Genomic DNA, 113765 nt, shown 5'->3' with positions numbered 1-113765 from the left:
CAGGGCGACGCGGCCAGCTCGGTCATCCACGCCTCGCTCACGCGCTCAGCGTCGCCTGACCGGGTGAACGGCGGATGACGCGCGGGCGCCGCCGCGCGCCCCCGACTCGCCCGTCGTTCCGGGGCGGAGCGCCCGGTTGGCCCGCATCCGGCGACCGCGCGGGGTCGCGCCGGGGTCACGACGGCATCCATCAGGCGAAGCCTGGGTGATCGCGCCCCGATCGGTCATGGGCATCGCGTGTCGTCCGCGACTCTGGGAGCCGTGAGGGTCGCGCTGGTCGCCGAATCGTTCCTGCCCCAGATGAACGGGGTCACCAATTCGATGCTGCGGGTGCTGAAGCACCTCGAGGCACGAGGCCATGAGGCGCTCGTGCTCGCCCCGGGTCCGGGGCGCACGCCGCTCGAGACCGGTCGCCTGCACGGCGCCGGCTTCACCGGCTACCGCTCGCTGCCGTGGCCGGGCTACCCGGAGGTGCGGGTCGCCCTGGCCGCGACGCGCACGCTGACGGCGGCGCTCGCCGACTTCAAGCCCGACGTGCTGCATCTCGCGGCGCCCTTCGTGCTCGGCTGGCAGGGGCTGCGCGCCGCCGAGGCCCTCGGCGTGCCGAGCGTCGCGATCTACCAGACCGACATCCCCGGCTACGCCGCCAAGTACGGCTTGCCGGCGACCGAGGGTCTGCTCGAACGGCACCTCGCGAAACTGCACAACGCCGCCGACCTGACGCTCGCCCCCTCATCGGCGGCGATCGCCGGACTCGAGGCGCTCGGCGTCGAGCGCGTGAAGCTGTGGGCGCGCGGCGTCGACGGCGAGCTCTTCGCCCCGCATCGGCGTGACGAGCGACTGCGGCGCGAGCTCGCACCGGACGGCGAGCTGCTCGTCGGCTACGTCGGCCGACTCGCGCCCGAGAAACAGGTCGAGGATCTGGCGGCTCTGCAGGGGATGCCGGGCATCCGCCTCGTGATCGTCGGCGACGGCCCGAGCCGCGCGCTGCTGGAGAGGGCCCTGCCCGAGGCGGTGTTCCTGGGATTCCGCTCGGGTGACGACCTCGCGCGCACGGTCGCCTCCTTCGACGTCTTCGTGCACCCGGGCGAGCACGAGACCTTCTGCCAGACGGTGCAGGAGGCGCTCGCCAGCGGGGTGCCGGTCGTCGCGACCGGACGCGGCGGGCCGCTCGACCTGGTGCAGTCCAGTCGCACCGGCTGGCTCTACAAGCCGGGCGACCTCGGCGACCTGCGCGTGCGCGTCGCCGACCTGACCGGCGACGCCGCCAAGCGGCGGGCCTTCGCGGATGCGGCGCGCGCCTCGGTCGCGGCCCGCACCTGGGAGCGCCTCGGCGACGAGCTGCTCGAGCACTACGACGACGTGCGCGAGCAGCGCGGCGCGGTCGTGCCGAGCCGGGTGCCGAACCGGCGGTGGGCTCGCTACGTCGCCCTCGGCGACTCGCTCACCGAGGGACTCTGCGACGCGTCGCGCCAGGCTGCCGGGCAGTGGCGCGGCTGGGCCGACCGCCTCGCCTCGCTGCTCGCGAGCGGCGATCACGCGACGTCGTCGACCGCACCCGGCGTGCGCACGCTCGACTACGCCAACCTCGCCGTGCGCAGCAAGCGCATCCAGGAGGTCATCGACGAGCAGATCCCGCGCGCGATCGCCCTCGAGCCCGACCTGGTGAGCGTGCTCGTCGGGGCGAACGACCTGGTGCGGCTCGGCGCCGACCCGATCGCCTTGGCCCGGCGACTCGGGGCCGGCATCCGCGACCTGCGCGACACCGGCGCCGACGTGCTCGTCGTCGGTGTCTTCGCCCCGCCGTACCGCGGGCTCGGGCCGCTGCGCACCCGGTTCCGCCGCTTCAACCGTGAGCTCGCGCTGCAGTGCGAGGCGGCCGGCGCGCGGTTCCTCGACGTGGCGAGCACGGGCGCCTTCGCCGATGCGGGTGATTGGGCCGCCGACCGCGTGCACCTCAGCTCCATCGGGCACCGCACCCTCTGCTACCGCGCTGCGGCCGCCCTCGGCATCCCCGGAGCCGAGCAGTTCGAGGCCCTGGACGCGGCGGTGCACGTCGGCGCCGACGCCGACGCGCCGGGGGAGCGCCTGCCGACCGCGCGCTGGCTGCTGCAGCACGCGGCGCCGTGGGCGGGGCGTCGTGTGCGCGGCCGCCGCGCCGGCGACGGCCTCGTCGCCAAGCACGCCGAGGCGGTGCAGCTCACCGCGAGCGGTGCCTCAGAGATCCCCGACTGACGCTCGACCGACCAGCGATCCGCCGACCAGCGACTCGACACCCCACCGACACGCTCTCGAAAGGCACCCCATGCGCATCTCCGTCATCGGCTGCGGCTACCTCGGCGCGGTGCACGCCGCCGCCATGGCCTCGCAGGGCCACGACGTGATCGGCATCGACGTCGACCCGGTGCGCCTCGGCGCGCTGCGCGAGGGGCGCGTGCCCTTCCACGAGCCCGGCCTCGAGCAGCTGCTGAGCGAGGGGATGAGCGCGGGCCGCCTGCGCTTCAGCACCGAGATCGCCGACGCCGCCACGGCGCAGGTGCACTTCGTCGCCGTCAACACCCCGCAGCGGCTCGGCGGCGACGAGGCGGACCTCGGCTACGTCGAGGCGGCGCTGCGCTCGCTCGCCCCGCACCTCGCTCCCGGTGCGCTCGTCGTCGGCAAGTCGACGGTGCCCGTCGGCACCGCACGCCGTCTCGCTCCGCTGCTCGCGGGCCGCGCCGAGCTCGTCTGGAACCCCGAGTTCCTGCGCGAGGGGCACGCGATCGACGACACCCTGCGCCCCGATCGCCTCGTCTACGGCGTCGGCGACGAGCCGGAGTCGGCCGAGCGCGCCCGTGTGCTGCTCGATGAGGTCTACGCCCCGCAGCTCGCCACCGGAGTACCGCGCATCGTCGCCGACCGCGAGACCGCCGAGCTGGTCAAGGTCAGCGCGAACGCCTTCCTCGCCCTCAAGATCTCGTTCATCAACGCCGTCGCAGACGTGTGCGCGGCGACGGGCGCCGACGTGAACCTGCTCGCGGATGCGATCGGTCACGACGCCCGCATCGGCCGCCGCTTCCTCGGCGCCGGTCTGGGCTTCGGCGGAGGCTGCCTGCCGAAGGACATCCGCGCCTTCGGGGCCCGCGCGGCGGAGCTCGGCGAGGATGCGATCGGCTCGCTGCTGCGCGAAGCCGACCGCATCAACCTCGGGCGGCGGCACCGCGCGGTCGAACTGCTGCGTACCGCGTTGAGCTCACAGCCCGGCGCGGCGACGTCGGTCGATGGGGGCGGCGATCTGCGCGGCCGCCGCATCGCGGTGCTCGGGCTCGCCTTCAAGCCCGACTCCGACGACATCCGCGACTCTCCCGCGCTCTCGGTCGCGACCGAGCTCGCGCTGCTCGGCGCCGAGGTCGTCGCCCACGATCCGCACGCGGTGCCGAAGGTGCGCATCGCCCGCCCCGAGCTCACGTGCGTCGACACGGCGGACGAGGCCGTCGTCGGCGCGGATGCGGTGCTGGTGCTCACCGAGTGGCGCGAGTACCGCGAGCTCGACCCGGCGGCGCTCGCCGCGACCACCCCGGCACGGCTGGTGCTGGATGCGCGCAACTGCCTCGACCCGGCCGCCTGGCGGGCCGCCGGTTGGGACTACCGCGGCCTCGGCCGCCACGAGCAGCCGGTGGGCGCGCTCGTCGCCTGACGGCGCACGACACCGCCGAACCCGATCGAGCGGGACGAGATCGCTCGATCGGGCGCGGCCGTGTCGGGCGAGCCGCCGACGACCCGCCTGTTCTCGACGACCTACTTGTTCTCGACGACCTACTTGTTCTCGACGACCTTGACGTCGAGCTTGTAGTTCGAGCCCGTGATCTCGGTGATGGTGACCGTGCCGATGCCGGTCTTGCCCGACAAGGTGAGCTGCACCAGGTACTTGATGGTCGTGCCGACCGAGATCGAGATCGGGGCCTGGTCGTCGCCGTTGCCGCCGGTGTAGACCATCTTCGGGGTCTCGCCGTACTGCTTCGCCAGCGAACCCGCTGCCGCCACGCCGACCTCGGCGGGGGTCACCTGCAGGGTCGAGCCGTCGCCCGGCGCACCCGAGTCGTCGTCGGAGGCTGAGGCGTCGTCGCCGCTGCTGTCATCGTCGCCGCTGCCGCCCTGGGCGCCCGCCGACTTCACGTTCACGCTGTACTTGGTGCCGTTCACGTCGCTGATCGTGACGACCGCATCCACCGTCTTCTTCGTCGCCGGGTCGACGTAGGTGCAGTCGACCTCCGTGCCGTCGACGAGCTTGACCTGGTCGTCGCCGCAGTCGACCTCCGGGCGGGAGGGCAGCTTCGTCTCCAGGGCGTCGGCGGCGGCTTTCGCCACCTGCTCGCCGCTCACGGTGAGGCTCGCGCTCGCGCTGAACGAGCATCCCGCCAGCGTCGTGACGACGAGAGCGGCGGAGGCGAGAGCCGAGACGGCCATGGGCAGCGGGCGCAGGCGCATGGGCGGATCCATTCGTGAGGGGCTGTCAGCAATAACCCTAGGGCCTGTCGCCGAGCCCCGGAAACCCGCGCCTGCTAGTCTTCCCTCGGTCACCGTCCGGTGATCACACAATCGGAGCAGACCGGCGCGAAGCTGGTCACCGGTGGTGGTCTTCCGAGCATCTGAGGCTCGGAGCGCTTCTACTGTTGGCCAGAGCCACGCCCGGCCCTGACGCGCTGTCGCGCGTGCCGGCGTTCTTCCCGCCTCACGCTCCTGGAGGTATTCCGCGCGCATCGCGGAAAGCAAAGGAGAGACCCATGGAGGGTCCCGAGATCAAGTTCGCCGAGGCGGTGCTCGACAACGGCCGCTTCGGAAAGCGCACCGTCCGCTTCGAGACCGGCCGTCTGGCCCAGCAGTCGCAGGGCGCGGTCGCCGCGTACCTCGACGAGGACACCATGCTGCTCAGCGCCACCAGCGCCGGCAAGCACCCCCGCGAGGGCTTCGACTTCTTCCCGCTGACGGTGGATGTCGAAGAGCGCTCGTACGCCGCCGGCAAGATCCCCGGCTCGTTCTTCCGCCGCGAGGGCCGCCCCTCGACCGAGGCGATCCTCGTCTGCCGTCTGATCGACCGGCCGCTGCGCCCGTCGTTCGTCGACGGCCTGCGCAACGAGGTGCAGATCGTCATCACCGTGCTCAGCATCGCGCCGGACGAGTTCTACGACGCCCTCGCCATCAACGCCGCCTCGGCCTCGACCCAGATCTCGGGTCTGCCGTTCAGCGGGCCGATCGCCGGCATCCGCCTGGCCCTCATCCCCGGCTCGAACGGCGGAGCGGACCAGTGGGTCGCCTTCCCGAAGCACTCGCAGCTGGCCGAGGCCGTCTTCGACCTGACCGTCGCAGGCCGCCTGGTCACCAACGCCGACGGCACCGAGGACATCGCCATCATGATGGTCGAGGCCGAGGCGACCGAGGGCAGCTGGGAGCTCATCCGCGCCGGCGCCACGAAGCCCGACGAGGCCATCGTGGCCCAGGGCCTCGAGGCCTCGAAGCCCTTCCTCAAGCAGCTCGTCAAGGCTCAGGCCGAGCTCGCCGCCCAGTCGGCGAAGGAGATCCAGGACTACCCGGTCTTCCTCGCCTACGACCAGGCCACCTACGACGTCGTCGCGGGCGAGGCCTACGACGAGCTCGTCGGCATCTACCAGATCGCCGACAAGCTCGAGCGTCAGAACGCCGACGACGCCCTCAAGGACCGCGTCAAGGCGACCGTCGCCGCCAAGGTCGAGGCGGGCGAGCTGCCGGCCGACGCCAATGGCCAGGTCAGCGCCGCCTACAAGTCGGTCACCAAGAAGATCGTGCGCGGCCGCATCCTCAAGGACGGCGTGCGCATCGACGGCCGCGGCCTGAGCGACATCCGCGCGCTCGACGCCGAGGTGCAGGTCATCCCGCGCGTGCACGGCTCGGCGATCTTCCAGCGCGGCGAGACCCAGATCCTGGGCGTCACCACGCTGAACATGCTCAAGATGGAGCAGCAGATCGACTCGCTGTCGCCCGTCACCAAGAAGCGCTACCTGCACCACTACAACTTCCCGCCCTACTCGACCGGTGAGACCGGCCGCGTGGGTTCGCCGAAGCGTCGCGAGATCGGGCACGGCTTCCTCGCCGAGCGCGCCCTCGTGCCGGTGCTGCCGAGCCGCGAGGAGTTCCCCTACGCGATCCGCCAGGTGTCCGAGGCTCTCGGCTCCAACGGCTCGACGTCGATGGGCTCCGTCTGCGCCTCGACCCTGTCGCTGCTCAACGCGGGTGTGCCGCTGCGCGCCCCCGTCGCCGGCATCGCGATGGGCCTCGTCTCCGACGAGGTCGACGGCGAGACCCGCTACGCGGCGCTGACCGACATCCTGGGCGCCGAGGATGCCCTCGGCGACATGGACTTCAAGGTCGCCGGAACGAGCGAGTTCGTCACCGCGATCCAGCTCGACACCAAGCTCGACGGCATCCCGTCGTCGGTGCTGGATGGCGCGCTGAAGCAGGCCAAGGAGGCCCGCACGGCGATCCTCGCGGTCATCAACCAGGCGATCGACGCCCCCGACGAGATGGCTCCGACCGCGCCCCGCGTGATCAGCGTCAACATCCCGGTGGACAAGATCGGCGAGCTGATCGGCCCCAAGGGCAAGACGATCAACGCGATCCAGGACGAGACCGGCGCCGACATCTCCATCGAGGAGGACGGCACCGTCTACATCGGCGCGGTCGACGGCCCCTCGGCCGAGGCGGCCCGCGCGCAGGTCCTCGCGATCGGCAACCCGCTGCAGCCCGAGATCGGCGAGCGCTACCTGGGCACGGTCGTCAAGATCGCCGCCTTCGGCGCCTTCGTCTCGCTGCTCCCGGGCAAGGACGGCCTGCTGCACATCAGCGAGGTGCGCAAGCTCGCCGGCGGCAAGCGCGTCGAGAACGTCGAGGACGTCCTCGGCGTCGGCCAGAAGATCCAGGTCGAGATCACCAAGATCGACGACCGCGGCAAGCTCTCGCTCGCCCCGGTGGTCGAGGAGACTGAGGGCGGCGACACCGAGGGCGGCGCCGCCGCCTCGGACGGCCCCGAGGCTCCGGCCGAGGGCTGATCCTCCGGATCGCCCCGGATCTGCTGATCCACTGACGAAGGGCCCGGCTCCGCTTCAGCGGGGTCGGGCCCTTCGGCGTCCGCGGCCGGCGTTCGCGGCCGGCCGTGACCGGCGGCTACTCGGTGATCGTGGTGCCGATCAGCTGCGCCCGGCCGAGCACGTGCCCGAGCATCGTGAAGCCGATGATCGCCGGCGTCGCCGCGGCATCCACCTCGAGGGTCGGCACGTCGAGCGCCGTGAGCGTGAAGAAATAGCGGTGCTCGCCATGCCCCGAGGGCGGCGCGGCGCCGAGGAAGCGCTGCAGGCCGGCCTCGTTCGGCCCGGTGACGACGCCGGCGGGCAGCAGCGCCGCATCCGGGTTGCCGGCGTCGCCCGGAAGGGACGCCGCGTCGCCGGGGATGTCGCGCACCGACCAGTGCCAGAAGCCGCTGCCCGTCGGGGCGTCGGGGTCGTAGACGGTGAGCACGAAGCTCCGGGTGCCCTCGGGCGCGCCGCTCCAGGCGAGAGCGGGGGAGCGGTCGTCGCCGCCCGCGCCGAAGATCGCCGATCGAGCGCTGGTCGGCAGCGCCCCGCCGGGCTCGAAGTCGGTGCTGGTGAGCTCGAAGCTCGGAACCTCGGGCAGTCGCCAGTTCGGGTCGTTCGCCATGGGCGGTCCTCTCTCGTCTCGATCGCGGCGGCCGTCGAGCCGCGCGTCGTCAGGCTAGGGCGGAGGGCGAGCGGCGTGCCGGATGATGACGACGGATGTCGGCGAACAGTCGGATTCGCGGCGTCGAGCGGCGTCGAACCGGCTCGAAGGTCGAGGATCGGTAACGATTCAGCGCGCCGGTCGGCGGCGTGTCGGAGGCCGGCGATAGCCTGCATCGCAATCGGGTCGTGCGCACCGGCACGTTCCCGGCTCGCGAGCCAGGGGAGAGGCGCATGAGCGACGAGTCGGACCGCGGAGTCCCCGCGCCGGCTCGACCTGCGCCGACAGCGCTGTCGGGTGCCGCGGCATCCGCGAGCGGTGCGACTGCGCCGCCCGCCGCATCCCGCGCCTCCGGCACCACCCTCGACGAGCTCACCGGCGAACTGGCGATCGCTCCGCGTCTCGCGCCTACCACCGCCCAGACCGCGACCGTCTACGGCGATCTCGCCCCGCGCCGTCGCCGGGTCGGCATCTCCGACCTCCGCGTCTTCCCGGTCGCGCTCAGCGGCAACGTCTTCGGCTGGACCGCCGACGGCCCTATCGTCGACGGCATCCTCGACGTCTACCGCGCTCAGGGCGGCAACTTCCTCGACACGGCCGACTCCTACGCCGCGGGGCGCAGCGAGACGATGATCGGCCGGTGGATGCGCGACCGCGGCGCGCGCGACGACATGGTGCTCGCGACGAAGGTCGGCAAGAGCGACGAGCACCCCGGGCTCTCCGGTCGTTCCGTCACGGCCGCCGTCGAGGCCTCGCTGCGGCGCCTGCAGACCGACCGCATCGACCTGCTCTACCTGCACATCGACGACCCCGAGGTGGAGTTCGACGAGACCCTGCTCGCGGTCGACGACCTGATCCGCGCCGGCAAGGTGCGCTGGTTCGGCGGCTCCGACCACACGGGCGAGCGGCTGTTCCTGGCGCGCGTCGCCTGCGCTCACCTCGGCGTCGCGCCGATGATCGCGGTGCAGAACCAGTACAGCCTGCTGTTCCGGCGTGAGTTCGAGCGCGACATCGCCCCCGTGGCGGCCCAGCAGGGGCTCGCGATGATGCCGCGCTTCCCGCTCGCCGGCGGCGCGCTCAGCGGCAAGTACCGCGGTCGTCGCGACCTGCCTGCCGGATCCCGCGGCCGCAGTCTCGCTCAGTTCTTCTCGCGCAGCGCCGCCCGCGTGGTCAACACGCTGCGCGACATCGGGCGCGAACGGGATGCGGCCCCCGCGACGGTCGCGCTCGCCTGGCTGCTCTCGAAGCCGCTCGTGACGGCCCCGGTGGTCTCGGCGAGCTCACCCGAGCAGGTGTTCGACCTGACCCAGGCGGCGACCCTGGCGCTGACCCGTCAGCAGGTCGAGCGTCTCGACCGCGCCAGCGAGGGCTTCTGAGCCGTCGGCGTCATCCGCCCGCACGTGCGAGACCCCGAGCGGCTCCAGCTCCGCTCGGGGTCTCGTGTGCGATCGCGCGGGTGAGCGCGCTGCATCGAAGAAGGTCACCGCACCGGCGGGCTGTGCGTTCGCCTCTCCGCCGGCGCGGGAGTCGTCAGCTCGCGGCGGCGAGGGTGCGGTCGAGGCTGCGCTGCAGTGCGCTCTTCGCCGCGATCGCGTCACCCGAGAACGCGCCGCTGAGGGCGCCGTCGCGAGCGAGCACGAGGTCGTCGGCCGCTTCGCCGGCCATCGGGTGGCCGAGCTCGCGCAGCGCGTCGTCGAGACGCTCGGCGAGCAGCTCGCGGTGCTCGCGCACGATCGCGCGGGCCGGGTGGCCGGGCTCGGGGAACTCGGCGGCGGCGTTCGTGAAGGGGTCGCCGCGGAAGCCGTCGCCCTCGATGTCGCTGATCGCCAGCTCGACGACGGCGCGCACGACGCCCTCGGCGCTGCCGGCGGCGCGCTCGTCGATGCGGCCGTTCTCGAGCTCGTGGCGGTAGCCGAGGTAGTCGAGGATCAGGCGGTCCTTCGAGCCGTAGTGCTTGTAGAAGGTCGCCTTGGTCACCTTCGACTCGCCGATGAGGCGGTCGATGCCGACGTTGCGGATGCCCTCCGACGTGAACAGGGTGTCGGCGGTCTGCAGGATGCGCAGCTTGGCCGGGGCGATGGGCCGGGTGCTCGCGGTGAGCGGGGAGGTGATCGGCACGGGCGTTCCTTCTGACGGGCCGCGGTTGCCGGCCACTCCTGATCCTGACGGGTGTGTCGCGCTCGACCTCGGGTGAGCCGGTCGCGACCAGTTCGCGGACGTCGGCGGAGCGCTCCCGTCCGGCCGATCGGGACTGGCGTACTGCTCCGGGTCGAGGGGACGACCCCGGCTCGCCTCGGCCGGTGTGACGGGACCCGCTCCGCCGGTCCGTGCGCTCGAGTGTACGTGATGCGGACAGACAGACGTGTCTGTCTGTCCGCTATGATCCGACCCCAGTTCGGGGGTCGCGCTCGACCGCGATCGGAGCACGCCTCCGCTCCCGGGCGCCCGGAATCCACGGCGTCGGGTCGCCGATCCGGGCCCCTCCGGCTTCCCGGGCTCGCCCCGAGGCTCGTGACGGAGGCGTGACGTAGGCTCGTCGGGCCATGAACAGAGCTGTCCGCCTCCCGCTCGATCTGCCCGAACTCGACGTGACCGCCGCCGGCGGCTCGCGGGTGCGGCGCTCCGTGCTCCCGAGCGGAGTGCGCATCCTCAGCGAGAGCGTGCCCGGTGCGCAGAGCGCCACCGTCGGCTACTGGGTCGCCGTCGGATCGCGCGACGAGACCACGGGTGGATTCGGCTCCACGCACTTCCTCGAGCACCTGCTCTTCAAGGGCACGGCCGAGCGCAGCGCGCTCGACATCGCGGTCGCCTTCGACGCGGTCGGCGGCGAGAACAACGCCCTCACCGCGAAGGAGCACACCTGCTACTACGCGAAGGTGCGCGACCTCGACCTCGAGATGGCCGTGACCGTGCTCGCCGACATGGTGACCTCGAGCGTGCTGGATGCCGAGGAGTTCGAGAGCGAGCGCGGCGTCATCCTCGAAGAGCTGGCGATGGCCGACGACGACCCGGGCGATGTCGCGGGCGAGCGCTTCGTCGAGGCGGTGCTCGGCGCGCACCCGCTGGGGCGCCCGATCGGCGGCAGCCCCGAGTCGATCCGCGCGGTCGGTCGCGACGCCGTCTGGCAGCACTACCGCCGCCACTACTCGCCGAGCGAGCTCGTCATCACGGTGGCCGGCGCCGTCGATCACGACGCCCTCGTGGGCTGGGTCGAGCGCGGGCTCCGCGCGGCCGGCTGGGATCTCGACGCCGCCGCGGCGCCCGCTGCGCGCCGCCCCTTCGCATCCGCCCTCATCGAGCGCGGCAGCTCGCTCGTGGTCGTCGACCGTCCGCTCGAGCAGGTCAATCTCTACGTCGGCACGACCGGCATCAACGGCTCCGACGATCGCCGCAGCGAGCTCGGCGTGCTCAATGCGGTGCTGGGCGGCGGGATGTCGTCGCGTCTCTTCCAGGAGATCCGCGAGAAGCGCGGACTCGCCTATTCGGTCTACTCCTACGCCTCGGCCTACTCGGACGCCGGCGTCTTCGGCCTCTACGCCGGCTGCGCCCCGCGCAATGCCCCGGAGGTCGTCGACCTCATGCTCGGTCAGCTGCGCGCGATCGCGAGCGACGGCATCACCGCCGAGGAGCTGACGCGCGCCCGCGGCCAGATGGCCGGCGGCGCGGCGCTCGCCCTCGAAGACAGCGACACCCGCATGAGCCGGCTCGGCCGCAGCGAGCTCGGCACCGGTGAGTTCCTCGACCTCGACGAGAGCCTGCGCCGCCTCGACGCGGTCGAGCTCGCCGACGTGGAGCGCCTCGCCGCCGACCTGGCCGAGCGTCCGCTCAGCCTCGCGGCCGTCGGCGCCGTCACCGAGAACGACTTCACCGGCATCGCCGGGCTCAGCGACGAGCCCTCCGCCGCGTGACCCCCACGAACCCAGGAGCTCCCGTGTCCCGTTTCCTCTACCTCGTGCGCCATGGCGAGCAGCGTGACGCCGAGTTCGGCCTGCCCGACGGCCCGCTGAGCCCGCGCGGCGTGCGCCAGGCGCGCGCGATCGCCGAGCGCCTCGGCGGCGTCCCCTTCGACGCGGCCTTCACCTCCCCGCTGCAGCGCGCGCAGGAGACCGCGAAGATCATGACCGAGCGGCTGCCCTCGCTCGAGGCGGAGCCCTCGGCGCTGCTCATGGACTGCATCCCCGCCGGCCCGTCGCCCGACATGCCGCACAGCTTCGAGTCGTTCTTCGGCGGCGTCACCCCCGAGGAGATCGACGCGGGCGAGGCGCAGATGTCGGATGCCTTCTCGGAGTGGATGACCCCCTCGCGCGACGACCGCCACGAGCTGCTCATCACCCACAACTTCGTCATCGCGGCCTTCGTGGCGCACGCCTTCGGCGCGGCGCCGTGGCGCTGGATGGGTGTGAACCAGGCGAACTGCGGCCTCACGATCATCCGCGTCCGCTCGGCGAAGCCCCCGGTGCTGCTCACGCACAACGACCTCGGGCACCTGCCGGCCGAGCTGCGCACGGGCCTCCCCGTCGACCAGCCCTACTGATCCGGAGCAACTGAGCTGGAGCTGCCGGACCGGGGCTCAGGCGACCGGCGCGACCGGCTTCGCGTACCAGGTCGTCGCGTTGGGGTTGTCGTTGTAGGGCTCGACGGTGACGTAGCCCGAGCTGCGGTACAGGCCGCCGGCCGCTTCGAGGCTGTCGTTCGTGTCGAGCACGAGCTCGGCGGCGCCGTGCTCCGCCGCCCTGCGCTCGAGCTCCTCGAGGATGCCGCGACCGAGCCGGCGACCGCGCGCGGCCTCGCGCACATAGAGGTGCTTGATCTCCCAGCGCGCCCCGAGCGGGCCGTCGTCGATGCGACGGATGCCGCCGCATCCCAGCAGCTCGTCGCCGTCGGCCACGACGAGGAACAGGCCGCGATCGCCGCGGAACACCGCCGGGTCGGGCAGGTTGACCTGGTACGTGCCCTGGGCTGAGGGGAAGCTCTTCTCGCGTCCGGTGAAGTACTCGGTGAGCAGCGTCTGGGCGTCGGGGGAGTCGACGGCGGTCTCGCGGAAGTCGGTCACGATCCCAGGCTAGAACGCGCGGGGCACCCCGCGCGCCGCGTCAGATCGCGACGGGATGCGCGGCGACTCGGGCCCCGGCGGTGCGGTGCTCGCCGGCCGTGACCTCGGCCCACACCGCGTCGAGCGAGAGGCCGAGCACCTCCGCGAGGGCGGCGATCGTGGGGAAGGCGGGGGTCGCGATGCGGCCGGTCTCGATCTTGCGCAGCGTCTCGGGCGAGATGCCGGCGTCGAGAGCCACGGCGAGGGGCGAGCGATCGCCGCGGGCCGAGCGCAGCAGCGACCCGAGTCGCTCCCCGCGCTCGAGTTCGGCGGGGGTGAGCGGCAGTCGGACCATGGCCCGATGATAGTCCCGGTATTGTCTGGCCGGTACTTTATGACCGGTATAGTTATCCCGTGATCGAGATCCTGACCCCGGCCGAGGTCGACAAGGCGCGCGCGACGGGCGCCCTCGTCGGCGATATCCTGCAGACCCTCAAAACGAAGAGCCTCGTCGGCACGAACCTGCTCGAGCTCGACGAGATCACGCGGCAACTCATCATCGACGCGGGTGCCGAGTCCTGCTACGTCGACTACGCGCCCTCCTTCGGCAACGGCCCCTTCGGTCACTACGTCTGCACCGCCGTCAACGATGCCGTGCTGCACGGCATGCCGCACGACTACGCCCTCGTCGACGGCGACCTGCTCACCCTCGACCTCGCGGTGCTGCTCGACGGCATCGCCGCCGACGCCGCGATCAGCTTCGTCGTGGGGGAGTCGGCCCGCGCCGAGGACCTCGCGCTCATCGACGTCACCCAGCGCGCGCTCGCCGCCGCGATCGCGATCGCCGGCCCCGACGTGCGCACGGGCGACCTCTCGCACGCGATCGGCCAGGTGCTCGGCGCCGAGGGCTACCCGATCAACCTCGAGTTCGGCGGGCACGGCATCGGCTCGACCATGCACGGCGACCCGCACGTCGCCAACGACGGCCGACCCGGCCGCGGCTACCGCCTGCGCCCCGGACTCCTGCTCGCGCTCGAGCCCTGGGTCATGGCCGACACGGACGTGCTGGTGACAGATGCCGACGGCTGGACCCTGCGCAGCTCGACCGGGTGCCGCACGGCCCACACCGAGCACACGATCGCGATCACCGAATCGGGCGCCGAGATCCTCACGCTGCCGTCGCGCTGAGCGCGGTCGTCCCGCTCCGATCCGGCTCGAACACGGATGCCGTCGCCGCATCGGGCTCGCCGGTCGCGCACTGCGTGCTCGCCTAGGCTGGATGCCATGACCTCACGAGTCGCCGTCGTCGGCGCCACCGGAAAGCTGGGTGGCCTCGCCGCCGATCTGATCGACCGCACCGAGGGCTTCGAGGTCGCGGCCCGACTGTCGTCGAAAGACGGGCTGGAGGCGCTCGCCGACGTCGACCTCGTCGTCGACATGACCATCCCGGTCGTATCGCCCACGGTCGTCGAGGCGGCGCTCGCCGCCGGCAAGCCGGTGCTCGTCGGCACCTCCGGCTGGAACGCCGAGCGTCTCGCGAAGCTCGGCCACCGACTCGCCGAGCTGCCCGACCTGGGCGTCATCGTCGTGCCGAACTTCTCGATCGGATCGGTGCTGGCCACCCGCTTCGCGACGATCGCGGGCCGCTACTTCGACTCGGTCGAGATCATCGAGGCGCACGCCGCGACGAAGATCGACTCGCCGTCGGGAACCGCGACGCGAACCGCCGAGCTCATCACCGCCGCCCGCGCCGAGCTCGGCCCCGTCGAGGCGCCGCACGTCGACCAGCGCGCCCGCGGGCAGCAGGTGGCGAGCATCCCCGTGCACTCGATGCGCCTGGCCGGCATCGTGGCCCAGCAGGACGTCGTCTTCGGCGGCGAGGGCGAGGTGCTGCGCCTCACCCACCAGACGATCTCGGGGCGCTCCTACGAGGCCGGCATCCTCGCGGCGCTGCGGGCACTGCCCGAGGCGCGCGGGCTCACCGTCGGACTCGACGCGATCCTGGGCCTGGATGCCTGAGTCGGCCGAGCAGGACCAGCCGGCTGCGCAGGATCGATCGGCTCAGCCCGCATCCACCGCCGGCGCCGGGGCGCTGCCGCGCCGCCGCGGCGCGCTGCTGCGCGCCCGCGCCGCGGTCATCGTCATGGCGGCGCTGCTGCTGCTCTACCTGGTCTTCGCGCTGGGCTACGCGATCCTGCTGCTGTCGACCGGCGTGCCCATCGCGATCGCCCTGGGCGTCGCGCTGATCGTGCTGCCGCTGCTCGGCATCTGGGCGCTCGGAGCCGAGCTGCTCTTCGCCGTGCGCGCCGACCGGCTCGCGGCCCGGCTCGAGGCCGAGAACGGCATGCCCGCCGAGCCGCTGCCGGTGCACGCCAGCGGCCGCGTCGACCGCGACGCCGCCGAGGCCGTGTTCCCGCGCTACCGCGAGGCGGTCGAGGCCGCGCCCGAGGACTGGCGCGCCTGGTTCCGTCTCGGACTCGTCTACGACGCGAGCGGCGACCGCCGCCGCGCGCGCTGGGCGACGCGTCAGGCGATCCGCTTCTCCCGCGCCTGACGACCGGTCGGGCCGGTCGGGCGCTGCATCCGCGGTGTCCTACGCCTCCCCGTGCACGACCGCGACCACCGCGTCGTCGATCTCGCTGTGCTTCCAGTGGAAGCCGTCCGAGCGCAGTCGCGTCGGCAGCACCTCGGCGCTGTCGAGCAGCAGCCGCTGCCCGGCTTCGCCGAGCATCCTCACCGCGAACTCCGGCGCCGGCAGCAGCCGGGGCCGGTGCAGCTCGCGCGCGTAGACCCTCGTCACCCGATCGCTCGTCGCCGGAGTCGGACCGACCAGGTTGACCGGACCCGCCAGCTCCGAGTCGAGCAGGTGCCGGATCGCCGCGACCTCGTCGAACAGCGAGATCCACGGCCAGAACTGCCCGCCCGAGCCGAAGCGCGTGCCGAGGCCGAACTGCGTCAGCTGCCGCACCGGACCGAATCCTCCGCCGTGCGCGACGACGACACCCGAGCGGATGCTCACGACGCGGGTGCGGTCTGACGCCGTCTGGGCCGCAGCCTCCCAGTCGACGACGAGCTCGGGCAGGAAGCCGCTGCCCGGCGCCGAGTCCTCGGTGAGCCGCTCGCCGGGCCGGTCGCCGTAGATCCCGACCGCCGAGGCGTTGATCAGCGTCTTCGGCGCCGCCTTCGCTCGACCGATCGCGGTGGCGATCGTGCGGGTCGTGTCGAGGCGCGAATCGCGCAGCTCGGCGCGGTAGCCGGCGGTCCAGGGGATGCGGCCGACGCTGGCGCCGGAGAGGTTGACCACCGCATCCACCCCCTCCAGCTCGGCGGGGTCGAGCCGCCCGGCGCCCGGATCCCAGCGCACCTCCTCGGAGCTGCGCGGATCGCGGCGCACGAGGTGGCGCACCTCGTCGCCGGCGGAGCGGAGGGATTTCGTGAGGGCGGTGCCGACGAGTCCGGAGGCTCCGGAGATCAGCACCCGACGTGTGCGGGCCATGCGGGGTCTTTCGCTTCGGGGGAGGGACGGGATGCGATGTCGCCGACGATCGGGACGTCGACGGCGATGAGGGCGCGATGCGCTCCGGAGGTCGCGCAACTAGGCGAGGCTCGCCTCGAGCGTGATCGGGATGCCGGCGAGCGCCTGCGAGACCGGACAGCCCCGCTTCGCCTCCTCAGCGACGGCGGCGAAGCCGGCCTCGCTGAGCCCCGGCACCTTCGCGCTGACGAGCAGATGGCTGCCCGTGATGCCCTGGCCGGGCACGAAGGTGACCGCGGCAGTGACCTGCAGGCTCTCCGGCGGCGTGCCCGCCTGGCCGAGGGCGTTCGACAGCGCCATCGAGAAGCAGGCGGAGTGCGCGGCGCCGAGCAGCTCCTCGGGGTTGGTGCGACCGGCCACGCCCTCGGCGCGCGCCGCCCACGTCACCGGGAACTCGCCGGCGTCGGAGGAGTCGAGACTCGTCGTGCCCGAGCCGCTCGCCAGATCGCCGAACCAGAGCGTCGTCGCCTCGCTGGTCACTGCCATGGGGTGCTCCTCGCTGAAGCCGTCGGGGGAGTGCGGGGTGCCGATCACACTACGCGCGGGCGCCGACCCGAGGACGGTCATCCACGCGACTCCCTGATTCGGGCGGCGCGAGGCGACTCGATGGGCTGACGCCGCCCGGGTGCGAGGACGACGTCGGTCGTCCTCGCTAGGGTGAAGGCCGTGTCCGACGCTCCTGCCCCCGCCGCCTCGTCCGCCCCCGATCCGGCTGCCGCAGCCGCCCCGGAGCCGGTGTTCCGCTCCGATGTGAAGGTCGAGCTGGTGCGCTCGAGCGCGAGCGACTCCGACGTGCTGTTCGCCGCGCGGGTGTCGACGCAGGGCGAGAAGACGCTGGATGCGGCCGCCGCCGGAACCGAGGCCACCGACCGCGATCGCGGCCTCATCAACTACCTCATGCGCGACCGCCACGGCTCGCCCTTCGAGCACAACTCGCTCACCTTCTACGTGCAGGCGCCGATCTTCGTGTTCCGCGAGTTCATGCGCCACCGCATCGCCTCGTACAACGAGGAGTCGGGCCGCTACCGCCAGCTGCGCCCCGTCTTCTACGTGCCCGGCCCCGAGCGTCGGCTCGTGCAGGTCGGCAAGCCCGGCGCCTACGTCTTCGAGGAGGGCACGGCCGAGCAGCACGAGCTGGTCGTCGCCGAGAGCCGTCGCGTCGCCACGGAGGCCTACGAGAGCTACCTGCGCATGCTCGACGCCGGGGTCGCCCGCGAGGTCGCCCGCGCCGTGCTGCCGGTCTCGATCTACTCGTCGATGTACGTGACCGTCAACGCGCGCTCGCTCATGAACTTCCTCTCGCTGCGCACCAAGCACGAGGACTCGCACTTCCCCTCGTTCCCGCAGCGCGAGATCGAGATGGCGGCCGAGCAGATGGAGGAGCTGTGGAAGCCGCTCATGCCGCTCACCCACGCCGCCTTCCAGGCGAACGGCCGCGTCGCCCCCTGACCGACCCGCCCGCGGTCCGCCGCAGATCCCGATCCATCGGCTGACCGAGCCGCCCGGCCCGAACCATCTCAAGGAGTTGCTGCAACTCGAGAGACTGCTGAGCACCACGCGCCTCACCAGTCACAGCAACTCCTTGAGATGGTCTGTCCGCGCCCCGCCGAGCCGCTCTCCTCCACACCTGCCGTGCGAGTCGGGTTTTCTCCGTCGGCTCGATCGACGCCCCGTGACGAGGGAAAGCGCGCCAGCCTCGATGGGTGGACCGGATCCGGCGTGAGATCGCACAGCGAGGCGGCCTGATCTCCACGGCGGAGCTGCTGGGACTCGGAGTGACTCGCGTGCGCATCCGTCAGCTCGTGCTCGATCGCGGCCTGACCCATGTGCGAAAAGGCTGGTACGCCGATCCGGCCATGCCGGGACCGCTGATGGCGGCCGCGCGCGTCGGTGGCCGCCTGACCTGCCTTTCGGCGGCCGCGCACCGGCGGCTCTGGATTCCCGAGGCGCCGTCCGTCGTGCACGTCGGAGTCTCGAACAGCGCGGCGCAGCTTCGATCTCCGCACGACGCCATGCGACGCCTCGCATCGGGTGAGGCGGTCGTCCACTGGTCCGCTGACGCCACATTGCGGCAGGGAACCGGAAGCCGCCTCCTGGCGGGGCGAGTCCAGATGCTCGTCGACATCGCGCGGTGTCAGACGCCGGAGGTCGCGCTGGTCGTCGTCGAGTCGGCCCTCGCGAACAGGGTGCTGCGTCAGCACGAGCTGAGTGCGGTCACCCGACAGCTGCCTGACCATCTTCGAGCTCTGCTCTCGACAGCGACGCCGCTGGCCGGCAGCGGCACCGAGACGCTCTTCGTCCGCAGGGCGTCGCGGCTCGGGATCCGCATCCGTCAGCAGGTCTGGATCGGTCCCGATCGAGTGGATGCCGTGCTCGGCGATCGGCTCGTCGTCGAGATCGACAGCCGCGAGTTCCACGATCGGGAGCGCGACGCCGATCGAGACGCTCGACTCATCGCGGCGGGCTATCGCATCCTGCGCTTCACCTACCGGCAGGTCATGCATGACTGGCCTTCGGTCGAGGCCGCACTCCGAGCTGCACTCGCCCGCGGAGATCACCGCATCTGACGCCGGGATGCCGAAGCTCGCTTCCGCTTCACGACGTCGGAACCATCTCAAGGAGTCGCTGTGACTCATGATGCTGGTGAGCAACAGCAGCCACACTAGTGACAGCAACTCCTTGAGATCGTCACCGCGAGAACGCGACCCCCGCGCTCCGCTAGCCTGTGAGGCGTGTCGACTTCTGAGAACCCGTTCGGTCAGGTCCTCGTCGCGCTGGTGACCCCGTTCACCGCCGACGGCGAAGTGGACTGGAACGACGTCGAGAAGCACATCGACCGCTGCATCCAGGACGGCGCCGACGGCATCGTCGTCACCGGCACGACCGGCGAGACCAGCACGCTCACCGACCCCGAGAAGCTGAAGCTCGTCGAGGTCGCGAAGAGCGTCAGCGCCGGCCGCGCCAAGATCATCACCGGCGGCGGCTCGAACGAGACGGCCCACGCGATCGAGCTCTACAAGGCCAGCGAGAAGGCCGGCGCCGACGGCATCATGATCGTCACGCCGTACTACAACAAGCCGACCCAGGCCGGCATCCTCACGCATTTCCGCATGGTCGCCGACTCGACCGACCTGCCGGTCATCCTCTACGACATCCCCGGCCGCACCGGCGTGCCGATCGCCTACGAGACAATCCTGCGCATCGCCAAGCACCCCAACGTGCGGGCGATCAAGGATGCGAAGGGCGACTTCAGCCAGGTCAGCCGCGTGCTGAACCAGACCGACCTGCTCTACTTCTCGGGCGACGACGCCAACGTGCTGCCGCACCTGTCGATCGGCGCGACCGGCCTCATCGGCGTCACCGCGAACGTGGCCTCGGCGCCGTACCGCACGATCATCGACGCGGTGAACGCGAGCGACCTCGCCACCGCGACCGCCGCGCACCAGGCTCTCGAGCCGCTCGTGCGCGCGATCATGACCCACGTGCCCGGCACCGTCGCGGCGAAGTACGTGCTGCACGGCCTCGGCCGCATCTCCAGCCCCCGCGTGCGCCTGCCGCTGGTCGGGCCGGAGGAGTGGGAGGCCGCTCAGATCGAGGACGAGCTCGCCCTCGTCGGCGCCATCGACGGCGTCGACTTCAAGAACTTCCGGCCCGACCGCAACGCCGCCGCCGGCGGCGCGCTGCCCAAGGTCGCCGGCACGACGCGCTAGAACACCGGCCGGGCGCCCCGGCCACGACCACAAGGACAGAATGCCCGCCATCGACATCTATCAGCCCGCTCCGCTCGAACCGGGCACCCTGCGCGTCATCCCGATCGGCGGTCTCGGCGAGATCGGCCGCAACATGACGGCCTACGAGTTCGACGGCAAGATCCTCATCGTCGACTGCGGCGTGCTCTTCCCCGAAGAGCACCAGCCCGGGGTCGACCTGATCCTGCCCGACTTCGCGCCGATCCGTGACCGCCTCGACGACATCGTCGCGGTCGTGCTGACGCACGGCCACGAAGACCACATCGGCGCGGTGCCGTACCTGCTGCGTCTGCGCGCCGACATCCCCCTGATCGGCTCGAACCTGACTCTCGCGCTCGTCGAGGCGAAGCTCAAAGAGCACCGCATCAAGCCCTACACGCACATCGTGCACGAGGGCCAGATCGAGAAGCTCGGGCCCTTCGAGACCGAGTTCGTCGCCGTCAACCACTCGATCCCCGACGCGCTCGCGGTCGCGATCCGCACCCCCGCCGGCCTCGTGCTGCACACGGGCGACTTCAAGATGGATCAGCTGCCGCTCGACGAGCGCATCACCGATCTGCGCGCCTTCGCGCGGCTCGGCGAGGAGGGCGTCGACCTCTTCCTGCCCGACTCGACGAACGCCGACGTGCCCGGCTTCACGCCGCTCGAGCGCGACATCGGCCCGGTGCTCGAGAACGTCATCGCGAAGGCCAGGCGCCGCGTGATCGTCGCGAGCTTCTCGAGCCACGTGCACCGCGTGCAGCAGGTTCTGGATGCGGCGGTGAACAACGGCCGCAAGGTCGCGCTGATCGGCCGCTCGATGATCCGCAACATGGGGATCGCCTCGGACCTCGGCTACCTGCGCGTGCCGGATGGCGTGCTCATCGACGCCAAGAAGGCGATGAAGCTGCCCGACGACCAGGTCGTCTACATGAGCACGGGTTCGCAGGGCGAGCCGATGGCCGTGCTCGCGCGCATGGCGAACCTCGACCACCAGATCGAGGTCGGCGAGGGCGACACGGTGATCCTGGCCTCGAGTCTGATCCCCGGCAACGAGAACGCCGTCTACCGCGTGATCAACGGGCTCACGAAGCTCGGCGCGAAGGTCGTGCACAAGGGCAACGCCAAGGTGCACGTCTCGGGTCACGCCGCCGCGGGTGAGCTGCTCTACTGCTACAACATCCTGCAGCCGCGCAACGTGCTGCCGGTGCACGGCGAGGCCCGCCACCTGACGGCGTCGGCCGCGCTCGCGGTCGAGACCGGCGTGCCCGAGCTGAACACCTTCGTCGGCGAGAACGGCATCGTGCTCGACCTCAAGGACGGCCTGGCGAACATCGTCGGCCAGCTCGATCTCGGCTACGTCTACGTCGACGGCTCGACCGTCGGCGAGATCACCGACGCTGACCTCAAGGACCGCCGCATCCTCGCCGAGGAGGGCTTCATCTCGATCTTCGTCGCGGTCGACAAGCAGACCGGTCGCGTCATCGTCGGGCCGGAGATCCAGTCGCGCGGCTTCGCCGAGGACGAGGCCGTGTTCGACGACGTCAAGCCGAAGATCGTGGCCGCGCTGAGCGAGGCCGCCCAGAACGGCACCCGCGACCAGCACGGCTTCGCGCAGGTCGTGCGCCGCACGGTCGGCCGCTGGGTCAACACCCAGCACCGTCGCCGGCCGATGATCGTGCCGGTCGTCATCGAGGCCTGAGCGCCGACCGCCCGGCCTGCCGCGCATCGAACGCGGGTCCGTCCTCCGGGGCGGGCCCGCGTTCGCATCTCCGCGCGGCAGCGCCAGTCGGTGCTCGATCCCGCCGCTGCGCATTTCTCGCTCTCAGGGCGGAGCGACACGCGCGTCATCTCGTCCTCCTGGATGATCTTCTGCGCACAGCGCGCACCTAGGGTGAACAGAGCATTCGTCACACCCGGAGGTCCCCATGGGCATCGCACGGAAATGGGTCTTCCCGATCCTCCGTCTCGTCGTCATCGCCGCGATCGCGGTCGCACTCGTCAAGCTCGCCTTCATCGACGGACTCTCCGACGACGGCAAGGACTCCGCGCGTCCGACGGGCCAGATCGTCGACCCCACCGTGTCGGTCACGAAGGGCACGATCACGAACGAGGTGAAGCTGGATGCGACGGTCTCCGCCGATCCGGCCGCCCCGGTCAAGGCGACGCTGGCCGGCGAGGTGACGAAGATCACGGCGGCGCTGGGCGCCCCGGTGGCGGCCGACACCCCGGTGGCCGTCATCCGCTCGGAGACCATCTCGCCCGAGGGTCAGCCGATCGTGAAGACGGTCACGGTCAAGGCCGGCTCCGGCGGCGTGCTGTCCGCGCTGCCGATCATCGTCGGCCAGCAGGTCGCCGTCGGCGACGCCATCGGGCAGGTCGCGCCGCCCACCTTCTCGGTCACCGGCAGCCTCGCCGCCGCCGACCAGTACCGCCTGCTGAACCGGCCCACCGAGGCGACCGTGACGATCACGGGCGGTCCCGCTCCCTTCACCTGCACCGGGCTGTCGATCACGACGCCGCTCAACGGGGCCGGCGCCGCGGCGAGCGCGCCGGGTGATGGAGACGGGGCGGCGTCCGCGACGCCCACCACCACGGTGCGCTGCGCCGTCCCGGCCGAGGTGACCGTCTTCACCGGGCTCGCCGCGAAGATGTCGATCGCTGGCGGGGTCGCGACCGACGTGCTGACCGTGCCGGCGACGGCCGTGCAGGGCTCGGCGGGCACCGGCGTCGTCTACGTGCCCGACGCCAAGGGCGGCAAGCCCGTGAAGAAGGACGTGAAGCTCGGCCTCAGCGACGGCAAGGACGTCGAGATCACCGAGGGCCTCGCCGAGGGCGACGAGATCCTGCAGTTCGTGCCGGGCGCCCCGGCCAAGGTCGCCGTCGACGGCGCCGTGCAGGGCTGAGCCGTGGCTCTTCTGCGACTGGAGCAGGTGACCCGCATGGTCGAGCTGCCGGATGCCGAGCCGCTGCACATCCTGCGCGGCATCGACCTCGAGGTCGAGGTGGGCGACCACGTCAGCATCGTCGGCCGCTCAGGAAGCGGCAAGTCGACGCTGCTCAACCTGCTCGGCCTGCTCGACGAGCCGAGCTCGGGCCGCCTCGTGTTCGACGAGATCCCGCTCGAGCGGATGCGCTCCGGCCAGCGCGACCGCCGCCGCGGCCGGGATGTCGGATTCATCTTCCAGCAGTTCAACCTGCTGGCCGGCCGCACGGCGATCGAGAACGTGATGACCCCGCTGCTCTACGCGCCGCCGCAGCAGTTCTGGCGCCGACGTCGGCTCGCAGCCGACATGCTCGACCGCGTCGGACTCGGCTCGCGGCTGGACGCGCTGCCGACGCAGCTGTCGGGCGGCGAGCAGCAGCGCGTCGCGATCGCCCGCGCCCTGGTGCGCGGACCGCGGCTGATCCTCGCCGACGAGCCGACCGGCGCCCTCGACGTCGAGACCGGCGAGCGCGTCATGGCGCTGCTCGACCAGGTCGCCGAGGACTCGGGGGCCGCGCTGATCACGATCACCCACGATCGCAACGTCGCCTCACTCGCCCGTCGTCACTACCGCCTCGACCAGGGCGTGCTGACGCCCTCGACCGCGGAGCCGCGGGAGCCGGTGCTCGCGGGCGCCGCGGCTCCGGTCGCCGCGCGCCCCGCAGCCGCGCCACTGGGCGCCGCGCCCACAGCTGCGACGCCGGCGGCGCCGATCCCGAACCCGACCACGGCGGAGACCCTCTGATGCGCTTCCTCACCGCCATCGCCGCCGCACTCGTCGAGGCCTGGGGCGAGCTGCGCGTCAGCCGTCTGCGCGTGATGCTCAGCCTGATCGGCGTCGCCGTCGCGGTCGCCGCGCTCACCGCCGTCACCGCCCTCGGCGCCGTCGCCGAGCAGTCACAGCGCGAGCAGCAGGAGCGCTACAGCGGCCGCCCTGCGCTGCTGTCGTTCCAGCCGACCGACACGACGGGGATGAAGAAGCCCGATCCCGCGCTCGTGACCTCGGCCTTCGATGCCGCCGCGCAGCGCTACGACATCGAGTGGACGAGCCGGGTGATCTCCGACTACGTGCCCGTCTCGCTGCCGACCGGCGCCGTCGACATCAACCTGATGGGCATCGACCCCGACTACGTCACCATGCACCGGCTGTCGGTGCGCGAAGGACGGTGGTTCACCGAGGCCGACTCCGAGCGCTTCGCCCCGGCTGTCGTCATCAGCCGCGACCTCTGGACCGTGCTCGGGCAGCCCGACCTGCGCACGCATCCGAACTTCCCGCTCGACGGGCTCTCGCCGACGACGGCGGTCGTGGTCGGCGTCACGGGCGAGACCTGTCAGGGCAACTGCCTGTCGATGACCATGCTCTACGACGACTACGCGCGCGTCGGCCTCACTCACCCCGAGCAGGGCAACGAGGGATGGATCGTGACGCCGAGCTACGAGGCCTGGGTGCCGCCGTCGGTCGCCGACGAACTGCAGACGCGCATCGCCGCGACCATGTCGTCCGCGCTCGGCGAGGGCTGGCAGGTCAACCCGTCGCGCAACGACTACGCCGCGCAGCTCGGCGGCGAGGACCCCTTCCTCGTCGTGAAGCTCGTCGTCGGCGGCATCGCCGGACTCGTCCTGCTGCTCGGCGCGCTCGGGCTCGTCAACATCTCCCTCGTCACGGTGAAGTACCGCGTGCGAGAGATCGGCATCCGCCGCAGCTTCGGCGCGACCGCCGGACGGGTGTTCTTCGGGGTGATGATGGAGAGTGTCGTGGCGACCATGGTCGCCGGCCTCATCGGGGTCGCGCTCGCCGTCGCGCTGCTGAAGAACCCGTGGGTCGCGGGCTTCATCAGCTCCGACGTGCAGGACGTGCCGCCGTTCCCGATCTCGGCCGCGATCATCGGACTGGTGTCGGCCACGGTGGTCGGCGCGCTCGCCGGACTCGTGCCCGCGCTCGTCGCGGTGCGGGTCAAGCCGATCGACGCGATCCGCCTGTGAGCGGGAGTGCGCCGGCCGGCGCGGCCGAACGGCGAATCCTCGCCGCGACGGTGATGGTCGAACGGCGCGTCCCCGCCGCGCCTCCGTTGCCGCGTCGGTGCTCGCGGCTACCGTGACCCCATGGCCACCAGCACCCGGTCGGGTTCCCGCGCGCGCTCCGGCGCGAAGAGCGGTTCCGGCGCGCGCGGAGGCTCGCGCACCCAGGCGGTGACGAAGAAGCTCCCGGTCCCGAAGCCCGAGAAGCAGTCGGCAGAGCAGGGTCTGCTCGCCCGCGCCTGGCTGGGGCTCGCGCACGTCGCCGGCGGCGCCGCGCGCCTGTTCGGCAAAGAGAGCCTCGCCAAGGAGGAGCGTCGCGACGGCGTGCCGTTCCTGCTCTTGCTGCTCGCGATCGCGGGCGCCGCGGTGGAGTGGTTCCTGCAGCGCAACGAGATCGCCCAGGCGATCGAGATGTACACCTTCGGCGGGCTCTTCGGCCGTGTCGCCTTCGCGCTCCCGGTGATCATGCTGCTGTTCGCCGTCTGGCTGTTCCGGCATCCCTCGAGCGTGCACGACAACACCCGCATCGGCATCGGGCTCGTGCTCTTCCTGGTCAGCATCAGCGGCATCTGCCACCTCGTCGGCGGGCTGCCGCAGCCGGCCGAGGGGATGCCGGGCCTCGCGATCGGCGGCGGCGTCATCGGCTGGGTCGTCGCCCAGCCGCTCGCCTCGCTCGGCTCGCCCTGGTATTCGGCGCCGCTCGTCGGCTTCCTGCTCGTGATCTCGCTGTTCATCATGACCAAGACGCCGCCGAACCGCATCGGCCGACGCTTCCGCGAGCTCTACGCCTGGCTCTTCGGCGAGCAGCTGGCCGAGAAGCCCGCGAAGGAGGCCGCGAAGGACGACGACGCGAGCGGCACCGGCGAGATGGACGCCTTCAGCGACCTCGGCCTCGACATGGACGACGAGACGTCGATGCCCTGGTGGCGTCGCGGCAAGAAGAAGGACCCCGACGCCTTCGACACCCCGGTCGTCGACGAGCTCGAGCAGACCGCGGCGACCGACGTCATCGAGCCCACTCCGACCGCCGATGACGGCGGCATCGATCTCGACCTGCTCGACGAGCTGGCGAAGGCCGAGGATGCGGTGCACCGCTTCACCGGCGATGTCACCCCTGCCGCGGTCGGCATCCGCGACGACGGCGACACGGGCGAGCAGCCCGAGGTCGCCCCGGCTGTCGCCGCGCCCGCGCGCCCCGGAGCGCCCGCGCCGAAGCGCCCCTACCGGCTGCCCCCGGCGTCCTCGCTCTCCGCGGGCACGCCGCCGAAGGCGCGCACCGCCGCGAACGACGAGATCATCGCGGCGATCACGAGCGTGCTGACGCAGTTCCAGGTCGACGCGAAGGTCACCGGCTTCACGCGCGGCCCGAGCGTCACCCGCTACGAGGTCGAGGTCGGCCACGGTGTCAAGGTGGAGCGGGTCACCGCCCTGTCGAAGAACATCGCCTACGCGGTCGCCTCGAACGAGGTCAACATCCTCTCGCCGATCCCCGGCAAGAGCGCGATCGGCGTCGAGATCCCCAACCGCGACCGCGAGATCGTGTCGCTCGGCGACGTGCTGCGCTCGGGCGCGGCGAGCAAGAGCTCGCACCCGATGTCGATCGGCCTCGGAAAAGACGTCGAGGGCGGCTTCGTCGTCGCGAACCTCGCGAAGATGCCGCACCTGCTCGTCGCCGGCTCCACCGGCTCGGGAAAGTCGAGTTTCATCAACTCGATGATCACCTCGCTGCTCATGCGGGCGAAGCCGGCCGAGGTGCGCCTCGTGCTCGTCGACCCGAAGCGCGTCGAGCTCTCGATCTACCAGGGTGTGCCGCACCTCATCACGCCCATCATCACGAACCCCAAGAAGGCCGCCGAGGCGCTGCAGTGGGTCGTGAAGGAGATGGACATGCGCTACGACGACCTCGCGTCGTTCGGCTTCCGTCACATCGACGACTTCAACCGCGCCGTGCTCGCCAACGAGATCCAGCTGCCGCCGGGCAGCGAGCGCGTGCTGCAGCCCTACCCCTACCTCCTCGTCGTGGTCGACGAGCTCGCCGACCTGATGATGGTCGCGCCGCGCGACGTCGAGGAGTCGATCGTGCGCATCACCCAGCTGGCGCGCGCCTCGGGCATCCACCTCGTGCTCGCGACGCAGCGGCCGTCGGTGGATGTCGTCACCGGTCTGATCAAGGCCAACGTGCCGTCGCGCCTCGCCTTCGCGGTGTCGAGCATGACCGACTCGCGGGTCATCCTCGACCAGCCCGGCGCCGACAAGCTCATCGGCCAGGGCGACGGGCTCTTCCTGCCGATGGGCGCGGGCAAGCCCGTGCGCGTTCAGGGCGCCTGGGTGCAGGAGTCGGAGATCGCCGAGGTCGTCGAGTTCGTCAAGAAGCAGGCCCAGCCCGACTACCGCGAGGATGTCGCGGCCGTGGTCGAGAAGCGCGAGATCGACGCCGACATCGGCGACGACCTCGAGCTGCTGCTCGCGGCGGCGGAGCAGATCATCAGCACCCAGTTCGGCTCGACGTCGATGCTGCAGCGCAAGCTGCGCGTCGGCTTCGCCAAGGCGGGGCGCCTGATGGACCTGCTCGAATCGCGTGAGATCGTCGGACCTTCGGAGGGCTCGAAGGCCCGCGACGTGCTCGTCACGCCCGACCAGCTGCCCGAAGTGCTCGCGCGCCTGCGCGGCGAGCCTGGCCCCGGCGGCTCGGGAGCCGGCGGCGGAGGCGGTTCGGATGCGCCGATGACCCCGCGTCCGGGCGGCGGCGCGACCGGTGGCAGCGCCGCCGGGGATCCTCTGGACGATCCCGTCGCCGCGATGACCAGCGGCTATCCTGAGGTCGACGGCGACTCGGATGACGAGGACGCCTGGAATCTGACTGGCAGGGGGTAATCGATGGCCCTCTCCTCGACTCCGTCGGGCAAGCCCGGATCGGGCGACTCACGCCGGTCCGAATCGCCCGCGACCGGCCCCCGCACGAATCCGATGCGCGGCCGCGTCGCCTCGCACGGCGACACCCAGGCCAGCCTCGGCAACGTGGCGAACATCATCACGGTCGTGCGCATCCTGCTCGCGCCGGTGTTCATCTGGCTCCTGCTGAGCGACGGCGGTCACGACGGCGTGCTGCGCTGGGTCGCCGCGGCGCTCTTCCTGGTCGCGATCCTCACTGACTCGGTCGACGGCTTCCTCGCGCGCCGCCAGAACCTCGTGACCGACTTCGGCAAGCTGGTCGATCCGATCGCCGACAAGATCCTCGTCGGCGGCGCGCTCGTCGCCCTCTCGATCCTCGGCGAGCTGCCGGTCTGGGTGACCGTCGTCATCCTCGTGCGCGAGTTCGGCATCACCGTCTTCCGCTTCATCGCGCTGCGCGACCGGGTGATCGCCGCCTCCATCTGGGGCAAGATCAAGACCGTCGTGCAGGCCGTGGCGGTCACCGTCGCGCTGGTGCCGTTCTGGACGCTGCTGGGCGACTGGGTGCACTGGGTCAACACGGGCCTCATGACGCTGGCTGTGCTGCTCACGGTCGGCAGCGGCATCGAGTACCTCGTCGCGGCGGCGCGTTCCGGTCGGTCGAAGCCGGCGGATGGCGCGGTTTCCGCCGACCCCGCCTCGCGCGCCTGACCGACCTCCGCGCCGTGTCCGCATCCCCTCGCAGCGTCGCCGAGCTGGGCGCCGAGCTCCTCGAGCGCTCGCTCACGACGGCTGTCGCCGAATCGCTGACCGGCGGTCTCGTCGTCGCCGAACTGGTCTCGGTGCCCGGCATCTCGGCCGTGCTGCACGGGGGAGTGGTCGCGTACGCGACTCCGCTCAAGCGCGACGTGGTGGGGGTGGATGGCGACCTCCTCGACCGGGAGAGCGCCGTGCATCCCGAGGTCGCCGCGCAGCTCGCGCAGCGCGTGCGCGCCGCGTTGGCCGTCGACGGGCGCGCCGCTCGCGTCGGCCTCGGCACGACCGGGGTGGCCGGGCCCGACCCGCAGGACGGGCACGGCGTCGGCACGGTCTTCGTGGCGGTCGCGCTCGACGAGCGCATCGAGGTGCGCCGGCTGGCGCTCTCCGGCGACCGTGCCGCGATCCGTCGGGGTGCGGTGGATGCGGTGCTCGCGCTGCTCGACGAGGTGCTCGTCACCTCGCGCTGAGGGCTCGCCGCGCGGCCCTCGAGCCCCCGATCGGCGCCCCTGACCCGCGCACTGGGGTCTGGGGAATGGCGGCGGTTTCGATCACGTTACAAGCGAAGACCTCACACGGCTTTGACAGGCCGGGCTGGTTAGAGTTCTCGCATCGGGAGCGCTATCTTGGCCTCTCCGGTGAGGCGAGACAGTGAAGGAGGATCACCATGGTTCTGGTTCGACAGGAAATCGGCGATGTCCTCCGTGACGTGCGACTGCAGAAGGCCATGACCCTTCGCCAGGTCGCCAGCAAGGCCAGCGTCGCACTCGGCTACCTCAGCGAGGTGGAGCGCGGGCAGAAGGAAGCCAGCTCCGAGATCCTCGCCTCCGTGGCCGAGGCTCTCGACACCCCGATCTCGAGCATCATGCGCGAGGTCGGCGATCGACTGGCGGTTCTCGAGGGCGTGGCGCCGATCGTGCCCGACACCCTCCCCGACGAGCTGGTCGCGGAGTTCGACGCCGGATTCGCGGTGCGCTGAGCAGCCGTCCACGACAGACATCACGAAGCCCCGGTCCTCTCGAAGACCGGGGCTTCGTCGTGTCCTGGGGCGCATGGTCGGCGGCGGTCGGTCGTGGCGTCTAGCGTGGTGCGGGTGAAGGTCAGCGAGTTCCAGCGTGCCGTCGCCGACGAGTTCGGTGAGGCCTTCGGCCGGGTGCTGATCGAGGACTCGCAGCTGGGCGAGCTCGGCGACCGCACCCCGAAGGCGGCGCTCGCCGCCGGCATTCCCGCCCGTGACGTCTGGCTCGCGCTGTGCCGCTCGCGGGACGTACCGCGCGAGCGCTGGCACGGCGTCGGGCTGCCGGACCCGCGCGACTGACCGCGGCGGCTTCTCCGGGCCCCTCTCGGCACTCCGCGGTGCTGTCCGCGGCGTCCGTTCTGCTTCGAACGCGTTCGATCCGCGACACGCCGACGTTCGAATCACTCGAACATCTGTTCGCTTCTCGCTACGATTCCTCCACAGCCTCTTTCGAAGACGAGTTGTGCTGGTTCCGCCCGTCGATCCCTCGGGATGTCGGTGGGCGGGCCTAGCGTCGACCACGTCGAAGACAGATGGCTCGACAGCCCTGTCGGAAGCAGACGGCCTTGCTACATCGGCCCGACGGAGACGACAGAAGACGGGCGCACCGACCGCGAGCACCGCTCGCCCAGCAGAAGGAGAACCGGCACATGCCCACAGCAGCAGACCGCGAGAAGGCCCTCGAGACCGCCCTCGCACAGATCGACCGTCAGTTCGGCAAGGGCACGGTCATGCGTCTCGGCAGCGACGAGCGCGCCCCCGTGGCGATCATCCCCACCGGCTCCATCGCGCTGGACGTCGCGCTCGGCATCGGCGGGCTTCCCCGCGGCCGCATCATCGAGATCTACGGCCCGGAGTCGTCGGGTAAGACGACCCTGACCCTGCACGCGATCGCCAACGCACAGCGCAACGGTGGCATCGCCGCGTTCATCGACGCGGAGCACGCCCTCGACCCGGAGTACGCCAAGAAGCTCGGCGTCGACATCGACGCCCTGCTCGTCTCGCAGCCCGACACGGGTGAGCAGGCGCTCGAGATCGCCGACATGCTCGTGCGCTCCGGCTCGATCGACCTCATCGTCGTCGACTCCGTCGCGGCGCTCGTGCCCCGCGCCGAGATCGAGGGCGAGATGGGCGACTCGCACGTCGGCCTCCAGGCGCGACTCATGTCGCAGGCGCTGCGCAAGCTCACGGGTGGTCTCAACCAGACGCAGACCACGATGATCTTCATCAACCAGCTGCGCGAGAAGATCGGCGTGTTCTTCGGCAGCCCCGAGACGACCGCGGGTGGAAAGGCGCTGAAGTTCTACGCCTCGGTTCGCCTCGACATCCGCCGCATCGAGACCCTGAAAGACGGCACCGACGCGGTCGGAAACCGCACTCGCGTCAAGGTCGTCAAGAACAAGATGGCGCCGCCCTTCAAGCAGGCGGAGTTCGACATCCTCTACGGCGTCGGCATCTCCCGCGAGGGCAGCCTGATCGACTACGGCGTCGAGCACGCCATCGTCAAGAAGTCGGGCGCCTGGTACACCTACGACGGCGATCAGCTCGGCCAGGGCAAGGAGAACGCCCGCAACTTCCTGCTGCAGCACCCCGACATCGCGCAGGAGATCGAGACGAAGATCCTCGGCAAGCTCGGTGTCGGCGAGGCCGGCAAGGCGGCGCAGGCCGCGGAGCTGGCTGCCGCCGCGGCCGTCGCCGAGACGGAGAACGTCGCGTCGCTGCAGGAGGGCCTCAAGGCCCGCAAGGCCGCGAGCGCCTGATCGTGATCGAGGCGGTGGTCGAGACGGAGTTCGAGACCATCCGCGAGTGAACAGCCTGCCCGGGCGCGCGAGCGCGCTCCCGGGCCGGAGCCACATCTGAGCCGCGTCACGGCGGCACGACGGAAGGACGCAGGGCATGAGCGACTCCGGCAACGGCAACGGCAACGGCAACGGCAACGGCAACAGCAAAAGCAACGGTCTCGACGACGAGGGCTGGTTCCGGGAGAGCGAGACCGTCCAGCCCGGTGCGGACGGGTCAGTTCACGACAGCGGCGAGGCCCGCGTCGGCGGCGAGAGCCGTGTCGACGGATCCGGCGCACGACTTGCTCCGGTGACCTGGCTGCCGGGCGCCCGCGGTGCCGAGCCGGTCGCTCCGACTGCGTCCCGGAGCGGCGATGATCTCCCGACGCTCGCGACCGTGCTCGGCGAGGTGGACGAGCTGCTCGAGCGTCGCCGCGCGCGCATGGGCGCCTCCCGGCACCCCGCGCGCGGCGCCGCGGGTGCGGGCATCGGCGCCGACGATGACGGCGCCGGCACCAGCGGCCTCGGCGGCGGTGCATCCGATCGCACGGGAGTGGCGGGATCACGTGGCTCGTCCGGTGCGATGGCGCGGATCTCGGATGCGGGCGACGGCGACCCCGAGTGGGCGACCCCCGGCATCGATCGCGCCGGCGCTCGCTCGCGCTGGGCAGGCGGCGCGGTCGATGACGACCGCGGCGACGAGGACTCGGACGCCGACGACCTCGGTCCTCTCGCCCGCGAGGAGCAGGCTGCCGAGCGAGCCGCGGCCAAGGCCGCGCGCAAGGCGGAGAACGTCGCCATGCACGCCCTGACGCGCCGTGGGATGTCGCGCCGCGAGATGGAGCGAGTGCTGCGTCAGCGCGAGTTCGACGAGAGCGAGATCGACGCCGAGCTGGCCCGGCTCGAGTCGGCGGGGCTGCTCGACGACATGGCGCTCGCTCAGAACCTCGTGGGCACCCTGCAGGAGCGCAAGGGCCTGGGCCGTACGGCGATCGCCGCCGAGCTGACGCGCCGTCTGCTGGCCCCGGCGGCGATCGAGTACGCGCTCGAGCTCGTCGACACCGGCGATGAGCTCGCGCGCGCACGCGAGATCGCCGTCAAACGGGCGGCGCAGCTGCGCTCGCTCGATCGGGAGACGGCGGTGCGCCGGCTCTCGTCGTATCTCGCGCGACGGGGGTATTCGGGCAGCACCGTCCGCACCGCCGTCGACGCTGCGCTCGCGGGGAACGATCGCGGCTCCGGGGTGCGGTTCCGCTGAGCGGCGGCGCCCGTCACGCGGCTTAGACTCGTCGCACCATGACGCTGCTCGACACCACCACCGAGCCCACGGCCGACCGTCGGCGCACCTACGAGGTGCGCACCTTCGGCTGCCAGATGAACGTGCACGACTCCGAGCGACTCAGCGGCTCCCTCGAGGCCGCCGGCTATCAGCGCGCCGAGGACGGCGTCGAAGCGGATGTCGTGGTCATCAACACCTGCGCCGTGCGCGAGAACGCCGACAACAAGCTCTATGGAACGCTCGGCCACCTCGCCGCGGCGAAGCGCGACCACGAGGGCATGCAGATCGCCGTCGGCGGCTGCCTCGCCCAGAAGGACAAGTCCGTCATCCTCGACAAGGCCCCGTGGGTCGACGTCGTCTTCGGAACGCACAACATGGGGTCGCTGCCGACCCTGCTGGAGCGCGCCCGGCACAACGGCGACGCCCAGCTCGAGATCCTCGAAGCGCTCGAGGTCTTCCCCTCGACGCTGCCGACGCGTCGCGAGTCCGCCGCGAGCGGCTGGGTCTCCATCTCGGTCGGCTGCAACAACACCTGCACCTTCTGCATCGTGCCGAGCCTGCGCGGCAAGGAACGCGACCGTCGGCCTGGCGACATCCTCAGCGAGATCGGACTGCTCGTCGACGACGGCGCCATCGAGGTCACCCTCCTCGGGCAGAACGTCAACAGCTACGGCGTCGAGTTCGGCGACCGCCTCGCCTTCGGCAAGCTGCTGCGCGCCGCGGGTGCGATCAAGGGACTCGAGCGCATTCGCTTCACGAGCCCGCACCCGGCGGCGTTCACCGACGACGTGATCGACGCGATGGCCGAGACCCCGGCGGTCATGCCGCAGCTGCACATGCCGCTGCAGTCCGGCTCCGACCGCATCCTCAAGGCCATGCGCCGCTCCTACCGCTCCGAGCGCTTCCTCGGCATCCTCGATCGCGTGCGCGCCAAGATGCCGCAGGCCGCGATCAGCACCGACATCATCGTCGGCTTCCCGGGCGAGACCGACGAGGACTTCGAGGAGACGATGCGCGTCGTCGAGCAGGCCCGCTTCGGGTCGGCGTTCACCTTCCAGTACTCGATCCGCCCGGGCACCCCCGCGGCGACGATGCCCGATCAGCTGCCGAAGGCGGTCGTGCAGGAGCGCTACGAGCGCCTGATCGAGCTGCAGGAGCGCATCTCGCACGAGGAGAACCAGAAGCTCATCGGCACGCCCGTCGAGGTGCTGGTCGCGCCCTCCGAGGGGCGCCGCGACGCGGAGACGAGCCGTCTGTCGGGTCGCGCCGAAGACGGTCGCCTGGTGCACTTCGAGCTGACGCCGGGCAGCGTGGAGCCGCGTCCGGGCGACATCGCCTCGGTCGTGGTCAGCCGGGCGGCGCCGTTCTACCTCATCGCCGACTCCGTCGACGGCGCACCGATCCCCGTGCGTCGCACCCGTGCCGGCGACGCCTGGGATCGCGACCAGGCTGAGAGCTGCGCTGTGCCCGCGCACGCGCCGGCCGTCGGCGGCGGTGTCAGCCTCGGGCTCCCGTCGCTGCGCGACGGCATCCCGCTGCGCCCCGGCCTCTGACCGTGACCGATCCCGCGGACGAGAGCCGCGCGGTCGAGTCGGCATCACCGCGCGACGGGCTGCCGATCGTCGCCGTCATCGGCGCGACCGGGACCGGCAAGTCCGAGCTGTCACTCGATCTCGCCGAGGCACTCGCCCGCGACGGGGTCGCGGCTGAGATCGTCAACGCCGACGCCATGCAGCTCTACCGCGGCATGGACATCGGCACGGCGAAGCTGGCGCCCGCCGAGCGACGCGGAGTGTCCCATCACCTGCTCGACGTACTCGACCCCACCGAGGAGGCGAGCGTCGCCGCGTACCAGCGCGAGGCGCGCGCCGTGGTCGAGGGCATCCGCGCCCGCGACGCGGTGCCGATCCTCGTCGGCGGAAGCGGGCTCTACGTCTCGAGCGTGCTCTACGAGTACGACTTCCCGGGCACCGACCCCGGCATCCGCGACCGGCTCGAACGCGATCTCGACGAGCAGGGCCCCGGGCTGCTGCACCGACGCCTGCTCGAGGTCGACCCCGCCTCGGCGCAGGAGATCGGCGCGAGCAACGGCCGCCGACTGGTGCGCGCCCTCGAGGTGATCGAGCTGACCGGAAAGCCCTTCCGCACCGGGCAGCCCGGGTCGGAGTCGCTCTGGCGTCCCGCGATCACGATCGGCCTCGAGCTCGAGCGCGCGCAGCTCACTGAGCGTCTCGACCGACGGGTCGAGCGGATGTGGTCAGCGGGCCTCGTCGACGAGGTCGCCGCACTGCGCCCGGCCGGCTTCGGCACGACCGCCGCCCGTGCGATCGGCTACGCCCAGGCGCTCGCCCAGCTCGACGGCACCGCGACGGAGGCGGAGGCGATCGCCGAGGCGGCGGCGCTGACCCGACGCTACGCGCGCCGCCAGGTCAGCTGGTTCCGCCGCTACCCCGACACGCGCTGGCTCGACGCGCTCGCTCCCGACCGCGTCGCCGCGGCGGCGGCGCTGCTGCGCCGCTGACCCGTCTGCCCTCGCCGACTGCCGCCCGCCCGCAACGGCGCAGCCGACGCCGCTCCGAGCACCAGCGTCCCGGAGATCCGGGCCCGCACCGCACGTCGGAAACTCAGGCGGACATCCCGACACCGCCCGTCACCGACGACCGCCTCCGTAGGGATCGCGCGCTCAGCCTGAGTTTCCGACACGGCGCGGGGCGGCCGGCATCAGAGCGCGCCGGTAGCCTGGGCGGGTGAGCAGCGCGCCCCTCGGAACCACCGCATCCACCGCTTCGTCGGCGGCCGACGAGCGAGCGACGGGTCTCGTGTTCACCAAGGGCCACGGCACCGGCAACGACTTCGTGCTGCTGAGCGACCCCGACGGCGAGCTGACCTTCGACGCGGCCGCTCTGGCCGATCGGCGCTTCGGCATCGGCGGCGACGGCGTCATCCGCGCGATCCGCTCCGAGCGTCTCGAGGAGGGCCGGGCCCTGCTCGCCGACGACGCGACCGCGACCTGGTTCATGGACTACCGCAACGCCGACGGCAGCATCGCCGAGATGTGCGGCAACGGCATCCGCGTCTTCGGCGAGTACCTCGTGACCGCGGGTCTCGCCGACATCGCGGTCGGCGAGACGGTCCCGATCGGCACCCGCAGCGGCGTGCGCCGGCTGCGTCGCGAGATGGACGGCTGGGCCGTCGACCTGGGCGTGTTCCGGGTCGAGGAGGGCGAGCCGACGGTCGCCGCCGACGGCCTCGACGTCGACCGCCCCGGACTCGGCATCGACGTCGGCAACCCGCACGTCGTCGTCGTGCTCGCCGAGGAGTCCGAGCTGGAGGCCCTCGACCTGCACCGGGCCCCGCAGGTGAGTCCGATCCCGCCGCACGGCGCGAACGTGGAGTTCGTCGTGCCCGCCGAGCCGCTCGTGCAGGACGGCACCGGCCGCATCCGGATGCGCGTGCACGAGCGCGGCAGCGGCGAGACCCTGTCGTGCGGCACCGGCGCCGCGGCGGCCGCGCTCGCGGTGCGCCACTTCGCTGGCGACACGATCGACCGTTGGCTCGTGGATGTTCCGGGCGGCACGGTCGGCGTGCGCGTCGGAGCCGACGGGGATGCGACCCGCGTCGAGCTGAGCGGCCCGGCCGAGCTCGTCTACACCGGCAGCTTCACCCGCGGCTGACCGCACGCGACGCCGGCGGCGACAGCGGCGACGAAGAATCGGGAGGGTCGGCGCTCAGCGCGTCAGCTCACTCCGGCGCGAGCACATCCGTCGTGCCGGCCCGCCGGCGCACGCGCAGCACGCGATACCCCTTGCTGGTGGCGGTGCGCACGACGGTCGTGTCCGATCCGAGCTCGCCCTGCAGCCAGCGCTGCAGCGAGTCGGCGCCGAGCTGCTTCGCGACGACGAGCCACGCGTCCGACGCGACGTCGAGGCGCGGCATCCAGCGTCGCAGCAGCTCGTGCAGCTCGTTCTTGCCGACGCGGATGGGCGGGTTCGACCAGATGGCGCGGAAGACGATGTCGTCGGGAACAGAATCCGGGGTGACGGCGTTCACATTGTCGAGTCCGAGCGCCTCCGCATTGCGTCGCACCAGGTCGAGCGCTCGCTGGTTCACGTCGACCGCCCACACGGTCGCACGGGGCGATTCGAGGGCGAGGCTCAGTGCGACCGGGCCCCAGCCGCAGCCCAGGTCGAGCAGGTTGCCGCCGGGAGGGGGAGCGGGCACAGCACCCAGCAGCACCGCCGTGCCGGAGTCGATCCGGTCGGGGCTGAAGACGCCGCCGGCGGTGGTCACCTCGACGCGACGACCGGCCAGCGTCACGGGGATGGTGCGGGGCACGAAATCGCTTCCCGGCTGGGGGGAGAAGTAGTGCTCGCCGGACATGCTGGAAACCTACCGGAGCCGAGGAACTAGGGTTGACCGAATCATGACTGAGAACGACGAACAGGATCGGGGCGACGGCGCCATCGAGCGCCCGTCGGACTCCGCGATCAAGAACTCCGCCACCACCGACGCCGCCATCGACCGCGTGCTCGCCAATGAAGAGAGCCGCGCCACCGTGTCGCGCTTCGGCGCCCGCTCGGTGAGCCTGCAGGTCGACGACCACTACGACGACGATCGCGACGGCGATCAGCTCGACCGCGAGGAACGCGCCTCGCTGCGCCGCGTCGCCGGGCTCTCCACCGAGCTCGAAGACGTCACCGAGGTCGAGTACCGCCAGCTGCGCCTCGAGAATGTGGTGCTGATCGGGGTCTACTCCGGCAGCAACCTCGAGACCGCCGAGGTCTCGCTGCGCGAGCTCGCCTCGCTCGCCGAGACCGCCGGCGCCGTCGTGCTCGACGGCCTGCTGCAGCGCCGCCCGCACCCCGACCCCGCGACCTACATCGGCCGAGGCAAGGCCGAGGAGCTGGCCGCGATCGTGCAGTCGCTCGGCGCCGACACGGTCGTGGCGGATGCGGAGCTCGCCCCGAGCCAGCGCCGCGCTCTCGAGGACGCGGTGAAGGTGAAGGTCATCGACCGCACCGCCGTCATCCTCGACATCTTCAGCCAGCACGCCAAGAGCCGCGAGGGCAAGGCGCAGGTCGAGCTCGCGCAGCTGCAGTACCTGCTTCCCCGTCTGCGCGGTTGGGGTGACTCGATGTCCCGCCAGGCCGGTGGCCAGGTGGGCGCGGGAAACGGCATGGGAAGCCGCGGACCGGGTGAGACGAAGATCGAGCTCGACCGCCGCCGCATCCACACCCGCATGGCCCGGCTGCGTCGGCAGATCGCCGGCTTCGCGCCCGCTCGCGAGGCGAAGCGCGCGAACCGCGACCGCTTCGCGGTGCCGAGCGTCGCGATCGCCGGGTACACGAACGCGGGCAAGTCGAGTCTGCTGAACCGCATCACCCGCGCCGGCGTGCTCGTCGAGAACGCGCTGTTCGCGACCCTCGACCCGACCGTGCGCAAGACCCGCACCCCCGACGGCCGTCTCTACACGCTCGCCGACACGGTCGGCTTCGTGCGCGACCTGCCGCACCAGCTGGTCGAGGCGTTCCGCTCGACGCTCGAGGAGGTGCGCGACTCGGATGTGATCGTGCACGTCGTCGACGGCGCGCATCCCGATCCGGCCTCGCAGCTGACGACGGTGCGCGACGTGATCGGCGAGGTGGATGCACGCGACCTTCCCGAGATCGTCGTCTTCAACAAGGCAGACCTGATCGACGAGGATGCGCGGATCGTGCTGCGTGGGCTGGAGCCGAAGTCGATCTTCGTCTCGGCCCGCACCGGCGAGGGCGTCGCGGAGCTGCAGGAGCGCATCGCGCAGCTGCTTCCGCAGCCCGACGTCGAGCTCGAGCTGCTCGTGCCCTACGACCGCGGCGAGGTGGTGTCGTTCGCGCACGCGAACGCGCGCATCCTCGACACCGAGTACGTCGAGGAGGGCACGCGCGTGAAGCTGCTCGCGATGGAGCCCGTCGCGCGTCAGCTGGAGTCGATGCTCGCGGAGCCGCTCGCGCAGGTCTGAGCGCCGCGCGGCGCGCGCCGATCCGCGCGCGTCTCGGCCCGATCACACCGGGCCGAGACGCGCGCGCTCGGTCAGACGCTCTCGACCGCGGGGGCGAGCTCCCGACGGAGGATGTCCGCGCCGGCGCTGAGCGCGGCGAGCTTCCCCTGAGCGACCTCCCGACTCAGCGGAGCCATGCCGCAGTTCGTGCTGGGGATCAGCAGCTCGGGGTCGACGAACTCGAGCGCCTTCCGGAGCACATCGGCGACCTCGTCAGCCGACTCGACGGCCGTGCTCGCCACGTCGATGGCCCCGAGCATGACCTTCTTGCCGCGGATGAGCTCGATGAGATCCATCGGCACGTGCGAGTGCTGGCATTCGAGCGAGACGATGTCGATCGACGACTCCCGGATCATCGGGAAGGTCTTCTCGTACTGGCGCCATTCCGCGCCGAGCGTCGCCTTCCAGTCGGTGTTCGCCGCGATGCCGTAGCCGTAGCAGATGTGCACGGCGGTCTCGGCCTGCAGCCCTTCTGCGGCGCGCTCCAGTGCGGCGACACCCCAGTCCTGCACCTCGTCGAAGAACACGTTGAACGAGGGCTCGTCGAACTGGATGATGTCGACGCCGGCCGCCTCGAGCTCCTTCGCCTCCTCGTTGAGGATCCCGGCGAACTCCCACGCCAGCTTCTCGCGGCTGCCGTAGTGCCGGTCCGCGAGCGTGTCGATCATGGTCATCGGCCCGGGAAGCGCCCACTTGATCGGACGGTCGGTCTGCGCCCGCAGGAACCGCGCATCGTCGACGAAGACCGGCTTCTCGCGGCCGACCGCGCCGACGACCGTCGGCACGCTCGCGTCGTAGCGGTCGCGGATGCGCACGGTCTCGCGGTTCTCGAAGTCCACGCCGCTGAGATGCTCGATGAACGTCGTGACGAAGTGCTGTCGGGTCTGCTCGCCATCGCTGAGGATGTCGATTCCGGCTGACTCCTGCTCGTGGGCGGAGATGCGCAGCGCATCCTGCTTGCCCTCGATCAGTGCGTCGCCGTCCAGCTTCCACGGCGACCACAGCTTCTCGGGCTCGGCGAGCCAGGTGGGCTTGGGGAGACTGCCCGCGGTCGATGTCGGAAGCAGGCGGCGGGAGCTGTCGCTCGGCTGACGGCTGGTCATGCGATCGGGGCCGGGTAGGCGGCCGCCCACTGCTCGAGGGCGTCTCGGTGCGGTGTCATGAAGTGCTCCTCGGTGTACTTGCCCTGGGTCGAGGCGAGCCGGTTCCGCTCCTCCCGGTCGTAGGAGACCTGGGTTCGCGAGTAGTCCTGCAGCTCGAGGCTCGGGCGGTAGATCGCGGTGGCGGCGGAGTTCGCGTTGTAGATCTCCGGCCGGTAGATCCGCTGGAAGGTCTCCATCGTGCTGATCGTGCCGATCAGCTGCAGATCCGAGTAGTCGTTCAGCAGATCACCGCGGTGATAGAACGCGAGCGGCGCCACGCTCCCCGGCGGCATGAAGAACCGCGCCCGCAGGCCCATCTTGTCGAAGTACCGGTCGGTCACCGAGACGTCGTCGTTGAGGTACTCGACGCCGAGCACGGGGTGGATGTTGTCGGTGCGGCGGTAGGTCTTGCTGGTGGAGACGCTGATGCAGATCACCGGGGGAGCGGCGAAGCGCTCGCGGAAGGCGGGCGAGGCGAGGAAGTGGTCGAACAGCTTGCCGTGAAGCACCCCGAAGTCGTCCGGCAGGGGCGCATCCGGCCCGGATGCCGTGAGCGAGGGGAGGAGCACGCTGAAGTCGTAGTCGCGCACGTACGACGAGAAGTTGTTGCCGACGATGCCGTGGCGTCGCTCACCGGTCGCGCTGTCGAGGATCTGCACGTCGAGGATCTCGATCAGTGGGAACGCGTCCTCCGCGCTCGTGTCGGCGAATCGCAGGCCGACCGAGACGATCTCGAGCTCGACCGTGTAGCGATCGCCGGCCGGGTTGTCCCAGTCGGCGAGGGCGTTGAAGCGGCGGTCGATCATGCCGAGGGCGTTGCGGAGGTTCTGCTGGCGGTGCTCCCCGCGAGCGAGGTTCGCGAAGTTCGTGGTGACGCGGGACGTCTCCGCGGGCTCGTAGTGCTCGTCGAAGCGCGTCGTCGTGATCGCGTAGTCGAACTCGTCAGTCACAGGAGAAACATCCCTCGGTCGGTCGGTCTTCTGACAGCGCAGGAGATCCACCTGAATCGTGCCCGTGATCCGGGGATATCGGGTAATTCGTCGTGACTATGCCGAAATATAGAATGACGCTATGGCACGCGACTCCAGCCGCATCTCCCTCCAGCAGCTCCAGTACTTCGTCGAGGTCGCCGCGGAAGGATCGATCAGCGCCGCCGCCGACCAGCTGTTCGTGGCGCAGCCCACCATGTCGGCGGCGATGAAGGATCTCGAAGCGCGCGTCGGGCGCACCCTGCTCACCCGCTCGGCCCGCGGCGTCTCGCTCACCGCCGACGGAACCGAGTTCCTGGGCTACGCCCGGCAGGTCGTCGAGCAGGTGGTCCTCCTCGAGCACCGCTACCTCGGCCGTCCGCCGTCGCGGCGTCTGCTCGGGGTCTCGACGCAGCACTACTCGTTCGCGGTCGACGCCTTCGTGCGCATGGTGCGCGCGAGCGACGCCGACGAGTACGAGTTCTCACTGCGCGAGACCCGCACCTGGGACATCATCGAAGACGTCCGTGCGCTGCGCAGCGAGGTCGGGATCCTCTACCGGAACGACTTCAACCGCAAGGTGATCGACAAGCTGCTCCGTGATTCGGGCCTGGTGTTCCGACCGCTCTTCATCGCCGAACCGCACATCTTCGTCGCGAGGACGAATCCGCTCGTCCCCCGCGAGCGGGTCGTCCTGGCCGACCTGGCCGACCTGCCACGGCTGACCTTCGATCAGGGTGCGAACAACTCCTTCTACCTCGCCGAGGAGATCCTCTCGACCCTCTCGAGCCGGCAGGAGATCCGCGTCTCCGATCGGGCGACCATCTTCAATCTCATGATCGGACTCGACGGCTACACGATCTCGACGGGCATCATCAGCGACGACCTGAACCCCGAGATCGTCGCGATCCCGCTCGACATCGACGATCGCATCGAGATCGGATGGATCGAGCATTCGGCGATCCCGCTCACCGAGCAGGCCCAGCGCTACCTGGGGGAGCTGCGCTCCGTCGTCGCGGAGTTCGGCATCTCGCTGCTCGACGGCGAGCAGAGCTCGGACGCCGAGCAGGGCTTCGACGCCGACCTCGAGCGCGACTAGGGCTTCACCGCGCCGATCTCGTAGGCGAGGATGACCACCTGCACCCGGTCGCGCAGGCCCAGCCCGCGCAGCACCCGCCCGACGTGCGTCTTCACCGTCGACTCCGAGAGGTAGAGGCGGCCGGCGATCTCGCCGTTCGTCGCGCCTTCGGCCATGAGCTGGAACACCTCGCGCTCGCGGTCGGTGAGCACCGCGAGCACGGTGTCGTCGCGTCCGGTCGGCTCCAGCGCCGGGGCCGCCAGGTCGATCAGGCGCGCGGTCACACGCGGCGCGACCACGGCATCCCCGCGGTGCACGGCGCGGATCGCGTCGGCCAGCTCGGCCGGCCGCGCGTCCTTGAGCAGGAAGCCGCTCGCGCCCGCGCGCAGCGCGCCGAAGGCGTACTCGTCGCGGTCGAAGGTCGTGAGCACGAGCACGCGGGTGTCGGGGCGCAGCGCGACGACGAGCTCGGTCGCGCGGATGCCGTCCATCTCGGGCATGCGCACATCCATCAGCACCAGATCGGGCTCGAGCCGGCGCACCTCCGCGACCGCGGCGGCGCCATCGCCGGCCTCGCCGACGACCTCGATGTCGGCCTCGGCGTCGAGCACCATGCGGAAGCCGAGCCGCACGAGCTCCTGATCGTCGACGATGAGCACGCGGATGCGATCGGTCACGGGGTCTCCTTGTCGGCAGCGGTGGATGGATGAGGTGCTCGGCGCGGCGCATCGTCGCGCCCGCCGTCGCGGGGCAGCACGGCGCGCACCCGCCAGCCGCCGCCCTCGGCCGGCCCGGTCTCGACCGAGCCGCCGAACAGCGCGACGCGCTCCCGCATCCCGAGCAGGCCGCGGCCGGCGCCCTGCTGGGCGGTGCGGCGTCCCGTCCCGCGATCGAGCACGGTGATCTCGACGCGCTCGACGCCCCAGTCGATGTCGGCCGACGCGGGAGCGCCGTCGGCGTAGCGGAGGGCGTTCGTGAGGGACTCCTGCATGATCCGGTAGACCGTGAGCCCGAGTGCGGCATCCGCGCCCGGCTCGCCGCGGGAGCTCAGCTCGACCCGCAGCCCAGCCGTGCGGAAGCCGGCGACCAGTTCGCCGAGCTGCGCGGCGCCGGGCTGCGGGCGGCGCTCCGCCTGGCCGGGCTCGCCGAGCACCCCGAGCAGCCGGCGCAGCTCGGCGAGGCTGCGGCGTCCCGTCTCGGCGACCGTGCTCATCGTCGCCGCGGCATCGGCGGGCCGCGTTGCGGCGGTCGCGGCGGCGCCCTCCGAGAGCGCGATCATGACCGACATGCTGTGCGCGAGCACGTCGTGCATCTCGCCGGCGATGCGGCCCCGCTCCTCGGCCGCGGCGATCTCCGCACGCTGGTCGCGTTCGCGCGCGAGCTGACCGGCGCGGTCGATGAGGGCGTCGAGGTAGCGGCGGCGGTTGCCGATGCTCATGCCGAGCAGCAGAGCGGAGAGCAGGAAGATCGTCGAGACGACGAGCGTCGAGCTCAGCGCGGCGACGCCGTGACCGGTCTCGCCCTCGATCACCGACCACACGCCGGGCACGGCCGCCCCGAGGGCGGTGCTCAGCGCCGAGCAGCCGGCGATGAGGGTGAAGGAGAGCCAGGCGGTGCGGCCTCCGCGGTAGGCGCCGACCGCGTACAGCGCGAAGATGCTCAACGTCGGCTCGGCGAGGCTCGGAACCGGCAGCGGAACCAGCACGAGCGCGGCCGCGAGCACGACGCCCCAGAGAGGGCGGCTGCGCCGGAACAGCAGCGCGACCGTCGACGCGGCGATGCAGATCAGTGTCGGGATCGTCCACCATCCGGGGTTCGGCAGATCCCAGAGCGGGGTGCGCTCGTTGAATACCGCCGACGCGACGACGGTCAGTACGGCGAACCCCGCGAACAGGCCCGCGATCGTGCCGTCGACGGCACGCGCGTGCCGTTGCAGCCAGCTGCGGATCCGGCCCGGGGGATGCGGAAGGCCGAGGCCCTCCGCATCCGCAGAGGACCTCGGCCGCTTCGCCGCGCGGTTCAGGCGTCCCGCCGCTTCAGGGCGATCGCGCCGAGCACGAGCGCGGCGACCGCCCAGACGAGCACCACGATCGCGGCGACGGCCGGCGTCAGAGCATCGTCGGCCGCACCACCGAGGGCCATCGCCGACGGCCCCGGAACCGAGGCGAGGGTCGAGCCGGCCTGCGAGATGAGGAACTTCATCACGTCGCCGATCCAGTCGAGCCACGAGCTGAGCACCATGAGCAGGGTCGGCAGCACGAGCAGCACGCCCAGCGCGATCGCGATCCCACCCGCCGACGATCGCACGGCCGTGCCGATGCCGAGGCCGAACACGGCGACGAGGCCCAGATAGAGAGCGGCGCCGGCGAAGGCGGTCAGCACGTCGCCGTCGATGACGAGCGGGATGTCGCGGGCGGTGAACAGCGCGGCCGCCACGCCGAGCGAGCCGAGAACGCCCACGGCGCCGAGCAGGAACATCCAGACGAAGGCGACGATCGCCTTGCCGAAGAGCACCGGCAGACGGCGCGGCACGGCCGCGAGGCTCGAGCGGATCATGCCCGTCGAGTACTCGCCCGAGATGATCAGCACGCCCTGGATCGCCGCGACCAGCACGCCGATCGAGGCGCCGGTGGTGACGACGGTGCCGAGCAGGAACCGTCCGTTCTCGTCGGGGTCGGCGCCGGGGGCGAGCTCGGTCGGCGCGGTCGCCGCGAGCATCGCCGCGAGGCCGATCCAGAGCACGAGGATGATGGCGCTGGTCCAGAAGGTCGAGCGCAGGCTCGTGAACTTGATCCACTCCGAGCGCAGCACGCGGCCGAAGGTCACGCCCGGGCGGGTCGTGTTCGTCGCACCGGCGGACGGAGCGAGCGTCGCGGCGGTCATCGCAGCACCGCCTCGGGCTGGGCGCTGCGGTACTCGACCTCGTCGGCCGTCAGCGCCAGGTACGCCTCCTCCAGCGAGCTCGCGATCGGCGTGAGCTCGTGCAGCACGACGCCGCGGGCGGCGGCGGCCTCGCCGACGGTCTCGGCTGTCGCGCCGTGCACGCTCACCGCGCCGTCCGGCAGCGGGGTCACGGTCGCGCCGCGCAGCGCCTCGGCGAGCAGCTGCGGCTGCGGGGTGCGCACGCGCACGGTCGCTCCGCCGGCGCCGGCGATGATCTCGGCGACCGGCGCATCCGCCAGCACCTGCCCGCGCCCGAGCACGATGATGTGGTCGGCGGTCTGCGCCATCTCGCTCATCAGATGCGAGGAGAGCAGCACCGTGCGTCCTTCGGCGGCCAGGCCGCGCACGAGCTGGCGCACCCAGGTGACGCCCTCCGGGTCGAGCCCGTTGACCGGCTCGTCGAGGATCAGCGTCGCCGGGTCGCCGAGCAGCGCGGCGGCGATGCCGAGGCGCTGGCCCATGCCGAGCGAGAAGCCGCCGACGCGCTTGCGGGCGACGCTGTCGAGGCCGGTGAGGGCGATGACCTCGTGCACGCGGGCGGTGGGGATGCCGTGGGTCGCCGCGAGCGACTGCAGGTGCTTGAACGCGCTGCGGCCGGTGTGCACGGCCTTCGCGTCGAGCAGCACGCCGACCTCGCGCAGGGGAGCGCGGTGCTCGGCGTAGGGCCGTCCGTTGACGGTGACGCCGCCGGAGGTCGGACGGTCGAGTCCGACGATCATGCGCATGGTGGTCGACTTGCCGGCGCCGTTGGGGCCGAGGAAGCCGGTCACCTGACCGGGACGCACGGTGAAGTCGATGCCGTCGACCGCGACCTTCGCCCCGTAGCGCTTGGTGAGCGCGCGAGCCTGGATCATGTCTGCCCTTCGTCGTGAGCGGGGCCGTGTGCCCTGCGTCATCAACGCTAGGAAGAGAGATGAGTCGCGGTCATCCGCCGTGGGGCGGGTTCGTGCGCGATCCGGCTGGCACCGTGGTACCAGCGGGGGAGGCGCGTCTCCGCCTCGAGACGGTGGCGGTGCGTGACCGCGTCGGTGCTGACGCCGTACCTCGCTCGCGGGCTCAGACCGCGCGCAGCACGGCGACGACCTTGCCGAGCACCTCGGCCTGGTCGCCGAGGATCGGCTCGAAGGCGGAGTTGCGCGGCAGCAGCCAGGTGTGGCCGTCGCGCTGGCGGAACACCTTGACGGTCGCCTCGCCGTCGAGCATCGCCGCGACGATCTCGCCGTTCTCGGCAGTGTTCTGCGTGCGCACGACGACCCAGTCGCCGTCGCAGATGGCCGCGTCGATCATCGACTCGCCGACGACCTTGAGCATGAAGAGCTCGCCCTTGCCGACGAGCTGGCGGGGGAGCGGGAAGACCTCGTCGACCTGCTGGTCGGCCGTGATCGGGATGCCGGCGGCGATGCGGCCGACGAGCGGCACCATCGCGGCGTCGCCGACGGAGGGAGCGGACTCGACGGCCGACGACGTCGACGGCAGGTCGATGAGCACCTCGAGCGCGCGCGGGCGGTTGGGGTCACGGCGCAGGTAGCCGCTCAGCTCGAGCTGGTTGAGCTGGTGGGTCACGCTCGAGAGCGAGGCGAGCCCGACGGCGTCGCCGATCTCGCGCATGCTCGGCGGGTAGCCGCGCGTGGCGACCTGCTGGGAGATGAACTCGAGGATCGCCAGCTGCTTCTCGCTCAGGCTCTTGCGCCGGCGGGTGCCGCCGGTGGCGCCTCGGTCGGTGGCGTCGCTCATGGGCGGTCCTCTCTGGCTGGTCACGTTCTGAAAACCCGACTTCTGAGGGCCCTCGACGACGTGTACCGGCGGATGTCGGTGGTCGTCGGGAAGCTGTTCCCAGACATTCGGAACTGTATCCGGTTCGAAAGGTCTGCTCAAACATCTGTTCGAGCGTGTCGTCGCATCCGCGCCTGTTATCAGACCGAAACCGACGATCCACTTGAACATACGTTCGATAGAAGATATGTTCGGAACACAGCTTCGCAGCCGGCTCTCCCGGCCGAGCGTCGGCCGCGAAGCTGTCCAGACTCAGGAGGTCACCATGAGCACCATCTCCCTCGCCCCGACGGCTGCGGCCCCGCGCCTGCGCATCACGCGCCGCGGTCAGGTCGTGCTCTCGGTCCTCATCGCGATCCCGCTCGTCCTGGGCGTCGGAGCCTTCGTCGTCGGCAGCGGCGACGCGGTCGCGACCTCGTCCAGCTCGTCGACGACCTTCGAGCACGTCCGCGTGCAGGCGGGCGACACCCTCTGGAGCATCGCCGAGCGCGTCGCCCCGCAGAGCGACCCGCGCGACGTCGTCTCCGAGATCATCAAGCTCAACCAGCTCGGCTCGGCCAGCATCACGCCGAACCAGCAGCTCGCGATCCCCACGCAGTACAGCCGCTGATCGTTCGCACTTCCACGTCCGCCGGGTTCGCCCGGCGCTCGCGGTCGCCGCATCCCCCTCGCGGTCGACCGAATCGGGCCCGCCTCCGTTCCCCCGACGGTCGGCGGGCCCGCCCCTTTAATCTCGGAACATGACCGACGACCTGGATGCGCGCGAGCTCGCCGCGATCGACGCGCTTCCCCTCGGCTGGTCGCGTCGGGAGATCGCCGGGGAACCCTGGGGAGTCACGCGGGCCGACCACGCCGACGGTCGCGCGACCACGCTCACCGCCGAGCGCCTCGGCGGTCACGGCTACCTCAGCGCGAACATCTGGCGCACCGCCGCCGGCGTGCTTCTCAAGCCGTGCGAGATCCCGGCCGAGCAGGTGCACGACTTCCTCCGGCTGCTTGCGGCGTCGCCGATCGACGGGTCAGCCCCGGAGTCGCCCACCTCGTCGTCACGCCCCGTCACCGCGCCGGAGGGCGCCGCGCCGTCGCCCTAGACTCGTGCGGTGACATCGCTCTCCGAGCTCCCGATCCGAGACGACCTGCGTGGCAAGGCGCCCTACGGCGCGCCGCAGGCCCCCGTGCGCTACCAGCTCAACGTCAACGAGAACACGCATCCGGTGCCCGAAGAGGTCGCCCAGCACGTCGTCGAGGCCGTCGCCCGCGCCGTGCTCGGCGTCAACCGCTACCCCGACCGCGAGTTCACCGAGCTGCGCGAGCACCTCGCGGCCTACCTCGGGCACGGACTCGCGCCCGAGAACATCTGGGCCGCGAACGGCTCGAACGAGGTGCTGCAGCACGTACTGCAGGCCTTCGGCGGCCCCGGGCGCAGCCTGCTCGGCTTCCCGCCCACCTACTCGATGCACTCGATCATCGCCTCCGGTACCGGCACGACCTGGATCGCCGGGCAGCGCGACCACGACTTCGAGCTCACGCCCGAGACGGCGGCGGCGCAGGTCGCCGAGCACCGTCCCGACGTCGTCTTCCTCTGCGCGCCGAACAACCCGACGGGCACGCCGCTCGGGGTGGATGTCGTCGAGGCCGTCTACGACGCGACCCCGGGGATCGTGCTCGTCGACGAGGCCTACGCCGAGTTCATGCCGAAGGATCAGCCGAGCGCGCTGAGCCTGCTGCCGGGTCGCGAGCGACTGCTCGTCTCGCGCACGATGAGCAAGGCCTTCGCCTTCGCCGGTGCGCGGGTCGGCTACCTCGCCGCCGACCCGGCCGCGATCGATGCGCTGCGTCTCGTGCGCCTGCCGTATCACCTCTCGGCGCTGACGCAGGCGGCCGCCGTCGCGGCGCTCCAGCACGCCCCGACGATGCTCGCGATGGTCGACGACATCGCCGAGCAGCGCGACCGTCTCGTGGCCGAACTGCCGCGGCTCGGCTTCCGTCCTTATCCGTCGAGCGCGAACTTCGTCTTCTTCGGCGGCGTCGACGAGCCGCAGGCGACGTTCGAGGCGCTGTTCGCCAAGGACATCCTGATCCGCGATGTCGGCATCCCGAACACCCTCCGCGTGACGGCGGGCACCGAGCAGGAGACGACGTACTTCCTCGAGCAGCTCGCGGCCCTCGGGCCGGGCGGGGCGCACGCGGCCGCGTCGGTAGGATCGCAGGCATGACCGCAGGCCGCACCGCGCAGCTGACCCGCTCGACCAGCGAGTCGAGCATCGAGCTCTCACTCGACCTCGACGGAACCGGCAAGTCGGAGATCTCGACGAGCGTGCCGTTCTTCGATCACCTGCTGACCGCCTTCGCGAAGCACTCGCTCGTCGACCTCACGGTCAAGGCCACCGGCGACACCGACATCGACGTGCACCACACGGTCGAGGACACGGGCATCACGCTCGGCACCGCGATCCGTCAGGCGCTCGGCGACAAGCACGGCATCGGCCGCTTCGGCGACGCCCACGTGCCGCTCGACGAGGCGCTCGCGCGAGCCGTCGTCGATGTCTCGGGTCGCCCCTACCTCGTGCACTCGGGCGAACCCGAGGGTTTCGCCCTGCACCTCATCGGCGGGCACTTCACCGGCTCGATGGTGCGTCACGTCTTCGAGGCGATCACCTTCCACGCCGGCATCAGCGTGCACCTGACCGTGCTCGCCGGTCGCGACCCGCACCACATCGCCGAGGCCGAGTTCAAGGCCTTCGCCCGCGCCTTCCGCAAGGCCGTCGAGCCCGACGCGCGCGTCGACGGCATCCCCTCGACCAAGGGCGCCCTGTGACCCGACCGTCGGTCGTCGTGCTCGACTACGGCTCGGGCAACGTGCACTCCGCCGTCAAGGCGCTCGAGGCCGCCGGCGCCGAGGTCGAGCTGACCGCCGACCGCACGAAGGTGCTCGACGCCGACGGCCTGCTCGTGCCGGGCGTCGGCGCCTTCTCGGCCGTCATGGATGCGCTGCAGAAGGTGCGCGGCGGTGAGCTGATCGGTCGTCGCCTCGCCGGAGGCCGCCCGGTGCTGGGCATCTGCGTCGGCATGCAGGTGCTGTTCGACCGGGGTGTCGAGCGCGGGGTCGAGGCCGAGGGGCTGGGGGAGTGGCCGGGAACGGTCGACGAGCTCGAGGCCCCGGTGCTGCCGCACATGGGCTGGAACACCGTGACGCCGGACGCCGGTTCGCAGCTGTTCGACGGCCTCGCCGATGAGCGCTTCTATTTCGTGCACTCGTACGCCGCGCGCAGCTGGGATCTGCCCGAGTCGCCGCAGCACACGAGCCCGAAGCTGACCTGGTCCGACCACGGCGGCCGCTTCCTCGCGGCCGTCGAGAACGGCCCGCTGTCGGCGACGCAGTTCCACCCCGAGAAATCGGGCGAGGCCGGCATCCGACTGCTGCGCAACTGGATCGACCGACTCTGACTTCGAGGGTCGCGTCCGTCCGTCCGGGGCGTCGCGGCTCTCGCCTCCGCACCATCGCCTGACCGACCGCACGACCGACATCCCGAGGATCCACCCGCAATGACCGAGTTCAACTCCGCCCCGCGTCTCACCCTCCTGCCGGCGGTCGACGTCGCCGACGGCAAGGCCGTGCGCCTCACCCAGGGCGAGGCCGGCAGCGAGACCGACTACGGCGACCCGGTCGAGGCCGCCGGCGTGTGGGTCGAACAGGGCGCCGAGTGGATCCACCTGGTCGACCTGGACGCCGCCTTCGGCCGCGGCGACAACCGCGCCGTCATCAAGCGGGTCATCAAGAGCGTGCCGCGCGAGCTGAACGTCGAGCTGTCGGGCGGCATCCGCGACGACGCGAGTCTCGAGGCCGCGCTCGCGACCGGGGCCAAGCGCATCAACCTCGGCACCGCCGCGCTCGAGAACCCCGAGTGGGCCGCCCACGTGATCGCCGAGTACGGCGAGGCGATCGCCGTCGGCCTCGACGTGCGCGGCACGACCCTCGCCGCTCGCGGCTGGACCCGCGACGGCGGCGACCTGTGGACCGTGCTCGACCGCCTCGAAGACGCCGGCTGCGCCCGCTACGTCGTCACCGACGTCACGAAGGACGGCACGCTGCGCGGCCCGAACCTCGAGCTGCTGCAGCAGGTCGCCGAGCGCACCGACAAGCCGGTGGTCGCCTCCGGCGGCATCTCGAACCTCGACGACATCGCGGCGCTGCGCGAGCTCGTGCCCTCGGGCATCGAGGGCGCGATCGTCGGCAAGGCGCTCTACGCGGGCGCCTTCACGCTGGCCGAGGCGCTCGACGTCGCCGGGATCTGATCGGATGACGCCGCACGCGGATTCGGCGGGCGTCCCCTTCGAGGGGAGGTCGTTCGAGCCGAACCCGGCGGCGGGCGATGACGGCAGTGCCGACCCGCGGCTGATCGAGTCGATCCAGCGCTTCCGTGCGCGGGAGGTCGGCGTGCCCGAGGTCATCGAGGCGCTGCGACCGGTGCGCCTGCTCGTGCCCCTGCTGGTGGAGCGCGGCGACGAGGGGATCGGCGCGCACGGCCAGCTCGTCGACAAGACGCAGGAGCTCTCCCTCGTGACCGTCGCCGGCCCCGACGGCGCACCCGTGCTGCCCGCGTTCACGGGCGTCGCGGCGATGCAAGCCTGGAACCCGGTCGCGCGGCCTGTTCCCGTCGAGGCGCGTCGGGTCGCGATCGCCGCAGCGGGGGAGGGCACCGACCGTGTCGTGCTCGACCCGACGACGCCCACCGAGTTCGGGCTGCGCCGCAGTCACCTCGCGGCGCTCGCGCTCGACGCTCGCTTCGTCCCCGCTGACGAGGATGCCGCGGTCTCGGCCGCACTCGAGGCGGCGACCGCGGGCGAGCTGGCGGTGCTCGGCATCCGCGCGCTGCCGGGTGACGCGGATGCACGACTCACCGGGCCGGAGCTGCTGGTCGCCGTCGCACTCTCCGACGAGCTCGACGACGCGGCGCGCGCCGCGGTGCTGCAGCGGCTCGGAGCGCGCTGGAGCGCGGACGCACTGCTCGCCGAGCGGGTGGATTCGCTCGCCGTGCGCGTGGTCGGCTAGGCGATCCGCGCCGGGCTCAGGTGACCGGGCCGGTCCACTTCTCGCCCGGCCCCTTGCCGATCGGGTCGGGGATCGGCGACGCCTCACGGAAGGCGAGCTGCAGCGAGCGGAGGCCGTCGCGCAGCGGGCGCGCGTGCGAGTCGGAGACCTCGGGGGCGGCGGCCGTGATCAGCCCGGCGAGCGAGGTGATGAGCTTGCGGGCCTCGTCGAGATCGAGCTCGCGCGTCGCATCCGGCCCATCGCCGAGGCCGAGCTTGACGGCGGCGGCGCTCATGAGGTGCACGGCGACCGTGTTGATCAGCTCGACGGCCGGCACCTCGGAGATGTCGCGGATCTCGTCGTCGGCCGAATAGGAGAAGCTGGTCTCCGCGGGGCCGTGGTCGACGGAGTGGTCATCGTGGGCGTGGGGCGCGTCGGTCACCCGCCGAGCCTATTCGCTCGCGCGGCGCCGCACCGGACGCCGACGCCCGTGCGGAGCAGAACCCTGCTATCATCGACGAGGCTCCGGGGTCTCCCCGGTTCGAAAGAGGAGTTCCACTCCCACCCGCACCGCGCTTCTGCAGAGGTGCCGGGTCGTTTTCACTCCGTCGGATCCGTCCGGCAGCGCAAGGGTGATGCGGTCGCCCGCGACCGATGAAGAGATCAGTCTCCTCCTTTCGATGAGCCCCGTCCGCCTGGACGGAGCGAAGCACGCAGCATCACGTCGAAGGAGTTCCGCATCAGCGATCCCAGAACGAACGAGCGCATCCGGGTTCCCGAGGTGCGCCTCGTCGGACCCGGTGGCGAGCAGGTCGGTGTCGTGCGCATCGAGCAGGCACTGAAGCTCGCCCAGGAGGCTGAACTCGACCTGGTCGAGGTCGCCCCCAACTCGCGCCCGCCCGTGGTCAAGATCATGGACTACGGCAAGTTCAAGTACGAGGCGGCGCAGAAGGCCAAGGAGGCCCGGCGCAACCAGGCGAACACGGTCCTCAAGGAGGTCCGCTTCCGCCTCAAGATCGACAAGCACGACTACGAGACCAAGCGCAAGCGCGCCGAGGGCTTCCTGAAGGAAGGCGACAAGGTCAAGGCCATGATCCTCTTCCGCGGACGCGAGCAGTCGCGCCCGGACCAGGGTGTGCGCCTCCTCCAGCGCTTCGCCGAGGATGTGGCCGAGTTCGGCACCATCGAGTCGACCCCGACCATCGACGGTCGCAACATGGTCATGATCATCGGCCCGCTGAAGAGCAAGGTCGATGCGAAGGCCGAGGCCAACGCCCGCCGCGCCGAGCGCCGTCGCGGGCCCCAGACCGAAGCCGCTGAGGCGGCCGAGACGTCGGCGGAGGTTTCCGCCGAGGAGAACACGAAGGAAGAGAATGCCTAAGCAGAAGACGCACTCGGGTGCGAAGAAGCGGTTCCGCCTCACCGGCACCGGCAAGGTCGTGAAGCAGGGCGCGGGCATGCGCCACAACCTCGAGCGCAAGTCGAGCAAGCTCACCCGTCGCCTCAACCGCGACGTCGTCCTCGCTCCGCAGGACGCCAAGGGCATCAAGAAGCTTCTGGGCAAGTAAGCCCGGCTACGGATTAAGGACGAACTGAAATGGCACGTGTCAAGCGCGCAGTAAACGCCCACAAGAAGCGCCGGGTCATCCTCGAGCGCGCGGAAGGCTACCGCGGTCAGCGGTCGCGCCTCTACCGCAAGGCCAAGGAGCAGGTCACCCACTCGCTCGTCTACGCCTACCGCGACCGTCGCGCCAAGAAGGGCGAGTTCCGTCGCCTCTGGATCCAGCGCATCAACGCCGCGGCGCGTGCGAACGGCCTCACCTACAACCGTCTGATCCAGGGTCTGGGTCTCGCCGGTGTCGAGGTCGACCGTCGCATCCTCGCGGAGCTCGCGGTCAACGACGCGGCGACCTTCGCGGCGCTCGTCGAGACCGCCAAGAAGGCGCTCCCGGCCGACGTCAACGCCAAGGCCGACGCCGCCTGAGCTGATGCTCGGCATCGCGTGACCGTCTGACGGTCGCGCAGCGAACCACACGACCGGCGCGCATTCCTCTCGGGGGGTGCGCGCCGTTCGCGTTCCCGCCGCCGGTGTTCGTTACGATTCCGACCGTGATCGACAATCCGCGTTCGCCGCGGGTGCGCGCCGTGGCGAAGCTCGCCAAGCGCGGAGCCCGGGCCGACACCGGCCTCTTCCTGCTCGAGGGCCCGCAGGCCGTCGACGAGGCGCTCCGCTACCGCCCCGAGCTGCTCGTCGACCTCTACGTGAGCGTCTCGGTGCAGGATCGCCTCGCCGATCTCATCGCGCTCGCGGCCGCCCAGGGCGTCGAAGCGCAGCCCGTGCGCGACAACGTGCTCGAGGCGATGGCCGACACGGTGACTCCGCAGGGCGTCGTCGCGACCGCGCGTCACCTCAGCTCCGACCTGGATGCGGTGCTCGCCGCCGGCCCGCGTCTCGTCGCCGTGCTCGAGGAGATCCGCGATCCCGGCAACGCGGGCACGATCATCCGCGCCGCCGACGCCGCCGGGGCGGATGCGGTGCTGCTGACGGGCCGCAGCGTCGACATGTACAACCCGAAGGTCGTGCGCTCGACGACCGGGTCGCTGTTCCACCTGCCGATCGTGCAGGACCTCGAGCTCGAGCCGACCCTCGACCGTCTGCGCGCCGCCGGCGTGACGATCCTCGCGGCCGACATCGACGGGGGAGAGCTGCCCGAGCTGGGGGAGCGTCTCGCGCAGCCGACCGCCTGGCTCTTCGGCAACGAGGCCCGCGGCCTGCTCGACGAGCACGTCGCCCTCGCCGACGCCTCGGTGCGGGTGCCGATCTACGGTCACGCCGAGTCGATGAACCTGGCGACGGCGGCCTCGGTCTGCCTGTACCAGAGCGCCTTCGCGCAGCGCGCTCGGGCGTAGTCCGACCGCTCCTGCCGGCTGGCGATCCGGTACATGCCGCGCGCGGCATCCGATCTCATCGACACATGTCGCGTTTGCGTTACGTCCTGATTACGTTGTGCGCCGGGGATTGCCCCCGCATACGGGGGTCTGCTTGTCTGTCTAGATGGAACCTCTGGTCGTCCTCGATTCTGTGAACAAGCACTACGGCGATCTGCACGTTCTGAAGAACATCTCGACGACGGTCGCCAAGGGCGAGGTCGTCGTCGTGATCGGCCCCTCCGGATCGGGCAAGTCGACCCTCTGCCGCGCGATCAACCGACTCGAGACGATCGACGACGGCACGATCACCATCGGCGGCACCCCGCTTCCCAGCGAGGGTGCCGCACTCGCGAAGCTGCGAGCCGACGTGGGCATGGTGTTCCAGTCGTTCAACCTCTTCGCGCACAAGACGATCCTCGAGAACGTCACGCTCGGCCCGATCAAGGTGCGCGGCAAGAGCAAGGCCGAGGCGGAGAAGCGCGCCATGGAGCTGCTCGACCGCGTCGGCGTCGCCAACCAGGCGAAGAAGCTGCCCTCGCAGCTCTCCGGCGGCCAGCAGCAGCGTGTCGCGATCGCCCGCGCTCTCGCGATGGACCCGCAGCTCATCCTGTTCGACGAGCCGACCTCGGCCCTCGACCCGGAGATGATCAACGAGGTGCTCGACACCATGGTGCAGCTCGCCAAGGAGGGCATGACGATGATCGTCGTGACCCACGAGATGGGCTTCGCGCGCAAGGCCGCCGACCGGGTCGTGTTCATGGCCGACGGTCAGATCGTCGAAGACCGCAAGCCCGAGGACTTCTTCACGAACCCGGAGTCCGACCGCGCCAAGGACTTCCTCTCGAAGCTCCTCACCCACTGATTCCGGGGCGGACCGCATCCGCCTCGCTGACGTCCCCGGCTCCGACGACGGAGGCCGTGGCAGCACCACCCGCCCCAGCAGGGGCGGCAACCCGACCAGAGACTCCGGACCGTGACCCGGTCCGCACCGAGGAGAGGAACACAGCATGCGCAAGAAGTGGAGCGTCGCGATCGTCGCGACGGCCGCCGCGGCGGCACTGACATTGGCGGGATGCGCCCAGGGCGCCCCGCCCTCGGCCGGCGGGGGCAGCGCCTCCGAGCCGCCGAAGGACCTGTACACGGTCGCGAAGAACGTCGACCTGACCGGCAGCCCGACCTACGACAAGGCGAAGGCCGCCGGCAAGATCACGGTCGGCGTCAAGGAGGACCAGCCGAACCTCGGCTTCCTGGACGCCGCGACCGGCGAGCGCTCGGGCTTCGACATCGAGATCGCCAAGTGGGTCGCCGCGTCGCTCGGCTTCAGCGAGAAGCAGATCGAGTTCAAGGCGATCCCGAGCGCGAACCGCGAGTCGGCGATCGTCAACGGCGACATCGACTACTACGTCGGCACCTACTCGATCACGGATGCGCGCAAGCAGCAGATCGACTTCGCCGGCCCGTACTTCGTGACCGGCCAGGGCCTGCTCGTCGCGAAGGACAACAGCGACATCAAGTCCGACAAGGACCTCGCGGGCAAGACCGTCTGCTCGGCCACGGGCTCGACGCCGATCCAGAACATCAAGGCGAACTACCCCGACACCAAGACGACGGAGTTCGACACGTATTCGCAGTGCGTCTCGGCCCTGGCGGACAAGAGCGTCGACGCGGTGACCACCGACGAGGCGATCCTGATCGGCTACGCCGCGCAGCAGCCCGATGACCTGAAGGTCGTCGGCGAGCCGTTCAGTACCGAGAAGTACGGCGTTGGCCTGCCCAAGGGCGACTCCGCGCTCCGTCACTTCATCAACAAGACCTTCACCGACGGCGGCAAGGTCTGGACGGGCATCTACGACGCGACCCTGGGAGCCTCCGGCACCAAGGTCGACCAGCCCGAGGTCGACGACTACCAGTAGCCGACCCCGCGGGGCGGCGCCATCCGGCGCCGCCCCGTTCCCCGATCCGCTCAGACCGGAAGGAGCGCGCACGTGAACGTGCTGCTCGACAACCTCGACATCTTCGTGACGGGGTTCCGCAACACGCTGATCATGTTCTTCGCATCCGGGCTCATCGCCCTCGTGCTGGGCACGATCGTCGGCACCTTCCGCGTATCGCCCGTGGCCCCGATGCGGGCGCTCGGCACGCTGTACGTGAACATCGTGCGCAACACCCCGCTGACGCTGATCTTCTTTTTCTTCGTCTTCGGCTACCCCAAGCTCGGGCTGCCGCGCGCCGACTACATCGTGCTCGCGATCATCGCCCTCTCTGTCTACACCGCCACCTACGTCGCCGAGGCGCTGCGGTCGGGTATCAACACGGTGCCGCTCGGTCAGGCCGAGGCTTCGCGGGCGATCGGCCTCACCTTCGGCCAGTCGATGACGCTGGTCGTGCTGCCGCAGGCGTTCCGCGCCATCATCCCGCCGCTCATGAACGTGTTCATCGCCCTGCTGAAGAACACGACGATCGCGGCGGGCTTCTCGGTGCTCGACGCGGGCGCCATCCGCGCGTACCTGTCGGAGCGCGGCGAGCCGCAGCTCATCGTGCTGCTCTGGGTGGCCGCGATCTTCGTCGCACTCGTCGCCTTGCTGTCGTGGGCGCAACGCGCGCTCGAGCAGAAGTGGAGGCTCGCCCGATGAGCTCGGTTCTCTTCGACGCCCCGGGGCCCCGCGCCCGTCGTCGCCAGGTCGTCATCGGCGCCATCACGGTCGTGGTCGTCGTCGTGATCGTCGGCTTCATCGCCTACCGCTTCGCGGCGACGGGCCAGTTCTCGGCGCAGAAGTGGTCGATCTTCGCCTACGCGACGGTGTGGGGCGACATCGCCGCTGCGCTCGGCCGCACTCTCGCCGCTTTCGCGGTCGGCGGTGTGCTGGCGATCGTCCTCGGCTTCGTGCTCGCGATGGGGCGGCTGAGCGATCACGCGGTGCTGCGGGTTCCGGTGATGGTCGTCACCGAGCTGTTCCGCGCGATCCCGCTGCTGATCCTGATGATGCTCTTCTACTACGGACTGCCCACGATCGGGATCCGGCTGTCGCCGTTCGTCGCGGTCGTCGCGGGCCTCACGCTGTACAACGGCGCCGTCTTCGCCGAGATCTTCCGCGCCGGCGTCGAGTCGCTGCCGAAGGGCCAGCGCGAGGCGGGCATGGCGATCGGCCTGCGCAAGGGCCAGCTCATGCGCATGATCCTTCTGCCGCAGGGCATCCGCGCGATGCTGCCGATCATCGTCGCTCAGCTCGTCGTCGTGCTGAAGGACACCGCGCTCGGCTTCATCGTCACCTACCAGGAGCTGCTCTACCTCGCGAAGTTCTACGGGACGCAGCTGCAGTACGGCTCGCCCATCATCCCCTCGGCGATGGTCATGGGTGCGATCTACATCGCGTTGTGTCTGGTGCTCGCCGGATTCGCGAAGCTGCTCGAGATCCGACTGCGCGGCGGGTCCCGCAAGGGCGGCGGCCGCCGCCGTGGAGGACCGCCCACCGCAGTGCCCACCGGCACCTCGGTCATGACCCTGCGCGAGCAGGGCGGCGCCTCGGGGATCTGAGGCACGGCCCGCACTCGGCGACGAGAGTCGGAACCGCGGATTGGTCACCGGTCCGCGGTTCCGTCGTTCCTGGCTGACCGTCGTCCCGGGCTGACCCCCGTCTCGGGCTGCCGGGCCGCCGCGCGTCGTTAGACTCGATTCTCGTGTCCGACACCCCCCAGATCACCGAGCAGGCGGTCGCCGAGGCGGTGGATGCCGCGCTCGCGGCCATCTCCGCGGCCGGCGACTCGACCGCCCTCCGCTCCGCCCGCACCGAGCACACCGCCGAGCACTCGCCGCTCGCCCGACTGAACGGCGCGATCCGCGACCTGCCGGGCAGCGAGAAGGCCGCTGCCGGCAAGCTCGTCGGCCAGGCGCGCGCCCGCGTCAACCAGGCGCTCGCCGCGCAGGAGTCGGTCGTGCTGGCCGCCGAGGAGCAGCAGCGTCTCGCCGCCGAGGCCGTCGACGTCACGGCGGTGGCGAGCCGTCGCCGCGCCGGCGCCCGTCATCCCCTCAGCCTGCTGCAGGAGGACATCGCCGACGTCTTCACCGGCATGGGCTGGGAGATCGGCGAGGGCCCAGAGCTCGAGCACGAGTGGTTCAATTTCGACTCGCTGAACTTCGACGAGGACCACCCGGCCCGCGCCATGCAGGACACCTTCTTCGTCGAGCCGGTCGAGCGCCACCTGGTGCTGCGCACGCACACCAGCCCCGTGCAGATCCGCTCGCTGCTGAGCCGCGAGCTGCCGCTCTACGTCGTCGCCCCGGGCCGCGTCTACCGCACCGACGAGCTCGACGCGACGCACACCCCCGTCTTCCAGCAGGTCGAGGGCATCGCGATCGACAAGGGCCTCACGATGGCGCACCTGCGCGGCACACTCGAGCACCTTGCGCACGCGATGTTCGGCGAGGGCGCGCAGATCCGTCTGCGCCCGAACTTCTTCCCCTTCACCGAGCCGAGCGCCGAGATGGACGTCTGGCAGCCGAACGCCAAGGGCGGCGCGCGCTGGGTCGAGTGGGGCGGCTGCGGAATGGTGAACCGCAACGTGCTGCGTGCGGCGGGCATCGATCCCGAGGAGTACCAGGGCTTCGCCTTCGGCATGGGCATCGAGCGCACCCTGCAGTTCCGCAACGACATGAACGACATGCGCGACATGGTCGAGGGCGATGTGCGCTTCTCGCAGCAGTTCGGGATGGTGGTCTGATGCGTATTCCGCTGAGCTGGCTGCGCGACTGGGTCGCGCTCCCCGAGGACGCGACGCTCGAGCACGTGCACGCGGCGCTTGTCAGTGTCGGCTTCGAGGAGGAGGACGTGCACGCCGCCGAGGTGACCGGTCCGGTCGTCGTCGGCCAGGTGCTCTCGCTTGAGCCAGAGCCGCAGAAGAACGGCAAGACGATCAACTGGTGCCAGGTGGATGTCGGCGAGGCCGAGCCGCGCGGCATCGTCTGCGGCGCCCACAACTTCGGCGTCGGTGACAAGGTCGTCGTGACCCTGCCGGGCGCCGTGCTGCCGGGACCCTTCCCCATCGCCGCCCGCAAGACCTACGGCCACGTCTCCGACGGCATGATCGCCTCGACCCGCGAGCTGGGACTCGGCGACGAGCACGACGGCATCCTGCGTCTGGTCGAGCTGGGTCTCGACCCGGAGCCGGGCACGGATGCGCTCGCGCTGCTGGGCCTGGACGACGCGGCCGTCGAGATTAACGTGACGCCCGACCGCGGCTACGCCTTCTCGATCCGCGGCGTCGCCCGCGAGTACTCGCACGCGACCGGCGCGAGCTTCCGCGACCCGGCCGACGCGGTCGAGCCGGTGGCGGCGCACGGCTTCCCGGTGACGCTCGACGACGGCGCGCCGATCCGCGGCCGTCAGGGCGCCTCGGTCATCGCGTTCCGCGTCGTGCGGGGCATCGACGCGACCCGTCCGACGCCGTCGTGGATGCGCTCCCGCCTGCGCCTCGCCGGCATCCGCTCGATCTCGCTCGCGGTCGACGTGACGAACTACGTGATGCTCGAGCTGGGCCAGCCGATCCACGGCTTCGACCTCGGCAAGATCTCGGGCGGCATCACGCTGCGTCGCGCACAGCCGGGGGAGACCCTCGAGACGCTCGACGCCGTGACCCGCAAGCTCGACCCGCAGGATCTCGTCGTGGCCGACGAGTCGGGCGCCGTCGCGCTCGCCGGCGTCATGGGCGGCGCTGCGACCGAGATCTCGGATGCGACGACCGACGTGCTCATCGAGGCGATCAATTGGGATCCGATCTCGATCGCCCGCACCGCCCGCCGCCACAAGCTGCCGAGCGAGGCCGCGAAGCGCCTCGAGCGCGGCGTCGACCCGCGCGTGACCCCGCTCGCCGCGGCGCGCGTGGCGCAGCTGCTGGTCGAGCTGACCGGCGGAACGATCGACGAGCTCGGCGTGGACGCGGGCGAGGCGATCGTCCCGGGTCCGATCGAGTTCGCGCTCGACCTGCCGGCGCGCATCGTCGGCGTCGACTACACGGCTGAGCAGGTCGTCTCGACGCTCGAGCTGATCGGCGCGACCGTCGTGGTGCAGGGCCAGCTCGCGCTCTCGAGCACGGCGACCGTGACCCCGCCGACCTGGCGCCCCGACCTCACTGACGGGCCGACGCTCGTCGAGGAGGTCGCGCGCATCGTCGGCTACGGCGAGATCCCGTCGGTGCTGCCCGTCGCCCCGCCCGGGCGCGGGCTCACCCGCGCGCAGCGTCTGCGCCGCGGCATCGCGCAGGGCCTCGCCGACGCGGGAGCGACCGAGGTGCAGGCCTACCCCTTCCACTCGCGCGCGCAGATCGACGCCTTCACGCCCGCCGCCGCCGCCGTGAAGCTCGCGAACGCGCTCGACGGCGAGGCGGCGCTGCTGCGCCGCAGCCTGCTGCCGGGTCTCGTCGACGTCGCACGCCGCAACCTCGGCCGTGGTCTCACCGATCTCGCGATCTACGAGGTCGGCACGGTCTTCCTGCCCGAGAGCGGGCGCGCCTACGGCACCGAGGGCATCCCCGCCGGGGCCGCGCGCCCGAGCGACGCGGTGCTCGCCGAGCTGAACGACGCCATCCCCGCGCAGGGCTGGCGCGTCGGCTACCTCGCCCTCGGCGACACGGTCGACAAGCAGCCCGGCCAGGCCGCCGTCGCGTCGGGCCTCAGCGACGCCCTGGATGCGGCACGCCAGGTCGCGCTGTCGGCCGGCGCCGCGCTCGAGGTCGTGCAGGGCTCGCATCCCGCGCTGCACCCGGGACGCACGGCCGAGCTGCGCGTCGCGGGCACGGTCGTCGGCCACGCCGGCGAGCTGCTGCCGGCGCTCGCCGCCGAGCTCGACCTGCCGCGCGTCGTCGCGGTCACCGAGATCGACGTGGATGCGCTCATCGAGCTGTCGGACGTGCACCGTTCGGCGACCCCGATCCGCACGCAGCCGGCGGCGACGCAGGACCTCTCGCTCGTCGTCGACGCGGGCGTGCCCGCCGCCGACGTGGTGGCCGCGGTCACCGAGGGCGCGGGCGAGCTGCTCGAGCACGTGCGCCTCGTCGACGACTACCGCGGCCAGGGCGTGCCCGAGGGCAGCAAGTCGATCACGCTCGCGCTGCGATTCCGCGCCGCCGACCGTACGCTGACCGCCGCCGAGGCGACCGAGGCGAAGCTCGCCGGCGTCGCGCTGGCGACCGAGCGGCTCGGGGCGACGCTGCGCGACTGAGCGCGCCGATCACGCACAGAACGAAGGCCCCGGCGCATCCGCGCACGGGGCCTTCGTCGTCAGCGCCGCCGTCAGCGCTTGCCGCCGCCGAGCAGCCCGCCGAGCCCGCCGAGGATGTCGCCGATGCCGCCGCCCGAGCTCGACCCGCCGGAGGAACCCGATCCGCCGCCGAGCAGTCCGCCGAGGATGTCGCCCAGGCCGCCGCCCGTCGACGCCGGCGCCGCGCTCGCCGAGCCGCCCGCATCCTTCTGCCCGAAGAAGCGGTTCGCGAGCCAGGCCAGCACGAGCGGCGCGACGATCGGCAGGATCTTCTCGATCAGCCCCTGCGTGACCGACGACTTCGCGCTCGAGTCGGCGAGCTTCGATGCCACCGGGGCGGCGTTGTCGCCGAAGACGTTCTTGACGATCTTCTGGCCGTCCGCCTCGTCGACATCGGCGAGCGAGAGCGAGCGACCCTGGTGGAAGCCGAGGGCCTTCTCGAGCGAGGCCTCGCCGCCGTCGGCGACGTTCGCCTGCAACCCGCCGACGAGTCCCGGCAGGATCTGCTGCAGCGCATCCTGGGCGGTGTCCTCGTCGACGCCGACCTGGCGCGCGATGTCGCCGACGGGCAGGGTCTTCAGCAGCTGATCGATGTCCGACATGGGAACCTCCGCATCCGCCGGGCGCCGGCCGCCACGGCCTCGTGCCGCCAGGCTAGACCGGGCGTTCCGCCGAGCGACAGGGGCGGATGCGCCGGGCTCGATTGTGTCGGCCGTCGCGCGGCGCGCTAGGGTCGACGCGTGGACCTGACGACCGGAGCTCAGCAGCGTGCTGCTCGACGTCTTCGTCGTACGCGCCGAACCGGGGCGTCGTCCCGCCGCTGAGCCTGGCCACGAGCCGAGCCTCACCAGCGCTGACGTCGCCGCCCCGCATCCACGTCCGTCGCTGACATCCTGAGGTATCCGCCATGTCCTACTCCGTCGCCGTCGCCGGCGCGAGCGGCTACGCCGGGGGCGAGCTCCTTCGCCTCCTCGCCGCGCATCCCGAATTCCAGGTCACCACGGTGACCGCGCACAGCAACGCGGGCGAGAAGCTCGCCGCCGTGCACCCGCACCTGCTCACCTACGCCGAGCTGGTGCTGAAGCCCACCGAGGCCGCGTCGCTCGTCGGCCACGACGTGGTCTTCCTCGCGCTGCCGCACGGCGCCTCGGGCGCGATCACGGCCGAGCTGCCGGATGACGTGCTCGTCGTCGACTGCGGCGCCGACCACCGCCTGACCGACCCGGAGGCCTGGGCCACCTGGTACGGCGGCGAGTACTACGGCGCCTGGACCTACGGGATGCCGGAGCTGCCGCGCGCCGACGCCGACACCCCGGCGACCGCGACCGCCGCCGCCCAGCGCGCCGAGCTGGCGCAGACGAAGCGCATCGCCGTGCCCGGCTGCAACGTCAGCGCCGTCACCTTCGGGCTCGCGCCCGGGATCGCGGCCGGCGTCATCCAGGCCGACGACCTGGTCAGCGTGCTCAGCGTCGGCACCTCGGGCGCCGGCAAGAGCCTGAAGACGAACCTGCTCGCGAGCGAGATCGCCGGCTCGGCCTCGGCCTACGGCGTCGGCGGCGTGCACCGCCACGTGCCCGAGATCATCCAGAACCTCACGGCCGCGGGCGGCACCGGGGTGAGCATCTCGTTCACGCCGGTGCTCGTGCCGATGTCGCGCGGCATCCTCGCCACCTCGACCGCGAAGCTCGCGCCCGGCGTGACCGCCGCCGAGGTGCGCGCCGCGTGGCAGGCCGCCTACGCCGACGAGCCCTTCGCCCACCTGCTGCCCGAGGGCGTGTTCCCGCGCTCCGGCGACACGACCGGCGCGAACACCGTGCTCGTCGGCCTCGCCGTCGACGAGCGGGCCGGCCGCGTCGTCGTCGTCAGCGCCCTCGACAATCTCGTCAAGGGCACGGCCGGTGCCGCCATCCAGTCGGCCAACCTCGCCCTGGGGCTCGATGAGACCCTCGGCCTTCCCGTGAACGGAGTCGCCCCGTGACCGTCACCACCCCCGCCGGATTCGCGGCCGCCGGCGTGCGCGCCGGGCTCAAGTCGAACGGCAACCAGGACCTCGCGCTCGTCGTGAACCGCGGCCCGCTCAACGCCGCCGCGGCCGTCTTCACCTCGAACCGCGCGCAGGCGAACCCCATCATCTGGTCGCGCCAGGTCATCGCCGACGGCCAGGTCTCGGCGATCGTGCTCAACTCCGGCGGGGCGAACTGCTTCACCGGCGCCGAGGGCTTCCAGACCACCCACGCGACGGCCGAGGGCGTCGCCGCGGCAGTCGGCGTGGATGCGGGCGATGTGCTCGTCTGCTCGACCGGCCTGATCGGCGACCAGCTCGACCGCGCCAAGCTGCTCGCAGGCGTGTCCGCCGCGGCCGAGGCGCTCGACACGAGCGACGAGGCGGGAGCGGACGCCGCCGCCGCGATCATCACGACCGACACCCACGCCAAGACCGCCGCCTACCGCTCGGCCGCCGGCTGGAGCCTCGGCGGCATGGCGAAGGGCGCGGGCATGCTCGCCCCGGGTCTGGCGACGATGCTCGTCGTGATCACGACCGACGCCGTACTCGATTCCGCCCAGCTGGATGCGGCGCTCCGCTCCGCCACGGGCGTCACCTTCGACCGCCTCGACAGCGACGGCTGCATGTCGACGAACGACCAGGTGACGCTGCTCGCGAGCGGCGCCTCGGGCGTCACGCCCGACCTGGCGGAGTTCGCCGAGGCGCTGCGCGAGCTCAGCCTCGACCTCGCGCTGCAGCTGCAGGGCGACGCGGAGGGCGCGAGCCACGACATCGCCATCGAGGTCGTCGGCGCCGAGACCGAGACCGACGCGGTCGAGGTCGGCCGCTCGGTCGCCCGCAACAACCTGTTCAAGGCGGCCGTGTTCGGCAACGACCCCAACTGGGGTCGCGTGCTCGCCGCGATCGGCACGACGCAGGCGCCCTTCGACCCCTACGCGGTCGACGTGAGCATGAACGGCGTGCGCGTCTGCTCTGCCGGCGGGCCCGACCGCCCGCGCGACGAGGTCGACCTGAGCTCGCGCGCCGTGCACGTGCTGATCGACCTGCACTACGGCGCGGCCGAGGCGACGATCTACACGAACGACCTCACGCACGACTACGTGCACGAGAACTCGGCCTACAGCTCATGAGCGACGACACGAGTCCCGCGGCCGACGCCCCGGTGCCGACGGTCAGCCCCGCCGCCCGCCTCGAGACGGCCGCGGCCAAGGCATCCGTGCTGATCGAGGCGCTGCCCTGGCTGCAGCGCTTCGCCGGCGAGATCGTCGTGATCAAGTTCGGCGGCAACGCGATGGTCGACCGCGCCCTGCAGCAGGCCTTCGCGCAGGACATGGTGTTCCTGCGCTCGGCCGGCATCCGCCCCGTCGTCGTGCACGGCGGCGGACCGCAGATCTCGTCGATGCTCGACCGGCTCGGCATCCCGAGCGAGTTCAAGGGCGGCTACCGCGTCACGACACCCGAGGCGATGGATGTCGTGCGCATGGTGCTCACGGGCCAGGTCAGCCGCGAGCTGGTCAGCCTGATCAACGAGCACGGTCCGCTCGCGAGCGCGATCGCGGGGGAGGACGCCGGCCTGTTCGGCGGCCGTCGTCGCGGCGTGGAGATCGACGGCGAGCTCGTCGACATCGGCCTCGTCGGCGACGTCGTCTCGGTCGATCCGGCCGCCGTGATCGCCGAGCTCAACGCCGGCCGCATCCCCGTCGTGTCGTCGATCGCGCCCGACCTCGACGAGCCCGGCTCGTCGCTCAACGTCAACGCCGACTCGGCCGCCGCCAGCCTCGCCGTCGCCCTCGGCGCGGCGAAGCTCGTCGTGCTGACCGACGTCGCCGGCCTCTACGGCGACTGGCCCGACCCGGAGTCGCTCATCTCGCAGATCGACACCGCCGAGCTCACCGCGCTGCTGCCCTCGCTGCAGAGCGGCATGATCCCCAAGATGACCGCCTGCCTGGATGCCGTGCTCGGCGGCGTGCCCAAGGCCGCGGTCATCGACGGCCGACGCGAGCACTCGATCCTGCTCGAGATCTTCACCAGCGAGGGAATCGGAACGGAGGTGGTGCCGGCATGAGCACCGAGAACGACCTGGACCACTACCAGCAGACGATGATGCCCTCGTGGGGCCGGCCGCTGGCCGCCTTCGAGCGCGGCGCGGGCTCGTACGTGTGGGACGTCGACGGGGTCGAGTACCTCGACTTCCTCGGCGGCATCGCCGTCAACGTGCTCGGCCACGCGCACCCGGTGTTCGTGGATGCGGTGAGCCGTCAGGCGGCGACCCTCGCGCACATCTCGAACTACTTCGTCACGCCGCCGCAGCTCGAACTCGTCGACCGCCTGCTGCGGCTGAGCGGGGGAGACCGCGTCTTCCTCGCGAACTCGGGCACCGAGGCGAACGAGGCCGCGCTCAAGCTCGCGAAGCTGACCGGCAGGCCGCGCATCCTCGCCCTCGAGAAGGCCTTCCACGGGCGTTCGACGGGAGCGCTCGCCCTCACCGGCAAGCCGGCGCTGCGCGCGCCCTTCGAGCCGCTCATCGGCGGCATCGAGCACATCGCGCCGACCGTCGAGGCGCTCGAGGCCGCGATCGGCGACGATGTCGCCGCGCTGATCGTCGAGCCCATCCAGGGCGAGGCGGGCGTCGTGCCGCTGCCCTTCGGGTACCTCGAGGCCGCGCGCGAGCTCACGCGGAAGCACGGCGCGCTGCTCATCGTCGACGAGATCCAGACGGGGGCCGGCCGCACCGGAGCCTGGTTCGGATTCCAGCACGCGGGCATCGAGCCCGACGCGATCACGCTCGCCAAGGGCATCGGCGGCGGCTTCCCGATCGGCGCGCTCGTGACCTTCCACGGCGCCGGCGACCTATTCAAGCCGGGCCAGCACGGCTCGACCTTCGGCGGCAACGCGCTCGCGAGCGCCGTCGCGGATGCCGTGCTCGCCGAGGTCGAGAACGCCGGCCTGATCGAGAACGCGGCCGCCCGCGGGGTCGAGCTGAGCGAGAGGATCCTCGCGCTCGGCAGCCCGCTCGTGGTCGGCGTGCGCGGTCGCGGACTGCTGCTCGGCATCGAGCTCGCGGCGCCTGTCGCGAACGAGGTTCGCGCCGCCGCCCACCGCCACGGACTCATCGTCAACGCCCCGGCCGACGACGTCATCCGCCTCGCTCCGGCGCTGAACATCGGCGACGACGAGATCGACGTGTTCCTCGAGCGCTTCGGCGCGGCGCTCGCCGAGGTCGCCGCCGCGACGGCGCCCACCACCGCATCCACTCCGACCCTCCAGCCCTCGACCCCGACGGGAGCCCCCGCATGACCCGCCACCTCCTCCGCGACGACGACCTGTCGAGCGCCGAGCAGCTCGAGATCCTCGAGCTCGCCCGCGAGCTGAAGGCCGACCGCTGGGCGCAGAAGCCGCTCGCCGGTCCGCAGAGCGTCGCCGTCATCTTCGACAAGACCTCGACGCGCACCCGGGTCTCGTTCTCGGTCGGCATCGCCGACCTCGGCGGCTCGCCGCTGATCATGGACACCGGCAACAGCCAGCTCGGCGGCAAGGAGAGCCCCTCCGACACCGCCCGCGTGCTCGAGCGCATGGTCTCGGCGATCGTGTGGCGCACCTACGCGCAGACCGGGCTCGAGCAGATGGCGCACGGCGCGACGGTGCCGGTCGTCAACGCGCTGAGCGACGACTTCCACCCCTGCCAGCTGCTCGCCGACCTGCTCACGATCCAGGAGCACAAGGGCACGCTCGCCGGGCTCACGGTCGTCTACGTCGGCGACGGCGCGAACAACATGGCCAACAGCTACCTGCTCGCCGGCGCGACCGCGGGCATGCACGTGCGCATCGGCGCCCCCGAGGGCTTCCAGCCCGAGGAGCGCTTCGTGGATGACGCGCGCACCCGCGCGGCGCAGACCGGCGGCTCGGTGCTCGTCACCGCATCCGCCTCGGAGGCCGTCGCCGGCGCCGACGTCGTCGTGACCGACACCTGGGTGTCGATGGGCCAGGAAGACGAGAAGGCCGACCGCGTCGCGAAGCTCGGCGCCTACCAGGTGACGAGCGAGCTCATGGCCGAGGCCGAGGGCGACGCGATCTTCCTGCACTGCCTGCCCGCCTACCGCGGCTACGAGGTCGCCGCCGACGTGATCGACGGCGCGCAGAGCGTGATCTGGGATGAGGCCGAGAACCGACTGCACGCCCAGAAGGCGCTGCTGGCGTGGCTGCTCGCGAAGAACGAGGCCGCGCTGTGAGCGGCGTGGATGGCGCTGCCGGCGTGACCGGCGACGGCTCGAGCGGCGGATCGACCGCGGGCGGCTCCTCGCTCTGGGGCGGGCGCTTCGCCGACGGACCCTCGCCCGAGCTTGAGGCGCTGAGCCGCTCGACGCACTTCGACTGGGCCCTCGCGCCCTACGACCTCGCCGGGTCGCGGGCGCACGCCCGGGCGCTCGCCGCGGCCGGCTATCTCGTCGCCGACGACCTCGAGCGGATGCTGGCCGGGCTGGATCAGATCGAGGCCGGCTGGCGCGATGGCAGCATCCAGCCGAAGCCCTCCGACGAAGACGTGCACTTCGCGCTCGAGCGCGAGCTCGTCGCCGCGGTCGGCCCGGAGCTCGGCGGGCGCCTGCGCGCCGGCCGCAGCCGCAACGACCAGATCGCGACGCTGGTGCGGCTCTACCTGCTCGACCACGCGACCACGATCCAGCACCTGCTCGTGCAGACGGTCGACGCGATCGCGGGGCAGGCCTCCGCGCATCCGAACGCCCCGATGCCCGGACGCACGCACCTGCAGCACGCCCAGCCGGTGCTGCTCTCGCACCAGCTGCTCGCGCACGCCTGGCCGCTCGTGCGCGACCTCGAGCGTCTGCGCGACTGGCGCGTGCGCGCCGCCGAGTCGCCCTACGGCGCTGGCGCCGTGGCGGGCGGCGCGCTGGGCCTCGACCCGGTGCCGATCGCCGCGGAGCTCGGGCTCGGCGCCCCGATGCTCAACTCGATCGACGCGACCGCCTCGCGCGACGTCGTGGCCGAGTTCGCGTTCATCGCCGCGCAGATCGGCATCGACCTGTCGCGCTTCGCCGAGGAGATCATCCTCTGGGCGACGCGGGAGTTCCGCTTCATCCGCCTGCACGACGGCTTCTCGACCGGGTCGTCGATCATGCCGCAGAAGAAGAACCCCGACATCGCCGAGCTCGCGCGCGGCAAGAGCGGTCGCCTGATCGGCAATCTGACCGGACTGCTCGCGACGCTCAAGGCGCTGCCGCTCGGCTACAACCGCGACCTGCAGGAGGACAAGGAGCCCGTCTTCGACTCCGTGCAGACGCTCGAGGTGCTGCTGCCCGCCTTCGCCGGCATGGTCGCGACCCTCGAATTCGACACGGCTCGCCTCGCCGAGCTCGCCCCGCAGGGCTTCTCGCTCGCGACCGACGTGGCCGACCACCTCGTGCGCGAGGGCGTGCCCTTCCGCGAGGCGCACGAGATCTCGGGTGCGCTCGTGCGCTTCTGCGAGGCCGAGGGACTCGAGCTGGATGAGCCGAGCGACGCCCAGTACGCCGCGATCGACCCGCGTCTCACCGGATCGGTGCGCGCGGTGCTCACGGTCGAGGGCTCGCTCGCGAGCCGCGCCGGCATCGGCGGTACCGCGCCGGAGCGCGTGGCCGAGCAGCTCGCAGCGCTCACCGAGCGCGTGCGCGGATTGGCCGGGCGATGAGCGGCGGCGCGCAGGGATCTGGCTCGGGCTCCGGCTCCGGCTCGTCGCGCGCGCCGCGCGACCCGAAGGCGCCGCGCCCGCCGCGGCGCTGGGTGCTGCCGCTCGTGGTCGGCCTCGCCGCCGCGGTCATCGTCTTCGTGCTGATCGTCGTGGTCGTCTCGGGCCAGCGGTTCTTCTGAGGATGCTCCGCTGAGCTCCGCGCCGGACGCCGATCTGCTTCAGCTGCTGCGGCGCCCCTCGGTCGAGGTGGCGCCGCGCCTGCTCGGGGCCGTGCTGCACGGGCGCGGCGCGAGCGTGCGCCTGACCGAGGTCGAGGCCTACCTCGGTGTCGGCGAGGATCCCGGCTCGCACGCCCACCGCGGCCCCACGCCGCGCACGCGCCCCATGTTCGGCGAGCCCGGGCACCTCTACGTCTACTTCTCCTACGGCATGCACGCCTGCGCGAACATCGTCTGCTCGCCGCCTGGCGCAGCATCGGCCGTGCTGCTGCGCGCCGGCGAGGTCGTCGACGGACTCGACACCGCGCGCGAGCGCCGCACCACGAGCCGAGTGGATGCGGACCTCGCCCGCGGCCCCGCCCGCCTCACGATCGCCCTCGGCATCGTCCTCGCCGACGACGGCGTGCTCCTCGACGGCGAGCCGTTCGCGCTCGAGCTGCCGTCTGCGCCCGTGCCCGCGTCGCGCATCCACACCGGACCCCGCACCGGGGTCTCGGGCGAGGGCGGCACCGACGCCTACCCCTGGCGCTTCACGATCGCCGGCGACCCGACGGTCTCGCCCTACCGCCGCTCGGTTCCGAGGAAGCGCGGCTGACTAACGCGGCGCCCCGATGAACGGCGCGATCCGGTCCGCGCGCCGTCGTTCCTCACGAGCCCACTCGATGACCTGCTCGCTCATGATCGCGTGCTCGTCGCGAAGTGCGCGTCGAGCGTGGTCGCGGTTGTCGGCGTCGGTGTCTTCTGCGATGAGCTCGAGCGCCGCCCTGGGACGATCCGGTCGGAACACGACCGCCCACCGCACACCCGCCGAGCGATCGGATGCCAGTCGGAGAAGCTGGCCGTCATCGGGATAGCGGCACCCGGATCCGGCCGCTGAGGCGCGAACGATCCACGACCGGTCGTTGACCAGGCGCTCCATCTGCTCGAGAGTGATCCGCGGATTCGCTGCACAGCGCCCCCGTACGCGCGCATCGGCGTCGAGTAGCAGCTGCTCGAAGATCTCCGCGTAGGCGGTCGTCTCGGCGATGCGCTGTCGGGTCTCCCAGAAGTCGTCTTCCGACAGAAGGATCTGAACGTCATAGGGCAGTCCGCGGTCGTCGTCGCGGGCGAAGGTGTGCGCAAGGATCGCGCGCATCCATTTCTCGTCCGAGTGCGCCACGACGGCCTGCAGCGCGGGTCTGCCTGCCAGGTTGGTGGCACCGGCGAGACGCACCAGCTCGACTGGGTCCCGGAGCAGGAGCTCGACGGTGACGTCATCGGTCGCCGCGTTCTCGGCGACGGCGACGCGCACGGACTTCGACCGGTGGTCGGCGAGAACCCGAAGTCTCTCGGAGTCGGTGGACTCGGTCGCTTCCGCGGCGATCTCAGCGACGGTGGGCATATCGGCAGTGTGACACGCTCGCAAGACACCCCAGCGCGGATCGCGCGGACGGCCTGCGCGAGTCGTCGGAATCCGCGCGGATGTCGGCGGGGCACGTCAGGGTGGAGGCATGGACGCCGCGCTGCCCCGACTCGGAATGACTTTCGACCCGACCATGCCGCCCGAACGGCTGCTGCCGCTCGCGCGCGCGGTCGAGGAGGCGGGGCTCGATGAACTGTGGGTGTGGGAGGACTGCTTCGCCGAGAGCGGGATCGCGCCGGCGGTGGCGGCGCTCGCCGCGACGTCGCGCATCCGCGTCGGCATCGGCCTGCTTCCGCTGCCGCTGCGCAGCACGGCGATCACGGCGATGGAGCTGGCGACGATCGAGCGGATGTTCCCCGGGCGCTTCATCGCCGGCATCGGCCACGGCGTGCAGGAGTGGATGGGGCAGGCCGGTGTGCGCGTCGCCTCGCCGCTCACGCTGCTGCGCGAGTCGGCGGACGCGATGCGTCGGCTCTTCGCGGGCGAGGAGGTCACGGTCGAGGGCCGCTACGTGAAGCTCGACCGCATCAAGCTCACCTGGCCGCTCGACGCCCCGCTCGAGCTGCACGTGGGCGGCGGCGGTCCGAAGTCGCTCGCGCTCGCCGCCGAGGTCGGCGACGGCGTGCTGCTCGGTGCGCCGCAGACCGTCGAGGAGGTGCGCGCGATGTCGGAGCTGGCGGTGCGCACGGCGGGGAAGCCGCGCCCGATCGGCGTCGGCGTCATCACGGCGGTCGGTGACGACGGCATCGCGCGGGCGGCGGCCGATGCCGCGGCATGGCGCCCCGAGGGGTTCGACCCCGTCGAGGGCTACGCGGCAGGCACGCCCGAGCAGATCGCCGAACGGTTCCGCGCCTACGCCGACGCGGGGGCGACGCGCATCATCGCGCAGGCTCCGCGGAACGACGGCGACGACAACGTCGGCGAGCTCGTGCGCGTGCTCGGCCAGGAGGTGCTGCCGCTGCTGCGCGGCTGAGGACCGGCCCTGTCTCCAGGATCTCGGTCGCGTGGATTATGGAACCCAACTTTTAGATACGCTCCAGTCATGACCGCTGAGCTGTCCTCACGTGAGTTCCTGATCGATTGGCGCGCGGCCGAGGCCGCTGCGGCTCGCCACATGCAGAGCATCGGTTTCATCGATGCGCAGGTAACTGAATCAGGTGCAGATGGAGGTCTAGACGTCCGGGCAACGGATGCAGTCGCCCAAGTTAAGTTCTACGCGAACCCAGTCGGGCGACCCGATATTCAGAAGTTGCGCGGAGCCGCCCACGAACACAGAATCGCGATCTTCTACTCGACGGGCGGATACACCCAGGAAGCCCTGGACTACGCGGTCGGCGCCGACGTCGCGCTCTTCTCGATGAATCCCTACGGAGAGTGCTCGGCGGTGACTGGCTCGGCTGAAATCTTGGCCAATCCCGTCAATGGGGATATGCGTCGCGAGAAGATGGCTGAGCTCATTGCGGGTCAGTATCGACTGGCCGGTGAGGCGCTCAGGCGAGATGTGCAGCTCTGTCGGCGCTACAGCGAGTATGCCGACATCCCCAGTGCTCAGGTGTCGCTGTTCGACCATGCGTGGGCCGATCTCGATCGCCTCGTTCGGACATTCGTCGCGCAAGTTGAGGAGCGTCGATTCCTCGACGCAAGAACGACCTTTGGTGACGCGCTGAGGAGAACAGCGTTTCTATCCTGGATCGTGGGCGCGGAGTTAATTACCCAGTACGCCGATCTGGAGAGTGCGATCGCGGAGGGATGGAAGATCAGCGTGCGTCTGTCCACCGTCGATACGCCTGAGCGAGTCAGAGACGGAGCCGCGGAACTCGAGACCTGGATTGACAAGATCTTGAGCGAGTGGGTGGCAAGCTTCCCCGACGACGTCCGGCTCGATCGCAGCGCCATTGATCAGATGAGAGTCTTTGCTGGCCTCTACGGTGTGACTGGCATTGATGCTGAGATTCTTCCGCCCGATCTGCTTGAGAATGTGCGGCAGTCGCTCCGGACGGCTGTTGGAGCCGTCAACGCGGACGCGCGCGGCGCCTTCGATGCGATCGATGCGCTCCATGGCCGTTTAGGCGTGCGCACGCCGTCCACCCTCGCGGCGGGTCGGCTTCGTATCGAGAGCATCGCGAAGCGGCTGGGGCAACAGCTAGGCGGATAGCCCCGCAAAGGCTCTCCCCTGCCCAGGAGCACGGGGTGGGGCGTCGAATCAGCCGAGCGAGGTGCTCAGGTTCTGTGAGTCCAGGAAGCGGTTGGCCGGCTCAGCCGAGCTTCGGGATCAGCCCCGTCACGAGGATGAGCGCCGCGCAGCTGCCCGCCCAGATCATGCTCACGAGCGTGCCGATGATGAAGCGCTCGCGGGCGGCGGAGCTGTCGAGGTCGTTGAAGCGACCGAGGCCCTTGATCGCGATGACCGCGGCGAGCACCTCGATGTGGCCGAGCGCGACCGAGCCGATGATCGCGAAGCGCTCCAGGTAGCCGATCACGCCGCCGCCGCGCAGCACCTCGCGCGGTGCGGTGCTCGCGGCACCGGGGGAACCGGCGCTCGAACGCAGCGCCTCGTCGGGCACCTCCTCGCCGAGCGACCAGCTCGCCGCCGCGGCGGGCCGTGCGCGGTCGGAGTCGGCGCGGATGCCCGCGTTCTCGCTCGACCCGCGCCCGGCATCCGCCGCCGGCGCCGTGCGTCGCAGCACCAGCATGGTCAGCGGCGAGCCCGCGACGACGCCGGCGGCGGCGATCACGAGCGCGAGCAGGGCTTCGAGAACGGGGGAGTGCGAGGGGATGCGCACCCCGAGCAGAGCGAGCAGCAGTCCGATCGCGATCGGCACGACCGGAACCAGTCCGGCGATCGGACGGTCGCGGCGCACGCCGATGGCGGCGACGACGGTCGCGCCGGCGATCACGAGGATCGCCAGGATCCACAGCACGACGTGCAGTGCGGTCATCGGCGCGCTCCCTTCGCTCGGGCGGATCTCGCGGACCTCGAGGTCCCGACGGTTCTCCCGGTCGACTCCACTGTGCTGGCGGCCTCCGACACCGGGGCCCCGGCCGCCGGCGCGTCGGCCAGCTCGAGCAGCCGCACGAGCGCGGGAATCGCGGCGGCCTCGGCGGCGATCTCGGCGGCCCGGGCGCGTTGGCTCGCTGCCTGCGGAGTGATGCCGAGCTGCTGCGCCGCATCCGCCTGGGTCGCCCCGTCGGCGAGCAGATCGGCGAGCTCCCATCCCGGTTCGCTGCGGCGGGCCCGCAGCAGCAGCAGCAGGTCCGCGAGCGGTTCGATCGCGGCCGCGCCGAGTCCGTCGGCGCCGCCGCGCACGCTGAGGCGGGTGCGGCTCTTCTTCGCGGCCTCGACGGCGTCGCGGGCGGCGATGAACGCGGGCCCGGTGCTCGCGCGGGTGCTGTCGGCGAGCTCGTCGACGGCGCCGATGCCGCACCCCACGCTCCAACGGCCCTCGCGACTGAGCCGCAGCACGAGGTCGAGGGCGGCGCGGGCATCGGCGGTGACCACCTGCAGCTCGTCGCCGGCGGTGCGGTCGGCGGGCAGGGCGAGCCGGGGCCCGAGCGCGCCCTGGATGTCGTCGAGCGCCCCGGCCACGAGGTCGGATCCGCGACGGCTGCCGACCTGGTCGGCGGTGATGACGAACATGCTGACCTCCCGTCCATGAAGCCTAGAACCTTGATCTGTTCATGATCAAGGCCGGAGGCTTCACAGGATGCGGGGCTACCGTTCCGAGCTTCCGGCATCCACCGCCGGCGGCCGTCGGCGACAGGAGCACCATGGCACGGGCCGGCAGCGCACCGTTCAGCGGCGCTCGCTTCACCTCGGTCGAGCAGTGGCTCGACGATCGCGCCCGAGCCCTGCTCGACCGTGGCGGGGTCGACCCCGCGAGCCGCCCGGGTCGTGTGCGGGCCGCCCTGCTCGAGTTCCTCGTCTTCGGGGCGAAGCAGGCCTGGGCGTGCCTGTTCGGCGCGCTCATGCTCGCCGTGATCGTGCTGGCCCGCGTCGCCTATCCCGACGGCGTCGCGCTCGCCCGCAGCGACGCGCTCACGATCGCCGCTGTCGGCATCCAGGCGCTCATGCTCACCGCCCGGCTCGAGACGCTGCGCGAGCTGCGCGTGATCGTGCTCTTCCACGTCGTGGGCACCGTCATGGAGCTGTTCAAGACCGGCGTCGGCTCGTGGGAGTACGACCTCGACGGCGTGCTGCACCTCGGCTCGGTGCCGCTCTACACGGGCTTCATGTACGCGGCCGTCGGGTCGTACATGGTGCGCGTCGTGCGCCTGTTCGACCTGCGCTTCACCGCCTATCCGCCGCGCTGGCTCGCCGGCGTGATCGCCGCGCTCATCTACGCGAACTTCTTCACCCAGCACTGGATGGTCGACCTGCGCTGGGTGCTGCTGGCGGCGGTCGTCGTGGTGTTCCTGCGCACGACGATGCACGTGCGCGTCTGGCGGCGCCGGTTCCGGATGCCGGTGCTGCTGGCGTTCGCGCTCGTCGCGCTGTTCATCTGGTTCGCCGAGAACATCGGCACCGGCGCGGGCGCGTGGACCTACCCCGACCAGGTCGACGGCTGGCATCTCGTGTCGCCGGTGAAGATCGTCTCCTGGTTCCTGCTGATGATGATCTCGGTCGCGCTCGTGACCTGGGTGTATCCGCCGCAGCCGCCGGATCCGGCACCCCTCGACGACGTGAACGACCCTGTCGATCCGGCCACTTCACCTTCAACCAGAGGTCGAAGTGACCCTGCCGACGGGGGTGCGGCGGAGCGCGGACCGACCCCGCAGCGCTCGTAGACTCGCGGCCATGGCAGCCAAGCGGAACGACGTCGCTGAGCTCCCCGGCCTGGATGTTCCCGGTACCGCGGAGCCGAAACTCGGCCCCACCGGCCGGCCCCTGCGCGAGTTCCCGGTGCCCGCTCCGCTGAGCGGCCACGGCCCCGCGCGCATCATCGCCCTCTGCAACCAGAAGGGCGGCGTCGGCAAGACGACGACCACCATCAACCTCGGCGCGAGCCTGGCCCAGTACGGCCGCCGCGTGCTCGCGATCGACTTCGACCCGCAGGGCGCCCTCAGTGCCGGGCTCGGCATCAACACCCACGACCTGCCGACGATCTACGACCTGCTGCTCGGCTCGGAGAAGGACACGCTCTCGACGATCGTCGAGACCTCCACGCCCGGGCTCGACATCATCCCGGCGAATATCGACCTCTCCGCCGCCGAGGTGCACCTCGTCAACGAGGTCGCCCGCGAGATGATCCTCGCCCGCGTGCTGCGCCAGGTCAGCGACCGCTACGACGTCATCCTCATCGACTGCCAGCCCTCGCTCGGGCTGCTCACCGTCAACGCGCTCACGGCGGCGCACGGCGTGCTCATCCCGCTCGAGTGCGAGTTCTTCGCCCTGCGCGGCGTGGCCCTGCTGATCGAGACGATCGACAAGGTGCGCGACCGCCTCAACCCGGCGATCACGCTCGACGGCATCCTGCCGACGATGTTCGACCCGCGCACCCTGCACTCGCGCGAGGTGCTCGAGCGCGTCGTCGAGACCTTCGGCGACCGGGTGCTCGAGTCGGTCATCGGCCGCACCGTCAAGTTCCCCGACGCCTCCGTCGCCGGCACCCCGATCACGACCTTCGCGCCCGAGCACGCGGCCGCCGAGTCGTACCGCCGGGTCGCCCGCGAGCTCGTCGCGCGTGGCGCCGTCGCCTGACGCCGAGGCGGATGCCGCCGCCGTCGACGGGGTGACCAGCGTCGCCGAAGCGAGCATCCCCGCCGAGGAGACCACCGGCTTCCGCCTCTCGATCGACAACTTCGACGGCCCCTTCGACCTGCTGCTGTCGCTGATCACGCAGCACCGCCTCGATATCACCGAGGTCTCGCTCAGCGCGGTCACGAACGAGTTCATCGCCTACCTGCGCGGGCTCGACACCGAGACCGAGCTCGACCAGGCGAGCGAGTTCATCGTCGTCGCGGCGACGCTGCTCGACCTCAAGGTCGCCGGGCTCCTGCCGCGCGGCGAGCTCGTCGACGCCGAGGATGTCGCCCTGCTCGAGGCGCGCGACCTGCTGTTCGCGCGGCTGCTGCAGTACCGCGCCTTCAAGGAGGTCGCGAGCTGGTTCGCGTCCGGCCTCGAGGTCGAGGCGGGCCGGCACGTGCGCTCGGTGCGGCTCGAGGAGAAGTTCCGCCGGCAGACACCGGAGCTGCGCTGGACGTTGAGCGTCGACGACTTCGCGGCCCTCGCGACGCTCGCCTTCACGCCGCGCGAGGTGCCCACCGTCGGGCTCGACCATCTGCACGCGCCGCTGATCAGCATCCGCGAGCAGGCCGCGCACGTGGTCGCGCTGCTGCGCAGCACGGGCGAGACGATGAGCTTCCGCGAGCTGTGCGCCGGCGCCGAGCAGAAGGGCGTCGTCGTGGCGCGCTTCCTGGCCGTGCTCGAGCTGTACCGCAACGCCGCGATCTCGTTCGAACAGCTCGAGCCGCTCGGCGAGCTGACGGTGCGGTGGACGGCCGCGCACTGGAGCGACGACAGCCTGGCTAACCTGGGGGCCGACTATGGATGATCCGCAGAGCGCCGACGAGACCCTCGAGAGCGAGGTCGGCGCCGCGGCGACCGGCGAGACCCTCGAGAGTGAGGCCAGCGGCGCGGCGACCGCCGAGGGCGAGACCGCGGTGAAGCGCACTCCGATCGCCGATCTCGACCGCGCGCTCGAGGCCATCCTCATGGTCGTCGACGAGCCGCAGTCGCTCGTCGCCCTCGCCGCGGCGGTGGATGCGCCGGTCAAGACCGTACGCACCGCGATCGACCGCCTCGTGGCCGACTACGACGGCGCGGGCGACGCGGCCGGCGGCACGGTGCGCCGCGGATTCGAGCTGCGCGAGGTCGGCGGCGGCTGGCGCATCTACGTGCGCGCCGAGCACGATGCCGTCGTCGGCGACTTCGTGCTGACCCAGAACCCGACCAAGCTCTCGCAGGCGGCGCTCGAGACCCTCGCGGTGATCGCCTACCGGCAGCCGATCACCCGCGGGGCGGTCGCCAGCATCCGCGCCGTCAACGTCGACTCGGTCGTGCGCACCCTGCTGGGCCGCGGACTCATCGCCGAATCGCACACCGACAGCGAGACCGGAGCCATCAACTACAAGACGACCGACCTGCTTCTCGTGCAGCTCGGCATCAACTCGATCGAGGAGCTGCCGCTCATCTCGCCTCTGCTGGCGGATGGCGTGGACGGCTTCGGAGACGCACGATGAGCGATTTCAGCGAATTCAACGACGGAATCGACCCCCACGACCCCGCCGGCGAGCGCCTGCAGAAGGTGCTCGCGGCCGCCGGCGTCGCCTCGCGGCGCGTGTGCGAGGAGTACATCGCGAGCGGCCGGGTCGAGGTCAACGGCCAGATCGTGACCGAGCTCGGCACCCGCATCGATCCGCTCGTCGACCTGGTGAGCGTCGACGGCACCGCGATCCAGCTCGACCCGGGCAAGCGCTACGTCATGCTCAACAAGCCGACCGGCGTGGTCAGCACGATGAGCGACGAGAAGGGCCGCCCCGATCTGCGCGAGTTCACCGTCGACTACGAGGAGCGGCTGTTCAACGTCGGCCGACTCGACGCCGACACCAGCGGACTGCTGCTGCTTACGAACGACGGCGATCTCGCCCAGGTGCTCGCGCATCCCTCCTTCGGCGTCGAGAAGACCTACATCGCGACCGTGCGCGGCGAGGTGTTCCCGAACGTGCTGCGCACCCTCGAGAAGGGCATCGAGCTCGACGACGGCCCCATCCGCGCCGACCGCGCCCGCCTGATCGGCGAGCCCTCGAGGGGACAGTCGATGGTCGAGATCACGCTGCACTCGGGTCGCAACCGCATCGTGCGCCGGATGCTGGATGCGGTGGGGCACCCCGTCGACGCCCTGGTGCGCCGCCAGTTCGGCCCGCTGCACCTCGGAACCCTGGGGCTGGGGCGCAGCCGCGACCTCAGTACACTGGAGCTCGGCCGGCTGCTGACGATCTCGCGCGCCGGCGGCGTTCCCGGGTCAGGCTCGGAGCAGGACGCCCGTCGCGGCGGCAAGCCCGGCGCGAAGAAGGATGCGGGCCAGGCCCGCTCCCGCCAGACCAGCAGCACGAAGAGCACCGGCACGACCGGCGGCGCCCGCCGTCCGGCAGCCCGCCCCGACACGAGGAACCGCCGCCCATGACCGATCGACGACTCGCCGAGAGCGTGCGCGTCGTCGGCAGCGGACTCCTCGGCACGAGCATCGGCCTGGCGCTGACGAAGCGCGGCGTGGATGTCGTGCTCGACGACGCCTCGCCCTCGGCGCGGCGCCTGGCGATCGACTACGGCGCCGGACGCGCGCCCGCCCCGGGCGACGCCCCCGGCCTGATCGTCGTCGCGGTGCCGCCGGACGTGACGGCCCGCGTGGTCGCCGCCGAGCTCGCCGCCTACCCCGACGCCCTCGTGACCGACGTCGCGAGCGTCAAGCGCGCCCCGCTCGATGAGCTCGTGGCCGCCGGCGCGGACGTCTCGCGCTACATCGGCAGCCACCCGATGGCCGGCCGCGAGCGCGGGGGAGCGGTCAGCGCCCGCGCCGACCTCTTCATCGGGCGCCCCTGGATCATCGCCGGCCACGACGGCATCAGCTACCGCCGTGCGGCCGCGCTCGAAGACCTCATCCTCGACCTCGGAGCCACCCCGATCGAGATGGATGTCGAAGCCCACGACGCCAGCGTCGCGCTCGTCTCTCATGCCCCGCAGCTGATCGCCTCGCTGCTCGCCACCCGTCTGACCGGTGGCAGTGACGAAGCCCTCGCCCTCGCCGGCCAGGGACTGCGCGACACGACCCGCATCGCCGCGAGCGACCCGGTGCTCTGGGGCCAGATCCTCAGCGCCAACGCCGACGCGATCGCCGAGGTGCTGCGCCCGCTGCGCGACGACCTGGATGCCGTCATCGGCGCGCTCGGCGACATCGACGCCCCGGGCTCCCGCCGCACGCTCGTCGAGGCGGTGTCGGAGGGCAACATCGGCGTCGGGCGACTGCCCGGCAAGCACGGCCACAGCGGCCGCTACACGACCCTGACGATCAAGATCGACGACCGCCCCGGCCAGATCGGGCGCCTGCTCACCGAGATCGGCGAGGAGGGCGTGAACATGGAAGACCTGAGGCTCGAGCACTCTCCCGAGGCGGAGGTCGGCTTCGCCGAGATCGCGGTCGTGCCCGAGGCGGCCGGCCGCCTCGCCGACGCGCTGACCGCGCGCGGCTGGACCATCATGGAGGCCGAGAGATGACCACCACCGCATCCCCCGTCGTCGTCGCCGTCGACGGCCCCGCCGGCAGCGGCAAGTCGAGTGTCAGCCGTGCCGCCGCGCGCGAGCTCGGCTACGACTTCCTCGACACCGGCGCCGCCTACCGCGGCCTCGCCTGGCACGCCCTCGACGCCGGGATCGACCTCGACGACGCGGATGCCGTGCGCGGCCTGCTCGCCGCCTTCGACTACCGCGTCGTGCCCGCCCCGGGCGGGGCTCACGTCTCCGTCGGCGGCGCCGACGTGACCGAGGCGATCCGCGAGCCGCGCGTCACCGCCGTCGTCAGCAGCGTCGCCCGCGTGCCCGAGGTGCGCGTCGCGCTCAACGACGTGTTCCGCCGCCTCATCCGCGAGACGCCGAGCCCCGGCATCGTCGTCGAGGGCCGGGACATCACGACGGTCGTCGCCCCCGACGCCCAGGTGCGCATCCTGCTCACCGCCGACGAGGAGGTGCGCATCGCCCGCCGCGCGGCCGAGCTCACCCCCGACCAGGCCGCGACCGCCCGGCAGCTCGCCGAGCGCGACAAGGCCGACGCGAAGGTCGTCGACTTCCTCACCGCCGCCGACGGCGTGACGACCCTCGACTCCACTCATCTGAACTTCGCCGAGACGATCCAGGCCGTGGTCGATCTCGTGCACGACACGGTCGGCGACCCGACCGAGGACGGGGGTGCGCTGTGAGCGCCCGCGACGACAACACATCCACCGGACCGACCGGAGCCGGCGGCTCGGGCGACGAGCCCGAGTTCGACGACAGCCTCGTCGGCGACGACGGCGTCGACTACGCCGAGCGCCTCGACGCGCTCGACGACGTCGAGGCCGAGCAGCGCGCCGCCTCGCTGCGCGCCGGCCTCGATGACTTCGACCTCGACGACGAAGACCTCGAGCTGCTGCAGGCCTCCGCCGAGGGGCCCGAGGGCATCTACTACCTGCCGGCGCTGCCCGTGCTGGCCATCGTCGGCCGCCCGAACGTCGGCAAGTCGGCGCTCGTGAACCGCATCCTCGGCCGCCGCGAGGCCGTCGTCGAGGATGTGCCCGGCGTCACCCGCGACCGCGTCTCCTACAAGGCCGAGTGGCTCGGCCGCCGCTTCACGCTCGTCGACACCGGCGGCTGGGAGCCCGACGCGCAGGGCATCAACGCCTCCGTGGCCGCGCAGGCCGAGGTCGCGGTCGACCTGGCTGACGCCGTGCTCTTCGTCGTCGACGTCAACGTCGGCGCCACCGCGACCGACGAGCACGTCGTGCGGATGCTGCGCGCCGCGAACAAGCCCGTCATCCTCGTCGCCAACAAGGCCGACGACGCCATCCGCGACCCCGAGGCGGCCGTGCTCTGGGGCCTCGGCCTCGGCGAGCCCTGGCCCGTCTCGGCCCTGCACGGCCGTGGCGTCTACGACCTGCTCGACCACGTCATGACCGTGCTGCCCGAGATCTCGGCCGTCGCCAAGGAGGAGATCGGCGGACCCCGCCGCGTCGCCATCCTCGGCCGCCCGAACGTCGGCAAGAGCTCGCTGCTCAACAAGGCCGCGGGCGAGGAGCGCGTCGTCGTGAACGAGCTCGCCGGCACGACCCGCGACCCCGTCGACGAGCAGATCGAGCTCGGCGGCACCATCTGGCGCTTCGTCGACACCGCCGGCATCCGCAAGCGCGTGCACCTGCAGCAGGGCGCCGACTTCTACGCCTCGCTGCGCACCTCCGCCGCGCTCGAGAAGGCCGAGGTCGCGATCGTCGTGCTCGACGTGACCGAGCCGATCTCGGTGCAGGACCTGCGCATCATCGACCTGGTGCTCGAATCGGGCCGCGCGCTCGTGCTCGCCTACAACAAGTGGGACCTGCTCGACGACGACCGCCGCCGTTACCTCGAGCGCGAGATCGAGCAGGACCTCGCCCACGTCGCCTGGGCCCCGCGCGTCAACATCTCGGCCCGCACCGGCCGTCACCTCGAGAAGCTCGTGCCGGCGCTCAACGTCGCGCTCGAGTCGTGGGACACGCGCATCCCGACGGGCAAGTTCAACGCGCTGCTCGCCGAGCTCGCCGCCGAGCACCCGCACCCGGTGCGCAGCGGAAAGCAGCCGCGCATCCTGTTCGGCACGCAGGCCTCGACCCGTCCGCCGACCTTCGTGCTGTTCACGAGCGGCTTCCTCGACCCCGGCTACCGGCGCTTCATCACGCGTCGTCTGCGCGAGGTCTACGGCTTCGAGGGCACGCCGATCCAGGTCAACATGCGCGTGCGCGAGAAGCGCAAGCGCTCGTAGTCGCCCGCACGGAGTCCTGAGCGTGATCCGCGCGATGCTGCGCTTCGTGGATGCGGCGAGCCGGCTGCTGGCGCCGGCTGAGCCGGTCTGGCGGCGACTCGACCGGGTCGGCGGCGGACGGCTGGCGGCCCGGCGCATCCACCCGGACTTCGAGGGGGATGCGCGGCTGCGTCGCGGCTTCGCGGGGATCTTCTGGATCCTCACCGGCGAGGTCGTGATCGGCGCGGCGGCGCTCGTCGTCGCGATCGCGCTGGCCGGGAACGGCGTCGTCGAGCCGCCGGCGGTCTGGTTCCGCTCGATCGCCGTGCTCGCGATCACGGCGACGCTGCTCTACTTCGCCTGGCGCGCGTGGCTGGGCTGGTACTGGGCCTACTCGCGGCTGCGGCTGTTCAGTCGCGTCTTCCCGATCGTCACGCTCGTGATCGCAGCGATCCCGGGGCTCTACCCGCTGTGGATGGTGTTCGAGCAGATCCTGTTCAGCCTGCTGCTGATCGGCGTGGGCGACATCCTCACGAGCGATCGCTTCCGCGAGGCGTTCCCGAAGCCGGTCGCGGCCGCGCACGACTGATCGCCGCCGGACTGATTGCTGCCGGACTGATCGCTGCCGGACTGAACGCCGGCGCGCTCGGCGCACTCGGTACGGGGTCGCGGCGCTGTCCCCGGCGCCGCGACCCCGTTCCCGCTGTCGGATCACACGAGAGCTGTGCGACCCGGCTCGGCTGGGTTCCGATTGCGGGAAGCCGCCGTGAGGGTGGGTCCGGGCGGCGCCTGCCCCGAGACGTGAGCGCTCACGCCTGCTACGACGCCGAGGACCGACACCCCCACGACGACGTGGGAGCGGACGCGGTGGGGCGTGCGTCCGGAGTTCTGTGCAGGGCACCTCATGAGACCGCGCCCTGGGGGGTGAGGTGCTCCGGATCGCCGGCGTCCTGGGGTCGGCTACCGCGGGCGAGGAGGGCGATGTCGTCGAGCGCCCGCCGCAGCGAGGTGCTCGAGGTCGACATCGTGTAGGGGAAGTAGACGACCTCGACGCCGACGGCGCCCATCTCGGCCTCGACCTGGCGCCCCTTCTCGGTGCCGCGCCAGTCGTCGCCCTTGAAGAACAGGTCGAAGCGCAGGTCGTGCCACATGTCGAGCTTGCTGCCGTCTTCGACGACGGCCTCGTCGACGTAGCGCATGCTGCTGACGATCTCGAGCCGCTCGGCGAGGGGGATGACCGGGGTGATGCCCTTGGTCTGCAGAAGCTTCTCGTCGCTGACGACCCCGGCGATGAGCCGGTCGCACTGGCTGCGGGCGTGCTTGAGGATGTTGAGGTGCCCGACGTGGAAGAGGTCGAAGCCCCCGGCTGCGTAGCCGACTCGCATCAGTAAGCCCCCGTTCCGCGCACGACGACCTTGACGGTGCGCCAGAGGATGAGCAGGTCGCCCGTGATCGACCAGTTCTCGACGTAGTACAGGTCGAGGCGCACGCTCTCGTCCCAGTCGAGATCGGAGCGGCCGTTGACCTGCCACATCCCGGTCAGTCCCGGCTTGATGAAGAGGCGGCGCTGCACGTGCGTCTCGTAGCCCTCGACCTCGGCCGGCAGCGGCGGTCGAGGACCGACGAGGCTCATGTGGCCGGCGAGGATGTCGAACAGCTGCGGCAGTTCGTCGAGCGAGCAGCGGCGCAGGATGCGGCCGATGCGCGTCACCCGCGGGTCGGCGCGCATCTTGAACAGCACGCCGTTGCCGTCGGAGGTCTGCTGCAGTGCGGCGAGGCGCGTCTCGGCATCCACGACCATCGACCGGAACTTCAGCATCGGGAAGCGGGTTCCGCCGAGCCCGACGCGCTCCTGCCGGAACAGCACGGGGCCGGGACTGTCGAGGCGCACCGCGAGCGCGATGATGCCGAGCAGCGGCGCGAGCGCGATCACGCCGCCGCCGGCGAGCACGATGTCGAGCGCGCGCTTGAGCACGTGCCGCGCACCGCGGAACTGCGGCAGGTCGACGTGCATGAGGGGGAGTCCCTCGACCGGGCTGACGTGGATGCGCGGGCCGGCGACGTCGGTCAGCGCCGACGCGAGCACGAGCTCGGTGACGGTGCCTTCGAGGTCCCAGCTGAGCTGGCGGATGTACTTCCGATCCCCGGTGGGGATGCCGGCGACGATGACGGCATCCACACCGAGGCGGGCCGCGGCATCGGCTACCGTCTCGAGGTCGGCGACGAGGGTGATGCGCTCGCCCGCCACCTCGAGGTGTCGGCGCTTGGCCCGGGGGATGGCCGCGCCGATCACGCGATAGCCCGCACTGCGGCGGCTCTCGATCTGGGCGATCACGTGCTCGGCCTCGCGTCGCGGGCCGACGACGATCGCCGTCGAGAGGTAGCGCCCGGCGGCGCGCTGCCCGCCGAGCCAGGTGCGCCACGCCCACCGTCCGATGAGCAGCGCGGTCGTGCCGCCGGCGAAGACGCCGACGCCGACCGGGAGGGTGTCGCCGTGGTCGACCAGCGCGAGCAGCGTCGCGTAGGCGGCGAACGATCCGACGCTCGCGGTGACCACGCGGCGGTACTCGGCGGTGCCGACGCCGACCGTGCGGCTGTCGCGGGTGTGCGCCAGGGAGAGCAATCCGAGCCAGCCGACGGCGATCAGCACGAGGAGGCTCCACTCCACGTACTGGGTCGCTGCCGGCCGGCCCGGCTCAGCGATGCGGCTCGCCCAAGAGCCGGTGATCACCGCCGAGGTCACGATGAGCGTGTCCGTGATCGAGATGCGGCGCCGCAGCCGACGCACCCAGTCCGGGTCGCTCGCGAGCGGCGACGTCAGCCGTGACGCGACGCTCGAAAGAAGGGATGAGGAGGGGCCAGCGACGCCGGTGACGCCGACGCCCGAGGCGGTGGGGTCGTGCGCGGTCATGAGCGCACATCCCCGGTGACGGGTCCAGTCCGTCGATCGCCGTGCGTCGCCACGCGGATGCCGGCCGTGCGCCCGACCCGGTCGCCGCGGTGCGCGGCGGCGGCGCGGTCGGCGCAGCGTGTCGCGGATGCGACGGGACGCGCGAGCGCGCCGAGGGGGCGGGGATGCATCGGGATCCGATCCAGAAAGGTGGGGGCGACTTTCCAGAGCAGACGAGTCGGGGCGGGCCGTGTCGTCGTGCTGGCGGATCAGCGGATGCGAGAGGCGTCGGGTTCGGGAGTGCAGACCGTCGGGATTTCTCGACCCTGCCGAGCCGTCGTGGCGGGCAGGCCGCGCGACGGATCGCGCGGTCGTTCGAGCTATCGCGTTCGGGGGGTTCTTGGGCGAGAACCGCGGAGCGTCCGATGCGGGATCTTCGGGGTGGATCGGGTGGTGCAGAACCCGTCATGACGATGTCGGGGGAGATCGTTAGCGGGTGGTAAGTAGAGTGTCCCTCTCTCGGGGGGCGTGTCAATACTTGCGAAGAACTCGACTCCTGCACATGGAGGGTCGTCGGGAGCGTCGTCGCGGCGCGAGGAGCGGGATCGGCCCGGAAAATCACGGATGTCGCGCGGATTGACCGCATACGGATCGGAGATGATCGGCAGGTGAATTCAGGGATGCCCCGGAGTGCGGACGATGCGGCGATCGAGGATGTCGACGGGCGTCCGCTCGACTGCCCGTGCGGCGCCGGGCTCTACGCCGAGTGCTGCGGCCCGATCCACGCCGGCGTCGTGGCGGCGCCGACGGCCGAGAGGCTGATGCGATCGCGCTTCAGCGCCTTCGCTCTCGGGCTGCTCTACTACCTGCGCCGCAGCTGGCATCCCGACACGCGTCCGGCGTCGCTCGACCTCGACGACGGGATCGTCTGGCGGCGTCTGCAGATCGTCGACACGCGGGCCGGGGGCGTCGACGACGTCGAGGGCGAGGTGGAGTTCCGCGCCTCGCTCCGCGGTCCGGACGGTGTCGGGCTGATGCACGAGCGCTCGCGCTTCGCCCGCGTCGACGGCCTCTGGGTCTACGTCGACGGCGACCAGCTCGACTGAGCCGGCGATTCGGGCGCGCGACTCGGAGGTGCAAGGCGACCGCGACCGGCGCACGGAGGTGTACTCCGTCGCCCTCCGCGTCCGGTAGGCTTGTCCATCGTGCCGGAGTGATCCGACACGAAGCCACGGGCTGTGGCGCAGCTTGGTAGCGCACCTGACTGGGGGTCAGGGGGTCGCAGGTTCAAATCCTGTCAGCCCGACCGAAAAGCCCCGGCGGATCGGACGATCTGCCGGGGCTTCGTCGTGTTCGCGTGGCAGTGCACGCATCGGGACGTTTTCGTCTCGGTCCTTCTCCTCCATCTATGCTCGCTGCGGCGGCCCCTGCCCGAGCGACGACGCGCACTCGACTTCCGCATCCTTCAGAGGTGCACGGGCGCCGCGGTCGCCGGTCAGGTGTCAAACGCTCGTCTATCGGATAGTCAGCCTTCGATGTTCGTTATGACCCACCGGGCTACCTGGAGCGTTGACTGGTCAGCTCGTCATGTGGCGAGCCCTATCGGCGAGCTGCGACGCGATGCGCGCGCTAGTGTTCGCCGAGTGAGCAGTCTCGACCTCGAGGCCGCCGAGGGCGCCGAGTCGCCTCGGGCTGGACTTGAACTCCTTCGTTTGCCGTTCGTCTTCTCACAGGTGGGCGTCCTTGGAGTAGATGCGTTCAGGCGAGCGGCTCGAGAGTGGGGTCTGAACGTCAGCGCGTCGCAGTTGCACTCCGTCCGCCGAGCTGGCCTCCTCGTCCCGTTGTTTGCCGTTGTCGAGGATGCCGACTCCAGCAAGACGATCCTCGTGGATGAGGCCGACCAAGACCGGATAGCCCGCTATGCGCGCGCGGGAACTCTCCGTGCGCCTGATGACGCGACAGTGGACGCAGGATCCGAGTATTTCTACAGTCGCTGGCAGTTGCTCGGGCTCAGAGACGCTCTTCGCGTCCTAGAGAACCGTCGTATATGCCCAAACGCACCGACCGGCAGCGATGAAGCCTTTGCCGACCGAGCGCGAGAAGAGCACCTTGCGCTCGCTGCCCTCGCATCGCGCTTTTATCCCCAGATCGTCGGCCAGGTCTCGTTCCCGTCCTTCGCCGATCAGGACTCAGTTCGACGAGCCGCCCGCGACCTAACCGCAGAGCGTCGGCTGGAGGTCGTGGGGCTGCCGACTGGCCGGTTGCGGCCGGCAGGCGAGTTCCTCCTTGATCGGGCTCGAAACCACGACCCGCTCGCCGAATGGTGGGATGTCATTCGCCACTCCAACCATTTGGGATGGTTCAAACTCCGAGGGCGAGCGCTGGAATCCGTCTGGCAGCGCATCGCCGCGGAAGTCCTGCTCAGGGCTGAGGAGGAACTTGCTAGCGAAACCGGCGATCCGATTCCCTCGGCCAACGGGCCACGCCTTCGACAGGCGCTCACCGATCGCATCGGCCACACCTCGCCGAGCGGTCTCCCGGTCGCCTTGACCAGGATGGCCCTGTCTCCGCAGCCCCGAGTCGTGTTGGTTCTCGAAGGCGATGTGGAGATGTTCCACGTCCGAGCAATTCTTGATGCGATTGAACTCGGACATCGCGTCCGGTTGGTGAACCAGGGAACGTCCAGCGACTCTCCCACTGAGCTGGCGTCCTTCGTTGCTCCGCGACTTGCGCAGGCGAACGGCCGGCGCGCGATCATTGAGGGCGCACCGACATCGCTTGTCGTCGCTATGGACAACGAGGGCGAGTTCCGGGAGTCGAACGGTGCGTTCGATCGCACTGTGTCGAATCTCCGGCAAAAAGTCAGGGATCAGGTCTCCGGCCAGGGCGCAGCCGTGTCGGAGGAGGAACTCGACTCGCTAGTGGACGTTCGGACCTGGGGCGAGCAGAAGTACGAGCTCGCCAATTTTTCTGACGAAGAGCTAGCTGTTGGTCTGGCGCGCGTAGGACTCACTCATGGGGACTCCGCCGAGCGAGAAGAGGACCTTCGTGAGTTGCTCATCTCACACCTTGAACACGTGAGAAATCGGGAACTCGACGTAAAGGTCGTCTATCAGCGAATGCAGTGGCCGGTTCGAAAGATGGACCTCGCCCGCGAGCTACTTTCGGCGCTCACATCGCGAATCGGTCAGGCCGCGACCTACGACGAGCTACCCCCGGTTCTGAAACTAGTCGAGGACGTACGTGTACTTGTAAACCACAACTCTCTGGGCGCCTTCGGCCTCAATGTTGCTCAGCACGAGGACATTGCGACAAACGAGGAGCAACCTCGCCCATAGATAGCGGTCGGCTGCTCTCCGCGATTGCGCAAACCTGCCCGAAGCCGGACCATTCGGCGCGCACATTTTGCCACACCTTGGTCCTGGGTTCGGCGTTCGATCCCTTCCGGAATCCGGCGCCCGCTAGTTCTCGATCGCAAGCACGGGCTTCGGCTCTGAATTCCTCAGCGCCCAGACGGGCCAGCTCCGGAGGTTCTTCACTTGGACTTCGGTGAGTTCCTCGATGACAACCTCGAGCTCCGCCTCATCACCCAAAAGGATGAGCATGCACGCTTCCAGTTCTCGCGCCTGAGCGTCGTCGCAGGGCAGGCCACGCCGAGTAGCGCGGATTTCTCGCCTGACGTCGTCGCCTAGCTCGCCTCGTCGGTGCAAGATCTGCCAAGAGTTGACACGGTGAACCAGCGAGTCGGGGTCTTCGGTCATGAGCCACTGGCAAAGGCTCAAGGCCCCGTTCAGCAGATTGGCGCGCTGGACCCCACTAGACGCAATATCAGCGGCGGTCAGAAGCCGAAGCACCGTGTAGTTCGCCCTGGTCAGTGCCGCTTGCCGATCTTCGAGGTTCGCGTACGAATCGACCAGGTTGTTCAGTCTCAAGTTCAGGATCATCGCCATTTCTTCGGCGGTCACCGACTCGTAGACGGTCGCCCAATCGATCAGTTCCGGCGAGCCGTCATCGTCGATCCGGTAGATCTGAAACCGATCGCGCTTGGTGGGGTCGAACGGATCAATGATTCGGCGGAAACCCGGTTCCTCGGCGGGCATGACAATCGCCATGATTTTGTAGTCGCCGACCGAGAAGTCGTATCGTCCGGTGCCGTCGGAGTTTCCCCGCACTGGTTGGTCTTGCACGAGTCCTTCGTGCATGGCGAGAAGCATCCGTCGCAGATCATCGTCGAGCTGAAGCTCCGAACTAAGCCCGTCATCGATTCCCAGTTCGTCGAAGAGATCAGTCAAGCAAGAGATTTCCTGTCGAATGCTTCGGAGCTCGGTTTGCAGGCCCGGATCGCCGGCTTGCGGTTCGTTGGGCCCGTCGCCGATCTGGAGTGGGCTGCCGGACGCAGCGGCGAGCATGAAGTCGAAGTTCTTCGCCTGCGCTCGGAATGAGCCCTCACGGGTGAGATCGAGGTGCGCACTGATTGCACCAGCGTCGGCTCTGAGACGGATTTTCAGGCCCGATGAGAGGCGGATCAGGGTTGTGTCCGCCTGGAGTCGGCGACCTCTTGCATTAGTGAACTCGACCTCGCCGCACTTGATCGAAACGGCGAGGTCACGCTCTAAGTACTCGCGCGGGAGGACCTCAAGATCGATATCCATGGCCACCTCGAGGCCCCCGGGCAAATGGGCGACGACGACATAGTCGGTGTCGGCGAGTGCGAGTCGGGTAGGGCGATTTTCGTCAAAGCCGTCCAGCGAGTGAACCGTCAGGCTTTCGGCCTGATCTAACAAGACGTCGTTGTCGCCCGGGTTGGAAGTTTGAACGCGACCATTCCAAGTAAGGCGGACGATCGCCTCGATCTGCGGGACTTCCTCCGGAAGCCTCCGCATCTTGACGGAGAAAGACCGCTGTGTGTCTGGCTTGCCGTCAACGAGTCGCCCGATCTTGAATGGGAGCAGTATCACGTAGAACACTTCGCGTTGGGCCCCGCCCTTGCGCATCGGCACGTAGAAGTAGATTCCCCCACCGTGATTTCGAAAGAACTGGAGCACCTCGCGCTCGATCGGGAACGACTGGGAGTCACGGGAAGCCTTCACCTTCGTCGCTGTCGCTCGACCCTTGACCTGCACGGGCACCCGCCCAACGTGTGACATATTGCTCTTTCTGGCAGAGCTGTAGAAGTCGATGTGGCCGTCGGTGATCGGGACTTTGTCCCCCGACTTAATCTCGGGCGCAAGCAGGGGACAAGCGGCGATGCGGTCGACCACGGCCGTGACAGCGAAAAGTTCTACTGACATGCGTCGATTCTCTCGCGGGGGTACGACGAAACATGCGAACTCCGAAGACCCCACCAAGACGTATCGGTCGGGTGACCAATCAGCTGGCAGACCGAGCTTCGCAATGTGTGGGATACCAAAGCGGTGCGGTGGCGGATGAAACGGCCGACCCGCGCACCCGCTCGATAGCCTGACGTGATGGAGAGCATCCACCTCATCGTCCTGGTGGTCGTCGGCGTCGTGCTCGTCGTGGGGGTGGTGTCGTTCTTCGCGGGGCGCATCGGGGTGGCGGCGCCGCTCGCGCTCACGGTCGTGGGCGTGGGGCTCGGGGCGATCCCGGCGCTGCCGCACTTCGAGATCGAGCCCGACCTGGTGCTGACGGTGATCCTGCCGCCGCTGCTCTATGCGGCCGCGCGGCAGGTGCCGTTCGTCGACTTCCGGCGCAATCTGCGGGTGATCGCGTTCCTCGCGGTGATCCTCGTGGTGGTGTCGGCGGTGCTCGTCGGCGTCGCGGTGAGTCTGCTCTGGGTGACGGTGCCGCTCGCGCTCGGCGTCGCGCTCGGCGCGGTCGTCGCGCCGCCCGATGCGGTCGCCGCGACGAGCCTCGGCAAGCGGCTCGGACTCCCGCCGCGCATCGTCACGATCCTCGAAGGCGAGGGGCTCGTCAACGACGCGACCGCGCTGGTGCTGCTCGCCACGATGCTCTCGATCGTCGACGTGCACGCGGCCTCGCCGAGCGGGTGGATGGTCGTGCTCACCTTCCTCTGGGCGGTCGTCGGCGCGCTCGTGATCGGCATCCTGCTCGCCGCGCTGACCCTCTTCCTGCGCAAGCGGATCACCGACGGCGTGCTCGACACCGCGGTCTCGCTCGTCGTGCCCTTCGTCGCCTACCTCGCGGGTGAGGCCGTGCACTCCTCGGGCGTCGTCGCGGTCGTCGTGGCGGGCATCATCATCGGCAACCAGGGCGCGTACCGCATCCCGGCGACGTTCCGCGCGGCCGAGACGAACACCTGGCACGTCGTCACGATGCTGCTCGAGAACGGCGTATTCCTCTTCATGGGGTTCCAGCTGTGGCCGGTGATCGGCGCGGTCGCCGGCGACGGGGATCTGCCGGGCGTGCTCGGCGTCGCCGGGCTCGTGATCGCGCTGCTGGTCGGGGTGCGCTTCGCGGCCGTGCCGCTGCTGCTCTGGACGATCCGCCGGCGCTACCGCAAGCGCTCCGCGGACGCCGAACGGCGCAATGCGCGATTCGACGGACTCACCGAGGAGGAGTTCCAGCGCCGCGCGGCGAGCATGCGCGAACTGGGCGTGAAGCTGTCGCCCTGGCGCAGCCTCACCCGCGGCGTGCGCGCCCGCTTCGGTCTCGTCACCAAGAAGGATAAGGCCGAGCGCGACCGCATCATGGCGCAGCTCGACGAGCTCGAGCGCAACCCTCCGGCCGAGCCGCCGCAGCTCGACGAGGGCAGCCGGGCACGGTTCTCGAAGGGCTTCCAGAACCTGCTGCGCCGCATCGAGCAGCAGAACAACGACCTCAGCGCCGAGCGCGACCAGGCGCTGAGCTGGCGCGACGGCATCATCCTCGGCCTGTCGGGCATGCGCGGCGTCGTCACGGTCGCGGCCGTGCAGACGATCCCCGACGATCAGCCGATGCGCGAGGCGCTCGTGCTCGTCGCCTTCGCGGTCGCCATCCTCACCCTCGTCGTGCAGGGCCTGCTGCTGCCGGTCGTCGTGCGCGCCGTGCGTCTGCCGGGGGATGTGGATCTCGGCGAGCGCGCGCAGGTGCTCGAGCTGCGGCGCACCCTGAAGACCGCCGGCGACAGCGCGGTCGCCGCCGAGGTCGCACGGGCCGCCGCGGAGTCGACGCCGGTGCCGAAGGAGGTCGTCGACGAGGTGGCGGCGCAGTCGGACACCTGGATCGGCCGCCTCGAGATCTGGGCCGAGACCGACCTCACCCAGCCCGACAACCACGTCGTGCAGTTCCAGCGGCTGCGACGGGTGCAGCTCGTCGCCGAGAAGGATGCGCTGCGTGACGCCTACGAGCGCGGCGCCTACTCCTCGGAGGCGATCGAGATCATGCGCGCCGCCCTCGACTCGGAGGAGATCTCGATCGACACGATCGATCAGCGCGCCGCGAGCTCCTGAGGTGAACCGCACCGACCGCCTCTACGCCCTCGTCGAGGAGCTGCGCGCGGCAGCCCCGCGCTCGCGCAGCGCCCGCTCGCTCGCCGAGCGCTTCGCGGTGTCGGTGCGCACCGTCGAACGCGACCTCTCGGCGCTGCAGCAGGCGGGACTGCCTATCTGGGCCCAGCCTGGGCGCACCGGCGGGTACACGATCGACCCGGCCGCGACCCTCGGGCCGATGGGCTTCACCGCCGACGAGGCGCTCGCGGTGATGATCGGCCTGGGGTCTCTGACCCGCGGGCCCTTCGGCGCGGCCGCCGGCACGGCCCTGCGCAAGGTGCTCGCGGTCATGCCCGACGAGGATGCGCGCCGGGCCACCGCGCTGGCGGCGCGCATCCACCTGCTCGAACCCGACGAGGTCGACGCCGCGCCCGTGCCTCCGGCCCTCGCCGAGTCGCTGCGCGCCGACCGCGTCATGGTGCTGCAGTACCGCGACAAGAACGGCGCCGTCACCCGCCGCGAGGTCGAGCCGCTCGGCACGATCGGCAAAGACGGCGCGTGGTACCTGATCGCCTGGTGCCGGCTGCGCGACGGCGTTCGGGCGTTCCGCGGCGACCGGATGGTCTCGGCCGAGCTCACGGACGAACGGCCGCCGCGCCGGGCCCTGCGCCGCGAGGATCTCGACATCCCCTTCGGCACGCTGCGGTCGATCGGCGACGAGCTGGGCTGAACGGGGCGCGGGGACGCGCGGTTGCGGACGTGCGATCCGGAACGCGCGATCGGGGCTGTGCGATCCGAGCCGCGCGCGGGCCGATCACACGAGTTCGCGAAACACCGACAGGACGTTGTCGCACCCTGCGCGCACACTCGATCCCGACGGCGGCACCCGGCTCGCCGACCCGATCGGGAGAGACCATGTCCTTCGCCTCCATCCGCATCATCACCGACGACGTCGACGCGCTCACCGCGTTCTACGAGACCGTCACCCGCAGCACCGCCGCGCGCCCCAGCCCGCTGTTCGCCCAGTTCTCGGGCGACGGCGCCACCCTCGCGATCGCGAGCCCGCAGACCGTCGCAATGCTCGGCGACGGTGTCGCGACGGCCGCCAACCGCTCGGTGATCGTCGAGTTCGAGGTGGCGGATGTCGACGGCGAGTTCGCGCGCATCGCGCCCGATCCCTCGACGGTGGCGCTGGCGCCGACCACGATGCCCTGGGGCAACCGCTCGGCGCTGCTGTGCGACCCGGACGGCAACCTCGTCAACCTGTTCAGCCGCCCGGTGAGCTGAGCGCGTCCCGCGCGAGTTGTCGCCCGGGCGCGGGCCCGCGTTCGGCGCGCACCCGCGCAGGCTCTACCCTCGTAATCGTGACCAAGGTTCTGAGCAGCATCCCCGTCGGCGAGCGCGTCGGCATCGCATTCTCCGGAGGGCTCGACACCTCCTGTGCGGTGGCCTGGATGCGCGAGAAGGGCGCGATCCCCTTCACCTACACCGCCGACATCGGCCAGTACGACGAGCCCGATATCGAAGCGGTGCCCGGCCGCGCCGCCGAGTACGGCGCCGAGAAGGGCCGCCTCGTCGACGCGAAGTCCGCACTCGTCGAGGAGGGTCTGGCGGCGCTGCAGTGCGGCGCGTTCCACATCCGCTCGGGCGGCAAGACCTACTTCAACACCACGCCGCTCGGCCGTGTCGTCACCGGCACCCTGCTCGTGCGGGCGATGAAGGAGGATGGCGTCGACATCTGGGGCGACGGCTCCACCTACAAGGGCAACGACATCGAGCGGTTCTACCGCTACGGCCTCATGGCCAACCCGCGCCTGCGCATCTACAAGCCCTGGCTGGACGCGGCGTTCGTGACCGAGCTCGGCGGACGCAAGGAGATGAGCGAGTGGCTCGTCGCCCGCGGCTTCCCCTACCGCGACGCCACCGAGAAGGCCTATTCGACCGACGCCAACATCTGGGGCGCCACCCACGAGGCGAAGAACCTCGAGGAGCTCAGCTCGGGCCTCGACATCGTCGAGCCGATCATGGGTGTCGCCTCCTGGCGCGAGGATGTCGAGATCGCCACCGAGGAGGTCTCGGTGCGCTTCGAGGCCGGTCGCCCGGTCGCGATCAACGGCGTCGAGTACACCGACCCCGTCGCCCTCGTGCTGGAGGCGAACGCGATCGGCGGGCGCCACGGTCTCGGCGCGAGCGATCAGATCGAGAACCGCATCATCGAGGCGAAGTCGCGCGGCATCTACGAGGCGCCCGGCATGGCGCTGCTGCACGTGACCTACGAGCGCCTGCTCAACGCGATCCACAACGAGGACACGGTCGCGAACTACCACGCCGAGGGCCGCCGTCTCGGCCGCCTCATGTACGAGGGCCGCTGGCTCGACCCGCAGTCGCTCATGCTGCGCGAGTCGCTGCAGCGCTGGGTCGGCTCGGCCGTCACCGGCGAGGTCACGCTGCGCCTGCGTCGCGGCGACGACTACACGATCCTCGACACCACCGGCCCGGCGCTGAGCTACCAGCCCGAGAAGCTGTCGATGGAGCGCGTGGGGGATGCCGCCTTCGGCCCCGACGACCGCATCGGCCAGCTCACGATGCGCAACCTCGACATCGCCGACTCGCGCTCGCGCCTCGAGCAGTACGCCGCGGCCGGTCTCATCGGCGGCGCCACCGGCGAGCTCGTCGGCCAGCTCGAGGCCGGCGAATCGGATGCCATCCTCGGCGGCGGCGACGCGGAGGACCCGAACCTCGACTCGCTCAACGACGGCGCCGCGTTCGACCTCGGCACCGACTGATACGAGACCCACCTCTGACGGGGCCGGGCGATGCGCAACCTGCGCGTCACCGGCCCCGTTAGCGTTGCGGCATGACGACCCGCCGCCGCCTGATCTTCCTCGACGTCGACGGAACCCTGCTCGACCACGGCGAGCGGCTCTCGCCGGGCGCCGTCGCGGCGGTGCGCGGGGCGCGCGAGGCCGGGCACCTGGTGTTCGTGTGCACCGGGCGGGCTCGGGCCGAGATCCCGACGATCATCACCGACATCGGCTTCGACGGCGACGTGACCGCGGGCGGCGGCTTCGTCGAGCTCGACGGCGAGCTCGTGGCCGCCCGCACGATGCAGCGCGAGCGGGTCGTCGAGACGATCGACTTCCTGCAGACGCGGGGCATCGAGTTCCTGCTGCAGAGCTTCGACGCCGTGCACCCGAGCGCCGGACTCGCCGATCGGCTGCGCCCGTTCTTCGAGCGCTACGGCGCCTGGACCGGCGCGCCCGAGTTCGAGGATGCGAGCATCCACCTCGTCGAGCGCGACTGGGAGAGCGACCCCGAGCTGCTCGACCGCATCGCCAAGATCACCTTCTTCGGCGACGACCCGACGACCTTCGCGACCGTGCGCGACGGGCTCGGCGAGCACTTCCACGTCATCACCGGATCGATCCCGTTCCTCGGCGAGTCGGGCGGCGAGGTCAGCCCGGTCGGCGTTCACAAGGGCAGCGCGATCCTCGCCGTGCTGGAGCGGCTGGGGGAGTCGATCGACGACGTCGTCGCGATCGGCGACAGCGCCAACGACATCGAGATGATCGCGATCGCCGGTCTGGGCATCGCGATGGGCAACGCCGACGGCGCGGTCAAGGCGGTGGCGGATGAGGTGACCGCCTCGGTCGCCGACGACGGCGTCTGGAAGGCCTTCCAGCGGCACGGACTGCTGGCGCGCTGAGCGTTCCGCGCGCGTTGGCGCCCGCGTCACGCTCGCGGGCTAGGTTCGCGGCATGACCCTCCTGATCATCGATGCTCAGCGCGACTACTTCACCGGCGGCGCCTACCCGCTCGTCGGCGTCGAGGCGGCAGGCCACGTCATCGCCGCCGCCCTCGCGGACGCACGCCGTCGCGGCGAGCGGATCGTGCACGTTCAGCACCTCGAGCAGGATGCCGAGGCGGGCTTCCTGGTCGCCGGAACCGACGGAGCCGAGATCCACCCCGTCGCCGCCCCGCTCGCGGGCGAGACCGTCGTGACCAAAGCGCTGCCGAACGCCTTCGCCGGAACCTCCCTCGCCGCCGAGCTCGGGTCGGCGACCGCCGATCCGCTCACGATCGCGGGCTTCATGACGAGCATGTGCGTGGATGCGTCCACGCGTGCCGCGCTCGATCTCGGCTTCGACGTCTCCGTGGTCGCCGACGGCTGTGCCGCTCCCGATCTCGAGTACGGCGGCACGGCGGTCGACGGGCGCACCGTGCACACGGCGTTCCTCGCCGCCCTGCGTGACGCGGGGGCGCGGGTCGTGCCGCTCGCGGAGGTCGCGGCCGCGGGCTGACCGGCTCGACAGCTCGACCAACTCGACCGGTTCGACAGCTCTACAGCACGCCGCGCTCGGGAAGCACGCCGCGGCGGGCGCCTCCCGTGCTGACCCGGCCGATCAGTCCGCCGCTTGACCCTGCCCTCGGGGCACGCCGTTGACTCGCGATCGCGGCCTCGCCGGATGCGCGGGGCGGAGAGCGAGGCGGAGAGACGATGGCGATCGACACCAGCAGGACTTCAGCGCCGATGCGGGATCGGCCGAGATGGGATCGGCCGGGATGGGCGGAGATCGCCGTGGCCGTTCCCGTCGTCGTGGCGCTCTACCTCGGCACCGCGCTGCTGACCTTGATGCTCCCCTCCGACGGATCTCTCCCGGGCCTCGCGAACTTCGCGATCTCGGCGGCCGTGCCGGCGATCGCGTTCGGGGCGGCGGTCGTGATCCGCATCCGCCGAGTGCAGCCGTTCGGGCTGCGTCGGGTGCGTCCGTGGTGGATCCTGGCCGCGATCGGCATCGGGATCGCGAACGTCGCGCTCAGCTGGCCGGTCGCCGCGCTGATCGATCCTCTCGTCCCGGGCGCCGGAGACGTGCAGCAGAGCTATCGCGACAGCTCGATGGCCGGGCCGGCGGGGCTGATCGCGACGATCGTGCTCGGCGGCATGCTGACCCCGCTCGGCGAGGAGCTGTTCTTCCGCGGGGTCATCACCCGGTTCCTGCTGCGCTGGAACACCGCGATCGCCGTGATCCTGGGCGCCGCGATCTTCGCGGCCGCGCACGGCGTCAACGATGTGACCCCGATGGCGTTCATCATCGGCCTCGGCAACGGACTGCTCCTGCGTTACTCCCGGTCGATCTGGCCGGGAGTGGCGGTGCACGTGACCTACAACACGATCGGGATGGTGATCCACTCCCTCGGCATCTGACCTCGTGTCGGCGGTCGCGCCTAGCGTGCGAGCGTGGTCGAATCCGTCGAGCAGTGGTGGCAGCGCCGCCAGTTCTCGCGCGGCGTCGACGTGCCGTACCCGATCGGCACCTACCGGGAGGCATGGTCGTCGTATCCGGTGCTGATCCGGCAGTACCACCCGGATCTCAATCACGGCTTCACGCTGACGCAGATCCCGCCCGCGGCCGAGGTGCTGCTGCTCTGGGAGTGCGACGCCGGGCACCGCTTCGCTGCGACGCCGGGAGAGCAGCGCGACCGACCGGGACGCGAGCGTCGCCGATCGTCGTGGTGCCCGGAGTGCCGCGAGCTCGCGCTGAAGCGGCCGGTGGCGCGCCCGCGGCTGCCCTCCGAGGTGGATGCGGCGGTCGCCGGCACCGCGTCGGGTCTCGTCATCCGGGGCGCGGCGGGGCCGGTGCGGCCCGCGGTCGGAGCAGCCGCAGCCCGACCGCGCAAGCCGGCGAGGCCGGCCCGTCCGCTGTGCGCGAAGACCCCCGACCTCCCCGTGGGCGAGGCGTTCGTCAGCGTGTGCGCTCCGAAGCCGGCTTCGGTCATCGAGGGCGAGCTGCGCCAGCACCTCGCCGAGCTGCTCGACCTCGACCAGAGCGCGAACGCCATCCGTCTCGGCCGGGCGTTCTTCGATCACGTCGAGGCCTGGCCCGACGTGCTGCTGCCCGAGCTGCGCATCGCGATCGAGTACGACAGCACCGGCCGGCACGGGCTCGAGCACGTCGGGCGGCGTGAGGCGGTCGACCGGCGCAAGGACCGCGCCGTGCGGGCGGCCGGTTGGGAGGTGGTGCGCATCCGCACCGGGAAGCTGCCGGCGCTCGGGCCGCACGATCTGCTCGTCAGCGGGCTGACGAAGGCGTTCTGGCCGCGGCTGCTGGATGAGCTGCGGGCGATCCGCGGGGAGCTGTTCGTCGACGCCTACCTGCGCTGACGATCAGCCCCTCAGCCCGGACGGCCTCAGCCGCGCAGCGCGAGCGCCTCGCTGCGCCAGCGCGCGTGCAGCAGCCAGGGATCGTCGACTCCGGCGCTGAGCGCAGCGAGGTGCGCATCCAGCTCGTCGGAGCGGGCGAACCACTCGGTCGTGCCGTAGCGTGTGGCGGCGAACTGCGCGTGCCGGGCGCGTTCGCGATGGCGGTCGCCGCGCTCGATCGCCACGAGCTCGTCGTGCCAGAGCTGCTGCATCCGCTGGCCGAGGTTGCCCGAGGTTCCGATCTTGAAGCGATCGCCGTCGCCGCTGTGACCGCGGTCGGCGACGCGCAGGTAGTAGACGACGTCGACGCGCAGGGGTCGGCCGCCGCGCTCACCGAGATCGTCGGGGAGCTCGCCGTGGCGCCACTCGCACACCGCGCACAGCCAGCCGCTCGGGTAGCGCACGCCGAGGCGCGAGCCGCAGGCCACGCAGGGGGCAGGCAGCGCATCCTCGATTCCGGAGGTCGCCCCGTCGACCGCGAGTGCGAGATGGTGCGGGCAGAGCGGGACGAGCGCGTCGGGATCCGCGGTGTCCCCGCAGTCGGGAGCGCAGCATCCCGGGCCCGCACCCTGCTCGCGCAGCTGATCCCGCTTCGGCGTCATGGGCGCGAGCGTAGGCGGCGCCGCCGACACGGGAGCGTGGGATGGGGGCGGGAGGGACGGGTGAGCGCCGCGTCACCGACGTGGAGGCTCGGGCGGCGCGGCGCGGCGCGGGGCGGGGCGGGGCGCCGCGGCGCCGTCAGGCGCGCGAGGCGTAGAGCCGGCGCGAGATCTCGGCGGAGACGGCGCCGAGGCGTTCGGCGAGGCTCGCGAGCGCCGCGGGGTCGGCGGCGACGGGCGCGTCGTCGGGGAACGTCAGGGCGATGCCGGCGACGGGCCAGTCCCGGTGGTCGAGCACGGGAACGGCGATCGACGACAGGCCGGGCGTGACGTCGCCGCGCTCTTCCGCCCATCCGCGTCGGCGCACCTCGTCGAGCACCCGGCGCAGCTCGGCGTAGCTGGCGACGCCGGGGCGGTCAGGATGCCGCTGCACGAAGGCCTCGGCGTTCGGGAACAGCGCGCGCAGCTGAGCGGGCGGCAGCGCGGCGAGGATCGCGCGACCGCTCGCCGTGAGGCTCGCGGGCAGGCGCACATCCACGTCGGTCACGAGCCAGGGGGCGTGCTTCGCGCGCTCCTCGATCACGTAGAGCACGTCGCGGCCGTGCAGCACCACGAGGTGCGCGCTGACGCCGATCTGGTCGACGAGGCGGGCGACCTGCACGCGGGCGATGCGGGCGAGCGGCTCCTGCCGGGCGTAGGCGGAGCCGAACTCGGCCGCCGCGACGCCCAGGCCGAAGCGGTTCTCGTCGGCGAGGCGCAGCACGAAGCCGGCCCGCTCGGCGACGTTGAGCAGGTGGTAGACGCTCGAGCGCGGCAGGTCGAGGCGCTGCGCGATGGATGCGGCGGGCAGCGGCCCGGTCGAGGCGAGCAGGCTGAGGATGCGCAGGCCGTTCTCGAGTGCGGGCACCCGCGAGGAGGATTCGGTCACCAGCACCCCTCGACTCTCCCGCTCAGGCCAGCGCGCCGACCGCGCCCTCGACCACTTCTAGCACGCGCCCCGACACGACATGCTGCACGGCCCGCTCGATGTCGGGAGCCGTGACGACGTCGTCACCGGCGGGGGCGATGTCGCCGCGGAACAGCGCATGCACGGCCGAGCCCGCCGATCCGGGTGCCGCATCGACGGCTCCGGCGGCTCCCGCGACCGCGCCGGCGCGGAAGTCGAGGGCGCGGGTGCCTGCCAGCAGCTCGATCGCCAGCACCCGGCCGAGACCGTCGACGCTGCGGCGCAGTTTGCGGGCGGCACCCCATCCCATCGACACGTGGTCTTCCTGCATGGCCGACGAGGGGATCGAGTCGACCGAGGCGGGTACGGCGAGGCGCTTGAGCTCGCTGACGATGCCGGCGGCGGTGTACTGGGCGATCATGAGTCCCGAGTCGACGCCGGGGTCGCCGGCGAGGAACGGCGGCAGGCCGTGGCTGCGGTTGACGTCGAGCAGCCGGTCGGTGCGGCGCTCCGACATGGAGGCGACGTCGGCGGCGGCGATCGCGAGGAAGTCGAGCACGTAGCCCACGGGGGCGCCGTGGAAGTTGCCGTTCGACTCGACGCGGCCGTCGAGCGTGACGACGGGATTGTCGATCGCACTGGTCAGCTCGATCGCGGCGACCCGGGCGGCGTGCGCGATCGTGTCGCGGGCGGCGCCGTGCACCTGCGGGGCGCAGCGCAACGAGTACGCATCCTGCACGCGGGTGAACTGCCCCTCCGTGCGGCGCGAGACGAGCGCGGAGTCGGCGAGAACGCGCGACATGTTCGCGGCCGAGGCGGCCTGGCCGGGATGCGGACGCAGCGCGTGCAGGTCGTCGGCGAACACGCTGTCGGTGCCGAGCAGGGCTTCGACGCTGCCGGCCGCGCTGACATCCGCGACCCGCAGCAGGTGCTCGAGGTCGTGCAGGGCCAGCAGCAGCATGCCGAGCATGCCGTCGGTGCCGTTGATGAGAGCCAGGCCCTCCTTCTCCTCGAGCACGACCGGCGTGATGCCGGACTCAGCGAGCACCTCGGCGGCGGGACGCAGCGCGCCCTCGGCATCACGCACCTCGCCCTCGCCCATGACGGCGAGCGCGCAGTGGGCGAGCGGCGAGAGGTCGCCCGAGCAGCCGAGCGAGCCGTACTCGTGCACGACCGGCGTGATGCCGGCGTTGAGCAGGTCGACGTAGACCTGCGCGACCTCCGGGCGGGCTCCGGTGCGGCCCGAGGCGAGGGTGTCGACGCGCAACAGGAGCAGGGCGCGCACGACCTCGCGCTCGACCTCGGCGCCGGTGCCGGCGGCGTGCGAGCGCACCAGGCTGCGCTGCAGCTGACGGCGCTGCTCGCGGGGGATCGACAGCGAGGCGAGCGCGCCGAAGCCGGTCGAGACGCCGTAGTGGGGGAGCGTGTCGCTCGCGAGCTCGTCGATCACCCGGCGACTCGCGGCCATGTCAGCGAGAGCGCGCTCGCTCAGCGCGACGCGGGCGCCGTGCCGGGCGACGGCGACGACGTCGGCCGGGGCGAGGGAGCGACCGCCGAGACGGATGACGACGCCGTCGCCCGTCTCGACGGCGGTCGGGGCCGCGGTCGGGGTGCCGGGGCTGGTGGTGCCGCGGTTCGGGGTGCCGGAGTGCGGACCGGTCGCGGGGGCGCTGCTCGACGTCATGCGCCCATTCGACTGCGTCGCGCGACGACTGGGATGCCGTTGAGTCGCATCCGCGTCTGTGATTTCAGACAGCCGCGCGGCCGGGCCCGATGCCGATGCGCGGGGCCCGCGGATAGCATCCCGGCCATGACGTCGGAGTCTGATCACCCCAGCGCACCCGCGGATGACGCCGGAGCCACAGCCACAGCCGCGGCCGTCGCCGGCGGTGCCGCACTGCTCGCGCACGACCCGCTCTGGCCGCGCACCGGTTCGTGGCCGGTGCCCGAGGGCGACACCGACCTCACGCTCGTCGGCGTCGGAACCCACCGCACCTCGCTGTCGCGGAGCCGTGCCGACACGACCCCGGCGGCGATCCGCGCGGCGCTGCGGAGGTACTCGGCGTTCGCGACCGTGCCCGGTCGCGGAGCGGTCGATCTCGAGCACGAGCTGCAGCTCGCCGACGCCGGCGATCTCGCCGCTCCCGATCACGGCGTGGATCCGGATGCGGAGGGCGTCGACGGCGAGCAGCGCGCGATCGCCGCGCTGGCGGCCCTCGCGCGGCGCACGCGTCTGCTGCTCGCGCTCGGGGGCGACAACGCCGCGACGGTTCCGGTCGCGCTCGGGGCGTTGGGTGACGGGATCGTCGGGGCCGGACTCATCACCTTCGATGCGCACCACGACCTGCGCGAGGGCATCAGCAACGGCTCGCCCGTTCGGCGCCTGATCGAGGCCGGGCTCGACCCCCGGCGGGTCGTGCAGATCGGCATCGCCGACTTCGCGAACTCGCTCGAGTACTCCCGCCGCGCGCGCGACCTCGGCATCACGGTCATCACGCGCGACGAGCTGCTCGACCGGCCGATCGCCGACGCGGTCGCCGAGGCGCTCGAGATCGCGGGCGGCGCCGGGCCGACGGCCCGCATCCACGTCGACGTCGATGTGGATGTGTGCGACCGCTCCGTCGCGCCGGGCTGCCCCGCCTCGGTGCCCGGCGGCCTGTCGGCGGCCGAGCTGCGGCGCGCGGTGCGCACGGTCGCCGCCGATGCGCGCGTGACCTCGCTCGATCTGACCGAGATCGATGCGACCGCTGACACTCCCGACGGCCGCACCGTCCGGCTCGCCGCGCAGCTCGTGCTCGAGTCGGCCGCCGGCCTCGCCGCCCGCCCCTGAGAGCGGAGCCGCCCCCGTCGGTCGTCTGGCCCGCCAGACAGGCGCTCTGCGCAGCTCGTTGTCGCACTGGCGGACGCGAGCTTGGATCGACTCGACAGCCGCGCGCACCGTCGCCCGCGGCGAGGAAGGTGACGACATGGCCCTCCCCGGATCCCGCCCCGTGCGCGCCGCCCGCGGCACCGAGCTGACCGCGCGCAGCTGGCAGACCGAGGCGCCCCTGCGCATGTTCCACAACAACCTCGATCCCGAGGTCGCCGAGCGGCCCGACGACCTCGTCGTCTACGGCGGCACCGGTCGTGCCGCGCGCAGCTGGGAGGCCTTCGACGCGATCACCGCCGAGCTCACCGGCCTCGCCGATGACGAGACCCTGCTCGTGCAGTCGGGCAAGCCGGTCGGCGTGCTGCGCACGAATCCGTGGGCGCCGCGCGTGCTGCTCGCCAACTCGAACCTCGTCGGCGACTGGGCGAACTGGCCCGAGTTCCGCCGGCTCGAGGCCGAGGGGCTCACGATGTACGGCCAGATGACGGCCGGCTCGTGGATCTACATCGGCACCCAGGGCATCCTGCAGGGCACCTTCGAGACCTTCGCCGCGGTCGCCGCGAAGCGCTTCGGCGGTACCCTCGCCGGCACGCTGACCCTGACGGGCGGCTGCGGCGGCATGGGCGGCGCGCAGCCGCTCGCCGTCACGCTCAACGGCGGCGTCTGCCTGATCGTGGATGTCGACGAGACCCGGCTGCGTCGTCGTGCCGGCAAGCGCTACCTCGATCGGGTCGAGACGGACCTGGATGCGGCGCTCGCCGCGGTGCTCACCGCGAAGGAGGAGCGCCGCGCACTCAGCGTCGGCGTCGTCGGCAACGCGGCCGAGGTGTTCCCCGAGCTGCTGCGCCGCGGCGTCGCGATCGACATCGTGACCGACCAGACCTCGGCGCACGATCCGCTCTCGTACCTGCCGGTCGGCATCGGCGTCGAGGAGTGGCACGACTGCGCGGCGGCCGACGCCGAGGAGTTCACCCGCCGCGCCCGCGAGTCGATGGCGGCGCACGTCGCCGCGATGGTCGGCTTCCAGGACGCCGGCGCCGAGGTCTTCGACTACGGCAATTCGATCCGCGACGAGGCGCGCCAGGGCGGTTTCGAGCGGGCGTTCGCGTTCCCCGGTTTCGTGCCCGCCTACATCCGCCCGCTGTTCTGCGAGGGCCTCGGGCCGTTCCGCTGGGTCGCGCTCTCCGGTGACCCGAAGGACATCGAGGTCACCGACCGCGCGATGCTCGAGTTGTTCCCCGAGAACGAGCACCTGCGCCGCTGGATCACGGCGGCCCAGGAGCACGTCGAGTTCGAGGGGCTGCCGGCCCGCATCTGCTGGCTCGGCTACGGCGACCGCGCGAAGGCGGGCGTGCGCTTCAACGAGCTCGTCGCCTCGGGCGAGATCTCGGCGCCGATCGTGATCGGCCGCGACCACCTCGACTCCGGCTCGGTCGCCTCGCCGTACCGCGAGACCGAGGCGATGATCGACGGCTCCGACGCGATCGCCGACTGGCCGCTGCTCAACGCGCTCACGGCCGCGTCGTCGGGCGCGACCTGGGTGTCGATCCATCACGGCGGCGGCGTCGGCATCGGGCGCAGCATCCACGCCGGCCAGGTCGGCGTGGCCGACGGCACCGCGCTCGCCGCCGAGAAGCTGCAGCGGCTGCTGACGAACGACCCGGCTCTCGGAGTCATGCGGCACGTGGATGCGGGCTACGCCCGAGCCGCCGAGGTCGCGGCGGAGCGCGGAGTGCGCGTGCCGATCGCGGCGACGATCCGCGATGGCGACGACTCCGCCGCCGGCATCGCGCCCGCCGGCGAGGGCGCCGAATGACCTCCCCGGGCACGCTGCTCGTCACGAACATCGGCGAGCTGACGACGAACGACGACGAGCATCGCGATGGCGCGCGGATCGCGGATGCGGCTGTCGTGATCGAGGGCGACCGCTTCGTCTGGGTGGGGGAGGCGTCGGCGGCCCCGTCGGTCGATCAGCGTCTGGATGCGGGTGGCCGCGCCGCGCTGCCCGGCTGGGTCGATGCGCATACCCACCTCGTCTACGCCGGTGACCGCTCCGCCGAGTTCGAGGCGCGGATGGCCGGTCAGGCCTATGCCGCGGGCGGCATCAACGTGACCGTCGCGGCAACCCGCGCCGCCGACGAGGCCGAGCTCGAGCGTCTGCTGGTGCAGCGGGTGAGCGAGGCGCAGGCCTCGGGCACGACCGCGCTCGAGACGAAGACGGGCTACGGGCTCACGGTCGCCGACGAGGAGCGTGCGGCGCGGCTGGCGGCGCGCTACGCCGACGAGGTGACGTTCCTCGGCGCGCACGTCGTTCCGCCGGAGGCCGAGGCCGAGGGCGCCGCGGGGCGCGCCGCCTATCTCGACCTGGTGACGGGGCCGATGCTCGACGCCGTCGCACCGCACGTGAGCGCGGTCGACGTGTTCTGCGAGAAGGGCGCCTTCAGCGAGCAGGAGAGCGCTCGGGTGCTGCGCGCCGCCGCTGAGCGCGGGCTGGCGACCCACGTGCACGGCAACCAGCTGGGCTACGGCCCGGGCGTCCGGCTCGCGGTCGAGCACGGCTCGCTCAGCGTCGATCACGTCGGCTTCCTCGATGACGGCGACGTGGATGCGCTGGCCGGCACCTGGCACGACCCCGCGCGGGAGCGGGGAACGGTCGCGACGGTGCTGCCGGCCTGCGACCTGTCGACGCGGATGCCGCTCGCGCCCGCGCGCCGTCTGCTCGACGCGGGGGTGCCGATCGCGATCGCGAGCAACGCGAACCCGGGCACCTCGAACACCTCGTCGATGGCGTTCTGCGTCGCGACAGCGGTGCTGCAGATGCGGCTCACGGTGGCCGAGGCGGTGCGCGCGGCGACGCTGGGCGGCGCGATCGCGCTCGACCGTCACCGCGCGCATCCCGCCGTCGGGGATCGACCTGAACGTCCGCGGCTCGGCGTGGTCGCGGTCGGGGCACGAGCAGACCTGCACCTGCTCGACGCCCCGAGCGCGAGCCACCTCGCCTACCGGCCGGGCATGCCGCTGACGCACGCGGTCTGGCGTGCAGGTCGGCGCGTGGTCTGACTGTCGTGAGGGTGCATCCCTGCCACGAACCTTGGCAGGATCTCGACGGCGACGCGGATGCCGCCATCACTAGCCTGACGCCATGACCCGACGCGGCGTGATCCTGTTCGCGGCGCTCGGGCTCGCCTGGGGTGTGCCGTATCTGCTGATCAAGGTCGCCGTCGGCGAGCTCGAGCCGGCCGCCGTCGTGCTCGGCCGCACGGCCATCGGCGCGATCGTGCTGCTGCCGATCGCCCTCTTCCGGCGTCAGGTGCTCGTCGTGCTGAAGCGCTGGAAGCCGCTCGTGGCGTACACGATCGTCGAGATCCTGCTGCCGTGGTTCTTCCTGTCGAGCGCCGAGACGCGGCTGCCGAGCTCGACCTCCGGTCTGCTGCTCGCGGCCGTGCCGATCGTCGGCGTGATCGTCGCCATCCTCATGGGCCGCCCCGAGCGGCTCGGCGTCGGAGGTGTCGCCGGCATGGTGCTCGGCACCCTCGGCGTGGCCGCGCTCGTCGGTCTCGATGTCTCCGGTTCCGACCTGGTCGGCGTCGCCGAGCTCGCGATCGTCGTCGTCGGCTACGCGTTCGGACCGGCGATCCTGGCGCGGTGGATGTCCGACCTGCCCGGTCTCGGCGTCGTCGCCGTCTCGCTCGCTCTCGCCGCCGTCGTCTACGCGCCGGTGACCGCCCTCACCGGCTCGTTCCCGACCTCGGTGCCCTCGCTGCCGGTCATCGGATCGGTCGTCGGCCTCGGCCTGATCTGCAGCGCCCTCGCCTTCCTGCTGATGTTCGCGCTCATCCGTGAGATCGGGCCGGTGCGCATGACGATGATCACCTACGTGAACCCGGCGGTCGCGATCGGGGCGGGTGCCCTCGTGCTCGGCGAGCGGGTGACGGTGTGGACGATCGTCGGCTTCGTGCTGGTGCTCGTCGGCTCGTTCCTGGTGACGCGGCGTCGGGGCGCGCCCGAGGCGGCCACGCTGCCCGAGCCGGAGGCGGCGGTCGTCGTCGAGCGCGCCGGTCCGGCGGGGAACGCCCGGCCGGATCCGCGATGATCGGGGCATGAGCGACGACGACGCGAACGGCACCGGCGGCACGAGCGGAACCGAGGATCAGCCCCTGGTCGAGATCAGCGTCACGCTGGCCGAGCCGATGACGCCGTCGACACGGCTGCTGAAGGCCCTCAATCGCACGACGGGACGCTCGCTCGGCGAGCTGCAGCGCGCGGCCGAGGCGGGGGAGCCCGTCGTGACCGTCAATCTCTTCGGCTCCGACCATCTCGCCGCCGCGCCGCGCGTGCTCGGCACCGCCGAGCTGCTCGTCGGGAACGGCCTGGCGATCGAGGTGCACGACCGTACCGACGGCGTGCCGGAGCGGATCGATCTGCCGACCCTGCGCGAGATCCTCGGCGCGACGGGCTGACGGCTCCGCCGCGATTCGAGGTGAGGCAAGCCTTACCTATACTGGGCGCGTGACCACGCCGCCGCATCCGACCGACTCGGTCGACGCGTCGGCGGATGCATCGGCGACGGATCCATTCCCGGCGGAGGTCGCCACGACGGGCGCGCCCCCGCCGCTCGAGGTGCGCGGGCTGCGCATCCGCCACGAGGAGCGCCCGCGCTGGACGCCGGACGGCGTCGACCTCGAGGTGCGCCTCGGCGAGGTCGTGCTGCTGCTCGGCCCCTCCGGCTCGGGCAAGTCGACGCTCGCCTCGGCGCTCAACGGCCTCACGCCGCAGTCGATCCCCGCCGACATGGAGGGCACGGTGCGCGTCGCCGGCATCAGCACCGAGCACGAGCCGGTCGGCCGGCTCAGCGCCCACGTCGCGATGGTGTTCCAGGATCCGGACGCGCAGATCGTGACGGGAACCGTGCTCGACGAGGTCTGCTTCGGGCCCGAGAACCTGCTCGTGCCGGTCGACGAGGTGCTCGCGCGCGCCGAGGAGGCGTTGCGTCACGTCGGGCTGTGGGACCGCCGCGACGAGAACCCCGACCGGCTCTCGGGCGGCGGACGCCAGCGCCTCGCGATCGCCTGCGCACTCGCCCTGCGCGCGCCGCTGATCGTGCTCGACGAGCCGACGGCGAACCTCGATCCCGCCGGCATCGAGGAGGTCTACGCCGCCCTCGCCGCTCTCGTCGCGACCGGCGATCACGCGATCGTGCTGATCGAGCACAACCTCGACGCCGCGATGCAGCTCGTCGACCGGGTGCTCGTGCTGGATGCGCGGGGTCGCGTCGCCGCGTCGGGTCCCGTGCGCGAGGTGCTCGCCGACCGCGCCGCCGAGCTGCACGACCTCGGGGTCTGGCTGCCGGAGTCGACGCTCGCGGCGCTCCGGCTGCGGGCTGCCGGCATCACGCTCGATCCGCTGCCGCTCACGCCGGCGGAGCTGACGGTCGCGCTCGACGCCGTCGAGCTGCCGGAGCCGCGCCCGCTCGCCGGCGACCGCTCGGTCGTTCCGCGCGCGCTGGGCGCCGGCGCACCCGCGCCCCGGGCGGCGTCCGCGCTCGCGCTGGAGGTGCATGACCTGACCCTGACGCGCGGCGGCGTCGAGGTGCTGCGCGGGGTCGACCTCGAGCTCGAGCGCGGCCGCTTCCTCGCGCTCGTCGGCGAGAACGGCGCCGGCAAGACGAGCCTGCTGCAGGCGATCGCGGGCGTCCTCCGCGCGCCGCGGGGGCGCATCCGCGTCGCGGGTCTCGACCCGGCCGCCGCGGATGCGCGGAGTCTGGCCGATCGGGTCGGCTTCGTGTTCCAGAACCCCGAGCACCAGTTCATCCGCGGCACCGTCGCCGAGGAGCTCGCGCACGGACTCGAGCTGCGCCGGGTCGGCGCCGACGAGATCCGAGCGCGGGTGGATGTGATGCTCGCCCGCTTCGACCTGAGCGAGCTGCGAGAGGTGCATCCCTTCCTTCTGTCGGGTGGGCAGAAGCGTCGGCTGTCGGTCGGCACCGCGCTCATCACCGGCGCCGAGATGCTCGCCCTCGACGAGCCGACCTTCGGGCAGGATCGGGCGCGCGCCGCCGAGCTGCTCGGCATCCTCGACGATCTCGTCGCCGACGGCACGACCGTGATCGCGGTGACGCACGACCTGCAGCTCGTTGCGGATCACGCCACGCACACGGCGGTGCTCGCCGGCGGCCGCGTGCTCGCGGCGGGGGAGACCGGGCGCATCCTCGCCGGCGACGACCTGGAGCGGGCGGGTCTGCGGCGTCCTCCGCTCGCGAGCGCGCTGAGCGGGCTGACCCGGCATCCCGCCTGGCGCGGGCTGACGCGGATGGCGGAGCTGCCGTGAGCGCGGGATCGGCGGTCGAGGCGGGCGCGGCGAGCGACGCGACACCGACGACCGCGGCGCGGTTCGACCCCTACGCCTCGGCGCGCGCCGTGTCCCCGCGGCGCTTCCTGCACCACCTCAACCCGCTCGCGACCGTGCTGGGGCCGCTGCCGGCGATGGTGCTGCTGCTCTTCACGCGCTCGATCCCGCAGCCGCTCGCCTTCCTCGCGATCGCGGTGCTGCTGCTCGTCGTCGGCGCGGCCGTCGCGCCGCGCCGCGCGCTGGGCCTGGTCGTCGCGGGGCTCGCGATGGTGGTGCTGCTGACGGTGAGCTTCGGCTTCTGGGCCGACCCACGGCACGCCGCCGGCACGACCGTGCTGCTGCGGATCGGCGACTACCGCCTGCTCGAGGGCTCGCTGCTGACCGGACTCGCGACGGCGCTGCGGCTGACGGCGGTCGTCGCGCTGACGCTGATCGGCGGGCTCACCTCCAGCGGGGTCGATCTCGTGCGGGCGCTCATCCAGCATCTTCGGATGCCGTACCGCATCGGCTACACGGCGCTGGCGGCGTTCCGCTTCGTGCCGCGCTTCCGCTACGAGCTCGACGTGATCCGGGCTGCGCACCGGGTGCGAGGGATGACGGGCGGGCGCGGTCCCGTTGCCGCCGTCCGGCGGCAGCTCGGCTACGTCATCCCGCTGCTCGCCGGAGCGATCCGGCACGCGGAGCGCGTCGCCCACGCCATGGACTCGCGCGCCTTCGGGGCGTTCCGCACCCGCACCGAGCGTCACCGCATCCCGTTCCGGGCGCGCGACGTCGTGTTCATCGTCCTGTTCTGGGTCGCGACCGCCGCGATCCTGCTGCTGCTCTGACCGTGCCGCGCGGGCCGCGTCTGCGCGCCCGCCGGCTTCTCCCGACCGCTCTCGACCCTGGAGTCCCCGTGACCTCGACCACTCCGCCGCCCGCCGCATCCACGCTCGCCGCCCGCCGCAGCCGAGGACGCGTGACGACCGTCTACCTGCTGACCTGCGCCGTGATCGGCGTCGCGGGCGGCATCCTGCTGATCCCGGCGAACTGGGTCTCGACCGTGATGTTCGCGACGGTGCCGTTCGCGAACGCGGCGCTCGGCGGGCTCTGGATCCTGCCGGCCGTCGTCGCGCTGCGGCTGCTGCAGCGACCGGGGGCGGGGCTGCTGGTGGGTCTCATCTCGGGGCTCGTGATCGTGCCGTTCTCGGGCTACGGCTTCACCTCGGTGCTGACGAACCTGTTCTGGGCGTTCTTCCCCGAGGTCGTGTTCCTGGTGGTGGGCTACCGCTTCTGGACGCTCGCGCAGCACTACGCCGGCGCCGTGCTCGTCGGCGTCGCCTACCCGCTGTTCGCGTGGGCTTCGTTCGACCTCGGCTCGTTCCCGATCGGGCTGCAGATCGCCTTCGTCGCCCTGAACATCGCCAGCGGCGTCGCCGCGACGGCGATCGGGCTCGGGATCGCGGCCGGGCTGCGCAAGGCCGGGGTCGCCCGGGCCGCGGCGCGCCGGCCGCGTCCCCGCGTCGACGCGGCCCCGGACGATGCCGCCGCGGTCTGACTTCTCGGCCCACGTGAGCTCGACCGCGCGGCTGATCGCAGCGGAGCTCGGGGCTCACCCGCGCGACTGATCGCGGCGCAGTTCCGGGCTCGATCGCGCGGCTGATCGCAGCGGAGCTCGGGGCTCACCCGCGTTTCGGATGTCGATGGAGCTCGGCGTCGGCGATGTCTGCCGGATCCTGAGCGCCGGCCGGCGGACGACGATTCGTCTGTCTGCACCCGCCCGGTCAGAACGGCGCGGGCTCGTGTTCGAAGTACTCGGCCCGATACACGGGCGCGGATGACGCACTCGGCTGCGTGCCCCACGGTTCGGCGAGCCGGCCGGGTGGATCTGCGGATGCGGACGGATCGGGTGGGTCGGGCGGATCGTCCAGGTCCGGCGACTGGAGCCGGGCGAGGTGGCGGATGGGGTGCCCGAGTGGCACGAAGGCGACCGTTGGTGCTGGTGCGTCTTCGCGGTAGGTGCGGCCGGTCGGGGAGGTCCATTCGAGGATCCCACCGGGGTGTTGTCTCACTCGCCAGGCGGTGAACTGCTTCATCGAGTGGTGGCGCTGGCACAGGTGAGCGAGGTTGGTCAGGGCGGTGGGTCCGCCGAGGGCGGCGTCGATGGTGTGGTCGAGTTCGCAGCGGACCGCCGCGGTGCGGCATCCCGGCCAGTGGCAGTGCTGATCCCGGGCCCGCAGGTGCCGGCGCTGCTCGACGGTGGGGCGGTAGCGGTCGACGGCGACGGTGGTGCCATCAACCGGGTCCGTGAGGACCCGCGTCCACGACGGGGCGTCGCCGGCGAGGTAGCGGGCCGTTCCCGCATCGATGGGCGAGCGCCCGACGAGATCGGCGGGGTTCTCGTCGTCGCCGAGGAGCGTCAGCGCCGAGACGGTCACCTGCACCTGCGCGCGGATCGCCCCCAGCGCGCCAGGCGCATCCCCATTCGCGGTCGGATCAAGCGCGGGCGTCCCGGCGAGCAGCAGGTCGGAGAACACATCCGCGCGGATCTGATCGACCATTCGCCGATCCGATTCACCTGCTGAACCCGCCGCGGCGTCAGCCGTCCCGCGCGGGTCAGCGGCGTCCTGCACGGCGTGCGCCATGCGGGTGAGGCGGTCGAAGATTCCGTCGCCGATCACCGTCGGAACCGTCGCGATCACGTCGCACATCCCATCCCGACCCGGAATCAGTCGAACCGCGCGTTGACGGGCGGCGTCCTCGTGGCGTTCCGTGAAGGTGTGCTCGGTGAGCTTCTCGGCGAAGAGCTCCAATCCCGCCCGCACCCGGTTCGGGGTGTCGAGCAGGCTGCGCTCGATCGCTTCGCGTTCGAACTCCGCCCGACGATCGATCGGAACCACACGCCCCGCGTCGACGATCACAGCGACGTGGCCGCGGGTGATGAAGCCGTGTTCCCATGCCGACAGGGCGGCGGGGTAGAACTCGACGATCTCGCGGGCCTCGCCGATGCGACGCTGGATGGTGCGGTCCGGGGAGCGGAGTACTCCGCCGATCTCGGCCGCGATCGACCGGAGCGCCATGTCGTGGGCGCGCACGTTCGCGGGTGCGCCGGCTGCTTCGGCTTCGGCGAGCTGGCCGGCGCGGGCGAGCATCCGCACCTCCGCGACCTGACCCGCGGTCAGAGTCGCGAGTGCGACCTCCGCCTCACTGACCAGCCGGGCCAGCGTCACTGCGCCGCCGCCGTCGACGGCACCGTCAGCGTTCGGCGTCGCGCCGTCGCTGAGAGGTGTCGTCGTGGGCTTCTCCATACCTGCACAGTGACATCCACCACCGACATCCGACGGAACATCCCCGCGACACAGAACCGCAGATCAGATGCACATTCCACCGACATCTGAGACGGACGTCGAACTCGACCGGTGTCGGCGTCGAGCATCGTCTGACGCGAACGGCCCGGATCGTGCCGCCCACCACCAGGGCGCACGATCCGGGCCGGGTCTCAGTACGCCGCGACGGCCTCGCGCTGCGGCAGCATCAGTCGCGCGAAGAACGCGGCCAGCTCGGCGGTGCCGTCGAGCGGAAGCACCTGCGCGACGTAGTGATCGGGGCGCACGACGACGATCGCGCCGGCCGGGTCGATGCCGCGCTCCGCGAAGATGTCGACCCCGGGCTCGCTGAGTCCGTCGCCGCCCGCGACGCCGGCGTCGCTGCGCAGGGCATGCACCTTCTCGTAGTCGATCAGACCGAAGGGGCCCGAGCGCGGGAGGAAGACCGGCGGCACCGTG

111 protein-coding genes and 1 tRNA gene (2 of these 112 only partly in view) are annotated in these 113765 nt (G+C 71.4%); 83 read left to right on the top strand and 29 right to left on the bottom strand.

Annotation, left to right across the window (positions count from 1 at the left end; all coding sequences use genetic code 11):
• On the bottom strand, nucleotides 1-41 hold the start of the coding sequence (locus BJ979_RS14760; protein WP_343046724.1) for a DedA family protein. The gene continues 574 nt to the left of window position 1, outside the view; only the first 41 of its 615 coding nucleotides appear in the window; its start codon is at nucleotides 39-41; the stop codon falls past the left edge of the window.
• Between the two features lie 220 nt (nucleotides 42-261).
• Here BJ979_RS14760 and BJ979_RS14755 point away from each other — a divergent pair, with 220 nt between their 5' ends.
• Both BJ979_RS14755 and BJ979_RS14750 read left to right on the top strand, forming a co-directional pair.
• Nucleotides 262-2235 carry a glycosyltransferase gene (locus tag BJ979_RS14755; protein WP_343046723.1) on the top strand — a complete coding sequence of 658 codons (1974 nt, stop codon included), beginning with the start codon at nucleotides 262-264 and terminating at the stop codon, nucleotides 2233-2235.
• Nucleotides 2236-2305: 70 nt separating this feature from the next.
• Entirely contained in the window at nucleotides 2306-3676 is a 1371-nt protein-coding gene (locus BJ979_RS14750) for a UDP-glucose dehydrogenase family protein (RefSeq protein WP_179569046.1), read from the top strand.
• A 119-nt stretch (nucleotides 3677-3795) separates the two neighbouring features.
• Here BJ979_RS14750 and BJ979_RS14745 read toward each other — a convergent pair whose 3' ends face one another.
• Entirely contained in the window at nucleotides 3796-4467 is a 672-nt protein-coding gene (locus tag BJ979_RS14745) for a DUF4333 domain-containing protein (protein WP_179569044.1), read from the bottom strand.
• Between the two features lie 296 nt (nucleotides 4468-4763).
• On the opposite strand from BJ979_RS14745, the gene BJ979_RS14740 reads away from it, so the two are divergent.
• On the top strand, nucleotides 4764-7061 hold the full coding sequence (locus tag BJ979_RS14740; RefSeq protein ID WP_179569042.1) for a polyribonucleotide nucleotidyltransferase: 2298 nt from the start codon (nucleotides 4764-4766) through the stop codon (nucleotides 7059-7061).
• A 115-nt stretch (nucleotides 7062-7176) separates the two neighbouring features.
• Here the strand turns inward: BJ979_RS14740 and BJ979_RS14735 are convergent, their stop codons facing one another.
• The gene (locus BJ979_RS14735) at nucleotides 7177-7707 is read right to left on the bottom strand and encodes a YbhB/YbcL family Raf kinase inhibitor-like protein (RefSeq protein ID WP_179569040.1); all 531 of its coding nucleotides are present in this window, start codon (nucleotides 7705-7707) and stop codon (nucleotides 7177-7179) included.
• A gap of 272 nt (nucleotides 7708-7979) precedes the next feature.
• Here BJ979_RS14735 and BJ979_RS14730 point away from each other — a divergent pair, with 272 nt between their 5' ends.
• A complete protein-coding gene (locus BJ979_RS14730; RefSeq protein WP_179569038.1) occupies nucleotides 7980-9122 on the top strand; it encodes an aldo/keto reductase in 1143 nt (380 codons plus the stop codon).
• A 154-nt stretch (nucleotides 9123-9276) separates the two neighbouring features.
• On the opposite strand, the gene BJ979_RS14725 is transcribed toward BJ979_RS14730, so the two are convergent.
• On the bottom strand, nucleotides 9277-9864 hold the full coding sequence (locus BJ979_RS14725; RefSeq protein ID WP_179569036.1) for a TetR family transcriptional regulator: 588 nt from the start codon (nucleotides 9862-9864) through the stop codon (nucleotides 9277-9279).
• A gap of 425 nt (nucleotides 9865-10289) precedes the next feature.
• Here BJ979_RS14725 and BJ979_RS14720 point away from each other — a divergent pair, with 425 nt between their 5' ends.
• Both BJ979_RS14720 and BJ979_RS14715 read left to right on the top strand, forming a co-directional pair.
• On the top strand, nucleotides 10290-11654 hold the full coding sequence (locus BJ979_RS14720) for a M16 family metallopeptidase (protein ID WP_179569034.1): 1365 nt from the start codon (nucleotides 10290-10292) through the stop codon (nucleotides 11652-11654).
• 23 nt (nucleotides 11655-11677) lie between these two features.
• Nucleotides 11678-12280: a histidine phosphatase family protein gene (locus BJ979_RS14715; protein ID WP_179569032.1), complete on the top strand. Its 603-nt coding sequence runs from the start codon at nucleotides 11678-11680 to the stop codon at nucleotides 12278-12280.
• 36 nt (nucleotides 12281-12316) lie between these two features.
• Here BJ979_RS14715 and BJ979_RS14710 read toward each other — a convergent pair whose 3' ends face one another.
• Entirely contained in the window at nucleotides 12317-12799 is a 483-nt protein-coding gene (locus BJ979_RS14710) for a GNAT family N-acetyltransferase (RefSeq protein WP_179569030.1), read from the bottom strand.
• Nucleotides 12800-12839: 40 nt separating this feature from the next.
• Nucleotides 12840-13133 (bottom strand): helix-turn-helix transcriptional regulator, encoded by a 294-nt coding sequence (locus tag BJ979_RS14705; protein WP_179569028.1) that lies wholly within the window; start codon nucleotides 13131-13133, stop codon nucleotides 12840-12842.
• A 59-nt stretch (nucleotides 13134-13192) separates the two neighbouring features.
• On the opposite strand from BJ979_RS14705, the gene map reads away from it, so the two are divergent.
• From map to BJ979_RS14690, 3 genes are all read left to right on the top strand, one after another.
• The gene (gene map / locus BJ979_RS14700) at nucleotides 13193-13966 is read left to right on the top strand and encodes a type I methionyl aminopeptidase (RefSeq protein WP_179569026.1); all 774 of its coding nucleotides are present in this window, start codon (nucleotides 13193-13195) and stop codon (nucleotides 13964-13966) included.
• A gap of 96 nt (nucleotides 13967-14062) precedes the next feature.
• A complete protein-coding gene (gene dapB, locus BJ979_RS14695; protein WP_179569024.1) occupies nucleotides 14063-14797 on the top strand; it encodes a 4-hydroxy-tetrahydrodipicolinate reductase in 735 nt (244 codons plus the stop codon).
• Nucleotides 14790-15332, top strand: coding sequence for a tetratricopeptide repeat protein (locus tag BJ979_RS14690; RefSeq protein ID WP_425502491.1), 543 nt, complete (start codon nucleotides 14790-14792; stop codon nucleotides 15330-15332). The genes dapB and BJ979_RS14690 overlap by 8 nt, the downstream gene beginning before the upstream one ends.
• 39 nt (nucleotides 15333-15371) lie before the next feature.
• Here BJ979_RS14690 and BJ979_RS14685 read toward each other — a convergent pair whose 3' ends face one another.
• Both BJ979_RS14685 and BJ979_RS14680 read right to left on the bottom strand, forming a co-directional pair.
• Nucleotides 15372-16274: a TIGR01777 family oxidoreductase gene (locus tag BJ979_RS14685; protein WP_179569022.1), complete on the bottom strand. Its 903-nt coding sequence runs from the start codon at nucleotides 16272-16274 to the stop codon at nucleotides 15372-15374.
• Between the two features lie 99 nt (nucleotides 16275-16373).
• Complete coding sequence (locus tag BJ979_RS14680) at nucleotides 16374-16799, bottom strand: OsmC family peroxiredoxin (protein ID WP_179569020.1); 426 nt, start codon at nucleotides 16797-16799, stop codon at nucleotides 16374-16376.
• Nucleotides 16800-17048: 249 nt separating this feature from the next.
• Between BJ979_RS14680 and thyX the strand changes: the two genes are divergently transcribed.
• The 17 genes from thyX to dapF all read left to right on the top strand — a co-directional run bounded on the left by thyX (nucleotide 17049) and on the right by dapF (nucleotide 36446).
• On the top strand, nucleotides 17049-17762 hold the full coding sequence (gene thyX, locus BJ979_RS14675; RefSeq protein ID WP_343046790.1) for an FAD-dependent thymidylate synthase: 714 nt from the start codon (nucleotides 17049-17051) through the stop codon (nucleotides 17760-17762).
• 254 nt (nucleotides 17763-18016) lie between these two features.
• Nucleotides 18017-18880 carry an endonuclease domain-containing protein gene (locus tag BJ979_RS18200; protein ID WP_179569018.1) on the top strand — a complete coding sequence of 288 codons (864 nt, stop codon included), beginning with the start codon at nucleotides 18017-18019 and terminating at the stop codon, nucleotides 18878-18880.
• A 165-nt stretch (nucleotides 18881-19045) separates the two neighbouring features.
• Nucleotides 19046-20023, top strand: coding sequence for a 4-hydroxy-tetrahydrodipicolinate synthase (gene dapA, locus BJ979_RS14665; RefSeq protein WP_179569016.1), 978 nt, complete (start codon nucleotides 19046-19048; stop codon nucleotides 20021-20023).
• A gap of 40 nt (nucleotides 20024-20063) precedes the next feature.
• A complete protein-coding gene (locus BJ979_RS14660) occupies nucleotides 20064-21743 on the top strand; it encodes a ribonuclease J (protein ID WP_179569014.1) in 1680 nt (559 codons plus the stop codon).
• A 226-nt stretch (nucleotides 21744-21969) separates the two neighbouring features.
• Nucleotides 21970-22947, top strand: a complete 978-nt coding sequence (locus tag BJ979_RS14655) for a permuted SH3 domain-containing protein (RefSeq protein WP_179569012.1) — start codon at nucleotides 21970-21972, stop codon at nucleotides 22945-22947.
• A 3-nt stretch (nucleotides 22948-22950) separates the two neighbouring features.
• On the top strand, nucleotides 22951-23772 hold the full coding sequence (locus BJ979_RS14650) for an ABC transporter ATP-binding protein (protein ID WP_179569010.1): 822 nt from the start codon (nucleotides 22951-22953) through the stop codon (nucleotides 23770-23772).
• Nucleotides 23772-25010: an ABC transporter permease gene (locus tag BJ979_RS14645; protein WP_179569008.1), complete on the top strand. Its 1239-nt coding sequence runs from the start codon at nucleotides 23772-23774 to the stop codon at nucleotides 25008-25010. Before BJ979_RS14650 ends, BJ979_RS14645 begins: the two co-directional genes overlap by 1 nt.
• A gap of 120 nt (nucleotides 25011-25130) precedes the next feature.
• Entirely contained in the window at nucleotides 25131-27920 is a 2790-nt protein-coding gene (locus tag BJ979_RS14640) for an FtsK/SpoIIIE family DNA translocase (protein ID WP_179569006.1), read from the top strand.
• Nucleotides 27921-28013: 93 nt separating this feature from the next.
• Nucleotides 28014-28649, top strand: a complete 636-nt coding sequence (pgsA, locus tag BJ979_RS14635) for a CDP-diacylglycerol--glycerol-3-phosphate 3-phosphatidyltransferase (protein WP_179570403.1) — start codon at nucleotides 28014-28016, stop codon at nucleotides 28647-28649.
• A 14-nt stretch (nucleotides 28650-28663) separates the two neighbouring features.
• A complete protein-coding gene (locus BJ979_RS14630) occupies nucleotides 28664-29164 on the top strand; it encodes a CinA family protein (RefSeq protein ID WP_179569004.1) in 501 nt (166 codons plus the stop codon).
• Between the two features lie 197 nt (nucleotides 29165-29361).
• Nucleotides 29362-29673, top strand: coding sequence for a helix-turn-helix domain-containing protein (locus BJ979_RS14625; RefSeq protein WP_179569002.1), 312 nt, complete (start codon nucleotides 29362-29364; stop codon nucleotides 29671-29673).
• Between the two features lie 114 nt (nucleotides 29674-29787).
• Nucleotides 29788-30012 carry a DUF3046 domain-containing protein gene (locus BJ979_RS14620; RefSeq protein ID WP_179569000.1) on the top strand — a complete coding sequence of 75 codons (225 nt, stop codon included), beginning with the start codon at nucleotides 29788-29790 and terminating at the stop codon, nucleotides 30010-30012.
• Between the two features lie 350 nt (nucleotides 30013-30362).
• Nucleotides 30363-31472, top strand: a complete 1110-nt coding sequence (gene recA / locus BJ979_RS14615) for a recombinase RecA (protein WP_179568998.1) — start codon at nucleotides 30363-30365, stop codon at nucleotides 31470-31472.
• Nucleotides 31473-31608: 136 nt separating this feature from the next.
• Nucleotides 31609-32751 carry a regulatory protein RecX gene (locus BJ979_RS14610; protein ID WP_179568996.1) on the top strand — a complete coding sequence of 381 codons (1143 nt, stop codon included), beginning with the start codon at nucleotides 31609-31611 and terminating at the stop codon, nucleotides 32749-32751.
• Between the two features lie 38 nt (nucleotides 32752-32789).
• Nucleotides 32790-34325 carry a tRNA (N6-isopentenyl adenosine(37)-C2)-methylthiotransferase MiaB gene (miaB, locus tag BJ979_RS14605; RefSeq protein WP_179568994.1) on the top strand — a complete coding sequence of 512 codons (1536 nt, stop codon included), beginning with the start codon at nucleotides 32790-32792 and terminating at the stop codon, nucleotides 34323-34325.
• A 59-nt stretch (nucleotides 34326-34384) separates the two neighbouring features.
• Nucleotides 34385-35293, top strand: coding sequence for a tRNA (adenosine(37)-N6)-dimethylallyltransferase MiaA (gene miaA / locus BJ979_RS14600; RefSeq protein ID WP_179570401.1), 909 nt, complete (start codon nucleotides 34385-34387; stop codon nucleotides 35291-35293).
• A gap of 226 nt (nucleotides 35294-35519) precedes the next feature.
• A complete protein-coding gene (gene dapF, locus BJ979_RS14595; RefSeq protein WP_179568992.1) occupies nucleotides 35520-36446 on the top strand; it encodes a diaminopimelate epimerase in 927 nt (308 codons plus the stop codon).
• A gap of 67 nt (nucleotides 36447-36513) precedes the next feature.
• Here the strand turns inward: dapF and BJ979_RS14590 are convergent, their stop codons facing one another.
• Entirely contained in the window at nucleotides 36514-37152 is a 639-nt protein-coding gene (locus tag BJ979_RS14590; protein ID WP_179568990.1) for a class I SAM-dependent methyltransferase, read from the bottom strand.
• A 43-nt stretch (nucleotides 37153-37195) separates the two neighbouring features.
• Between BJ979_RS14590 and hflX the strand changes: the two genes are divergently transcribed.
• The gene (gene hflX, locus BJ979_RS14585; protein WP_179568988.1) at nucleotides 37196-38770 is read left to right on the top strand and encodes a GTPase HflX; all 1575 of its coding nucleotides are present in this window, start codon (nucleotides 37196-37198) and stop codon (nucleotides 38768-38770) included.
• 71 nt (nucleotides 38771-38841) lie between these two features.
• On the opposite strand, the gene BJ979_RS14580 is transcribed toward hflX, so the two are convergent.
• The gene (locus BJ979_RS14580; protein ID WP_179568986.1) at nucleotides 38842-39912 is read right to left on the bottom strand and encodes a methionine synthase; all 1071 of its coding nucleotides are present in this window, start codon (nucleotides 39910-39912) and stop codon (nucleotides 38842-38844) included.
• Nucleotides 39909-40901, bottom strand: coding sequence for a putative oxygenase MesX (locus BJ979_RS14575; protein ID WP_179568984.1), 993 nt, complete (start codon nucleotides 40899-40901; stop codon nucleotides 39909-39911). The genes BJ979_RS14580 and BJ979_RS14575 overlap by 4 nt, the downstream gene beginning before the upstream one ends.
• Before the next feature lie 121 nt (nucleotides 40902-41022).
• Here BJ979_RS14575 and BJ979_RS14570 point away from each other — a divergent pair, with 121 nt between their 5' ends.
• Entirely contained in the window at nucleotides 41023-42018 is a 996-nt protein-coding gene (locus BJ979_RS14570; protein WP_179568982.1) for a LysR family transcriptional regulator, read from the top strand.
• Here BJ979_RS14570 and BJ979_RS14565 read toward each other — a convergent pair.
• The 5 genes from BJ979_RS14565 to lexA form a co-directional block, all read right to left on the bottom strand.
• A complete protein-coding gene (locus BJ979_RS14565) occupies nucleotides 42015-42674 on the bottom strand; it encodes a response regulator (RefSeq protein WP_179568980.1) in 660 nt (219 codons plus the stop codon). The genes BJ979_RS14570 and BJ979_RS14565 overlap by 4 nt on opposite strands.
• Nucleotides 42671-43933: a sensor histidine kinase gene (locus BJ979_RS17710; RefSeq protein ID WP_425502510.1), complete on the bottom strand. Its 1263-nt coding sequence runs from the start codon at nucleotides 43931-43933 to the stop codon at nucleotides 42671-42673. The genes BJ979_RS14565 and BJ979_RS17710 overlap by 4 nt, the downstream gene beginning before the upstream one ends.
• Before the next feature lie 83 nt (nucleotides 43934-44016).
• Nucleotides 44017-44880, bottom strand: a complete 864-nt coding sequence (locus BJ979_RS14555; RefSeq protein ID WP_179568975.1) for an ABC-2 transporter permease — start codon at nucleotides 44878-44880, stop codon at nucleotides 44017-44019.
• Nucleotides 44877-45794, bottom strand: a complete 918-nt coding sequence (locus tag BJ979_RS14550; protein ID WP_179568973.1) for an ABC transporter ATP-binding protein — start codon at nucleotides 45792-45794, stop codon at nucleotides 44877-44879. The genes BJ979_RS14555 and BJ979_RS14550 overlap by 4 nt, the downstream gene beginning before the upstream one ends.
• Before the next feature lie 202 nt (nucleotides 45795-45996).
• Nucleotides 45997-46674: a transcriptional repressor LexA gene (lexA, locus tag BJ979_RS14545; RefSeq protein WP_179568971.1), complete on the bottom strand. Its 678-nt coding sequence runs from the start codon at nucleotides 46672-46674 to the stop codon at nucleotides 45997-45999.
• A 304-nt stretch (nucleotides 46675-46978) separates the two neighbouring features.
• On the opposite strand from lexA, the gene BJ979_RS14540 reads away from it, so the two are divergent.
• The 7 genes from BJ979_RS14540 (at nucleotide 46979) to BJ979_RS14510 (ending at nucleotide 51766) form a co-directional block, all read left to right on the top strand.
• The gene (locus BJ979_RS14540; RefSeq protein ID WP_179568969.1) at nucleotides 46979-47323 is read left to right on the top strand and encodes a LysM peptidoglycan-binding domain-containing protein; all 345 of its coding nucleotides are present in this window, start codon (nucleotides 46979-46981) and stop codon (nucleotides 47321-47323) included.
• 130 nt (nucleotides 47324-47453) lie between these two features.
• A complete protein-coding gene (locus BJ979_RS14535) occupies nucleotides 47454-47804 on the top strand; it encodes a hypothetical protein (RefSeq protein WP_179568967.1) in 351 nt (116 codons plus the stop codon).
• A 9-nt stretch (nucleotides 47805-47813) separates the two neighbouring features.
• The gene (locus BJ979_RS14530; protein ID WP_179568965.1) at nucleotides 47814-48929 is read left to right on the top strand and encodes a histidinol-phosphate transaminase; all 1116 of its coding nucleotides are present in this window, start codon (nucleotides 47814-47816) and stop codon (nucleotides 48927-48929) included.
• Nucleotides 48926-49531 carry an imidazoleglycerol-phosphate dehydratase HisB gene (gene hisB, locus BJ979_RS14525; protein WP_179568963.1) on the top strand — a complete coding sequence of 202 codons (606 nt, stop codon included), beginning with the start codon at nucleotides 48926-48928 and terminating at the stop codon, nucleotides 49529-49531. Before BJ979_RS14530 ends, hisB begins: the two co-directional genes overlap by 4 nt.
• Nucleotides 49528-50160 carry an imidazole glycerol phosphate synthase subunit HisH gene (gene hisH / locus BJ979_RS14520; RefSeq protein ID WP_179568961.1) on the top strand — a complete coding sequence of 211 codons (633 nt, stop codon included), beginning with the start codon at nucleotides 49528-49530 and terminating at the stop codon, nucleotides 50158-50160. The genes hisB and hisH overlap by 4 nt, the downstream gene beginning before the upstream one ends.
• A 99-nt stretch (nucleotides 50161-50259) precedes the next feature.
• Nucleotides 50260-51009 carry a bifunctional 1-(5-phosphoribosyl)-5-((5-phosphoribosylamino)methylideneamino)imidazole-4-carboxamide isomerase/phosphoribosylanthranilate isomerase PriA gene (gene priA / locus BJ979_RS14515; protein WP_141163839.1) on the top strand — a complete coding sequence of 250 codons (750 nt, stop codon included), beginning with the start codon at nucleotides 50260-50262 and terminating at the stop codon, nucleotides 51007-51009.
• A gap of 4 nt (nucleotides 51010-51013) precedes the next feature.
• Nucleotides 51014-51766, top strand: a complete 753-nt coding sequence (locus tag BJ979_RS14510) for an SseB family protein (RefSeq protein ID WP_179568959.1) — start codon at nucleotides 51014-51016, stop codon at nucleotides 51764-51766.
• 16 nt (nucleotides 51767-51782) lie between these two features.
• Here BJ979_RS14510 and BJ979_RS14505 read toward each other — a convergent pair whose 3' ends face one another.
• On the bottom strand, nucleotides 51783-52100 hold the full coding sequence (locus BJ979_RS14505) for a DUF1844 domain-containing protein (protein WP_179570399.1): 318 nt from the start codon (nucleotides 52098-52100) through the stop codon (nucleotides 51783-51785).
• A gap of 384 nt (nucleotides 52101-52484) precedes the next feature.
• Here BJ979_RS14505 and infC point away from each other — a divergent pair, with 384 nt between their 5' ends.
• The 10 genes from infC to pheT all read left to right on the top strand — a co-directional run bounded on the left by infC (nucleotide 52485) and on the right by pheT (nucleotide 61890).
• The gene (gene infC / locus BJ979_RS14500) at nucleotides 52485-53126 is read left to right on the top strand and encodes a translation initiation factor IF-3 (RefSeq protein WP_179570397.1); all 642 of its coding nucleotides are present in this window, start codon (nucleotides 52485-52487) and stop codon (nucleotides 53124-53126) included.
• Nucleotides 53119-53313, top strand: coding sequence for a 50S ribosomal protein L35 (gene rpmI, locus BJ979_RS14495; protein WP_179568957.1), 195 nt, complete (start codon nucleotides 53119-53121; stop codon nucleotides 53311-53313). Before infC ends, rpmI begins: the two co-directional genes overlap by 8 nt.
• Before the next feature lie 29 nt (nucleotides 53314-53342).
• The gene (rplT, locus tag BJ979_RS14490; protein WP_179568955.1) at nucleotides 53343-53729 is read left to right on the top strand and encodes a 50S ribosomal protein L20; all 387 of its coding nucleotides are present in this window, start codon (nucleotides 53343-53345) and stop codon (nucleotides 53727-53729) included.
• A gap of 125 nt (nucleotides 53730-53854) precedes the next feature.
• Entirely contained in the window at nucleotides 53855-54655 is an 801-nt protein-coding gene (locus tag BJ979_RS14485; protein ID WP_179568953.1) for a TrmH family RNA methyltransferase, read from the top strand.
• Between the two features lie 145 nt (nucleotides 54656-54800).
• Nucleotides 54801-55538, top strand: coding sequence for an amino acid ABC transporter ATP-binding protein (locus tag BJ979_RS14480; protein WP_179568951.1), 738 nt, complete (start codon nucleotides 54801-54803; stop codon nucleotides 55536-55538).
• Between the two features lie 145 nt (nucleotides 55539-55683).
• Nucleotides 55684-56589 (top strand): glutamate ABC transporter substrate-binding protein, encoded by a 906-nt coding sequence (locus BJ979_RS14475; RefSeq protein ID WP_179568949.1) that lies wholly within the window; start codon nucleotides 55684-55686, stop codon nucleotides 56587-56589.
• A 72-nt stretch (nucleotides 56590-56661) separates the two neighbouring features.
• On the top strand, nucleotides 56662-57309 hold the full coding sequence (locus BJ979_RS14470; protein WP_179568947.1) for an amino acid ABC transporter permease: 648 nt from the start codon (nucleotides 56662-56664) through the stop codon (nucleotides 57307-57309).
• Nucleotides 57306-58211 (top strand): amino acid ABC transporter permease, encoded by a 906-nt coding sequence (locus BJ979_RS14465; protein ID WP_179568945.1) that lies wholly within the window; start codon nucleotides 57306-57308, stop codon nucleotides 58209-58211. Before BJ979_RS14470 ends, BJ979_RS14465 begins: the two co-directional genes overlap by 4 nt.
• 143 nt (nucleotides 58212-58354) lie before the next feature.
• Complete coding sequence (gene pheS / locus BJ979_RS14460; RefSeq protein WP_179568943.1) at nucleotides 58355-59395, top strand: phenylalanine--tRNA ligase subunit alpha; 1041 nt, start codon at nucleotides 58355-58357, stop codon at nucleotides 59393-59395.
• Entirely contained in the window at nucleotides 59395-61890 is a 2496-nt protein-coding gene (gene pheT, locus BJ979_RS14455) for a phenylalanine--tRNA ligase subunit beta (protein ID WP_179568941.1), read from the top strand. Before pheS ends, pheT begins: the two co-directional genes overlap by 1 nt.
• Nucleotides 61891-61961: 71 nt before the next feature.
• Here pheT and BJ979_RS14450 read toward each other — a convergent pair whose 3' ends face one another.
• Nucleotides 61962-62531 (bottom strand): DUF937 domain-containing protein, encoded by a 570-nt coding sequence (locus BJ979_RS14450; protein WP_179568939.1) that lies wholly within the window; start codon nucleotides 62529-62531, stop codon nucleotides 61962-61964.
• Nucleotides 62532-62836: 305 nt separating this feature from the next.
• Here BJ979_RS14450 and argC point away from each other — a divergent pair, with 305 nt between their 5' ends.
• Genes argC through BJ979_RS14410 form a run of 8 tightly spaced genes read left to right on the top strand, consistent with a single transcriptional unit; the run spans nucleotide 62837 to nucleotide 70430 of the window.
• Complete coding sequence (argC, locus tag BJ979_RS14445) at nucleotides 62837-63907, top strand: N-acetyl-gamma-glutamyl-phosphate reductase (RefSeq protein ID WP_179568937.1); 1071 nt, start codon at nucleotides 62837-62839, stop codon at nucleotides 63905-63907.
• Nucleotides 63904-65064, top strand: coding sequence for a bifunctional glutamate N-acetyltransferase/amino-acid acetyltransferase ArgJ (argJ, locus tag BJ979_RS14440; RefSeq protein ID WP_179568935.1), 1161 nt, complete (start codon nucleotides 63904-63906; stop codon nucleotides 65062-65064). The genes argC and argJ overlap by 4 nt, the downstream gene beginning before the upstream one ends.
• Nucleotides 65061-65999, top strand: coding sequence for an acetylglutamate kinase (gene argB, locus BJ979_RS14435; protein WP_179568933.1), 939 nt, complete (start codon nucleotides 65061-65063; stop codon nucleotides 65997-65999). Before argJ ends, argB begins: the two co-directional genes overlap by 4 nt.
• The gene (locus BJ979_RS14430; RefSeq protein ID WP_179568931.1) at nucleotides 65996-67231 is read left to right on the top strand and encodes an acetylornithine transaminase; all 1236 of its coding nucleotides are present in this window, start codon (nucleotides 65996-65998) and stop codon (nucleotides 67229-67231) included. The genes argB and BJ979_RS14430 overlap by 4 nt, the downstream gene beginning before the upstream one ends.
• Nucleotides 67228-68163, top strand: coding sequence for an ornithine carbamoyltransferase (argF, locus tag BJ979_RS14425; protein WP_179568929.1), 936 nt, complete (start codon nucleotides 67228-67230; stop codon nucleotides 68161-68163). Before BJ979_RS14430 ends, argF begins: the two co-directional genes overlap by 4 nt.
• A gap of 23 nt (nucleotides 68164-68186) precedes the next feature.
• Nucleotides 68187-69617, top strand: coding sequence for an argininosuccinate lyase (gene argH, locus BJ979_RS14420; protein ID WP_179570395.1), 1431 nt, complete (start codon nucleotides 68187-68189; stop codon nucleotides 69615-69617).
• The gene (locus BJ979_RS14415) at nucleotides 69614-69796 is read left to right on the top strand and encodes a hypothetical protein (protein WP_179568927.1); all 183 of its coding nucleotides are present in this window, start codon (nucleotides 69614-69616) and stop codon (nucleotides 69794-69796) included. The genes argH and BJ979_RS14415 overlap by 4 nt, the downstream gene beginning before the upstream one ends.
• Before the next feature lie 34 nt (nucleotides 69797-69830).
• On the top strand, nucleotides 69831-70430 hold the full coding sequence (locus tag BJ979_RS14410) for a DNA-3-methyladenine glycosylase (RefSeq protein ID WP_179570393.1): 600 nt from the start codon (nucleotides 69831-69833) through the stop codon (nucleotides 70428-70430).
• Here BJ979_RS14410 and BJ979_RS14405 read toward each other — a convergent pair whose 3' ends face one another.
• Nucleotides 70431-71126 carry a hypothetical protein gene (locus tag BJ979_RS14405; protein WP_179568925.1) on the bottom strand — a complete coding sequence of 232 codons (696 nt, stop codon included), beginning with the start codon at nucleotides 71124-71126 and terminating at the stop codon, nucleotides 70431-70433.
• Between the two features lie 199 nt (nucleotides 71127-71325).
• On the opposite strand from BJ979_RS14405, the gene BJ979_RS14400 reads away from it, so the two are divergent.
• Together BJ979_RS14400 and BJ979_RS14395 are read left to right on the top strand one after the other, a co-directional pair.
• Nucleotides 71326-72210, top strand: coding sequence for an LLM class flavin-dependent oxidoreductase (locus BJ979_RS14400; protein WP_246286782.1), 885 nt, complete (start codon nucleotides 71326-71328; stop codon nucleotides 72208-72210).
• 69 nt (nucleotides 72211-72279) lie between these two features.
• Nucleotides 72280-73392: a restriction endonuclease gene (locus BJ979_RS14395; protein ID WP_179568923.1), complete on the top strand. Its 1113-nt coding sequence runs from the start codon at nucleotides 72280-72282 to the stop codon at nucleotides 73390-73392.
• Between the two features lie 100 nt (nucleotides 73393-73492).
• Here the strand turns inward: BJ979_RS14395 and BJ979_RS14390 are convergent, their stop codons facing one another.
• Nucleotides 73493-74176 (bottom strand): hypothetical protein, encoded by a 684-nt coding sequence (locus tag BJ979_RS14390; RefSeq protein WP_179568921.1) that lies wholly within the window; start codon nucleotides 74174-74176, stop codon nucleotides 73493-73495.
• Nucleotides 74173-74874 (bottom strand): DNA-binding protein, encoded by a 702-nt coding sequence (locus BJ979_RS14385; protein ID WP_179568919.1) that lies wholly within the window; start codon nucleotides 74872-74874, stop codon nucleotides 74173-74175. Before BJ979_RS14385 ends, BJ979_RS14390 begins: the two co-directional genes overlap by 4 nt.
• Before the next feature lie 131 nt (nucleotides 74875-75005).
• Between BJ979_RS14385 and BJ979_RS14380 the strand changes: the two genes are divergently transcribed.
• Genes BJ979_RS14380 through BJ979_RS14340 form a run of 9 tightly spaced genes read left to right on the top strand, consistent with a single transcriptional unit; the run spans nucleotide 75006 to nucleotide 83345 of the window.
• On the top strand, nucleotides 75006-76022 hold the full coding sequence (locus tag BJ979_RS14380; RefSeq protein ID WP_179568917.1) for a DUF817 domain-containing protein: 1017 nt from the start codon (nucleotides 75006-75008) through the stop codon (nucleotides 76020-76022).
• Nucleotides 76023-76032: 10 nt separating this feature from the next.
• Nucleotides 76033-76935 carry a ParA family protein gene (locus BJ979_RS14375; RefSeq protein WP_179568915.1) on the top strand — a complete coding sequence of 301 codons (903 nt, stop codon included), beginning with the start codon at nucleotides 76033-76035 and terminating at the stop codon, nucleotides 76933-76935.
• Nucleotides 76919-77788: a segregation and condensation protein A gene (locus BJ979_RS14370; protein ID WP_179568913.1), complete on the top strand. Its 870-nt coding sequence runs from the start codon at nucleotides 76919-76921 to the stop codon at nucleotides 77786-77788. The genes BJ979_RS14375 and BJ979_RS14370 overlap by 17 nt, the downstream gene beginning before the upstream one ends.
• The gene (gene scpB, locus BJ979_RS14365) at nucleotides 77781-78476 is read left to right on the top strand and encodes an SMC-Scp complex subunit ScpB (RefSeq protein ID WP_179568911.1); all 696 of its coding nucleotides are present in this window, start codon (nucleotides 77781-77783) and stop codon (nucleotides 78474-78476) included. The genes BJ979_RS14370 and scpB overlap by 8 nt, the downstream gene beginning before the upstream one ends.
• Nucleotides 78473-79420, top strand: coding sequence for a pseudouridine synthase (locus tag BJ979_RS14360; RefSeq protein ID WP_179568909.1), 948 nt, complete (start codon nucleotides 78473-78475; stop codon nucleotides 79418-79420). The genes scpB and BJ979_RS14360 overlap by 4 nt, the downstream gene beginning before the upstream one ends.
• Nucleotides 79417-80508, top strand: a complete 1092-nt coding sequence (locus BJ979_RS14355) for a prephenate dehydrogenase (protein WP_179568907.1) — start codon at nucleotides 79417-79419, stop codon at nucleotides 80506-80508. The genes BJ979_RS14360 and BJ979_RS14355 overlap by 4 nt, the downstream gene beginning before the upstream one ends.
• The gene (gene cmk / locus BJ979_RS14350; RefSeq protein WP_179568905.1) at nucleotides 80505-81206 is read left to right on the top strand and encodes a (d)CMP kinase; all 702 of its coding nucleotides are present in this window, start codon (nucleotides 80505-80507) and stop codon (nucleotides 81204-81206) included. The genes BJ979_RS14355 and cmk overlap by 4 nt, the downstream gene beginning before the upstream one ends.
• Nucleotides 81203-82777, top strand: a complete 1575-nt coding sequence (der, locus tag BJ979_RS14345; RefSeq protein ID WP_179568903.1) for a ribosome biogenesis GTPase Der — start codon at nucleotides 81203-81205, stop codon at nucleotides 82775-82777. The genes cmk and der overlap by 4 nt, the downstream gene beginning before the upstream one ends.
• A 22-nt stretch (nucleotides 82778-82799) precedes the next feature.
• The gene (locus BJ979_RS14340) at nucleotides 82800-83345 is read left to right on the top strand and encodes a hypothetical protein (RefSeq protein ID WP_343046722.1); all 546 of its coding nucleotides are present in this window, start codon (nucleotides 82800-82802) and stop codon (nucleotides 83343-83345) included.
• A gap of 313 nt (nucleotides 83346-83658) precedes the next feature.
• On the opposite strand, the gene BJ979_RS14335 is transcribed toward BJ979_RS14340, so the two are convergent.
• Both BJ979_RS14335 and BJ979_RS14330 read right to left on the bottom strand, forming a co-directional pair.
• Nucleotides 83659-84141, bottom strand: a complete 483-nt coding sequence (locus BJ979_RS14335; RefSeq protein WP_179568901.1) for an FAD synthase family protein — start codon at nucleotides 84139-84141, stop codon at nucleotides 83659-83661.
• Nucleotides 84141-85667 carry a sugar transferase gene (locus BJ979_RS14330; protein ID WP_179568899.1) on the bottom strand — a complete coding sequence of 509 codons (1527 nt, stop codon included), beginning with the start codon at nucleotides 85665-85667 and terminating at the stop codon, nucleotides 84141-84143. Before BJ979_RS14330 ends, BJ979_RS14335 begins: the two co-directional genes overlap by 1 nt.
• Nucleotides 85668-86326: 659 nt before the next feature.
• Between BJ979_RS14330 and BJ979_RS14325 the strand changes: the two genes are divergently transcribed.
• From BJ979_RS14325 to BJ979_RS14315, 3 genes are all read left to right on the top strand, one after another.
• Nucleotides 86327-86752 carry a YchJ family protein gene (locus tag BJ979_RS14325; protein WP_179568897.1) on the top strand — a complete coding sequence of 142 codons (426 nt, stop codon included), beginning with the start codon at nucleotides 86327-86329 and terminating at the stop codon, nucleotides 86750-86752.
• 126 nt (nucleotides 86753-86878) lie between these two features.
• Nucleotides 86879-86952 (top strand) — tRNA-Pro (locus BJ979_RS14320).
• 337 nt (nucleotides 86953-87289) lie between these two features.
• The gene (locus BJ979_RS14315) at nucleotides 87290-88984 is read left to right on the top strand and encodes a hypothetical protein (RefSeq protein ID WP_179568895.1); all 1695 of its coding nucleotides are present in this window, start codon (nucleotides 87290-87292) and stop codon (nucleotides 88982-88984) included.
• Between the two features lie 123 nt (nucleotides 88985-89107).
• On the opposite strand, the gene BJ979_RS14310 is transcribed toward BJ979_RS14315, so the two are convergent.
• Nucleotides 89108-90937 (bottom strand): hypothetical protein, encoded by a 1830-nt coding sequence (locus tag BJ979_RS14310; RefSeq protein ID WP_179568893.1) that lies wholly within the window; start codon nucleotides 90935-90937, stop codon nucleotides 89108-89110.
• Nucleotides 90938-91114: 177 nt separating this feature from the next.
• On the opposite strand from BJ979_RS14310, the gene BJ979_RS14305 reads away from it, so the two are divergent.
• The 8 genes from BJ979_RS14305 to BJ979_RS14270 all read left to right on the top strand — a co-directional run bounded on the left by BJ979_RS14305 (nucleotide 91115) and on the right by BJ979_RS14270 (nucleotide 99200).
• The gene (locus BJ979_RS14305) at nucleotides 91115-93058 is read left to right on the top strand and encodes a cation:proton antiporter (protein WP_179568891.1); all 1944 of its coding nucleotides are present in this window, start codon (nucleotides 91115-91117) and stop codon (nucleotides 93056-93058) included.
• Between the two features lies 1 nt (nucleotide 93059).
• Nucleotides 93060-93767 (top strand): helix-turn-helix transcriptional regulator, encoded by a 708-nt coding sequence (locus tag BJ979_RS14300; RefSeq protein WP_179568889.1) that lies wholly within the window; start codon nucleotides 93060-93062, stop codon nucleotides 93765-93767.
• A 185-nt stretch (nucleotides 93768-93952) separates the two neighbouring features.
• Complete coding sequence (locus tag BJ979_RS14295) at nucleotides 93953-94324, top strand: VOC family protein (protein ID WP_179568887.1); 372 nt, start codon at nucleotides 93953-93955, stop codon at nucleotides 94322-94324.
• A gap of 77 nt (nucleotides 94325-94401) precedes the next feature.
• The gene (gene argG / locus BJ979_RS14290; protein WP_179568885.1) at nucleotides 94402-95823 is read left to right on the top strand and encodes an argininosuccinate synthase; all 1422 of its coding nucleotides are present in this window, start codon (nucleotides 94402-94404) and stop codon (nucleotides 95821-95823) included.
• Nucleotides 95824-95894: 71 nt separating this feature from the next.
• Complete coding sequence (locus BJ979_RS14285; RefSeq protein ID WP_179568883.1) at nucleotides 95895-96743, top strand: HAD family hydrolase; 849 nt, start codon at nucleotides 95895-95897, stop codon at nucleotides 96741-96743.
• Nucleotides 96744-96795: 52 nt separating this feature from the next.
• On the top strand, nucleotides 96796-97338 hold the full coding sequence (locus tag BJ979_RS14280) for an isochorismatase family protein (RefSeq protein WP_179568881.1): 543 nt from the start codon (nucleotides 96796-96798) through the stop codon (nucleotides 97336-97338).
• A gap of 278 nt (nucleotides 97339-97616) precedes the next feature.
• Nucleotides 97617-98243, top strand: coding sequence for a CPBP family glutamic-type intramembrane protease (locus BJ979_RS18195; protein WP_179568879.1), 627 nt, complete (start codon nucleotides 97617-97619; stop codon nucleotides 98241-98243).
• A 33-nt stretch (nucleotides 98244-98276) separates the two neighbouring features.
• Nucleotides 98277-99200, top strand: a complete 924-nt coding sequence (locus tag BJ979_RS14270; RefSeq protein ID WP_179568877.1) for a zinc-ribbon domain-containing protein — start codon at nucleotides 98277-98279, stop codon at nucleotides 99198-99200.
• Nucleotides 99201-99226: 26 nt separating this feature from the next.
• On the opposite strand, the gene BJ979_RS14265 is transcribed toward BJ979_RS14270, so the two are convergent.
• The 3 genes from BJ979_RS14265 to hutH form a co-directional block, all read right to left on the bottom strand.
• Nucleotides 99227-99841, bottom strand: a complete 615-nt coding sequence (locus tag BJ979_RS14265) for a GIY-YIG nuclease family protein (RefSeq protein ID WP_246286781.1) — start codon at nucleotides 99839-99841, stop codon at nucleotides 99227-99229.
• A gap of 136 nt (nucleotides 99842-99977) precedes the next feature.
• Nucleotides 99978-100766, bottom strand: coding sequence for an IclR family transcriptional regulator (locus BJ979_RS14260; RefSeq protein ID WP_343046721.1), 789 nt, complete (start codon nucleotides 100764-100766; stop codon nucleotides 99978-99980).
• Between the two features lie 22 nt (nucleotides 100767-100788).
• The gene (gene hutH, locus BJ979_RS14255; protein WP_179568875.1) at nucleotides 100789-102468 is read right to left on the bottom strand and encodes a histidine ammonia-lyase; all 1680 of its coding nucleotides are present in this window, start codon (nucleotides 102466-102468) and stop codon (nucleotides 100789-100791) included.
• Between the two features lie 126 nt (nucleotides 102469-102594).
• On the opposite strand from hutH, the gene BJ979_RS14250 reads away from it, so the two are divergent.
• The 8 genes from BJ979_RS14250 (at nucleotide 102595) to BJ979_RS14215 (ending at nucleotide 111538) form a co-directional block, all read left to right on the top strand.
• Entirely contained in the window at nucleotides 102595-103614 is a 1020-nt protein-coding gene (locus BJ979_RS14250) for an arginase family protein (RefSeq protein ID WP_179568873.1), read from the top strand.
• Nucleotides 103615-103750: 136 nt separating this feature from the next.
• Entirely contained in the window at nucleotides 103751-105469 is a 1719-nt protein-coding gene (gene hutU, locus BJ979_RS14245) for a urocanate hydratase (RefSeq protein WP_179568871.1), read from the top strand.
• A complete protein-coding gene (hutI, locus tag BJ979_RS14240) occupies nucleotides 105466-106713 on the top strand; it encodes an imidazolonepropionase (protein WP_179568869.1) in 1248 nt (415 codons plus the stop codon). Before hutU ends, hutI begins: the two co-directional genes overlap by 4 nt.
• Nucleotides 106714-106795: 82 nt before the next feature.
• Entirely contained in the window at nucleotides 106796-107746 is a 951-nt protein-coding gene (locus tag BJ979_RS14235) for a DMT family transporter (protein WP_179568867.1), read from the top strand.
• 7 nt (nucleotides 107747-107753) lie between these two features.
• On the top strand, nucleotides 107754-108113 hold the full coding sequence (locus BJ979_RS14230; protein WP_179568865.1) for a hypothetical protein: 360 nt from the start codon (nucleotides 107754-107756) through the stop codon (nucleotides 108111-108113).
• Between the two features lie 49 nt (nucleotides 108114-108162).
• Nucleotides 108163-109980, top strand: coding sequence for an ABC transporter ATP-binding protein (locus tag BJ979_RS14225; RefSeq protein ID WP_343046720.1), 1818 nt, complete (start codon nucleotides 108163-108165; stop codon nucleotides 109978-109980).
• Nucleotides 109977-110828, top strand: a complete 852-nt coding sequence (locus tag BJ979_RS14220; protein WP_179568863.1) for an energy-coupling factor transporter transmembrane component T — start codon at nucleotides 109977-109979, stop codon at nucleotides 110826-110828. The genes BJ979_RS14225 and BJ979_RS14220 overlap by 4 nt, the downstream gene beginning before the upstream one ends.
• Before the next feature lie 68 nt (nucleotides 110829-110896).
• Nucleotides 110897-111538 (top strand): ECF transporter S component, encoded by a 642-nt coding sequence (locus BJ979_RS14215; RefSeq protein ID WP_179568861.1) that lies wholly within the window; start codon nucleotides 110897-110899, stop codon nucleotides 111536-111538.
• Nucleotides 111539-111764: 226 nt separating this feature from the next.
• On the opposite strand, the gene BJ979_RS14210 is transcribed toward BJ979_RS14215, so the two are convergent.
• Complete coding sequence (locus BJ979_RS14210) at nucleotides 111765-113288, bottom strand: HNH endonuclease signature motif containing protein (RefSeq protein ID WP_179568859.1); 1524 nt, start codon at nucleotides 113286-113288, stop codon at nucleotides 111765-111767.
• A 191-nt stretch (nucleotides 113289-113479) separates the two neighbouring features.
• Nucleotides 113480-113765 carry the 3' portion of an FAD-binding monooxygenase gene (locus tag BJ979_RS14205; protein ID WP_179568857.1) on the bottom strand. 1712 nt of this gene lie beyond the right edge of the window, so the window shows 286 of its 1998 coding nt (coding positions 1713-1998); its start codon lies off the right edge, out of view — the gene reads right to left on this strand; its stop codon occupies nucleotides 113480-113482.

It is taken from the genome of Schumannella luteola (assembly GCF_013408685.1).
GTDB lineage: Bacteria > Actinomycetota > Actinomycetes > Actinomycetales > Microbacteriaceae > Schumannella > Schumannella luteola.
This window is presented reverse-complemented; position numbering and strand designations above follow the sequence as displayed.

Coding starts and splice junctions, on each gene's coding strand:
- BJ979_RS14750 (WP_179569046.1), top strand. CDS start 2,306: ATGCGCATCTCCGTCATCGGCTGCGGCTACCTCGGCGCGGTGCACGCC.
- BJ979_RS14745 (WP_179569044.1), bottom strand. CDS start 4,467: ATGCGCCTGCGCCCGCTGCCCATGGCCGTCTCGGCTCTCGCCTCCGCC.
- BJ979_RS14740 (WP_179569042.1), top strand. CDS start 4,764: ATGGAGGGTCCCGAGATCAAGTTCGCCGAGGCGGTGCTCGACAACGGC.
- BJ979_RS14735 (WP_179569040.1), bottom strand. CDS start 7,707: ATGGCGAACGACCCGAACTGGCGACTGCCCGAGGTTCCGAGCTTCGAG.
- BJ979_RS14730 (WP_179569038.1), top strand. CDS start 7,980: ATGAGCGACGAGTCGGACCGCGGAGTCCCCGCGCCGGCTCGACCTGCG.
- BJ979_RS14720 (WP_179569034.1), top strand. CDS start 10,290: ATGAACAGAGCTGTCCGCCTCCCGCTCGATCTGCCCGAACTCGACGTG.
- BJ979_RS14705 (WP_179569028.1), bottom strand. CDS start 13,133: ATGGTCCGACTGCCGCTCACCCCCGCCGAACTCGAGCGCGGGGAGCGA.
- dapB (WP_179569024.1), top strand. CDS start 14,063: ATGACCTCACGAGTCGCCGTCGTCGGCGCCACCGGAAAGCTGGGTGGC.
- BJ979_RS14690 (WP_425502491.1), top strand. CDS start 14,790: ATGCCTGAGTCGGCCGAGCAGGACCAGCCGGCTGCGCAGGATCGATCG.
- BJ979_RS14685 (WP_179569022.1), bottom strand. CDS start 16,274: ATGGCCCGCACACGTCGGGTGCTGATCTCCGGAGCCTCCGGACTCGTC.
- BJ979_RS14680 (WP_179569020.1), bottom strand. CDS start 16,799: ATGGCAGTGACCAGCGAGGCGACGACGCTCTGGTTCGGCGATCTGGCG.
- BJ979_RS14660 (WP_179569014.1), top strand. CDS start 20,064: ATGCCCGCCATCGACATCTATCAGCCCGCTCCGCTCGAACCGGGCACC.
- BJ979_RS14655 (WP_179569012.1), top strand. CDS start 21,970: ATGGGCATCGCACGGAAATGGGTCTTCCCGATCCTCCGTCTCGTCGTC.
- BJ979_RS14645 (WP_179569008.1), top strand. CDS start 23,772: ATGCGCTTCCTCACCGCCATCGCCGCCGCACTCGTCGAGGCCTGGGGC.
- BJ979_RS14640 (WP_179569006.1), top strand. CDS start 25,131: ATGGCCACCAGCACCCGGTCGGGTTCCCGCGCGCGCTCCGGCGCGAAG.
- pgsA (WP_179570403.1), top strand. CDS start 28,014: ATGCGCGGCCGCGTCGCCTCGCACGGCGACACCCAGGCCAGCCTCGGC.
- BJ979_RS14625 (WP_179569002.1), top strand. CDS start 29,362: ATGGTTCTGGTTCGACAGGAAATCGGCGATGTCCTCCGTGACGTGCGA.
- recA (WP_179568998.1), top strand. CDS start 30,363: ATGCCCACAGCAGCAGACCGCGAGAAGGCCCTCGAGACCGCCCTCGCA.
- BJ979_RS14610 (WP_179568996.1), top strand. CDS start 31,609: ATGAGCGACTCCGGCAACGGCAACGGCAACGGCAACGGCAACGGCAAC.
- miaB (WP_179568994.1), top strand. CDS start 32,790: ATGACGCTGCTCGACACCACCACCGAGCCCACGGCCGACCGTCGGCGC.
- BJ979_RS14590 (WP_179568990.1), bottom strand. CDS start 37,152: ATGTCCGGCGAGCACTACTTCTCCCCCCAGCCGGGAAGCGATTTCGTG.
- hflX (WP_179568988.1), top strand. CDS start 37,196: ATGACTGAGAACGACGAACAGGATCGGGGCGACGGCGCCATCGAGCGC.
- BJ979_RS14580 (WP_179568986.1), bottom strand. CDS start 39,912: ATGACCAGCCGTCAGCCGAGCGACAGCTCCCGCCGCCTGCTTCCGACA.
- BJ979_RS14570 (WP_179568982.1), top strand. CDS start 41,023: ATGGCACGCGACTCCAGCCGCATCTCCCTCCAGCAGCTCCAGTACTTC.
- BJ979_RS14555 (WP_179568975.1), bottom strand. CDS start 44,880: ATGACCGCCGCGACGCTCGCTCCGTCCGCCGGTGCGACGAACACGACC.
- BJ979_RS14550 (WP_179568973.1), bottom strand. CDS start 45,794: ATGATCCAGGCTCGCGCGCTCACCAAGCGCTACGGGGCGAAGGTCGCG.
- lexA (WP_179568971.1), bottom strand. CDS start 46,674: ATGAGCGACGCCACCGACCGAGGCGCCACCGGCGGCACCCGCCGGCGC.
- BJ979_RS14540 (WP_179568969.1), top strand. CDS start 46,979: ATGAGCACCATCTCCCTCGCCCCGACGGCTGCGGCCCCGCGCCTGCGC.
- BJ979_RS14535 (WP_179568967.1), top strand. CDS start 47,454: ATGACCGACGACCTGGATGCGCGCGAGCTCGCCGCGATCGACGCGCTT.
- hisB (WP_179568963.1), top strand. CDS start 48,926: ATGACCGCAGGCCGCACCGCGCAGCTGACCCGCTCGACCAGCGAGTCG.
- priA (WP_141163839.1), top strand. CDS start 50,260: ATGACCGAGTTCAACTCCGCCCCGCGTCTCACCCTCCTGCCGGCGGTC.
- BJ979_RS14510 (WP_179568959.1), top strand. CDS start 51,014: ATGACGCCGCACGCGGATTCGGCGGGCGTCCCCTTCGAGGGGAGGTCG.
- rpmI (WP_179568957.1), top strand. CDS start 53,119: ATGCCTAAGCAGAAGACGCACTCGGGTGCGAAGAAGCGGTTCCGCCTC.
- rplT (WP_179568955.1), top strand. CDS start 53,343: ATGGCACGTGTCAAGCGCGCAGTAAACGCCCACAAGAAGCGCCGGGTC.
- BJ979_RS14480 (WP_179568951.1), top strand. CDS start 54,801: ATGGAACCTCTGGTCGTCCTCGATTCTGTGAACAAGCACTACGGCGAT.
- BJ979_RS14475 (WP_179568949.1), top strand. CDS start 55,684: ATGCGCAAGAAGTGGAGCGTCGCGATCGTCGCGACGGCCGCCGCGGCG.
- BJ979_RS14465 (WP_179568945.1), top strand. CDS start 57,306: ATGAGCTCGGTTCTCTTCGACGCCCCGGGGCCCCGCGCCCGTCGTCGC.
- pheT (WP_179568941.1), top strand. CDS start 59,395: ATGCGTATTCCGCTGAGCTGGCTGCGCGACTGGGTCGCGCTCCCCGAG.
- BJ979_RS14450 (WP_179568939.1), bottom strand. CDS start 62,531: ATGTCGGACATCGATCAGCTGCTGAAGACCCTGCCCGTCGGCGACATC.
- argC (WP_179568937.1), top strand. CDS start 62,837: ATGTCCTACTCCGTCGCCGTCGCCGGCGCGAGCGGCTACGCCGGGGGC.
- argB (WP_179568933.1), top strand. CDS start 65,061: ATGAGCGACGACACGAGTCCCGCGGCCGACGCCCCGGTGCCGACGGTC.
- BJ979_RS14430 (WP_179568931.1), top strand. CDS start 65,996: ATGAGCACCGAGAACGACCTGGACCACTACCAGCAGACGATGATGCCC.
- argF (WP_179568929.1), top strand. CDS start 67,228: ATGACCCGCCACCTCCTCCGCGACGACGACCTGTCGAGCGCCGAGCAG.
- BJ979_RS14415 (WP_179568927.1), top strand. CDS start 69,614: ATGAGCGGCGGCGCGCAGGGATCTGGCTCGGGCTCCGGCTCCGGCTCG.
- BJ979_RS14400 (WP_246286782.1), top strand. CDS start 71,326: ATGGACGCCGCGCTGCCCCGACTCGGAATGACTTTCGACCCGACCATG.
- BJ979_RS14395 (WP_179568923.1), top strand. CDS start 72,280: ATGACCGCTGAGCTGTCCTCACGTGAGTTCCTGATCGATTGGCGCGCG.
- BJ979_RS14390 (WP_179568921.1), bottom strand. CDS start 74,176: ATGACCGCACTGCACGTCGTGCTGTGGATCCTGGCGATCCTCGTGATC.
- BJ979_RS14385 (WP_179568919.1), bottom strand. CDS start 74,874: ATGTTCGTCATCACCGCCGACCAGGTCGGCAGCCGTCGCGGATCCGAC.
- BJ979_RS14380 (WP_179568917.1), top strand. CDS start 75,006: ATGGCACGGGCCGGCAGCGCACCGTTCAGCGGCGCTCGCTTCACCTCG.
- BJ979_RS14375 (WP_179568915.1), top strand. CDS start 76,033: ATGGCAGCCAAGCGGAACGACGTCGCTGAGCTCCCCGGCCTGGATGTT.
- scpB (WP_179568911.1), top strand. CDS start 77,781: ATGGATGATCCGCAGAGCGCCGACGAGACCCTCGAGAGCGAGGTCGGC.
- BJ979_RS14360 (WP_179568909.1), top strand. CDS start 78,473: ATGAGCGATTTCAGCGAATTCAACGACGGAATCGACCCCCACGACCCC.
- BJ979_RS14355 (WP_179568907.1), top strand. CDS start 79,417: ATGACCGATCGACGACTCGCCGAGAGCGTGCGCGTCGTCGGCAGCGGA.
- cmk (WP_179568905.1), top strand. CDS start 80,505: ATGACCACCACCGCATCCCCCGTCGTCGTCGCCGTCGACGGCCCCGCC.
- BJ979_RS14335 (WP_179568901.1), bottom strand. CDS start 84,141: ATGCGAGTCGGCTACGCAGCCGGGGGCTTCGACCTCTTCCACGTCGGG.
- BJ979_RS14330 (WP_179568899.1), bottom strand. CDS start 85,667: ATGACCGCGCACGACCCCACCGCCTCGGGCGTCGGCGTCACCGGCGTC.
- BJ979_RS14325 (WP_179568897.1), top strand. CDS start 86,327: ATGCCCCGGAGTGCGGACGATGCGGCGATCGAGGATGTCGACGGGCGT.
- BJ979_RS14310 (WP_179568893.1), bottom strand. CDS start 90,937: ATGTCAGTAGAACTTTTCGCTGTCACGGCCGTGGTCGACCGCATCGCC.
- BJ979_RS14305 (WP_179568891.1), top strand. CDS start 91,115: ATGGAGAGCATCCACCTCATCGTCCTGGTGGTCGTCGGCGTCGTGCTC.
- BJ979_RS14295 (WP_179568887.1), top strand. CDS start 93,953: ATGTCCTTCGCCTCCATCCGCATCATCACCGACGACGTCGACGCGCTC.
- BJ979_RS14285 (WP_179568883.1), top strand. CDS start 95,895: ATGACGACCCGCCGCCGCCTGATCTTCCTCGACGTCGACGGAACCCTG.
- BJ979_RS14280 (WP_179568881.1), top strand. CDS start 96,796: ATGACCCTCCTGATCATCGATGCTCAGCGCGACTACTTCACCGGCGGC.
- BJ979_RS14265 (WP_246286781.1), bottom strand. CDS start 99,841: ATGACGCCGAAGCGGGATCAGCTGCGCGAGCAGGGTGCGGGCCCGGGA.
- hutH (WP_179568875.1), bottom strand. CDS start 102,468: ATGACGTCGAGCAGCGCCCCCGCGACCGGTCCGCACTCCGGCACCCCG.
- BJ979_RS14250 (WP_179568873.1), top strand. CDS start 102,595: ATGACGTCGGAGTCTGATCACCCCAGCGCACCCGCGGATGACGCCGGA.
- hutU (WP_179568871.1), top strand. CDS start 103,751: ATGGCCCTCCCCGGATCCCGCCCCGTGCGCGCCGCCCGCGGCACCGAG.
- hutI (WP_179568869.1), top strand. CDS start 105,466: ATGACCTCCCCGGGCACGCTGCTCGTCACGAACATCGGCGAGCTGACG.
- BJ979_RS14235 (WP_179568867.1), top strand. CDS start 106,796: ATGACCCGACGCGGCGTGATCCTGTTCGCGGCGCTCGGGCTCGCCTGG.
- BJ979_RS14230 (WP_179568865.1), top strand. CDS start 107,754: ATGAGCGACGACGACGCGAACGGCACCGGCGGCACGAGCGGAACCGAG.
- BJ979_RS14210 (WP_179568859.1), bottom strand. CDS start 113,288: ATGGAGAAGCCCACGACGACACCTCTCAGCGACGGCGCGACGCCGAAC.